We start from the raw sequence: 110,204 nt of genomic DNA on the forward strand, positions 1-110,204 counted from the left end.
GCCTGCTCGCAAACACCGTCACAGCAGCATGCCGCGCAAACAAACTGCCAGAACCCGAAGGCCTGACGGCCTGAGCCGGCGTACTGGGCCCACACCCGGAACCAGATTGCTTAAGACATGATTTACCGCGCCCGCATGACCACGGGCGTGGTATTTCTTTGAAAAGCTTCCCTTGTGAAGTATATAGTGATAAGTATTATTTTCCAGATGGTTACGAGGTACGTCTGCATCTTCGCCAATATGTTTAGTGTTGATACGGCGCGGTGCATTTGAAGATAAGTATGGATACCAAAGTCAGTGAACTCAGAACGGCACTTACCCCTCAGCGCATGTGTGCCGCGTTCATTTTTCTTCCGTTGCTGGCATATGCCTTCCCACCGTTCATGGATACGGGTTTTTCATTTGGATTGCGCCTGCTGTTCTGGGTCGGCGTGATGACAATCGCTTTGGGCGCGATTTGTGTGACCCGGAAGCTTTTGCGAGACAAGCTGATACTGGTGAAACTGCCGCTGCGCGACCTGGCTTTCGCGGCGGTGATCTTGGTGTTTCTGACACCGCTGCTGTGGCTGCTGGCTTGGTGTTTGTTCACCTATACCGGAAAGATGGTGCCCGAGGTTAAATCGGTTGCCGCTTATGGCGCACTGTTTGCCACGGGCCTTGTGCTTGTGCGTCGCGGTGATTTGCATGCTGGCAGCGGGGAACCTATGCCCCCGGAGTTGCCACGTCTGGTCAGGCGATTGCCTGAAGGATTTGAGGGGCAGATTTACCGGCTGACCGTACGGGATCACTATGTGGACGTTGTCACCTCAGACGGTGTCTTTTCGATCCGATCCCGGTTTACCGATGCGATTGCCGAGATGGAGCCTGTGCCGGGCCATTGCTCGCATCGCTCGCACTGGGTCACAGATGCCTCGATTTCGGGTGTTGAAAAGACGGGAGGTAAAACGCTTTTGCGTCTGGTCAATGGCGACCTGGTGCCGGTCAGCCGCAAATATAAGCCGAAGCTGGAAGAAGACGGGCTGATCTAACCCTCGCGTGGCATCGGGATCATCTGCGGGTTGGGCCCGGTTAGAATGGCCATCGCATCCTTTGCCATCAGATCTGACAGGGTGATGTCCGAGCTGCGTAAACCGCCCGTGTAGGTGCCATAGGCGGGCAGAATAAGCCGTTTCTGATCCAACAAGAAAGCCGGGCGCGAAATTGATCGCCCTCGGATAGACAGGCGTACCTTTGGGTGAAAATGGCCTGAGACTTCGCCCTTGGAATTTTCCTCAGCGATGTGTCGGAATACCAGTGGGCCTTTGGCCCATTCTGCCAGATGTGTCCCACCCAATTCGATAGGGCCGGGATCGTGGTTGCCTTCAATCCAGACCCATTCCCGACCGGCCTGCAGCGCTGCGATCTGCAGCTTCTCGGATTCTGCCAAGGTGGTTGAGGCAACCAGATCGTCGAAACTGTCACCCAGGCACAGAACGTTTTGTGCGCCTGTCGCATCCAGATCGGTCGATAGCCGATCCAGCGTATCCCGGCTGTCATAGGGAGGCAGGGTCAACCCGCCGCGCCGCGCCAGCCGTTCGGACTTGCCCAGATGCAGGTCTGAAACACACAGCATCCGCTGCTCCGCCCACCATAACGCACCCGAGGGAAGGGCGCGCAGCGCCTGTCCGCAAAACAAAAAGTCCAAACCGTTCATGGTACGTTCTTTGCTTGATTCCGCGCCACGCGCAAGAGGTTACAACTGGTTCAACCCGGCGGCTTCGAGAAGGCGCGCGCTTTCTTCAGCCAGCAATCGCTCCTCAGCTGCACCTTTGACCGGGATCTTCCCCACCTCCAGAAACAGCGGCGCGGCCAGTGGTGTGATGCGGTCCAGCCGCAGCAGATCAATCCGGTCGCCGATCCGCTCCACCATTGCCTCGATGCGCCCAAAATCAACCAGCCCGCGCATGGCCTCCTCTCGGGTGATCTGCATCAGCAGGTGGCCGGGGTCGTATTTCAGCAGCGTATCGTAGAGGATATCTGACGAAAACGTGGCCTGCCGTCCGCTTTTGCGTTGCCCGCCGGTGTTGCGTTCGATCAGGCCAGCGATTGTGGCCGAGGCACGAAAGGTGCGTTTCATGACGGCATTGCCGGCCAGCCATGTGTCCAAACCCTCTCGTAAAGCGTCGCGTTGGAACAGGGGGCTTGGATCGGTCACGGCATCCAAGCCCCAAATCAAGGTCGCGTAGTCCGTTGCGACAAAACCCAAGGGTGCGAGCCCGGTTTCTTCCATGCGTTTGGTTAGCAGCAAGCCCAAAGTCTGCTGGGCATTGCGTCCCGCGAAGCCGTAAACGCATAGGTGCTCTCGTCCGTCGCTTGGAAAGCTCTCAATCAGCAGGCGATCACGTTGGGGCAGTCGGGATATGTCCCTCTGCAAGGCCAACCAGTCTGCAGTGTGATGAGGCAACTGAGGCCAATCGGGTTGTGCGAACATGCGCAGGATGCGGTCGCTCAGCTGGGTGGAGGTGGCAAATTTCGTCCCTGCGAAGGTGGCAATTTTGGGTTTCTTATCGGCACGACGGCTGACCTCGACCACCATCTCACGCAACCCCTCATAGCGCACGATCTGGCCGCCGATCAGGAAGGTATCGCCAGGGGTGAGAGAGGCAGCAAACGCCTCTTCAACCTCGCCGAGGGGTTTGCCGCCTCGGTTACGCCTGAGCCGAACTTTCAGCGTATCCGTGTCCTGAATCGTGCCAAGGTTCATGCGGATGCGTGCCGCGGCGCGGGGGTCGCGTAACTGCCACAACCCGTCAGGGCGCTGTTGCAGTCTTTGCCACCGATCATAGGCGCGCAGGGCGTAGCCACCGGTAGCGCAGAAATCCAGACAGGCGTCGAATTCCGGGCGGGTCAGCTCGGCAAATGGCCCGGCCGAAGTCATCTCCGCGAACAGCGCATCGGCGTCGAACGGCCCTGCCGCCGCTGCGATCAGGATATGCTGGCACAACACGTCACGGGGGCCTGCGCCGCGTGGTTCTCCGTCCAGTTCATGAGCCTTGGCGGCCTCTAGCGCGGCGACGCATTCCACCACCTCGAACCGATTGGCGGGCACCAACAGGGCCTTGGACGGGGCGTTGTAGCGATGGTTTGCTCGCCCGATCCGCTGCACCAGCCGTTTGACATTCTTGGGGGCACCGATCTGGATAACCAGATCGACATCGCCCCAATCGATCCCTAGATCCAGAGAGCCGGTGCACACGATGGCGCGTAGGTCGCCCCTGACCATAGCTGCCTCGACCCGTTCACGCTGTTGGCGGTCCAGACTGCCATGGTGGATGCCGATGGGCAGGCCTTCATCATTGGCAAGCCATAGATTGTGAAAGAAAATCTCGGCCTGCGCGCGGGTGTTGTGAAAGATCAAAGTTGTTTTGTGCTGGCGGATTTGGTCTAGCACCGCGGGGATTGCATAAGCCGCGCCGCCGCCGGACCACGGCGGCATGTCCTCGGTTTCCAACATCGCAATATCAGGATCAGGCCCGGGATCGGCCTGAATGATGCGGCAAGGGTCCGGATGCCGTGCCAGAAAGCGGGCGATGCCTTCGGGGTCTTCGACCGTTGCCGACAGACCCACGCGACGCAGGTTCGGGCACAAGGTCTGCAACCGCGCGAGTGCCAGCATCAACTGATCTCCACGCTTGCTTTCAGCGAGGGCATGGATTTCATCCACGACGACCCGTTGCACCCCTTCAAACATACGCGGCGCATCCTCGTAGGAGGTCAGCAGGGCCAGGCTTTCGGGCGTCGTCAGCAGAATATGCGGTGGGTCTGCCCGCTGGCGTTTCTTCTGGGTGGCCGAGGTGTCGCCAGTGCGATCCTCGATGCGGATTGGCAGGCCGATCTCCTCCACCGGCGCGCGCAGGTTGCGTTTGATGTCCGCTGCCAGAGCCTTCAACGGCGAGACATAGATCGTGTGCAACCCTTGGCGGCCGCCTTCCGCCAGTTCGGCCAGAGAGGGCAGAAACCCGGCCATCGTCTTGCCGCCCCCGGTGGGGGCAATCAGCAAGGTGGCCGCGTCCTGCGCCCGGTCGAACATGTGTTGCTGATGCGGGTGGATGGACCAACCTTTGGCTGAAAACCAATCGGTGATCCGGGCGGGAATCTGCGTCATGGCCGCAGACTAACCGCCCTTGTGTCAGAATGGCACAGCGTTATTTGACGATCTTCTCGTCCTTGACGAACATGTTGGCCCAAGCCCGGTCGATCAGATCGGGGCTCATCTGATAAGGGATGCCCTCGAATTCGCAGATCGAAATCATCTGGTCGATCAGGAAGATCGGCTGGTAGTTCGCATAGATGTTATCGATGGTCGGGTATTTGACCTTGAGCAGATGAACCAGCGCGGCCTCATCCAGTGGCATGCCGCGTTTGCGGGCGACCATGGCGAAGATTTTCAGGAAGTTTTCCTGGTTCGGACCATCGATCTTGATCTTGAAGAAGATCCGGCGCAGGGCGGCTTGGTCAAAGATTTCATTCGGGTGGAAGTTGGTCGAGAAGATAACCAGTGTATCAAACGGCACCTCGAATTTCTCACCCGATTGCAGGCCGAGGATATCCTTGTTTTCTTCCAGTGGAACAATCCAGCGGTTGACCAGCGCCTGTGGCGGTTCTGCCTGACGGCCAAGGTCGTCCACGATGAAGATGCCACCGGTTGATTTCAACTGCAGCGGGGCTTGATAGGTTCGCGCGGTGGGGTTGTAAACCAGATCCAGCATGCTGAGCGACAGTTCACCACCTGTCACCACGGTCGGACGTTCGCACTGAACATAGCGTGAATCGAACCGTTTGCGGCGGCGCAGGCTGTTAGGGTCATCGGCTTCCTGCTCGATTGCTGTGTGCACAATCGGGTCATAGACGGTGATCACCTGACCCGCATATTCGATGGCGTACGGGACATAGACATTGTCGCCCAATGCATCGCGGATACCGTTCGAGATCGAGGACTTACCGTTCCCCGGAGGACCATACATCAGGATTGAGCGCCCTGCGCTGACCGCGGGGCCCAGGTGATCCAGCAGGCTGTCGGGCAGAACCAGATGGCCCATCGCGCTGACCAATTGGTCACGGGTGACCTGAATGTTGCGGATAGACTGACGTTTGACTTGCTCGCGGTACACATCCAGCGGAACAGGCATGGCGCCGAAATACTCTGACTGGCTCAGCGCGTCCAGGGCACGGGCCTTGCCTGCGTCGGTCAGCTGATATCCCATCTCGTTACCGCTATTGGCGTTCAGGGTGCCCGTGGCTTCCAGCAGTTTCTGTTCGCGCGCGATGTCGATCAGTTCCTGTGTGACAGCGCCGGGCAGGCAGATCGCCTCGGCCACTTCGGATACGGTGCTGGCATTCTTGCGAAACACCGTTTTCAGCATAATGTCCCGCATCATCACCAGCGGAAGCTGCATTTCGCCCAATCCCTTAGGCGCAGGAGGGGCCATCACGGCGGAGGTTTGCATATTCATGCGCGGCGCTCGTCTATCCAGAAATCACACACATGCCCGCAGAGGGGCCACTTGCGGGAAATCTGGCCCAGCTTTGTGGCGGGACCAAGGCAGCGGCATGGCGCACAGATGATAGTTTACGATCCGTAAACAGTGCCCAAAATCAGATACATGACCAAAGCCCCGGCCAGGGCGAGGCCCATCGGGAACTTCTTGCCGCGATCCCAGCTTTCCCAATGGGGCGCGATGGTGCGTAATCTGGTATGGCGGGCCAGCCGGTGAGTGGCAACGGCGCCCAGTACCGTTGCCAGCAGTATCGCGATCAGAACACCCAGGTCCTGAATCCAGACAAAGGGCGACGCAGCAGCCAGAAACTTTGCATCACCCGCACCAAAAGCACCGATGGCATTCAAAAGAATGCCCGCTACCAGCACAATAGGCAGATGCAGCAACTGCCAGATATATGGGGAAAAGGCGACCGGGAAGGGACCAAGCGAGCCGCTGATTGCCTCGGTAGACCAAGGGGGTAGGGCAATCAGCCCAACCACCACATAGATCATCGCCAAGGCGACAACCGCATGGTTCTTGATTTTCATATCCCTCATGTCTGTAAAGGCGACATACAGGCAGATCGGCAGGATGAACGGCAAGAACCAGATCGCCGCGCGAATAGGAATTTCCATTTAGGTAGAACTCTCAAGCGCGCGCAGAGATCTGACGGCTTCGTCAAAATGCTGCGGATGGGTCGAGATCGCCTCGCGGAACAGGTTCTTCGCGGTATTGATGTCGCCCTGTTTGACGGCTGAGATACCCATTGTGTTCAACAACTGCGCGCGTTCGACCTGTGACATCGGCACAACAGGCAGGCTGTAATTCCCTTGTGCCGAACGGGCCAGAACCAGGTTATTCTTTGCCGTAAACAAAGAGCTGTCCTGCCGAACGGCGTCGGAAAACAGGCGTTCGGCTTCGGCATACTGGCCCCGGGTCAGTTTGGAGTAGCCCCAGTTGTTCATGACGCTGCCGGGGCGGGTCGTCAGACCCATGGCTGTTTCATAGAAATGATCGGCGCGTTTCCATTCTTTTCTGGAATCAGCCACAACAGCCTCAAGCCGATAGCGCTTGAAGGTTTCATAGGTTGGGGGAACCGAATCCAACACAGTTTTTGCCTGCGCCCAATCGCCATTTCGAACCAGCGCATCCGCATATTCGACCTTATCGGAACTGTTTGTTCCCTTCATGGTCGTCACCCGTTTCCAGGCAGCGCTTGCTTCGGTGGTACGTTTTGCCCGGCCCAGCGAAACGGCCAGTCCACGCTGAAGATCGATTCGGTTGGGGTTCTTGGCGGCGGCGCCCTGAAAATAGGTCACTGCTTCGTTGGGATCTGAGGCGTTCAGAAGAACGTCGTTCAGGTTGGTTTCGTCGATGACGTTCACTTCCTGAAATGTGCGTTCAACCCGTTCTTCGGCGGATTCTTTTTCACACGCGGCCAGAACAAGCCCGCTCAGAAGGAGTGACGGAATCAAGAATTGTTGGCGCATTTTTGCGTCCTTTACTGCTCTTGCCTCGGTTACTGGCGTTTGCGCAGCGTAAATTGCCCGTCGCCGCGCTGTTCCAGTGTATATTCTTCTTCTTGCGGAGCAGTATTAACAGGATTTTCCATTTTTGCGAGTGCTAAGCGCAGATTGTCTCGGATTGCGTCACTTTCGCCATTATCCAGGGCAAAGGCGCGTTGAAACACCTGAGCGGCTTCGGGGTATTTCTGCTGCTCCATCAGCAATACCCCCAGATTGTTCCATGCTATGGGCCATTCGGTATCGTCTTCGACTGCACGCCTTAGCAAAGGTTCTGCCTGGCCCAAACGCCGCAATCCGAGATTGGCAGTACCCAGCGAGGTCAGGACTTGTGGCGTCATCCCCTGGTCAAGTGCGGCGCGGCTAAAGCTTTGCAAGGCAAGCTCATACTCTCCGACGGCCATCAGTCTGTTGCCGGTTGCAATGTTGTCGCTGGTTTGTCCATTGGGATCGACACCTGGCGCGTCCAGCCCGTTGGGCCGACCGATATCATCGCAAGAAACCACCGTGGCTATGACCACGGTGGCTTGAAGCAGTCGGCGAAGTCCGGGCCGGACACACCTGGTATTTGTGTTCATTGGCGCTTTATCCGCGGCCAAAGCTCGAAATGACATTTGCAGAGGGGCCAATCAGAATGATCAACAATGGTGGAACCGTCAGCATCATTGTGACCAGAGTCATTTTCGTAGGCAACTTATTTGCGGCTTCTTCAGCGCGCATGACGCGTTTGTCGCGCATCTCACCGGCATAAACCCGCAGGGCTTCGGCAATCGATGTACCGAATGTGGCCGACTGGATCATCACCGTCACGAAAGAGCTGACATCCTGCACACCACAGCGGGTGCCGAAGTCGCGGAGAACAGTGTCTTTGTCTTTGCCGGCCTTCATTTCATAGGCGACAACTTCGAATTCCTGCGCGATATCCGGATAGGATGATTTCATCTCACCGGCAACGCGGACAATGGCCTGATCCAGAGATTGCCCGGCCTCGACACAGACCAACATCAGGTCAAGCGTGTCAGGGAAGCCGGCGGTGATCGCCTCCTGCCGTTCCGCGACGCGGCGTGTGATCCAGTATTTCGGGATCATATAGCCGATACCGCCGGGCAGCAGGACCCGGATAATCTGCTGCTGGCCGGTGTATTCCTGATCTCCTGCCAACACCGTGATCAACATGACGCCCAGAACAATACCCGAAATACCCAGGGCAAACTGGGCAAAGTGGAAGAAACGCACAGCATCCTTGGACTGATACCCCGCTTGCCGCAGCTTTAGCTGAACGGCCGAATACTCTTCCTGGTCCTTGGGTTCTAGAAAGGTGGCGAACTTCTCAAGCTGCTCGTTCTGGCTGCCGTGGCGCAGCCTGTCCTTCTTGCCTTTCTTCGCCGTTTTGGGTGCGGCTGTTGAACGCTGAAGTTTTTTCAGCGGATCCTCAGGCTGGTTCATCATCAACGAAACAGCAACGCCGATCAGAACAAGGCCCAGAATACCCACAACGATCAGGGGGCCAAACTCACCCAGGTTCTGGGTCAGCAGGTCATTGATATTGTTCAGAAACTCCATGAGACCGCCCTCAGACCTTAATGTTGGTGATGATTTTCATGACGATCAGGTTCAACGTCAGCAGGATACCAACGACAAAACAGGCCGGAATGAACCAGGGATGATCCAGGACGTCGTCATAGTAGCCGGGGTCCTTGACCAGAATAAACACCAGACAGGCGATCGGGAAACCAGACAGGAACTTGCCGGACCACTGCGCCTCGGCCGTGATGGCTTTCACCCGACGGAACAGCCGGAAACGAGCGCGGATAACCTGCGCCAGACCGGCCAGAATTTCCGCAAGGTTGCCACCGGATTGCTGCTGAATGCCGACAGCAACAGCCAGGAACCGCAAATCCTGCATATCCAACCGTTCTGCCATGTCTTTCAGCGCCTCGCCGACATCGCGACCATAGGCGCATTCGTCGGCGATCACGCCGAACTCGGTTCCCAGCGGGTCCTGAACTTCGTTCGAAACCACCTGAATTGTCGAGACAAACGGGTTGCCCACACGAAGGGACCGGACCATCAGCTCCACGGCATCGGGTAGCTGCTCTTCGATCAGGCTCATCCGTTTTTTGGCTTTGTGGTTAACCCATGCGTAGACGCCCCCAATGCCAATCGCGATTGAAATCGCGATGCGCAGGGTGATTTCTGTGGCAGTGCCAATGCTGAGCCCCATGAACGCGACAACAGAGACCAAGCACATGATCATGATCAGCTGCCGTGGCGAGAATGCAATCGCGGCCTTTTGCGCTTTGTCTGCAAGCAATGAATACAGAGGGATGCTCTGCGATTTCATATGCTGCTGCATTTCCTTACGCAGCTGTTCCAATACCTGTTCGCGGCCGGCACCTTTTTCCAGCATGTCCAGACGGCGATTAACCCGGTTGTTCAGGCTGATGGATTTGCCGAACGCGACAAGATAGATGCCCTCGACCAGGGCAAGGACCCCCACAAATATGGCGACATAGATGATCGCCTCCATAGGCACATTCATACTAAGCTCTCCTACACTGTGGTTGGGTCATAAATCGACGCGGGCAGGTCAAAACCCCACAAACGGAACCGTTCCGAATAGTGGCTGCGTACACCGGTTGCGGTGAAGTGGCCGATGATCTTGTTGTCAGGCGTCAATCCAACACGTTGAAACTTAAAGATTTCCTGCATCGAAATAACGTCGCCTTCCATGCCGGTGATCTCGGTGATCGAGGTCATGCGGCGCGAGCCGTCCTGCAGACGGCTGGCCTGAACGATCAGGTTCACAGCGGATGAGATCTGGCTGCGGACCGCTTTGATCGGCATTTCGATCCCCGCCATCGCGATCATGTTTTCCAGGCGCGAGATACCATCGCGGGCCGAGTTGGCGTGGATCGTGGTCATAGAACCATCATGGCCGGTGTTCATGGCCTGCAACATGTCGATCACCTCGGCGCCACGCGTCTCGCCCACGATGATACGGTCAGGACGCATACGCAGTGCGTTTTTCAGACAGTCGCGTGGGCTGACCTCACCTTTGCCTTCCACGTTGGGCGGGCGGCTTTCCATCCGGCCTACATGGGTTTGTTGCAGCTGAAGTTCCGCCGTATCCTCAATGGTCAGGATGCGCTCGGCATTGTCGATAAAGCTGGACAGGGCGTTCAATGTGGTTGTCTTACCGGAACCTGTACCGCCCGAAACGATCACGTTCAGTCGGGTCGACACCGCGGCCTGCAAATAGACGGCCATTTCTTCGGTAAACGCACCGAAATTGACCAGATCATCGATACCCAGTTTATCTTTCTTAAACTTACGAATCGACACCAATGAGCCGTCCACCGCAATTGGCGGCACCATGGCGTTGAAACGCGACCCATCGGCCAGACGGGCGTCAACATAGGGGTTGGATTCATCAACTCGACGACCCACAGCGGATACGATCTTGTCGATGATCCGCATCAGGTGTTTTTCGTCCTTGAACGTGATGTCACTGATTTCCAGCTTACCGGCGCGTTCCACAAAGATCTGTTGCGGGCCGTTTACCAGAATATCGTTGACAGTGTCGTCCTGAAGCAGCGTTTCCAAGGGGCCAAGGCCTGTAACCTCGTCATAAAGTTCTTTGTTCAGCTGTGTCCGGTCTTCCCGGTTCAGAACAATGCTACGCGCTTCGAGAACTTCGCTGGCGATCGCGCTGATCTCTGAGCGCAGCTCGGATTCGTCCGCGTTTTCCAGTGCGGAAAGATTCAGGTTTTCTAGCAGTTCGCGGTGCAGTTCGATCTTGATTTCGCTCAGCCGCTCTTTGCGTTTGCGATCGCGATCAACACCGACCGCTTCCGCCGCTGCCTTCTGAACCGGCTTACGGGCGATGGCGGTTTGAGTCGGGGTATCTACAGTCGCGGCGTCTGCAGGCGCTTTGGCCGGCGTTTGCACCGGCTGCGCTTCGGGCTGTTTTTTGTATCTTGAAAACACGACTGATCCCCCCTTGGGATGGTTTTATGCGGCCTCGGCGTCACTACTGCCCAGGCTATGAAGTGATTTCGCCAGCTTCGCGAATTCGCGGCGCAGTGGGTTCTTGGCTGCGGCGTTGGCCAATGGCAGGCCGTGATCGCCGCTTTGCATCACAGGTTTTCCGCCATCCGGCAGTTGCAGATCAATGGAAATGCCAAGACTTTCACCCATGCGTTTTACACGGCCTTTACCATTCAGATCGGTGAATTTGGGCGCACGGTTCAGCGCGAAACGCAGTTTTTCGAACGGCAATTCTTCGGCTTGCAGGGCGCGTTTCAGGCGCAATGCGTTTTGGGCAGATCGCATATCCAGCTCGATCATGGCAAAATACACATGGGATGCCTGCAAAACGGTTTCTGACCAGTGAACCAGCGTTTTCGGCATGTCCACGACGACGTAGTCGAAATGCTTGCGCGCCATATCTATGACCCGCTGAATGTCTTCTGGCGTAATCAGATCCAGCGGCACCATGTCGGCCGGCGCAGTCAAAACCTGCAGCTTTTCTTCATAGGTTTGAAGCGCTTGCGAGAAGACTTCATCATCCATGGCTGCTGTGTCAGACAGCATTTCGAACACGGTCTCGCGGCGTGGCAAATCAAGGTAGGTTGAGACTGTGCCGAATTGCAGATCCAGATCGATCAGGCAAACCGTCGGGGCCTCCTTGTCAGACACGTTAGCGAGTTCCCACGCAAGGTTCACGGCCATGGTTGTTGAGCCGACACCTCCGGCCAGGCCATGTACGACGAACATTGCACCTTCTTTGGCATCACCGCCGGCCAACGGAACAGCCGCTGCGTGTGCAGCGGCAACCGGGTCGGGCTGGTTCATGCGTTCGATGGCTTCCTGCAATTCGCCTTCGGGTAGGGGGTAGGGGACAAACTCGTCCGCCCCCTTTCGCAGAAGCTGATGCAAGGATGCGGGTGTGACATCCTCGGCGATCAATACTACTTTGATTTTCTTTTCTTTCGCTTGTGCGATGATTTCGCCCATCAGGGAAAGGTTGTCTTCGTCTTCGCCATCAATGGCCAAGGCCACGAATTGCAGTGAATCGGCTTCGGGTTGACCGAAAAACGCCAATGCCTCGGCAAAACCAAGATCACCCCATCGCTCACCCAGAGCGGCCTCCATATCTTCGATCAACAGATCGAAGTTCTGGACGTCCCGGCTTATCGTGCAGGCCAGAATACCGGTGTTATCGTCATGCGGCGTCGCGCTGGTCATACAAACTACCCTCGTTGAAAGAGGCCAGCATTTCTTGCGGACGAAGATCACGCCGATTGATTTGCTGTCGCCCCTATGCGGTCAATTCAGGCCGCAGGTCACCCAATTGTTGACAATGTCGCTGTGAAGTTGGGCAAGAATTTGGCGCAAAAGAACCAATTGTAGGGAAATGGGCGACGATGTCGCCCATTTCGGGTGTATTATCAACCGTCGGCAGAGGTGCTAGACGATTCTTCAATATAGCTGGGCCGCGTTGCGCTATCGATGTACTCGCGATAGATGATGTCGGCGTACTTGCCATCCAATAGCTGTGATCTGCCGTCAGCAAAGCCCGATACTTCGGTAACAGTGCGACGGTTCCGCCGGTCACGATCCGGCGTGTCAATCAGTGGCCGCGTTTTGCCAAACGAGACCACCGCTTCGAGCCTGGAGCGTGAAATTCCCTGCTGAACCAGATAGTTAACCGCTGCTTGCGCGCGGCGCAGACCAAGGCTCTGGTTGTAGCTGGTCGATCCGACGGCGTCCGTATGACCATAAACGCGGAACCTCGCTTCTGGGAATTGTTTGATCCAGTCAGCCTGACGCCGCAGAATGGCCTGCGCCGAGGCATCCAGTTGCGCGCTGTTGAAGGCAAAGTTGATCTGGACCGGTACGTCTGCAGCGAATCTGCGGCTCAGGATCTGAGCGAATGTCAGCTCGCCATTCATGACCTGAATATTGTTTAGCGTCGCGTTGCCATATGCGCCCTGGTCGAGCTCATATCCAGCCTCGCGCGTACAGGCCGAGATGGCAACCGTAAGACCCAAGGTGATAATCCATTTGTTCATTGGTCTATCCTCCTTATCAATCCAGGACGTAGCCGTAGGAGCTGCCAAAGTCCTGCTTGGCAACCTCGGATGCAGCACCCGCACCTTGGCGTTTCGTGCGTGCGACACGGCCCGTGACGAACAGGTCAAAATCGCTGGGTGGTTTGACGCGATCAGTTGGCAACGCAAGGGCTTCGCCGCGTGTTGGGCTGACCAAATGCGCAGTCACGATGATGACAAGCTCGCTCTGTTCACGTTGATAGTCGGCGCTACGGAAAAGCGCGCCCAGGATCGGAACATCGCCCAACCATGGGATCTGGTTGTTTTGATCGGTGAAATTATCCTGGAGTAGACCGGCGATTGCAAAGCTCTCACCATCCCGCAGTTCAATCGTCGTCTTCGCCAGACGCGTGATAAAGCTGGGTACGATGTCGCCATTGATCGTGAAGTTCGAACTTGTATCGATGGCCGATACGGCTGTACCCATTTCCAGGTTGATCAGGTCACCGTCCACCACGCGTGGTGTGAACTTCATTTCAACACCGAACTGTTTAAACTCGATTGCAACGACGCCATCGTCCTGCGGAACTGGGATTGGAACCTCACCACCTGCAAGGAAGGCCGCTTCTTGTCCGGAAAGGGCGGACAGATTGGGCTCCGCCAGATTTCGCACCAAACCTTTTGTTTCCAGTGCCTGAAGCAAAACATTGACCTGTGCCGAACCCACACCGAAGCCGAACAGCAACGTTCCGTCTTGGACCGAAACAGGGGGAACAAGGTTCTGAGGGTTGAAACCACCTGAAACGTCGCCGGCTCCGAAGGAAAGAGATGAAGAAAGCTGTTTCGCAACCGAGCGGTTCATCTCGGCAAAGCGAACTTTTAACATGACTTGCTGAACACCCCCGACCGACATCAGGTTCGATACGCGTTCAGGTGCATAGCGTTCTGCCAATTCAAGCGCACGTGCCAGCTTGGCTGAGCTTGAAACTGTGCCCGACAATACAATGCCGTCATTGGCGGTGCGGACCTCAATCGGCTCGGATGGCAGAATCTGACGCAGACGCTCTTTAAATTCTGTAACATCAGGCGCAACACGAACGCGCACATTTGCCAACAGCATGCCTGCGCCATCAAACAGCGTCAGGGTGGTCATGCCCGGTGTCTTACCCAAAACATAGATAGTCCGGTCTGAAAGCGATGAGATATCCGCAATGCCTGCATTGGCAATGCTAAGTTCGGCAAACGGCTGTTCGCTCTCCACAACGATCGCGCGATTCATCGGAACATCCAGTGTTTCCACCGTGCCCTTCTTTACCACACGAAGGGTTTCGGCCCAGGCGGCATCGCCGACCGGGCCCATAACAAGCGACAACCCCAGCAGGGTTGCGCTGATCCAGGAACGTATTGTCATGTGACCTGCCTCTCCGATCACGCCTCGTTTTTTGGGTCTGATGCCCTATAGGTAAGACAGTGCGCGAAAACCGAATTTATTGCAATAATCAATGGTTTCCGGAATTTTGTTTATGTGGACAATAGGCAACAATAGCAAAAAAACAGGCCGCGCGTTCTGCGCGGCCTGAACCGATAACGTTCTGAATTGACGTTAATTTGTGCAGGGTATTTGGGTTTCGAACGTGTCGCCGCCTTTTCGGATGCGTGTGGTGCAGACCTGCTCTTTCGCCTTTTCAGGCGCAGGCGCGATTTCTTCGATGCCCAACAGCTTTCTTTGGTCAACTTCGATTGCAGATGCGACCGATTCATCCTGCACTCCAACAAGTGCCAAGGATAAACGACCAGTGTTCTGGGCCTGGGCAAGCGCTGCGACTTGCTCGGGTGTTGCAGCAACCGTCACGGTTCGTGCGATTGTCGTTTGTGAAACGTCTGAGCCCGCTGTCTGGTCGACAGCAATCAATTGGATGTTTGACTGAATCAGACGTGTGATGCCACCGGCTGACCCCTCGGCGGTGCCACTCGAACCAGTCCAGTAGATATCAACATTGTCGCCCGGACGCAGGAAACCTGACACGCCCGATGCCACGTCAACGCTGATGGCGAAGGCGCGCATGCCTTTTTCCAAACGCGAGGTCAGGCCTGCCTTTTCGCCCGGCTCTGTGACTTTAACCGCTAGAATCGCCTCGTCTTTTTCCATCGTGCGGAGGATAAAACGTTCCTGCGGTCCAATTTCCGGAAACAGGACTGCCATCTCGGTGAAGGTGCCTTCGGGAATCGCGTTTTCGGGCCAATCGACGGCGCGAACGTCTTCCGGTGTCAGAGCTTCGCCATACTTCAGTGGCCGATTCGACACGTAAACAGTTACCGTGGGGATGACCTCGACCTGAGCATTCGCCAATGCCTCGGCTGCCGCCTGCTTCTGACGGGCCAGCTCGTTCTGGTACTCAGCTATATAGTTGCGCGCCATATAGACAGCGCCCCCCGCCAGAGCCACCCCGACAATCAGAACAAGTCCGAATACCGCTCGCATATTTGTACCTCACTTTTTCGCCGGTCGACTAGTTAGCGACAGTATCACTAATTTTGAACAGCATAATTCCTACAGATCAATTGTGTCGAAATATGGGACAAATTAGTCAATCGCACGGGATTCTTAATACTGTTGCACGAGTAGTTCTCTAACTCCTGCCAGCGAAGGACAGACCTGAACGCAACAAAAAAACGCCCTGCGTAGCTTGCAACGGCGTTTTCTGTTCTGGGTGTAAATGAGCGTTGCTAAGTTCGTTTTAACCGCCGCCCGAGCCGCCGCCATCGCCGGAGCCACCACTTGAACTACCGCCCGAAGACGAACCGCCGCTGGAACTTCCACCAGAGGACGATCCGCCACCCGAGGAGGAGCCACCAGCGGTGCCCGCAGCCGTGAAACCGCCAGCATTGTCATTGTCGCCCGTACTGACGGTTGCGGATGTAAGTGCGGTGTTTACGTTCCCGCCGTAGCTGTTGGTCGCAGATGCGATTGCCAGATACAGGGCTGACCCGATGCCAATAATCAAGGCCGTCAACACTACCCAATCAACCGTGACAGCGCCGTCTTCGTCATGCGAAAACCGTTTGATGAACTTATACATCTTGCCCCTCCGAGCCATAGTCCGTTTCGACCCAGGCAATAAAACGGGCCGTCTGTTCCGTAGTTCGAAGATTATTTTTGCGTGACATGCATGGCGGAAATAGGGCCAAATATTGTGTTTGGCGCCACAGTTTGCGAATAATTGCCTTAAATTGTACAGCTTTGGCGATAAGAAGATGCGATCCATCCTCGTTGCTGGGCAATCGGCCAACAGCCGGAAATCTGTTACTCATGGCGCAGGCTAGCCAATGAGAGGGCTCCATAAATAGAAAAACCGCGCCGAGTTTGGCGCGGTTTCAAATCATACTCTAAGCGATTGCTTAGTTGGTCGCGGTACCTGCGCCGGTTACACCACCTGCAGCTGTGTTGCTGCCGGTCGAGATGGTCGCACCGTTCAGAGCGGTGTTGACGTCGGTCGCCAGGCCGGTCGCGCCAGCCGAAATCTGCTGGTATGCAACGGCTGCCAGGCCGATGACTGCTGCGGTCAGAACAACCCAGTCAACTGTTACTGCGCCGTCTTCGTCTTTGCGGAAGTTCTTGATGAACTTGATCATGTTACGTCCCTCCTAAAGGATCTAATAAAGTCTGTTGAACCTTGGCGTCTTTCAGAGCTTTCTCTCTCGGTCCGCTCCAGTCCGTCTCGGTATGGGCTTATGTTTGACGGGTACGCGTGGCAGGAATTGGGCCAAACCCATATTTTTTTCTGTTTGATTTAACTTTTTCGATACGAATTGATTAACAGCATGATAACAATAAGAAAAAATATGTTATCACTCCTGTTTCACCGTGCCGGGCGGTGCAAAAAAGCGCCAAATGAGGCGAAATTGCCCCAATTCGCTTTGTTTTTCTGGCCTTGCGAGGCGTTTTGCGGTTCAACTTCCGTAAAAAGAGAGCATGAGGCAGGCAAATGAATCTCCGGGACGCACTTAAATGCGCCGGTGTGTTGGCGTTCCTAACAGTTGGTGTTGCGCCTTTAGGGGCAACCGAACCCGAACCACGTGGTGTATATAAAAGGATAAAAGCGCCGAAACCCGGTGAGCGCCCGCGCGTGACCGTCCAGATTTCGCCGCAAGAGCATGCCTCAAGACCATCCGCGCCCAGCACAGGGGCCGAACTTGTCGTGCCTGAAGTCATCAAGAAAGCCAAAGTTCCGCCAGCCACGGCGCCGAATGTCGGTGTTAAAAGCAACCCCAAGGGCTCATACAAGGCCTTCTGGGATAGAATCTCGCCGGATTTGGCCCAGGCTCGGGCCGGGCGATTGGAAGACGCAATCCAAGCCCTATCGGCGACCAGTGTGAAATCGCCCAGGCTGCAGACGTTGCAGACCATCGCACAGCAACAGGGCGTGGATATTCTGCGCTCAACAGTCGGCACAAACGTCTCGCCCGCTTTGGTGCTTGCTGTGATTGCAGTCGAATCGGCCGGACGCGCCGATGCCGTCAGTTCAGCCGGTGCGCAGGGATTGATGCAGCTGATGCCCGCAACTGCGGCGCGCTTTGGTGTGAATGATAGTTTCCAGCCGGATCAAAACATCGCTGGTGGCGTTAAATACCTGAATTGGCTGATGGAAGAGTTCGGTAACGATCCGATTCTGGTGTTGGCTGGATATAATGCGGGTGAGGGGGCCGTTAAAAAACATAGCGGGGTGCCACCCTATGTTGAAACGCGCGACTACGTTCCCAAGGTTCTGGCCGCGTTTCAGATCGCGCGTGCGCTGTGCGCGACGCCGCCTGATCTGATCTCGGACGGTTGCGTGTTTCAAACCGCCAACTGAAAAAGGCCCGCCACTCAGTGCGGGCCTTTTGTTGAATACGATAACTTAGTCGACGATTTTGGCCTGAGTCGCAGCGCGCATGTCGTCTTCGCTGACACCATCCGCCAGTTCGACGATCTTCAAACCACCCTCGACAACGTCCAGAACGCCCAGGTTTGTGATGATGAGATCCACCACGCCTTTGCCGGTCAGCGGAAGGGTGCATTCTTTCAGAACCTTCGAGTCACCGTGTTTGTTGGTGTGATCCATCACCACGATGACACGCCCAACACCGGCCACCAGATCCATCGCACCGCCCATACCCTTGACCAGCTTGCCAGGGATCATCCAGTTGGCCAGATCGCCTTTCTCGTCCACTTCCATCGCGCCCAGGATCGCTGCAGCGATTTTGCCGCCGCGGATCATGGCAAAGGATGTCGCGCTGTCGAAGTAGGATGTGCGGGACAGTTCGGTGATCGTCTGCTTGCCTGCGTTGATCAGGTCGGGGTCTTCCTCACCTTCGAACGGGAAGGGGCCCATGCCCAGCATACCGTTTTCGGATTGCAGCGTGATGTCCTTGTCACCCACATAGTTCGCCACCAGCGTCGGAATACCGATGCCGAGGTTCACATACATGCCGTCTTCCAGTTCCTCTGCCGCGCGCGCGGCCATTTGGTTCCGATCCCAGGGCATTATGCATCCTCCTTCTTGCGAGTGGTGCGCTGTTCGATACGCTTTTCATGGCTACCTTGGATGATGCGATGCACATAGATGCCGGGCAGATGGATAGAATCCGGGTCCAGTGAACCGCGCGGAACAATCTCTTCCACTTCGGCCACACAAATCTTGCCGCAGGTGGCGGCAGGAACGTTGAAGTTGCGGGCGGTCTTGCGGAACACCAGATTGCCGGTGTCATCGGCCTTCCAGGCCTTCACGATGGCCAGATCGGCAAAGATACCCTCTTCAAGGATGTAGGTCTCACCATTGAAGTCTTTGTGCTCTTTCCCGTTAGCTATCACGGTACCGACGCCGGTTTTGGTGTAGAAACCGGGGATCCCAGCACCACCCGCGCGCATCCGTTCGGCCAGTGTGCCTTGGGGATTGAACTCCAGCTCCAGCTCTCCGCTCAGATATTGGCGCATGAATTCCGCGTTCTCACCGACATAAGAACTGATCATTTTTTTGACCTGTTTGGTCTGCAGCAGGATGCCGATTCCGAAATCATCCACACCGGCATTATTCGACGCAAAGCTCAGGTCTTTGACGCCCGAATCCTTGATTGCCTCAAGCAACAACTCAGGAATGCCGCACAGGCCGAATCCGCCCGCCGCAATCAGCATGCCATCCGACAGCACTCCGTCGAGCGCCTCAGCGGCATTGGCATAGACTTTCTTCATGGAAAACTCCCCCAATGACATGGTGATGGGCAGGTTGTGCCGCCACGTCATTGGGAAGTCAATGAAACCAAGGGGGTGGTGGTATTTCTACCTACCCGGCCGCCTTTTTGGTGGTTTTCTTGGTGGCAGCCTTCTTTTTGGGTGCCGCCTTTTTCTTGGTGCCTTTTTTGGCCGCGCGCTCGTTGACCAGTTCGATGGCCATTTCTTGCGTCACATCTTCGGGCTTGATGTCCTTGGGAATGGTCGCGTTGACCTTTTCCCACTTCACATAAGGGCCATAGCGCCCGTCCAGCACCTGCATCGCGCCGCCATCGGGGTGTTCGCCCAGCTCTTTCAACGGTTTTGCAGCGGCGCGGCGCCCGCGCCCCGGGTTGGCCCGTTTTTCGGCCAGCATCTCGACGGCACGGTTCATGCCGATTTCAAACACATCGTTGGGGTCTTTGAGGTTGGCGTAGACCGGTTTGGCCTCATCCGCTAGCTGATGCATCAGATAGGGCCCGAAGCGACCGAAGTTCGAACTGATCATGCCGCCCTCGGGGTGCGCACCGATCTGGCGGGGCAGGGACAACAGCGTCAGGGCCTTCTCGAGGTCCATGTCATCCTTGCTCCACCCACGTGGGAGCGAAGCACGGGGGGGCTTCTTGTTCTCAGGCGTCGGTTCGCCGCGTTGAACGTAAGGGCCAAACCGTCCGGATTTCAGCCAAATCTCGTCACCAGCATCCTCGCCCAGCAGGCGCTCGTCACCTTCAGCGCCTTCTCCGGCAATCGGACGGGTATAGGTGCATTCGGGATAGTTGCCGCATCCGACGAACCCGCCGGTGCGAGAGGTTTTCAGATGCAATTGCCCTGTCCCGCATTTCGGGCATATACGAGGATCTGACCCGTCTTCGCGGGGCGGATAGAGTTGAGGCGCAAGCGCTTCGTCCAGTTTGTCCAGCACTTCCGAGATCCGAAGTTCTGACGTCTCGCCAATCGCGGCCGAGAAATCACGCCAGAACTTGCCCAGTAGCTCTTTGTAATCGCGCCCGCCTGCGCTGACGTCGTCCAGCTCTTCTTCCAGATTGGCCGTGAACTCATAGCCGACATATTGGCGGAAGAAATTCAGCAAAAAGATCGTGACGATCCGGCCCTTTTCTTCGGGGATTAGCCGGTTCTTGTCCTTACGCACATATTCCCGGTCCTGAATCGTGGTCACGATCGAGGCATAGGTTGAAGGCCGCCCGATCCCCAACTCTTCCATCCGCTTGACCAATGTGGCCTCGGTATAGCGTGGCGGAGGTTGGGTGTGATGCTGCAGGGCCAGAACGGATTCGTTATCGGATAGGATGGCGGCCTTGTCTTCTGCCTTTGAGACCTGATCCTTCAGCGAAGATTTGGCAAATTTCGCCGGATCGCCCTGCATGATCTGTGGCAAGCGCTTTTCATCATCATCGGCCACGTCATCGCGGCCTTCTTCATAAACGCGCATGAAGCCATCGAACAGAACAACCTGACCAGTCGCGCGCAGGCCAACCTGCCCGTCGTCGCTGCCGATCTCAACCGTTGTCCGCTCAAGGCGCGCTGCTGCCATCTGGCACGCGATGGTCCGCTTCCAGATCAGATCATAAAGCTTGCGCTGATCTTCATCGGTGACCTTCAGCGCCTTGGCATCGCGCGTCATATCCGTGGGGCGGATACATTCGTGCGCTTCCTGCGCGTTCTTGGCCTTGTTCTTGTACATACGCGGGCTGTCTGGCACGTATTCGCTGCCATATCTGTCAGCAATCGTGTCGCGAGTGGCAGCCACGGCTTCGGGGGCCATGTCGATGCCGTCGGTCCGCATATAAGTAATGTAGCCCGCCTCATACAGCCGCTGCGCCACTTGCATCGCGTGACGTGCGCCCATGCCGAACTTGCGGCTGGCCTCTTGTTGCAGGGTCGAGGTCATGAAGGGCGCGCTGGGGTTGCGGGCGGCGGGCTTGGCTTCGACCGAGATCACGCTCAGCGCGCGGCTGGTGATCGCCTGAACCGCCAGTTCGGCCTGCGTGGCATTGGCCAGATCGTGTTTGTCCAGTTTCTTGCCCGCTAAGGTGACCAGACGGGCCTCATAGGTCTGGCCGCGTGGGGTTTCGAACAGCGCCCGAACTGACCAGTATTCCACCGGCTTGAAAGCTTCGATCTCCATCTCGCGTTCGACGATCAGGCGCAGACAGACAGATTGTACGCGGCCTGCGGATTTCGCACCGGGCAGCTTGCGCCACAGAACCGGAGACAGGTTGAACCCCACAAGGTAGTCCAGCGCGCGGCGGGCCAGATAGGCCTCGACCAGCGGCATGTCGACCTGGCGTGGGTTCTGCATCGCCTCGGTCACGGCCTCTTTGGTAATGGCATTGAAGGTGACGCGGCTGACCGGCGTGTCTTTCTTGATCGAGCGGCGCTTGGTCAACGCCTCTTGCAAGTGCCAACTGATCGCCTCGCCCTCGCGATCCGGGTCAGTCGCAAGAATCAGCGCGTTGTCTTCTTTCAGCGCATCAGCGATGGCTTTGACATGTTTGCGGCTGTCATTGCCCACTTCCCATGTCATCGAAAATTCATGGTCCGGATCGACCGATCCATCCTTTGGCGGCAGGTCACGAACATGCCCGTAAGAGGCCAAAACCGTGTAGTCCGGACCAAGATACTTATTGATCGTTTTGGCTTTGGCCGGAGATTCTACAACAACTACGGGCATTTAAGAGGAATCCTTGCTCGACAGACTTTGCGCGTTTTATGGCCGTGCAAGATGTGTGCGACAAGATCGAATTGTCAATGCGTTCCTTTGGCGCCAGGGCTGATGTGCCGAATCCCACCATTAAGCACGGATTGAAACAATAGGTTTAGCGGTCAACTGGCCAGTGACAACAGCCCGCCGGGCTGGCGTTGAATCCGTCCCTCCAGCTCCAGATCAACAAGGACCGGTCCGATTTCGCCTGCGCTTGCGGCGATGTCGCGGATCAGCTGGTCTTCGGCTATGGGCGACGGGCCCAGGCGCAGCAATACCTCATCATGCAAATCCGCTGGTTTGGCAGGGGCAGAGTCGATTGTCTCGCCTCCCGTTTCGTTTTGGGGGAACAGATTGGACTGATTTGGTGGCAGCGCGTCGATCACATCTTCTGCGGATCGGACCAGAGTCGCCCCGTCTCGGATCAGCAGGTTACATCCGGCGGCGCGTGCATCGAACGGGTGTCCGGGCACCGCCAGAACCTCGCGCCCTTGATCCAGAGCATCCCGCGCTGTGATCAGGCTGCCGGATTTCGCGGCGGCTTCGACGACAACCACGGCCTGAGCCAGCCCCGATATGATCCGGTTGCGGCGCGGGAAATGTCGCGCCTGTGGGGTTACGCCTATCGGCTGCTCGGACAGCCGCAGGCCCTTGATCGCAATAGTGTGGGCGAGTTCTGTGTTCTCGGCCGGGTAGATGACATCGACACCACCCGCCATGACGGCGATTGTCCCTGTCACAAGCGACGCCATATGCGCTGCAGTATCAATGCCGCGCGCCAGGCCTGAAACGATGACATGATCCTTTTGCCCCAGCTCTTTCGCCAATCCGCGCGCCATCCGCGCGCCCAATGATGAACAGTTGCGGGCACCAACTATCGCGATGGCGGGTTTATGCAAAAGCGAAACATCGCCAATTGCCCAAAGGATCGGCGGGGCATCATTCAGATCATTCAACGCCTGTGGAAAATCGGCGGCCCCAAGGCACAAAAGCCGCGCTTTTGCGGCTTTTGCGGCCTTGAGCTCCGCCTCAATCACGCCGGGGGGGCAGATTTCATACCCTTCTATCCCGGCAGCGCGTGCCATTTCTGGCAGCGCGGCCAGCGCGTTCTGCGCCGAGCCATGTTCACGCAACAGCCGACGAAACGTCGCCGGACCAACCTTGCGTGAGCGCAACAGACGGAGCCAGGAAAACCGGTCCTCTTCCGTGGTGGGTGGGAGTGGGGGGTGATTGGAAGAAAGCTGCTCTTCGGTCATCCGATGCTCCGCCTGATTGCAAAACTGGTTTACGTCAGGGCGGGTTAACAGCCTGTAAATCGATGAAAATTAGCTGTGTTTCGTTTGTACCCATTGGTACTAAATTGCGTTATCCTCCTGATAACGAGACAAAAAACCCAAGCAGATTTTCTGGGCGCATTTGGCTGGCCGCCCTAGGTGCGCTGCCGCTCAGGCAGGCTGCATTAACCTAGAGCACCCCGGAAACTGATGATTCCGACTCAGGTGGCAGAGCCGCCAACGGTCAACCCGTCCATCAAGACGGTCGGCTGTCCGACACCGACAGGAACCCATTGGCCGTCTTTGCCGCAGGTGCCCATGCCCGGATCCAGTGCCATGTCATTGCCCAACCCTCGAATACGTTTCAGGGCCGAGGGGCCGTCGCCGATCAGGGTGGCGCCTTTTACCGGCGCGCCGATTTTGCCGTTTTCCACCCGGTAGGCCTCGGTGCAGGAAAAGACGAATTTCCCGTTGGTGATGTCCACCTGACCTCCGCCAAAGCCCACGGCCCAGATACCGTCTTTGATTGCCGCGACCAAAGCAGCCGGATCGCCCTGGCCGCCGAGCATGATGGTGTTTGTCATCCGAGGCATCGGCTTATGGGCATAGCTTTGGCGCCGCCCGTTACCGGTAGGCGTGACCCCCATCAGGCGGGCGTTCTGGCGATCCTGCATATAGCCTGTCAGAATGCCGTCTTCGATCAACACAGTGCGTGAACTTGGTGTGCCCTCATCATCCACACTGATCGAGCCGCGCCGATCTGCGATGGTGCCATCGTCCACAACGGTCACGCCCTTTGAGGCAATCTGCTGGCCCATCAACCCGGCAAAGGCCGAGCTGCCCTTGCGGTTAAAATCGCCTTCGAGCCCGTGTCCGATGGCTTCGTGCAGGAGGATGCCGGGCCAGCCGGGACCAAGCGCCACCTCCATCACTCCGGCAGGGGCGGGGATAGCCTCAAGGTTGACCAGCGCGATCCGCAAAGCCTCGCGGGCTTTGCCCTGCCAGTCGACAGGGTCGATCAGCCCACTCAGTCCCACGCGACCTCCGCCGCCGGCCGAGCCGTTTTCGCGGCGACCGTTCTGCTCGACGATGACCGAGATATTCACCCGAGTCATGGGGCGCACGTCGCGTACCAGCACGCCGTCCGGGCGCAAAATCTCGACCTCTTGCACGGTTGCCGCGATTGTGGCGCTAACCTGCACAACGCGCGGGTCCAAATCGCGGGCGAAGGCATCAATCTCACGCAGTGTTTCGATTTTTACTGGAAAGGAAGCGGATTCTATCGGGTCTTCATCTGTATAGAGCCGTGTGTTCGTGGCGCGCGGGGCCTCAGCCAGCGTCCCACCGCCGTCCCCGACCGCAAGGCGCGCGGTTTCGGCTGCCCGTTTCAGCGCCGGGACCGAGACATCGGTGGAATGCGCGTAGCCCGCGACATCGCCCTGGACCGCACGCAAGCCAAACCCCTCGGATGCGTCATAAGATGCGGTGCGCAACCGTCCGTCATCAAAAACAAGTGATTCTGATTTTCGACGCTCGACAAACAGCTCTCCATCCTCGGCCCCGGCGGTTGCCGATTGCAAAATTGCCAGCGCTTCATCCTGCGGAAGGGCGCTTTCAAACGGGCGAAACGGGGCCTGAGTCATGGGTTGGAACCTTTCGGGTTTGATCCAGATCAAAAATAGCGTCTGTTTGACGCAAGCATTTTGCTTTATCTACCAGCAGGAATATGGTTTTTAACGCGGCCAAAGACAACGGGAGAGGTGCGACCGATTCACACCTTTTCGCGAGAGACGCAAAGATCAAACGATCAGGACAGAACATGAAGAATGCTTTGATGCTTTCGGGGTTTATGACAGCCCTCTCCAGCCTTCCCGCCATGGCTCAGGACCTTGAGATCATTGGCAAGCCGGTCGATGGCGGCCTTGGGTTCCAGCCAGCAGCCACCAGCCTTGCTGAAGGTATCCACAAGTTGGACAACATGATTCTGGTGATCATCACCGCCATCTGTATCCTTGTGGCGGCGCTGCTGGTTTACTGCATTGTGCGCTACAATTCGCGCGTCAACCCGACCCCGGCGCGCTTTTCACACTATACCCCGGTCGAGATAGCATGGACCTTGGGTCCGATCGTGATTCTGGTCTTTATTGGTGCCTTCTCGCTACCGGTTCTGTTCAAGCAGCAGGAAATTCCCGAAGGGGACGTGGTGATCAAGGTTGTGGGCAACCAGTGGTACTGGACCTACGAATATGTCGACCATGATTTTGCCTTTGACAGCTATCTGCTGGGCCACCCGGCAACTTTGGACGAAGGTGCCCGCCCTGCAGATGCCGAAGTCACCCCGTTTGTTCTGGATGATGCCATGCGCGCTAAACTGGCCGATGCGGGCTATAGTGATGATGAGTGGCTGCTGGCCACCGACACCGCCGTGGTCGTTCCGGTTGGCAAGGTTGTTGTCATGCAGGTGACCGCCTCTGACGTGATCCATTCCTGGACCATTCCATCCTTCGGCGTGAAACAGGACGGTGTACCCGGACGTTTGGCCGAACTGTGGTTTGAAGCCGAAAAAGAAGGCATCTACTTTGGTCAGTGTTCGGAGCTCTGCGGCAAGGACCACGCCTATATGCCGATCACCGTAAAAGTGGTGAGCGAGGAGGCATATGAAGAGTGGCTGCAAGGTGCCATTGATGAGTATGCGGGGCTGCCGCAAGCCTATCAGGTGGCCTCTAACTGATAGCCATCCGGGTGGGATAAGCCCATCTGCCAAGAACGAGCAGGCTGCGCGGAAAATCGCGCAGTTTTCGCCCTAAAGGACCTGAAATGACCGACGCAAGCATCAATGCCAGCATTGCGACCGCTAAGGCGGACGAGGCCAGCTTTGGCGACTACTTCGCCCTGCTGAAGCCGCGTGTGATGTCGTTGGTTGTCTTCACGGCTCTGGTTGGCCTGCTGGCGGCGCCAACCCCGGTGCATCCCTTTGTGGGCTTCTGCGCGATTCTGTTCATCGCCATCGGTGGCGGCGCCTCCGGTGCGCTGAACATGTGGTGGGATGCGGATATCGACCGCGTCATGAAACGCACTAAGTCCCGACCCATCCCGTCGGGGAAAGTCGACGCAGGCGAAGCACTGGCGCTGGGGCTGACGCTGTCGGGCCTGTCGGTGATCATGCTGGGGCTGGCAACCAATTGGTTTGCAGGCGCGTTTCTGGCCTTCACCATCTTTTTCTATGTCGTCGTTTACACGATGTGGCTGAAGCGCACGACGCCGCAGAATATCGTCATCGGAGGCGCTGCGGGCGCGTTCCCGCCAGTGATTGGCTGGGTCGCCGCGACCGGCACCATGTCTATTGAGCCCTGGCTTATGTTCGCCCTGACCTTCATGTGGACGCCACCGCATTTCTGGGCTCTGGCGCTGTTTATGCGTTCGGATTATGACGATGCGGGTGTGCCGATGCTGACCGTGACCCATGGCCGCAGATCGACCCGTTGGCATATCTTGGCCTATACCGTTCTGCTGGCGCTGCTGGCTATCGGCACCGCGTTCTCGGGCATCGGTGGACCGATTTACCTGACGGTTTCCATCATTCTCAACGCCTTGTTCCTGCGCGGCGCCTGGCAGATATCGCGTCGCAGTGAAGACGACGCCGAGGCGGATAACTTCAAGGTTGAACGCTCTTTCTTCAAGTTGTCGCTGCTCTATCTGTTCCTTCACTTCGGTGCCATTCTGGTTGAGGCATTGCTGAAGCCTTACGGTCTGGGAGGTTGGTCATGAGCCTGCGCAAAAGCCACGAATTGCATCAGCGCCGTTTTGGCCGCAATCTTGGCGTCGGCCTGACGCTGGCGGCCTTTATCGTGATCATCTTTGGCCTGACGGTTGTGAAAGTGTCCAGTACCGATTTCGGTATGGCCACGCAGGAGATACAGAACTGATGGCGATGTCTGGTCCTCAGAAAACGGTTTTGCAGACGGTCGGGGTTGTGATCCTGATGGGCAGCCTGGCCTGGGCTGCGGTACCGTTTTACGATTGGTTCTGCCGTGTCACCGGGTTTGGTGGCACGACGGGTGTGGCTGAGGCTGCCCCGGAAGATATTCTGGACCGGACGATTACGGTCCGCTTCGACGCCTCCAAAGCCAAGGGTATGGCCTGGGAATTCAAGCCCGTCGAACGTGAAATGGAAGTGCGCATCGGTGAGACCGGACTGGCCTTCTACGAGGCCTACAATCCAACCGATCGCCCGATTGCCGGGCAGGCATCCTACAATGTGGCGCCTTATTCGGCAGGTGGGTATTTCCAAAAGATCGCTTGTTTCTGCTTTGAGGAACAGGTGCTGCAACCTGGCGAACGGGTTGAGATGCCGGTTACCTTCTTCGTCGACCCTGAAATGGTCGAGGATCTGGAAGCGAAGTATGTGCATACGATCACTCTATCGTATACATTCTACGAAATTGACCTGCCCGAGGGTTATGCAACCCTGGACGTGCAGGCAGATACAAATACGAACTAACGCCTTTAGGTGAGGGACACTGATGGCACACGCAAAAGACCATGACTACCACATTCTAAACCCCTCGATCTGGCCGCTTGTCGGCGCGATTGGTGGGTTTGTGATGCTGTTCGGAGCCGTATTGTGGATGCACGGGATAACCCCGTGGATGTTCTGGGCTGGCCTTGTAGCCGTTCTTTACACCATGTTTGCCTGGTGGTCCGAAGTGGTGGTCGAAAGCCGTCAGGGCGATCACACCCCAGTTGTGCGCATCGGCCTGCGCTATGGTTTCATCCTGTTCGTGATGTCCGAGGTGATGTTCTTCTTTGCCTGGTTCTGGTCGTTCTTCAAACATCGCATGTACCCGATGTATGACTATGCAGGAACCGAGTACATCCAGCCGGATATTCACGCCGTTGACCCGTTCCACCTGCCGCTGATCAACACTCTGGTCCTGTTGCTGTCGGGGTGTGCGATCACCTGGGCGCACCACGCGCTGGTGCATGACAATGACCGCAAGGCGCTGATCAATGGTCTCGCCATCGGTATTGTTCTGGGCATCGCCTTTACCGCGTTGCAGGCGTTTGAATACTACGAACTGCTGGCGCATGAAGACTGGAAGTTCGGTGGCGACCAATTCTATTCGAACTTCTTTATGGCGACCGGTTTCCACGGTTTCCACGTGATCATCGGAACCATCTTCCTGTCGGTCTGTCTGATCCGGGCGCTCAAGGGTGATTTCACACCTGAAAAGCATGTCGGATTCGAGGCTGCGGCCTGGTACTGGCACTTCGTGGACGTCGTCTGGCTGTTCCTCTTCTTCGCAGTCTACATTTGGGGTCAGGCCCCGCTGATGTAATGCCGGTGAGGCTGTTCAATTGCAAAAGCCGCCCTTTGGGGCGGCTTTTTCTCTATTCGGGGCGCAAGATTGCGCCCCATACAATTGCGTGGTTGCATTTCGGTGCACGCGCCCCGTAACAAGACGCCGGTTCCTGCAACGAGCGATAGTCTGATATGCGCCGCACTTTGTTTCTGCTGATCTTCGGTCTCGCCGGGTTGGGCGTGCTGGTGTCGCTGGGCATTTGGCAGGTGCAGCGTCTGGCGTGGAAAGAGCGTGTTTTGTCCGTGATCGAAGCGCGCCTCTCTGCCGCCCCGATTGGCCTGCCGTTGCAGATTTCCGAAGGCGAACACAAATACCTGCCGGTCTCGGTTTCTGGAGAAATGGAGCCCGGCGAAATTCACGTTCTGGTTTCGGTCAAGCAAGTTGGGGCAGGGTACCGCATTGTCCAATCCTTCCGCACTGGGGACCGCAGCATTCTGGTGGACCGCGGCTTTATGCCGACGACTGCCAAGCAGGCCGAGCGTCTGATGGGTCCGATGGAGGTGACAGGCAATCTGCACTGGCCCGACGAGATCGACAGCTATACGCCTGAACCGGATATCGATGAAAACATCTGGTTTGCACGCGATGTGCCCGCTTTGGCCGCCGCGTTGGGCGCCGAGCCGGTGATGCTGATCGCGCGGTCGCAAACCGATCCGAATGTAACACCGCTACCGGTCGATACGGCGGGCATCCCGAACGATCATCTGCAATACGCAATCACCTGGTTTGGTCTGGCGCTGGTCTGGGCCGCGATGACCGGGTACTTCCTGTGGCGCAGCCGTGCCAATTCTGAAAGTGACGAGCCATGAAATATATCTCGACCCGTGGGCAGGCGCCCGAACTGACCTTTGAAGAGGCGATGCTGACCGGGCTGGCCCGGGATGGTGGCCTGTACCTGCCTGCCGAGATTCCGGTGATGTCGCAGGATGAGATCGCAGCGCTTGCCGGGCAACCCTATGAAGAGATCGCCTTTCGCGTGATGTGGCCTTATGTCAACGGCTCGTTTGGCGAAGATGAGTTCAAGGCGATCATCGCCCGTGCCTATCAGGGCTTTGGCCACGATGCCCGTGCGCCGTTGAAACAGCTGAACGAGAATCATTTCCTGCTGGAACTTTTCCATGGGCCCACGCTGGCTTTCAAGGATTTCGCCATGCAGCTGATCGGGCAGCTGTTCCAGGTTGCGTTGAATCGGCGCGGGGAACGAGTGACCATTGTGGGCGCGACCAGTGGGGATACTGGCTCGGCTGCGATTGAGGCGTTCCGCGGGCTGGACGCCGTGGATGTCTTTATCTTGTTCCCCCATGGCCGCGTGTCCGAGGTGCAGCGCCGGCAGATGACCACGCCTTCGGACAGTAATGTTCATGCGTTGGCCGTGGATGGCGATTTCGACGATTGTCAGGCCGCGTTGAAGGATATGTTCAACGATTTCGATTTTCGCGATGGCGTGAAACTGGCTGGCGTGAATTCGATCAACTTTGCGCGGGTACTGGCGCAGATCGTCTATTATTTCTCGGCAGCTGTCAGCCTGGGCGCACCGCGTCGCAAGGTCAGTTTTACCGTGCCCACCGGCAATTTCGGCGACATCTTCGCGGGCTATCTGGCCAAGCGCATGGGCCTGCCCATCGACCGTCTGGTAGTGGCGACCAACCAGAATGACATCCTGCACCGCTGCCTGTCGGGTGAGGGGTATTTCAAGGGCGCTACCATCCCCTCGATCAGCCCGTCGATGGATATTCAGGTCAGCTCGAACTTTGAACGTGCGCTTTATTATGCCTATGGCGAGGATGGCGGCGCCGTAGCGCAGTTGATGGATGAGCTGAAATCCGGCGGCTTCAATGTCAGCCAGGGCGCGATGGAAGCGCTGCGCGAGAATTTCGACTCGGGTCGGGTGTCTGAGGACGAGACGCTGGAGATCATCAAACATACGTTAGCTCACAGCTCCGAACTGGTCTGTCCACACACTGCTGTGGGTATCAAGGTTGCAGAGGAACATCGTGCTGCGGATGTGCCGATGATCACCTTAGCCACGGCCCACCCCGCGAAATTCCCCGCGGCAGTCGAGAAGGCGAGCGGGGAACATCCGCCTCTTCCATCCCGCATGTCTGATCTGTATGAACGTCCGGAACGGGTGACCCGGATTGCCAATGATCTGGGGGCCCTTGAGGATCATATCAAAGGGCATATCGCTGAGTGACTGTCAGACAAGATCAGCTGAAGAACGGCTTTCGTATCGTCAGTGAACATATGCCGGGGCTGCAATCGGCGGCCATCGGCATCTGGGTGACCGCCGGCGGGCGGCATGAGCGGATTGAGCAGAACGGGATTGCGCATTTCCTTGAACATATGGCGTTCAAGGGAACCGAGCGTCGTTCCGCGCTACAAATCGCTGAGGCGATTGAGGATGTGGGCGGGTATATCAACGCCTATACCTCGCGCGAGGTGACGGCCTATTACGCGCGTGTTCTGAAGGATGATGTGGCGCTGGCGATGGATGTGATTGGTGACATCGTTCTGAACCCGGTGTTTGACCCGCGTGAGATTGAGGTTGAGCGTGGCGTTATCCTGCAGGAAATCGGTCAGGCCTGTGACACGCCCGATGATGTGATCTTTGATTGGCTGCAAGAGCAGAGCTATCACAATCAGCCGCTTGGTCGGACGATCCTTGGCCCGACGGAACGTGTCAGCGCGTTTTCGCGCGAGGACCTATCGGGTTTTGTGGCCGAGCATTACGGGCCGGAACAGATGATCCTATCTGCGGCGGGTGCGGTGGATCACGATCTGCTGATGAAACTGGCCGCAGAAATGTTTGGTCATCTGCAACCACGAAGAGGTTTGATCCCAGAGGCAGCCCGGTTTACCGGCGGTGAGGCGCGGCAGGAAAAAGATCTGGAGCAGGCGCATTTTGCGCTGGCGCTGGAAAGCCCCGGCTATCGCGATGACGCGATCTATACGGCGCAGATTTATTCGACCGCCCTGGGCGGGGGCATGTCCTCGCGCCTGTTCCAGGAGGTGCGGGAAACGCGCGGGCTGTGTTACACGATTTTTGCCCAGACCGGGGCATATGCGGATACTGGTACGACGACGATCTATGCCGGTACTTCGGCGGACCAGGTGGGAGAGTTGGCAACCATCACCATCGACGAGATGAAGCGCGCGGCAGAGGATATGAGTGCTGAAGAGGTCGCCAGAGCGCGCGCGCAGATGAAAGCCGGGATGCTGATGGGTCTGGAAAGCCCCTCGAACCGGGCCGAGCGTCTGGCGCGGTTGGTTCAGATTTGGGGCCGGGTGCCCTCGCTTGAGGATACCGTTGCAAAGATCGATGCCGTCGGCACCGAGGATGTGCGGCTTTTTGCTGAGCAAATGGCGGCACATGCGCCAGCGGCTCTGGCGCTGTATGGTCCGGTCTCGGGCGCGCCCTCTTTGTCTGATCTGCAGGAGAGGCGTGCGGCGTGATGCTGTTGGGCAGACGCAAGCTGAAACTCGAAACCGAGCGGCTGAGCTTGCGACCGCCCGTGCATTCTGATTTCAGCGCCTGGACCGCGCTGCGCCGGGCATCGAAAGACTATCTGACGCCATGGGAGCCGATTTGGGCTAAGGATCACCTGAGCCGCAAGTCCTTTACCAACCGGGTCTATTGGGCTCAACGTTCTGTCGCCAGTGGAACTGCGATTCCGCTGTTTCTGTTTCGGCGCGAAGATGACGTGCTGATCGGAGCGATCACGCTGGACAATATCCGGCGAGGCCCGGCTCAGGCAGGGACACTTGGCTACTGGACCGGCCAGGCCTTTGCCCGCAACGGGTATATGCGCGAAGCGATTGGCGCGATTGTGCATCACGCCTTCACACGGCTGGATCTGAGCCGGATCGAGGCGGCTTGCTTGCCTGAAAACGCGGCCTCTCGGGGGTTGCTGGAAAGTTCCGGATTCAAGTACGAAGGCGTTGCGCAATCGTATTTGCAGATTGATGGCCGGTGGCGGACGCATGTTTTGTATGCCAGCTTACGTTCGGACCGGCGCGGCAAGACCGACGCGGGATAGGGGGCTCTGCCCCCGTCGCGGCAGGCCGCGACTCCCCCGGGATATTTTTGGCCAGATGAAGCAGGGGATCGGTTGCGTGAGACCGGTGGTGTTTCGCGTGGATTAGACCGCTCAGTGAAAACGCATGACTTGGTGGCGTTCTGCGCTACAGTTAGGTCATGCGCTGGTTGGTTGCAGCATTGATGGTGGTTTCAGGTGGGGCGTTTGCGCAGGAGCGGCGGCCGAGCCACTGCATCGCCATAGCGGATGCCGCGCCTGGGATCGCGTTTGTGCAAAAGGCCGCCTGGCAGGATCCTGTGCCGGAGTATTCGGTGCGGATCAGCTATGTGGCGCATGCTTCGTTTTTGATTCAAACGCGGGGCGGCTTGAATGCTGTCACAGATTTCACGGGTTTCATTGGGAGCGCCGATCTGATTCCGGACGTTGTCACGATGAACCACGCGCATAGTACACATTGGACCGCAAACCCGGACCCTGCAATCCCACATGTCTTGCCGGGATGGGGTGAGTTTGGTGAAGGCATTGATCATCACCTTGATCTGGGTGAAATGCTGGTGCGGAATGTTTCTACCGATATTCGGTCTGCCTATGGCGGGGTTGAGGAGCGGGGGAATTCGATCTTTGTGTTCGAAGTTGAGGGCCTGTGCATCGGCCATTTGGGGCATCTGCATCATGTGCCATCAGACGCGCAATTCGCGGCCCTTGGGCGGCTGGATGTGGTCATGGCAGCTGTGGATGGGGGCACGACCATGCCTTTGCCGGATATGATCACGGTTCTGAAGCGGTTGGAAAGCTCGGTCATTATCCCGATGCATTGGTTTTCCGGTTTCTCGCTGGATCGGTTCCTGGTGGATATCCGGGATGAATTCCCGGTTGTACGCGAGGGCGTCTCAGAGATCACCGTCTCACTGCGCTCGTTGCCGGATCGGCCAACCGTTGTGGTGCTTGAACCGGAATATCTGATTGACCTGGAATAAGGCTTGTGGGTGCAGCGCACGTTGGGCAAGTAAGAGTTATGACCCTGAACCCTGCTGATGACAGAATTGCTGACCTGATCCGGGCCTCTGTGGGCATTGATGTGCTGCGCCCGATCTCAGAACGGTATCTGGAAGAGCCGCGTGGTCGTTTTGCCGGGCAGGCGGGGCTGCTGGCGTTGCCGCGCACGGTTGAAGAGGTATCTGCGCTTGTCCGCTTGGCGTCTGACGAGGCGGTTGCCGTTCTGCCGTATGGTGGAGGCACAGGTTTGGTTGGTGGGCAGGTGATGAGCGATGGTCCAGCGCCGCTGTTGGTGTCACTGGAACGCATGACCGCGATCCGAGATGTCTATCCCACAGAAAACGTCATGATCGTCGAAGCAGGCGCCATTCTGTCGGATGCTCAAGCCGCGGCTGAGGCGGTAGATCGGTTGTTTCCCTTGTCGCTGGCCGCGCAGGGCTCTTGCCGGATTGGTGGCAACCTTGCGACCAACGCCGGTGGCGTCAATGTGCTGCGCTATGGGAACGCCCGCGATCTTTGTCTTGGTCTTGAGGCCGTGTTGCCAAATGGGGAGATCTGGCATGGTCTCAGCCGATTACGAAAGGACAACACGGGTTACGATCTGCGCAACCTTCTGATTGGGTCCGAAGGAACGTTGGGGATCATTACGGCGGCGTCACTGAAGCTGTATCCGCAACCTGCGGCAACTGGGACGGCGATGTTTCAGGTGGCCTCCCCTGCGGCTGCGATTGACCTGCTCGCAGTTGCGAGGGATCAGGTGGGCGAGACGGTCAGCATATTCGAGCTGATCCATCGGCAGGGGTTTGACTTTCTGGCTGAGGTTTTGCCGGATGTGCGCCAACCCTTTGAAACCACCCCGGATTGGTCGGTTTTGATCGAATTGGGGTTGCCAAAGGGGCAGGATCCCGTTGAGGCGCTGGAGGCCTTGTTCAGTACCGCAAACGCAAGGGGCCTGGTGAATGACGGGGTGGTGGCGCAAAGCGAAACGCAGCGCCTGGAACTTTGGGCCGTTCGTGAACGTATTCCCGAAGCCAATCGCCTGATTGGATCAGTGTCCAGCCACGACATTTCTGTGCCGATCTCGGCAATCCCTGAGTTCATTCAGCACGGGGCCGAGATCATCAGCGCATTGGGACCGTTCCGTATCAATTGTTTTGGTCATCTGGGGGATGGCAATCTGCACTACAATGTTTTTCCACCCAAAGGGCAAAGCCGGGCGGACTTTGAAGACGATCGCGTGGTGGTCAAACAGGCCGTACACGAGCTTGTCCATGCTTTTGAGGGCTCGGTGAGTGCAGAACATGGGATCGGGCGTTTGAAGACAGATGATCTGGAACGGTTTTCCGACCCAACCAAACTGTCCACCATGCGCGCGATCAAGGCCGCCTTAGATCCTAAAGGGATCATGAACCCGGGCGCGGTTCTAAAGATGTGATCACGGCCCAGATAAGACCGGGCCGTGATCCGTAATTGCTTACGACTCCGGCAGGATCACCTTGTCGATGACATGGATGACGCCGTTTGACGTTTCAATGTCGGCCTGAACCACATTTGCGTCATTGACCATAACGCCCGAATCCAGATCGATGGTGATGTCGCCGCCTTGAACGGTGGCTGCAGTCATGTCGTCAGACAGATCGCCAGACATCACTTTGCCTAGAACAACGTGATAGGTCAGAACTGCCACCAGTTGGTCTTTGTTTTCTGGCTTCAGCAGGTCAGCAACCGTGCCCTCGGGCAGGGCTGCAAAGGCCTCATCTGTTGGGGCAAACACTGTGAACGGGCCTTCGCCTTTCAGCGTATCGACCAGTTCGGCGGCTTGCACAGCGGCAACGAGTGTTTCAAAGCCGCCAGCGGCGACAGCGGTGTCCACGATGTCTTTGCCGTGACCATCGGCCATGGCCGAGGTGCTGAAAAGGATTGTTGCAACACTTGCGGCGGCGAATTTGCGGAACATGACGTAGTCTCCCTAAGTTGGGATGCTCTCAGTAGCATCACACGGAATACGGTCATCAATGGAAACAGATCAAAGCAAACGCGCAAAGAATTGGCTTGAAAACAGCCTTGTCCGGGCTAAGCCCGCGCCCTTTCAGATTTCCACTCAAAAATATGTGATTTCTTTCGGGTCAGAGCCCGTCGAATTCGCACAGGACATGTACATCCATGCCCATCTCTTCCAGCACTTTTCGGCCGCCAAGTTCGGGCAGATCGATAATGAACGAGCATGAGACGATCTCGCCTCCCAACCGTTCGATCAACTTGATCCCGGCAGCAGCGGTGCCGCCGGTGGCCAGCAGATCGTCGACCACTAGGATTTTTTCACCCGGTTGGATGGCGTCATCGTGAATCTCTACGATGGCCTCGCCATATTCCAGCTTGTAGTCCTGACTGATTGTGGTGCCGGGCAGCTTGCCCTTTTTGCGAATGGGCACAAAGCCAACGCTCAGCTGATGCGCAATCGCGCCGCCCAGAATGAATCCGCGTGCTTCAAGACCGACGACTTTATCAATGCGTTCACCTGCATAAGGGTGCAGCATTTGGTCGATGGCCATGCGAAAGCCACGTGGGTCGGCAAACAGCGTTGTCACATCGCGGAACATGATCCCTTCATGTGGGAAATCGACAATGGTCCGGATGTAATCTTTGACCGTTTTGGTTCTGGACATGAGGCAACCCTTTGGCGACAAAACACCCGGCGGTGTTTGGCCTATCGGGGCCGACCATGCAAGATAAGACTGCGTGATTGTGCCTATTTGCGGCTTTTGGAAATGGCGTTTGGCAGGCTGTAGTAGCGGTACAATGAAGCCGGTAGCCACGACAGGTGTGGTTTGCGCCAATTGCGCTGATCTCTCAAAAGAAATGCCTGGGCGGTTTGAAGGTTCATTGCCATATTCCTTTTTTTGTTGTTAGGTGCACGATATCTACAACCTCTATGCTGTGTATATACATTGCATCGCACAGAGAATCAAGGTTTTGACGGGAATAAGACGCGTGGCGAAGAAAGACGGTAAAGGTTCTGTTAAGAAAAACAGTCAATTAGTGTTGCGTCTGGATAAGGATGAACGCGATGCGTTTGTTGAACTGTGCAAAGAGCTGGACACTTCGGCCGCACGCGAAATTCGCCGCTTCATTCGCGGTTTCATGAAAGAAAACGCCGAAGACTAGCCTAGGCTGGGCGGCGCAGGACAGCGGTCGCCAGCCCCATTCCGATCAACGAGACCCCACCGAAACGCGTCAAAGCGGTGATCACTCCTGCGCGTCCAACCATCATCCGCAACCGATCTGCCAGCAACGCATAGGCCAGCGCATTCAGTGCGGCGAGCCCGACAAATGTGGCGATCAGAATAGCGAATTGCGGGCTCAGCGGGTCTGTGGGGCGTATGAATTGCGGGACAAAAGCAATGAAGAATGCGATGGATTTCGGGTTCAGGGCCGTGACAGCGGCAGCGTGCCCAAAAACGCTGCGCGCGGTCACATCGCGGCCAGTTTCCGCAGGGGCCAACCCGGCGGACGGTGCGCTGCGCAGCAGCTTGATCCCAAGCCAAACCAGATAGGCTGCGCCGATCCACTTCAGAATGGAAAAGAGCGTGGCCGACGCCAGCACCAAAGCGCCCAAGCCCAATAGCGAGGCGGTCATGGCAATCAAATCGCCCAAAGCCACCCCGGTGGCCGAAGCCACTGCCACGCTGCGGCCTTTGGACAAAGCATAGCTGAGCACAAGCAGAACGGTCGGTCCTGGGATCAAAAGCAGGGCGGTGGATGCGGCAACGAAAGCCAGCCAAAGGTCGAGGGACATGGTCGTTTCTCACAGTTGTTGTCGCTGGTTAGGGGCAAAGATGCATGCGCTCAGGGCCTGTATTCAAGATCGCACCAGGACAATAGCGCCCTCGGATTCGATTTTTGGGCGCGAATGTGATAATATTGCTCTGTTTTTAAGAAAGGAATTAATATGAAATTGTTCTCTAAGGCGCTGATTTGCGCAGTGTTAACCTTTGTTCCAACCGTTTCTTTCGCTTCCTGCGGTGAGGGTAAATATGCTTGCGGCAGCGGTTTTTGCTGCCCGAGTTCATAGGTGATCTGATGACACGCAGACTTGCGGCTCGATTGTCCGTGTTTGTCTTGATTGCGTGCCTGTTTGTTGCCGGTTGGTTTGTATTCTTCATACTGTCTGATGTGCACAAGGGCGATGTGATCAAATATCACGGAATGAATGTACAGCTAACCGCAGCCCCGTTTGAAGCAGGAGACCTTGTTCGTGTTTCTGCGGATGGGCAGCGAATGACGCGGTTATGTCAGATGAATATCTCAACGGGGGATAAGAATACTTATTACAAAAACAGTGAATACGTTAACGGGCTGAAAGAAACGTTGCCTGGGTTTGTCAAACTGGTCGAACGTACGCACGCTCGCTTTTCTGGCGACGAGATTGAACCTGATTTGCAGGAGTTTGAAGGCAGTCAACGCATTCGGTTTACCGGTACTGTATCTCGCCTCGAAAGAGATGACGTGATGCCGCATACCGAGGATAGCTGTGCCTGCGAACTGGCCCGTGCGCTGATGGCCAGAGCCAAAGTGTGCATCGTGACGAACTCATTGATCGAAACTCAACTGCTCTCACACGAGCAGGCCCTTGTTCCGGGGCGTGAGCGCATCCAGCGTGTCACGATTGGAGTAAAGTTCCGTTCTGATGGGATTTCGGTTGGGGACTTCTCGCAACTCTCCCATTGCCGCGGAGTGAACCCCGAGGCGCGTCTCGATCCAAACCCAAAATGCCCGGACAGTTATGGGCAAACAATGGATGTGCGGGTTCGTGACTTCCTGAACGTGATCCGCGAGAAGGACTTGCTGACCGCAATGGCGTCGAACTAACGTGAGACAGGTGGCAGGGCCAGGGTTATAGAACCCGGCCTGCCACCGCATCCAGCTTGAACAGCAAGGCAGGATCACGCTTCTCTGGCGCTGTCAGGATCGCATATTCCAGCGCCCTGTCGCAGCCATGCGGGCAGGGCGCACGCCCAGCCCCTAACAAAGCGGGCAGGCCTTTGACCAAAGCGCGGCCTTTTTCGGCATTTCCGGTTAGGGTTGCGATGATGGCCGTCACATCGACCTCGCCATGGTCAGGATGCCAACTGTCATAGTCCGTAACCATCGCAATTGAGGCATAGCAGAGCTCGGCCTCACGAGCTAATTTCGCTTCAGGCATATTGGTCATGCCGATCACATCACAACCCCATTGTTCGCGATACATCTTGGATTCGGCAAGTGTTGAGAACTGTGGCCCCTCCATCGCCAGATAGGTACCGCCGCGGTGGATGGTGATGCCTGCGGACTTACCGGCGGCCTCACACGCATCGCTGAGCCTTGGGCACGTCGGGTGGGCAACGCTCACATGCGCCACGCAACCTGTGCCAAAGAAGCTTTTCTCGCGCGCAAACGTCCGGTCAATGAACTGATCAACGATCACGAAGTCACCGGGCGCCATCTGCTCACGAAACGATCCGCAGGCCGAGACCGAGATGACATCAGTCACCTTTAGACGCTTCAGTGCGTCAATATTCGCACGATAGGGCACCTCGGTTGGCGAATGCACGTGCCCACGTCCGTGACGAGGCAGAAAGGCCATCTCGACGCCGTCCAGCGACCCGGTCAGGATCTGATCCGATGGGGCGCCCCATGGGGTGTCAACCGATACCCATTCTGCGTTTTCCAGCCCATCGATGTCATAAATGCCTGATCCCCCGATGACGGCGATTTTGGTTTGGGTCACGTTTGGCCTCCGCTGCGAAAATCTGATACCCGATTTCTGCGGGGCGGCGGGCGAATTGGCAAGTGCAGTCAACCGTTTGTGTGCGACATCGAGCAAACCTTACCTAGCTATGCGTCAAGCGCATATCGGATTCCCGCTGATGTGGTATCTCAACCGGACCTTAACCGGTAGAAGGCCCCTTTCGCGCGAACATAATGATCCACAGGACCGTCCCATGCCCCGAGCCATGCTGGCAAGCTTTGCCAACCGTATAGCCAAACCTGATCTGCGTTGGGTACCGGATGAGGGGTTGACCGTCTCGCGCCTGCGGATCGAGCTGTTGTCAGGTCTGACCGTTGCGCTGGCTCTGGTTCCCGAAGCGGTGGCCTTTGCCTTTGTTGCGGGAGTTCACCCACTGGTCGGCCTCTACGCGGCCTTTTTGGTTGGCCTGATCACCGCCCTGATCGGTGGTCGCCCCGGTATGATCTCGGGTGCAACGGGGGCTTTGGCTGTCGTCATGGTGGCCTTGGTCGCGCAGCATGGGGTCGAGTATCTGTTCGCGACCGTTGTTCTGATGGGCATCTTGCAGGTCATCGCTGGTGCCATGCACTGGGGCCGCTTCATTCGCCTTGTGCCGCATCCGGTGATGCTGGGCTTTGTGAACGGTCTGGCGATTGTGATCTTTCTGGCCCAGATGGGCCAGTTCAAAGTACCCGGCACCATGGAAAACACCGGCCACGGGATGAGCGGCGGTGAATGGCTGTCGGGGATGCAGCTTTATACCATGCTGGGTCTTGTGGCGCTGACCATGGCGGTGATCTGGGCGATGCCGCGTGTCACGCGCATCATCCCCGCGCCTCTGGCAGGCATCCTGGTTGTTGCGGCGCTTGTGATCGGTTTCGGTCTGGATGTTCCGCGCGTTGGCGATCTGGCGTCAATTGAGGGCGGTCTGCCTGCCTTTCACATTCCGATGGTTCCGCTGAACTGGGAAACCTTTGAGATCATCCTGCCCTATGCGGTCATTCTGGCGGCCATCGGTCTGATCGAATCCCTGCTGACCCTGAACCTTGTGGGCGAGATCACGGGCAAACGCGGCGGGGCCTCGCAGGAGTGTATCGCCCAGGGCGCATCAAATATCGTAACTGGCTTTTTCGGCGGCATGGGCGGCTGCGCGATGATAGGGCAATCGATGATCAACGTGAAATCCGGCGGTCGTACGCGGATTGCCGGGATCGCGGCGGCTTTGTTCCTGCTGATCTTTATTCTATTTGCCTCGCCGCTGATCGAACAAATCCCGCTGGCTGCGCTGGTTGGCGTGATGTTCATGGTGGTGATTGGCACCTTCGCCTGGAACTCATTCAAGATCATGCGAAAGGTGCCGTTGACGGATGCCTTTGTCATCGTGCTGGTCACGGTTGTGACGGTAATGGAAGACCTTGCGGTTGCGGTCGTTGTCGGCGTGATCGTCTCGGCGCTGGCCTATGCCTGGAACAACGCAAAGCGCATCCATGCTGTTACCCGCGACTCGGAGACTGAAAAAGGGGCCAAGGTTTATGAAATCCAAGGCCCGTTGTTTTTCGGATCATCTGACGGTTTCGTTGAACTGTTCGATGTGTCAAACGACCCCGATATCGTGGTTGTGGATTTCGCCGAGAGCCGGGTGGTGGATCAATCCGCTCTGCAGGCCATCGAAAACATCGCTGGCAAGTACGAAGCTGCCGGCAAACGCGTCATGCTGCGCCATCTCAGCCGCGACTGCCACAGGCTGCTCAATAAGGCGGGTCACCTGATGGTCGATAGCGACGATGACCCGGACTATGGTCTGGCCGTGGATTACTCTGTCCGAACCGGAATTCTGGGCGGGCACTGATCCAAAAAGGCGGCCATTGTGGCCGCCTTTTTCTTAACGCGCGATACGTTCCAACGCATCAACATCGCCTGATACTAGCGCATCTTCGGCACGCGCGATCTGCTCGGCGGGCCAATTCCACCACTCCAAGGCAAGCAGCCGCTCGATGATGTCGGACGGAAACCTGAACTTCCGAACCTCGGCAGGGTTACCCGTTGCGATGCCATATGGCGGGATCGTCCCGCGCACCACCGATCCGGCACCGATGATTGCCCCGTCCCCGATCCTCGCACCCGGCAGGATCAGGGCACCGTAACCGATCCAGACATCATTGCCGATTACGGTGTCTCGCGTGTCTGGCTGATACTCCAACAGCTTCTCTGGATCAAAAACCGGGAAGGGATAGCACGTCACCCCATCCATCGCATGGTTGGCAGATGACGTTATGAAGCGGGTGCCATGGGCGATTTGACAGAATTTTCCGATCACGAGTCGTTCGCGCGAAAACGGAAATAGAAACGGAGCCAGGCGGGCGGCCCAATCCGTTGGCGCGTCGAAATCCGAGGCATAGCTGTAGTCACCTGCAACAATGCAAGGATGATCGATAGCCTGGTTCAGGAACACAGTCCCCGGATGTTCGGTTCCATTGGGCAGGGTCACCGGGTATCGGCGTGAGGCGTGGGGCAGGGGCATTATTCATCGGGCCTAGATAGGCTGAACACCTCGGATACCACGGAATAGTCGCGGTATCCAAGTCGTGCCAGGGGTTGAAACGAGGTCACGTCGAACTTGCCATCCTTCATACAGTCATCGCGCAAATGCACGCCGATAACCTCGCCGAAAACAACTCGGTTTGCTTCGCCTGGCAGGGTGACGATCTGGGTCAGTTTGCATTCAAGCGCCGCGGGGACATTGGCGACCCGCGCACAGGGGATGGTTTCGCATTCTTCCGGCGTGAGGCCCGCATGGTGAAACTCATCCGTGTCTTTCGGTAGTGCGGCAGAGCTTGCGTTCATGGCATCCTGATGGGCCTGAGCCACAATGTTCACGCAGAACACACCGGTTGCTTCGATATTGGCAACGCTGTCTTTGGTACCATCCTGATCCGGCTTAGACGCCGTTGAGGCGAACATAACCTGCGGCGGGGTATAGGCGACGGCGTTGAAGAAGGAATAAGGGGCCAGATTGTTGATACCATCAGCACTGCGCGTTGAAATCCACCCGATCGGGCGCGGGGTGACGATGGCGTTGAAAGGATTATGCGGCAGTCCGTGGCCGTCTTCGGGGCGATAGAACATCTGATCTCCAAGCGTTTGCCCAAGGCGTATCGAAGTGCTAGGGCGAATGCCAGCAAGGAAAAGAGGGCAGGCGTGCAGCAATTCGGGATCAGGCCGGAAGAGCCGGACGATTGGTGGGAGGTTGAAGCCCTTTATGACCTGTGCTTTGCGCCAGGTCGGGAGGCACTGTCTTCCTATCGCTTGCGCGACGATGTTCCGCCTGTTTCCGGGCTGTCTCTGATCGCGCGCGATGGGCAGGGCATTCTGGCGGGTGCTATCAGGTTCTGGCCGGTCCATATCGGCACAGACGATGCGCTGTTATTGGGGCCGGTCGCCGTGCACCCGACGCGCCAAGGCGAAGGTTTGGGTGGGTTTCTAATCCACGCCGGTCTCGAGGCCGGGCGCGATCTGGGATGGCAGCGCGTCATGCTGGTGGGCGATGAACCGTACTATTCCCGGTTCGGCTTCGCCCGGTTGAGAGGTGTCGAGATGCCGCCTCCAACGAATCCGGATCGTATTCTGGGGTTGGATTTGAGCCCTGACGGATGGGATAATGTGGCGGGTTTCGTCACAAGATGGACACGCTGACCTATTGAAACTCTGACTGCAAACCCCGATCTGTTCAAAGAACGGAGGGATCAGATGCAGGACGTGGTTCTTGTTGAAGACATAGATGCCGAGGCAGAGTTGGACCGCTTGGCGCAGCATTATAGAACCGCGGGCGGTGCCGGGGTTCGACTGCTGAATGCACTGGGTGGGTCGGCTGAATCCCTGATCGACCAACTGCCTGATCCCGTACGCCAGGGTCTAACCGGAGCAACCGAGAGCGCACTTTGGTTGGCCATTCGGGCTGCGCAAGGGTCAAGGCGTGCTGTTCCGGATCAAGCACCTTGGGTGAATACAGCAGTTACCACCGCAATGGGCGCGGCCGGTGGCATTGGTGGCTTGTCGACGTCATTGGTCGAACTGCCAGCAACCACGGCGATGTTGTTGCGTTCCATCCAGGGAGCGGCCGCGCGCGAAGGCTTTGACCCGGCTGAGGAAAACGTCAAATTCGATTGCGTTCGTGTTTTGTCGGCAGCAGGCCCATTGTCATATGATGATGGGGCTGATTTGGGGTTCTTTTCCGTTCGACTGACGCTGACCGGACCAGCCATGCAGCGCCTGATCGCAGCGGTTGCGCCGCGGCTATCGATCGTTCTGGGGCAAAAACTTGCCGCGCAGTCTGTGCCGGTTCTAGGAGCATTGGCTGGTGGTGGAACCAACTATATCTATACCCGCTACTATCAGCAGATCGCACATGTACATTTTGGTCTGCGTCGGCTGGCGATTGACGCTGATATTCCGCACGACCAGCTGGTTCGGATGCTGTCATCCAGGATGTAGCTTGGCACCGGGAACCTTGGCTTGAACCGCATGATGTGGTATCAAAGGTCACTAGGGCCGCAAAATAAGATAAGAATAGCGGCTTCGCAGACAGGCTTGAACCTCTTGTGAAAGGGATGTCGTGATAGACGCCGGACTTTCATCCGATTTATGGCATGGTACGGAAAAGCTTGCGATTTTGCCGCAGGTATCCGCTTTGTGTTATCGGATAGAGCGCGGCCAACCCGAAGTTCTTTTGATAACAACACGACAGACCCGGCGTTGGATCATCCCCAAAGGTTGGTTGATGCCTGGACTGACAGCATCCGAAGCCGCGGCGCGGGAAGCCTGGGAAGAGGCAGGTGTCGTCGGAAAATGCGGTGACCAATCGCTGGGACAGTTCCCTTTCATAAAGATGCGACCCAGAAAGGGGCCGGTTCTGTGTATGGTCGATGTTTACCCGCTATACGTGAGAACCGTGGCCCAGGAGTTTCCGGAAAAAGGGCAGCGCAAGCGGCAATGGTGCTCTCTTAAGAAAGCGGCATCCAAGGTGGCCTCGCCCGAACTTGCCACCATTTTGCGTGCCTTTAAGTCGCGCCTGCATTGATACGCCTTACGTAGGGCTTGATATTGCCTTGCTGGTCGGTATCTATTCGGCCATCGCTTTTTTGGGTGAAAAATGATTCAATACGCGTTGAAATGCGTCGAAGGCCACACATTCGACAGTTGGTTCCAGTCAGCCGAAGCATTTGACAAGCTGGCAGCTGCTGGCCTTGTGACCTGTGCGGTCTGCGGATGTTCGCAGGTGGAAAAAGCGATCATGACACCTCGGGTACGCCCCGCGCGCAAGGCCGCGCCAAAACCCGAGGCATCGCCGCCCGCCAGTTCCAATGAGATCAGCGTGGCGACTCCCGCACCTGAAATTGAGAAAGCTCTGGCCGAGCTGCGCCGTAAGGTTGAGGAGAACTCGGACTATGTCGGTAAAGATTTTGCCAGCGAGGCCCGGAAGATTCATTTGGGCGAGGCACCCGAACGGTCGATCTATGGTGAGGCAAAGCCTGATGAGGCGAAAGCGCTGATAGAAGATGGCGTGCCCGTTGCACCATTGCCCTTTATGCCCAGCAGAAAGACGAATTGACCCATGCATGTTCTGATCACCGGGGCTAATCGTGGTATCGGCAAGGCCCTGGCAGATCGGTATCGCGCCGACGGGCATAGTGTCACCGGCACGGCCCGAGACAACAGTGCAGAGATACTGCTGGATGTCTCGGACACCGCGCATCATCAGGCCATGGCGCAGCAGCTACAGGGGCAGCCTCTGGACCTGTTGATCTGCAACGCTGGCGTCTATCTTGACAAGGGGCAGGGCCTTGAGGGCTATCCGGCTGACATGTGGGCGCAGAGTTTTGCGACGAATGTCACCGGGGTGTTCCTGACCGTTCAAGCTTTGCTGCCGAACATACGGGCCGCTGGCGGAAGGATCGCCATTCTCTCCTCGCAAATGGCGTCACATACCCGTGCGCCGGGCGGCAGCTACATCTATCGCGCGTCGAAGGCGGCAGCGCTGAATCTGGGGCGCAATCTGGCAACGGATCTGAAGGCCGACGGGGTAGCCGTCGGGATTTACCATCCGGGCTGGGTGCAGACGGATATGGGCGGATCGTCAGCGGATATTCATGTGGATCAGGCCGTTTCGGGCCTCATCAAACGCTTTGGCGCGCTCTCATTGGACAATACCGGCTGCTTTGAAACTTATGACGGCCAGCCGCACGCTTACTGAGCGCTCAGTGCCGCCTTGGGAAGCTCGTAAACCTCTCCGGGTTCGATGAAGATGATCAACAGATCACCGCGTGTTTCATAGCTGAGTTTCGAAGGCGAACTACTGGAATCCGGTACGCCATCGGTGAAATAGATGTTGCGCACCTCGCCATTGCCCAAGGCCACTGCCAGGGTGGCGCTGCCATCATCGCGGCGGCGAAGTTCTGCATTGCAGCTTTGCAGCGGGTCACCGGCATTGGCCGCGCACGGGACAGTGCCCAAAGCGTTCTGACCATCGGTTCCGGCCACGCTTGCATCCTGCGCCAAGGCGGGAGAGCACAGAACGGCGAAGGCGGCGGCAAAGCGGAGCATGAGTAACCTCTTGGAATGATTGCGAAGGGCAGGCTGACATTGTACCCGCGGATTGTAAAGCGGCTCTGCGTCGCAGGCAAAGCCTGATTGCGGCCTTGCCCTTGATCCCCCCCTCGCATATGAGGCACGGAACTAACAGCCCAAGGCACGGAGACAGTTGGCCTCATGCCCGTACTCGTGATGAAATTCGGTGGCACATCGGTTGCCAATCTTGATCGCATCCGCCGCGTGGCAAAGCGCGTGGGCGTTGAGGTGGCCAAGGGATATGACGTGATCGTCATTGTTTCGGCCATGTCCGGTAAAACGAATGAACTGGTGGGCTGGGTCAACGAAACCTCTCCCTTGTTCGATGCGCGAGAATATGACGCGGTGGTGTCTTCGGGTGAGAATGTGACGGCAGGCCTGATGGCATTGACGCTGCAGGAAATGGATATCCCGGCACGCAGCTGGCAAGGCTGGCAGGTGCCGTTGCTGACCAATGGCGCCCATTCCTCAGCGCGGATCGAGGAGATCCCGACTGACAACCTCAACCAGAAGTTTGGTGAGGGCATGAAAGTGGCCGTTGTGGCCGGGTTCCAGGGCCTGAGCCCTGAAGGGCGTATCACAACGCTGGGCCGGGGTGGGTCAGACACAACTGCCGTGGCGTTTGCCGCCGCTTTCGAGGCTGAGCGCTGTGACATCTACACGGATGTGGATGGGGTTTACACGACGGACCCGCGTATCTGTGAGAAGGCGCGCAAGCTTGAGAAAATCTCGTTCGAGGAAATGCTCGAACTGGCCTCTCTTGGCGCAAAGGTTCTGCAGACCCGCTCGGTCGAGTTGGCGATGCGCTATAAGGTGCGCCTGCGGGTGCTGTCCAGTTTCGAAGAACAATCCGACAATGCAGGCACGCTGGTCTGCGACGAGGAGGATATCATGGAATCCAATGTTGTGGCCGGTGTGGCCTATTCCCGCGACGAAGCCAAGATGACTGTGGTGTCGGTGGCTGACCGCCCGGGGATCGCGTCGATCATCTTTACCGCGCTCAGTGATGAGGGCGTCAATGTCGACATGATCGTACAGAATATTTCGGACGAAGGGCGCACGGACATGACATTCTCATGCCCAACCGATCAGGTGGCGCGCGCTGAAAAAGCGCTGCTGGCGATCAAGGATGCGGGAGATCTGAACTATGCCGAACTGGTTGCTGATAATGACGTCTGCAAGGTCTCGGTGGTTGGAATTGGGATGCGCTCTCAGTCCGGTGTTGCGGCCAAAATGTTCAAGATACTCTCGGATGAGGGGATCAACATTAAGGTCATTACAACCTCTGAGATAAAAATTTCCGTTCTGGTGGATCGGAAATACATGGAACTTGCTGTTCAGGCACTGCATGATGCCTTTGAACTGGACAAGGCGGCCTGAGCACATCAGCCAAGGATCTCGCCTGACACACTAAATTGGTTGGGCCATGGCAGACGGCACCGAAACAGAATCCCGCAAGCTGCTGGGGCGGCTGCGCGAAGAAATGGCGAGCGAGGCCGCCGGTCAGGAAAGGCTTGACCGGATCACCAATCTGATCGCGGATAGCATTCGGTGCGAGGTCTGCTCGATCTATCTGTTCCGTGATGAAGAAACGCTGGAGCTGTGTGCGTCTGAGGGGCTGTCCCCGGAGGCGGTTCACAAAACCCGCATGCGCATGGGCGAAGGGTTGGTTGGCCGTGTGGCCAAGTACAGCAAAGTGGTCAACACGGCTGACGCGCCCTCGGCCAAGGGGTTCCGCTATATGCCGGAAACCGGCGAGGAACGGTACTCGTCTTTCCTGGGTGTGCCCGTTCAACGACTAGGCCAGAAGCTGGGCGTTCTGGTCGTTCAGTCGCGTGAGGCGCGCGAGTTTTCCGCCGATGAGGTCTATGCGCTGGAAGTCGTCGCCATGGTGTTGGCTGAAATGGCCGAACTGGGCGCGTTCGTCGGTGAAGGGGCTGCACTCTCGCCGTTGCACCAGCAATCCGTGCTGCTGCGGGGCGGACCGGCACAGGAAGGATCGGCCGAAGGGCATGTCTGGTTGCATGAGCCGCGCGTTGTTGTCACCAACCCGATTGCCGATGATCCACATCGCGAGCGGGAGCGGCTGATCGAGGCGGTCGAAGAACTGCGCGTTGGCGTCGACAAGATGCTGGAGATTTCCCAGGGCGGGGATTCTGACCAGTTGAAAGTACTGGAAGCCTACAGGATGTTTGCCAATTCCAAAGGCTGGATGCGCCGGATGGAAGAAGACATCGCTTTGGGCCTGAGCGCTGAAGCGGCGGTTGAGAAAGAGCAATCACAGGCGCGGGCCCGTATGGGGCAGGTGACCGATCCGTATCTGCGAGAGCGTCTGGCCGATCTGGATGACTTGTCCAACCGCCTGCTGCGAATCCTGACAGGGCAGGGTAAGACTGACAGTTCAGACCTGCCACCTGATCCGATTCTAGTTGCGCGCAATATAGGCCCCGGTGATTTGCTGGAATATGGCCGCTCGCTGAAAGGGATCGTGCTCGAGGAAGGATCTGTGGGCAGCCATGCGACCATCGTTGCGCGAGCGTTGGCGATCCCATTGGTTGTCCATGTGGGGCGCATCACGACCGAGGCGCTGAATGGTGACCATATTCTGGTTGATGGCGACCAAGGTGTTGTGCACCTGCGCCCCGAGGATACGGTGGTCAGCGCCTTCCGCGACAAGATCGCCATGCAGGCCAAAGCGCAGGAACGCTATGCTTCGATCCGCGAAACACCATGCGTGACGCAGGACGGCGCGCGGATGAACCTGGTGATGAACGCGGGCCTGATGGCAGACCTGCCGTCGCTGAATAACTCGGGGGCCGAAGGGGTTGGGTTGTTCCGCACCGAGCTTCAGTTTCTTATCCGAAACCAGATGCCGAAGCGGTCCGAGTTGGTGACACAGTACCAGCGCGTACTGGATGCAGCAGGCGACAAACGTGTGGTGTTCCGCACACTGGATATCGGGTCAGACAAAGTACTGCCCTATATGAAACATGTGGCCGAACCGAACCCGGCCCTTGGCTGGCGCGCGATCCGCGTGGGTCTGGACAAGCGCGGCGTGATGCGCATGCAGTTGCAGGCGCTGATCCGTGCCGCGAATGGGCGGCCCCTGACCGTTATGTTTCCCTTCGTCGCGCAGGCCGATGAGTACCGTGAAGCCCGATGGGAGGTCAACAAGACCATCGAGCGGGAAAAGCGGCTGGGTCATGCGCTGCCCGAAACGCTGGAAGTTGGTGCGATGCTTGAGACACCGTCTTTGGGGTTTGCTCCGCAGAAGTTCTTTGACGAGGTCGATTTCATTTCCATTGGTGGGAACGACCTGAAACAGTTCTTCTTTGCAGCCGATCGCGAAAACGAGCTAGTGCGCAGGCGGTATGACACCCTGAATGTCAGCTTCCTCAGCTTTATCGAACGCGTGGTTGAACGATGCGATATCTCCGATACGCCGCTCAGTTTCTGCGGTGAGGATGCGGGCCGGCCCGTTGAAGCCCTGTGCCTGGCGGCGATGGGAATTCGTACATTGTCGATGCGTCCAGCCTCGATTGGTCCGGTGAAAAGCCTGTTGTTGCGTTCGAACCTTCAGGAGGTGCGCAAGATCATCGCCGATGCGCGCCACCGGGGCGAACAATCCGTTCGACCTTCGGTGATGGAATGGTTGCGCAGCCAGGGCTAGCCGGAAAACCTGGGGCTTTGCGCAAATCCATACTTGATTTCTTGGGTCTATCTTCTTATTACGGCCACAAATGTTAGCGATAACATTCTCATGATGGCAGTGTCACCTTCCCAAAGCATGGGTCATGATAGGCTGGCATAGGTGGATGCAAAAGGAACCAGGCCATGGTCTCACGTGTAATTCCAGTCGATCCGTTCGACCTAGTGCTGTTCGGCGCGACGGGCGATCTGGCGCAGCGCAAGATCCTGCCAGGGCTATATCACCGATTTGAGGTTGGTCAGATGCCCGAAAATGCGCGTATCATCGGTACGGCGCGTTCGGACATGGACAGTGAAGGGTTTCGCAAACAACTGCGCGCGTCGATGGATGAGTTTGCCCCTAAATATGACAAGGGCATTTTGGACCGGTTCCTGTCACGTGTCGACTATGTCCCGGTGGATGCGCTGGGCGATGCAGGTTGGCCTGATTTGGCGAAAACGCTGCGTTCTGACGCGGTGCGCGCTTTCTATCTGTCGGTAGGCCCCAGCTTGTTTTCGGGCATTGCACAACGTCTGCACGATCATGGGTTGGCCACACCAGACAGCCGGATCGTGGTGGAAAAACCCTTTGGTCATGATCTGGTCTCGGCCAAGGCGTTGAACGAAGGGTTGCGCGCCTGTTTTGAAGAGCATCAGATCTATCGTATCGACCACTATCTGGGCAAAGAAACCGTGCAGAACCTGATGGCCTTGCGCTTTGCCAACTCTTTGTTCGAACCGCTCTGGAATGCCACCCATGTCGATCACGTCCAGATCACCGTGGCCGAAACTGTTGGTGTCGAGGGGCGCGGCGCTTACTATGATCAATCCGGCGCGATGCGGGATATGATCCAGAACCACCTGGTGCAATTGCTGTGTCTGACGGCGATGGAGCCACCTTCGAAATTCGCACCCAACGCGGTGCGGGATGAAAAGGTCAAAGTGATCGAAGCGCTTGAGCCCGTCGAGCCCAAGGATATCGCACGCGGTCAATATCGCACCGAAAAGGGCGGCGATGGATATCTGGATCACGTGGGCAATCCCGCCAGCCGCACCGAAAGCTATATCGCGCTGAAGGCGCATATCGGCAATTGGCGCTGGGCTGGGGTGCCGTTCTACCTGCGCACGGGCAAACGCCTGCGGGCGCGTGAATCCGAGATCGCCGTGTTCTTCCGCGACCCGCCCCATACGATTTTCCCCAACGTAGGTCCTTTGCACGGCAACGTGCTGGTGATCCGCCTGCAACCGGATGAGGGCATCACCCTGCGCACCACCATTAAGGAACCGGGGCAGGGCGGTTTCCGTCTGTCAGACGTAGCGCTGGATATGAGCTTTGCCGACGCGCTGGGCGATGATGGTCAGTCCCCCGATGCATATGAACGCCTGATCATGGACGTGATCCGTGGGGATCAGACCTTGTTCATGCGCGGGGATGAGGCCGAGGCCGCCTGGGCCTGGGTCGATCCCATCATTCACGGCTGGGAACAGCGCGGCGACAAACCTGCGAAATACGATCAGGGCAGTTCAGGGCCCGAAGAAGCATTGATGCTGATGCATCGCGATGGACGCCGCTGGCGCCAGATCGGAGGGTAATCATGGTCAACACTGTTATCTCCAACGTTACCAAGCGCATCATTGATCGCAGCGCCGATCTGCGCGGTCCACATCTGGACCGGATGGAACAGGCCAAATCCAAGGGTCCGGCCCGCGCGCATCTGTCCTGCAGTGGACAAGCCCATGCCTATGCTGGTGCGGGCGAAGATCAGCAATCGATGGCCACTGGCACCGCTGGGAACCTCGGCATCGTCACGGCCTACAACGATATGCTGTCCGCGCACCAGCCGTTCGAACGCTACCCGGCCCTGATCCGCGATGCGATCCGCACAGCAGGCGGTACCGCGCAGGTCGCGGGCGGCGTGCCCGCCATGTGCGACGGCGTCACCCAGGGCGAAGCCGGGATGGAACTCTCGCTGTTCTCGCGGGACGTGATCGCCTTGGCGACAGGCGTAGCGCTGAGTCACAACACCTATGACGCCGCCGTGTTTCTGGGCGTCTGTGACAAGATTGTCCCTGGCCTGGTCATCGGCGCGCAGGCCTTTGGTCACCTGCCAGCAGTCTTCCTGCCCGCAGGTCCTATGACCAGCGGTTTGCCCAATGATGAAAAGGCCAATATCCGTCAGAAATTCGCCGCCGGAGAAGTTGGCCGCGATGAACTGATGAAGGCTGAGATGGCCGCCTATCACGGCCCCGGCACTTGCACCTTCTACGGCACCGCCAATTCCAATCAAATGCTGATGGAGTTCATGGGCCTGCACCTGCCGGGTTCCAGCTTCGTCAATCCCAACACGCCTCTGCGCGATGCCCTGACCGAGGAAGGCGCACGCCGTTCCCTGTCTCTCAGCGCGTTGGGCAATCACTACACGCCGGTTTGTCAGATCCTTGATGAACGCGCTTTCGTCAATGGTATCGTTGGCTTGATGGCCACGGGCGGGTCGACCAACCTGCTGATCCACCTGATCGCCATGGCGCGCGCGGGCGGTATCATGTTGGATTGGCAGGATTTTTCCGACATCTCCGCCGTGGTCCCTCTGGTTGCGCGGGTCTATCCCAACGGTTTGGCCGATGTGAACCACTTTCATGCCGCCGGGGGCTTGGGCTTTACGATCAGCACGTTGCTTGACGATGGGCTGTTGCACCCCGACACGCTGACCGTTGCGGGGCAGGGGCTGCACAACTACACCAAGGAACCCAAGCTGAAAGACGGCGACTTGGTCTGGGAAGAGGGTGCTGGCCACAGCCTGAATGAAAAGATCGTCCGCCCCGCCAAGGACCCGTTCCAGCCTACCGGTGGCCTGTCGCGCCTGACGGGAAATCTGGGTACGGGCGTCATGAAGGTCTCGGCCGTGGCACCAGAACACCAAGTGGTCGAAGCGCCCGTCCGTGTGTTCCACGACCAGAACGACGTCAAAGCCGCCTTCAAGGCCGGAGAGTTCACCGATGACATTATCGTCGTTGTTCGGTTCCAGGGCCCGAAGGCCAACGGTATGCCCGAGCTGCATTCGCTGACACCGATGCTATCGATCCTTCAGGGCCGCGGCCAAAAGGTCGCTCTGGTCACCGATGGCCGTATGTCAGGCGCGTCGGGCAAGGTTCCCGCAGCCATCCATGTCTGCCCCGAGGCGCTGGATGGTGGCGCCATCGGCTATCTTCAAGACGGCGATCTGTTGCGCGTTGACGCCGTAAAGGGAGAGCTGGAAATTCTCACCCCCGGCGTCCTCGACCGCAGCCCAGCGACCGCTGATCTGTCTTCCAACCAGCACGGCGTTGGCCGAGACCTCTTCGGTGCGTTCCGCCAAAATGTCGGCTCCGCCGACACTGGTGCCAGTATTTTCGGAGTTTAACTCATGTCCAAAACCCAACGCACCCGCGAGATCTGCGCGCTAGCCCCCATCGTTCCGGTACTGGTCGTGGATGACGCCGCCCACGCCCGCCCGTTGGCCGAGGCGCTCGTTGCAGGCGGTCTTCCCGCTCTCGAAGTCACTTTGCGCACCCCTGCCGCACTCGATGCAATTCGCGCTATGGCCGAAGTGCCCGGTGGTGTCGTCGGCGCCGGCACACTGGTCACCCCTGACGATGTTCGCGCTGCCAAAGAGGCTGGCGCGCAATTCGGTGTCTCACCCGGTGCGACCGATACCCTGATCGCCGCCTGCGAAGCCGAAGGCCTGCCGCTTCTGCCCGGAGCGGCCACTGCAAGCGAAGCCATGGCCCTGCTGGAAAAGGGTTATGATATGCTGAAATTCTTCCCCGCCGAAGCCTCGGGCGGAGCCTCCGCACTGAAAGCCATCGGCGCGCCCCTGCCGCAAATCAGTTTTTGCCCCACGGGCGGTGTATCGCCTTCAAACGCGCGCGACTACCTGTCTCTCTCCAACGTAATCTGCGCAGGTGGCAGCTGGGTTGCGCCCAAGCAGATGGTCCAAAACGGCGATTGGTCCGGGATCGAATCCCTTGCGCGCGAGGCCGCCGGCCTAACGGATTGACGCCGCAAGGCGAAACGCTAGGGTAGGCCACAAGTTAAGCAGGTTGCCCTCATGAAAAACCAACACTCCCTCGCACATGGGCGCGAGTATTTGGCCATTCCCGGCCCTTCGGTCATGCCTGACGCGGTGCTGCAGGCCATGCACCGCCCGTCGCCCAACATCTACGACGGCGAGCTGATCGAGATGATGCCTGCGCTGACGCAGGACCTAAAGCGCGTGGCTCGCACCAACCACAATGTCGCCATCTACATCGCCAATGGCCACGGCACATGGGAGGCCGCGCTGTCGAACGTGATCGCGCCCGGCGAAACCGTTCTGGCCCCGGCCTCTGGTCGTTTCACCTATGGCTGGGCCGAGATGGCCGAAGGGATCGGCGCCAAGGTCAAAACGATTGATTTTGGCACATCTTCTCCGTGGGATTTCGACCAAATTGCGGATGTTTTGCGCGCCGACCAAGCACATGAGATCAAGGCAGTTCTTGCCGTCCATGTGGATACATCCAGCTCGATCCGTAATGATATCCCAGCCTTGCGCGCGCTGCTGGACGAGTTGAACCATCCGGCGCTGCTTATGGCGGATTGCATTGCCTCACTCGGGTGCGACCGGTTCGAAATGGACGCTTGGGGCATCGATGTGACAGTCACCGCCTGCCAAAAAGGGCTGATGACACCGCCCGGCATGGGCTTTGTCTTCTTTAACGACAAAGCGCAGGCAAAACGGGCCGCAATGCCTCGTGTCTCGCTCTATTGGGACTGGCAACCGCGCGCCAATCCTGAATTGTTCTATCAATACTTTGACGGCACCGCGCCGACTCATCACCTCTATGGCCTGCGCGCCGCGCTTGATCTCATTCACGCGGAAGGTATCGAAAACGTTTGGGCGCGCCACGAACACCTCGCCAAAGCGATCTGGGCCGCCTGCAAGGTCTGGGCGGAGGGCGGTGCTCTCCATTTCAATGTCACCGATCCGGCCTTTCGCAGTCATGCGGTCACCGCCCTGCGCCTGACCGAAGGGCGTGGCACAGCGCTGCGCAACTTTACAGAAAACCACCTCGGGCTGACGCTCGGCATAGGATTGGGGATGGAGGACTGGGACGGCTGTTTCCGCCTCGGCCATATGGGTCATGTAAACGCTCAGATGGTCATGGCGATGTTGGGCGGTGTGGAGACCGCCATGGCGGCCTTGAACATCCCGCGCGGCGCTGGTGCGCTTGAGGCCGCGGCGGCAACCTTGGCCGAGCCGACCTGATCCCCTTCATCTGGCCATAAATATCTCGGGGGAGTCGGGCATAGCGCGGCGGGGGCAGAGCCCCCTACTTCAACCTGATGCTTCGCCCGACCGTGCAGCCTGCAGCGCGATCGGCAAAGCCCTGGAAAAGGCCGTTAAATCATCTTCGGTACCGCAACTGATGCGGATACACCGGTTCTGCGGCGCAACAAATGGCATCCGAACAAAGATGCCTTGCGCCACGAGGGATGCCAACACCGCCTTGGCAAAATCGCCATCTTCACCGCAATCAATTGCGACGAAATTTGTGGCCGAAGGCAAAGCGATCAGCCCGTTCTCTTGTGCAATCCCGCCAATGCGGCTGCGCGCGGTTTCAATGCGGTTTTGCACCTCACTCAGCCAAGCTTGATCTGTTAGCGCGGCCAGTGCCCCCGCTTGGGCAGCGCGGTTCATGCCAAAGTGATTGCGTATCTTGTTAAAGGCCAGAATCAACTCGGGCGCACCAATCGCGTAGCCAACCCGCGCGCCTGCCATGCCATAGGCCTTTGAAAATGTGCGCATCCGGATGACGCGCGGATCATCTGCTTGCACCGGAGCTGCTGTGCCTTCTGGGGCGCATTCCACATAGGCCTCGTCCAACACCAGCAGACAGCCTTCAGGCAGGGCGTTCATCGTAGCGGCAATATCTGCGCCACTGTGCCAGCTGCCCATTGGGTTATCAGGATTGGCCATATAAACCAGCTTGGCGTCAACCTCGGTTGCCTTTGCAAACAAGGCCTTTAGGTCTTCGTGATCCCCAGCATAGGGCACCTTGTACAAAACGCCGCCATAGCCCGCGACGTGGTAGTTAAAGGTCGGATAAGCCCCTTCCGAGGTCACAACCGCATCGCCTGGCTCGACAATCAGGCGCGCCAGGTATCCCAGCAACCCGTCGATCCCTTCGCCAACAACGATGTTTTCGGGGGCGATCCCATGATGATCCGCCAGGGCGTTTCGCAGATCGTGGTTTTCGGGATCACCATACATCCAAATCTCTGCACCGGCCCCACGCATGGCTTCAATCGCACGGGGCGAGGGGCCGAACACGTTCTCATTTGCGCCAAGGCGCGCCGAAAACGGCGCACCGCGCTGACGTTCCTGGGTTTCAGGGCCGACAAACGGCACGGTTGCGGGCAGGGTTTGGGCAAGCGATGTGTAGCGTGGTCCAGTCATAGGCGCAGATAAACGTATGCGCACAGTCGGGGCAAGCATCTGCATTGCCCTGACGTCGCAGTGGAACTGAACCCCCATTTTGGGTCATGTTGGTCCAAACAATGTTGGGAGGCCATCATGGCACGCGTATCCGTCGAATACCGCAATCACATTGCCCATGTCACCCTGACGCGGGGCGACAAGATGAACGCGCTGGACGACGCGATGATCAAGGCCTTGTTGGGTGCCGGGCAAGAGGTCGCCACATCCGATGCACGCGCTGTTGTCCTGTCGGGCGAGGGCAAAAGTTTCTGCGCCGGACTCGACATGGCCAGTTTTGCAAGCATGGCGCATAAAGACCCAACCGAATGGCTGATGACCCGCAGCCACGAAGACGCCAATGAGATGCAGGAGCTTGCCCTGATCTGGCGCCGCGTTCCGGTTCCAGTGATCTGCGCCATTCAGGGCGTGGCCTATGGCGGCGGGCTGCAGATCGCAATGGGTGCAGATATCCGCATCGCGCATCCCGAGGCCAAACTGGCCGTGATGGAAATGAAATGGGGCATCATACCCGACATGGGCGGCATGGTCCTGCTGCCTCGGTTGGTTCGCTCTGATGTGCTGCGTCTGTTGACCTATACTGCCCGTCCCATCGGCGCGCCTCAGGCATCGGACTGGGGGTTGGTGACAAAATTGTCTGACGATCCCCTCACCGAGGCCCTCGCGATGGCTGAAAACATCGCAGGCCAAAGCCCCTCAGCAATCCGGGCCGCAAAACGGCTGATCGAGGTTGCCGAATCCAGGGGCCGTCAGGATGTTTTGTTGGCAGAATCTTCAGAGCAAGTGGACCTGATCGGAAAGCCCGACCAGATGGAGGTTGTTATGGCCCAGATGCAAGGTCGAAAGCCGGAATTCAAATGACTACCGCCACGATAGCTCGGATCATTATCTATACCAAACGCATGGATGAAATGATCCGATTTTATGAAACGTATTTTGGGTACTCGGCTCAACAAACCGCTGGGGATCGCATTGTGGAGTTGGTTCCTCCAAACACCGGGTTGCGCCTTCTCTTGCACCCTGCGGCAAAATCTGCGCGCGAAGGACAGGTCGCGATCAAATTGGTGTTCGATGTGGATGACGTCGCGGCCTTCTGTGCACGTGCCAAAGAGAATGGTTTGGAATTCGGCGCTATACATCATGCGGACGGGTATGATTTTGCCAACGCAAAAGACCCTTCAAAAAATTCGATTTCTGTATCTAGTCGGGCGTTTTCTGACCAAATCTAGCGCATAAAGGCGCGTCGTGCGTCACGTGCCATATGGTAACGCATCTCGAGGTCGGCAATTTTTGCCATTGCAGATTTGCGCTCAAACGGATCCATGAGATCAGCATAGGATTTGCGTGCCGCGTCCAGTTCCTTCTTGATGTTGAACTCTTCTGGCAGCACCCCGGCCTGTGCCATGATCCGATGCCCGATCGCAATGCCGGGATCGCCTTGGGCCTCGCCTGACCGATCTGGCAAAGGCGCCCCTTCGCCTTCCAGGTCTTGCATCTGGCCTTCAGTCTGCGCCTTCTTGATCTGGTGTTCTACCAGTTTTGCCAATGATCCAAACATGTTTGCAGTCTACATGCGATAAAGCGCTGTTAAAAGTCGCTAGCGCACGCGGATTGACACAAGATACGCGATTCCACCTGCCAGCAGCCCCCAGACCGCAGCCCCCAACCCGTACACGGTGATGCCCGAGGCAGTGATAGCCAGGGTTAGAATGGCGGCCTCTCGCTCGGCAGGCACGTCCAGCGCTGCGTGCATCGAGTTGGCCATTACACCAATCAGGGCTACACCGGCCAGAGTACCCATAAGCAACGGATCTGCGTGTGTGGCGAAACTGGTGATCGCCACCGCAAAGACGCCGAACAGGCAGTAGAACACGCCGCCCATGATCGCGGACCAATAGCGCAGAGCAGGGTCGGGATGGCTGTCTTCGTTCGAGCACATCGCGGCGGTGATCGCGGCCAGGCAGGTTGCGGGTGCGCCAAAAGGTGCCGACAGCAGGCTTGCGCCACCGACGGACGAAAACAGCCGACCAGCGTCTGGCGCATAGCCAAAGCTGCGCATCACTGCGACGCCAGGGATGTTCTGTGTTGCCATTGTCACGATAAAAAGCGGCACACCAATCCCTATTGCGGACGCGACTGAAAACTTAGGCGTGGTCCAGACCGGGGCAGCCACCAGTTGATCGGGCATCAACTGGGCGCCTCCAGCATTCGAGGCCACCACAATGGCCGCCGCGATTACGGCGGCGGGGACGGCGAATAGTCGATTGAAACGTCCTGCGATGAACCAGGTCAGGATCACCGGCAGGGCCTGCCAAGGTATCTCCACCGCTGCTTTGAAAGGGACCAGACAAAGCGGCAAAAGCACGCCTGCCAGCATCGCTTGCGCCAGCGTTGTGGGGATCGCCGCTGCCAAACGCCCCAGCGGTTTCCAGAGCCCGGCCAGAACCGTCAGAGCGCCGGCGCATAAGAACGCTCCGATGGCACCGGAATAACCTTCTATGGGCGTGGCCGAAACAGCTAGCAGTGCAGCCCCCGGCGTGGACCACGCGACGCTGATTGGCAGCTTGTAGACTGTGCTGAGAATGATGGCGGCCAACCCCATTGCGATGGCGGCGCACATCAGGCCTGATGCGGCCTGAGCGGGTGAGGCACCCATTGCGGTCAAGCCCTGCAAGACAATCGGGAAGGAGCTAAAAAACCCAACGATGGCAACCACCAACCCGGTTGAAACGGTCTGCATCGGGGGAAAGCGCTGTGTCATTGCGTCCTCAGGGTTTGCCACTTGCATTTGCTAACAACCGCAGCCTGCCGGGAACAAGGTCAAAAGCGTCAGAGAAAAGGGAAACCCCGCCATAGCATGTGGCGGGGTTTTCGAATTGTGGGATTGTGAAAAGATGAAGATCAGGCGATTTCGGCCAGACGGGCGAGGGCCTCGTTCAGCTTCGCTTCTTCTTCCTCGCGGGCGGCAAGGTTGGCTTTGGCCTCGGCCACAACCTCTTCCGGGGCCGAGGCCACGAATTTGGGGTTGTTCAAACGCCCGCGCAAACCGCCCAGTTCCTTGGCCAGCTTGCCCTTGGCTTTTTCCAGCCGTTCCTTTTCCGCACCGATGTCGATGATGTCCGCCAGCGGCAGGCCAAAGGAGGCTCCGGGGGCGGGGATGGAAATGGTGCCTTTGGGCAGTTCGTCGGCTTTGGTCAGGCTGTCGATCCGCGCCAGACGCTTGATCAGCGCCTCGTTTCGGCCCCATGCCGCCTGTCCATTGGCGTCGATCTCGGTCACCAGCATCGGCACGTAGAGGCCAGCCGGAACCCGCATCTGCGCACGGGCCGAGCGGGTGTTTTCGATCACCGAGATCACCCAGTTCATTTCGCGATCCGCGTCGGCGTCGATCAAGTCGGCAGCGGCGTAAGTCGGCCAGTCGGCGTGGACAACCATCTTGGCGCGGGTGCCGGTCAGGCTCCAGAGCTCTTCGGTGATGAAGGGCATGATCGGGTGCAGCAAGACCATGCACTGATCCAGAACCCAGCGCATGGTGGCGCGGGTCTCGGCCTGTGCTTCGGCGTCGTCGCCCTGCAGCAGCGGCTTGGACAGTTCCACATACCAGTCGCAGACCTTGCCCCAGACAAAGGCGTAAAGCCCGTTGGCCGCGTCGTTGAATCGATAGCTTTCCAGCGCCGCGTCGACCTCTTCCCGCACGCGGGCGGTTTCGCCGATGATCCAGCGGTTCACGGCCGCCTTGGGTTTCAGGTCAGCCACGTCCAGTTGCGGCACGGCGTCGGTGAAGACCTCGTTCATCTCGGCAAAGCGGACGGCGTTCCACAGCTTGGTGCCGAAATTGCGGTAACCGGTGATGCGCTCGCGGCTGAGTTTCAGCACGCCGCCGATGGCCGCCATTGAGGCATTGGTGAAGCGCAGCGCGTCGGCGCCGAATTCATCCACGATCTCCAGCGGGTCGATGACGTTGCCGGTGGTCTTGGACATTTTCTTGCCCTTCTCGTCGCGGACGAGCTGGTGCAGATAAACGGTGTGGAAGGGGATCTGATCGACTACGGCCAGTTGCATCATCATCATCCGGGCGACCCAGAAGAACAGGATATCCGCGCCTGTGATCAATACGCTGGTAGGGAAATAGCATTCCAGTTCCTCGGTCTGCTCGGGCCAGCCCAGCGTACCGATGGGCCAGAGGCCGGAGGAGAACCATGTGTCGAGGACGTCGGGGTCGCGGTAGATGTAGACTGGATCAATATCGTCCAAGTGCTCGTGCCCGAGCGCGACGGCCTTTTCCCGATCCTCGGCTTCACCCGCAACAGTAATAGGGAACCGCGATTTTTCATCATAGTACTTTTGTGCTTGCTGTTGGGCTTCTTCAAATGTTGGAGCGCAAAATGCTACCGGAGAATCCCAGTTTTCAGCCTCGGAATCGGCCATGCCCGGTGTTTGGTTAATTTCTAAACTTGGCCCATACCAAACCGGAATCTGATGCCCCCACCACAGCTGGCGCGAGATGCACCAGGGCTCGATGTTCTCCAGCCAGTGGTAATAGGTTTTCTCGCCCGATTCAGGGATGATCTTGACCGTACCGTTCTTGACCGCATCCAGCGCGGGGCCGACAACCTTTTCGGCATCCACGAACCATTGGTCGGTGAACATCGGTTCGATCACAACTTTCGAGCGGTCGCCAAAGGGCTGCATGATCGGTTTGCTCTCGACCAGCGGCACCAGCTTGTCCGCGCCTTCGTAATCCGGCTTCAAAGCGGTCGAACCCAGACGCGCATCATCCGCGCGCGTCATGACGGCCAGACCATCTGCGGTGATCTCTTCCACGACCTTTGCGCGCGCCTCGAACCGGTCGAGCCCGCGCAGGTGGTCGGGGATCAGGTTGATCGCGTCGATCTCGTTCTCGGTGAACGCTTTGCCACGCGCGTATTCCTGCGCCTTGTCGGCCTCTTCGGCGTAAGGTGCACCATCGGCCCGCATCGCGCCTTTGGTGTCCATCAGGCGGTACATCGGAATGCCACCACGCTTGGCCACCATGTTGTCGTTGAAGTCATGCGCCCCGGTGATCTTCACCGCGCCCGAGCCGAAATCGGGATCGGGATAGTCATCGGTGATGATCGGGATCTGGCGGCGATGCTCTTTCGGGCCAACCGGGATTTCGCACAGCTTGCCGACGATGGGCGCGTAACGCTCATCCGAGGGATGAACGGCAACCGCGCCGTCGCCCAGCATGGTTTCGGGCCGGGTCGTGGCGATCGAAATGTAATCGCGCTCTTCCTCAAGCACGATATTCCCGTCCTCGTCTTTCTCGACATAGGTATAGGTCTCACCACCCGCCAGCGGGTATTTGAAGTGCCACATATGGCCTGCGACTTCGATATTCTCGACCTCAAGGTCCGAGATCGCAGTTTCAAAATGCGGGTCCCAGTTGACCAGTCGCTTACCGCGATAGATCAGGCCCTTTTCGTACATGTCGACGAAGACCTTGATGACCGCGTCGTGGAAGTTCGCGGAATTTTCGTGTCCCGTGCGCGGGTCGCCCGCTGCACCCGCCATGGTAAAGGCATTGCGTGACCAGTCGCAGGAAGACCCCAGCCGTTTCAGCTGTTCAATGATCGTTCCGCCGTATTCGCCCTTCCACTCCCAGACTTTCTCAAGGAATTTCTCGCGCCCCAGCTCGCGCCGACCAGGCTGCTGCGTTGCGGCCAGCATCTTTTCAACCTGCATCTGCGTGGCGATACCCGCGTGGTCCTGACCAGGTTGCCATAGTGTGTCGAACCCACGCATCCGGTGCCAGCGGATCAGGATGTCTTGCAGCGTGTTGTTGAACGCATGGCCCACGTGCAAAGCGCCTGTCACGTTGGGCGGCGGGATCATGATGGTAAAGCTTTCGTCACGCGATTTGTTCGCGCCCGCCTTGAAGGCTCCGGCCTGTTCCCAGGCCTCGTAAATGCGGGCCTCGGCCTCGGCCGCGTTGAATGTCTTTTCCATCGCCATGGGATGCGTCCTGCGTCAACAAATTCGGGTCAGCGCTTGCAATAGCGAAAGCTTTGCAAAAGGGGAAGGCTTTGCCGCCAATTCCCCCTGCGGCGAAGGTCATTGCGACCGTGAACCACGCCACAGACAACAGGTGATCGGATCGGTCACACTCTTACGGCGTCGACATAGGGCGATGTGGCAGGGCAAGGCGCGGCATTGCTGTCAGTTTCGTGACCGGGCGACCGACGGTTTCAGGAATTTTGCAACGGTTTTGAACTTTCGTAATATCTTCAGACATATGGTGGTCGTATTAAAGCAGCGGAATGATCTGAGAGGTTTGGCCATGATGAAGCCCAGATGGCTGACTAGGATCGAGATGATGGCGCAGAGGCTCACGGTTTCGTTGGGTGCCTTGCCCGGCACGGGCAGGATGCCCATCCTTAAGTTTAACTCCATGCCGCATTTATTAGCGCGCCTTAAGCTTGACGCTCGTGGGTGTTGTGGGGGTCAGATACGGATGCAGAGGCGATTGGTGCGCCTGCGACCGGGGTCAGAGGAGGTGCGATGCTGAGGCGTGCGCGCAACCTTGCAGAGTACAGGAGTGGCTGAGATATGGATTTGTCGCGGCTGAGCAGGAAGGTTCTGGGATGGCTTGGGCGGCCATTGCGGTCCGAGCATTCTGCTGAGGCGCGGCACCGCGAGCCGATCAGCCATGTCATCATTCTGGACGGGACCATGTCTACGCTCGAACCGGGGTTTGAAACCCATGCGGGTCAGACTTTTCGGCTTTGTAGAGAGATGGGCAGTCAGGTGTCGGTGTTTTATGAGGCCGGCGTTCAGTGGGACAGCTGGAAGTCGTCGCTGGACGTTATGATGGGGCGTGGGATCAACCGGCAAATCAGACGGGCCTATGGATATCTGGCATCGCGGTACAAACCGGGAGACCGGATCTATTTCATCGGCTATTCGCGTGGTGCTTACGGCGTGCGCAGCCTGGCCGGGGTGATCGATATGATTGGTCTGCTTAAGGCCGAGCACGCGACCGAACGCAATATCAAACAGGCCTACCGGCACTATGAGTGCAACCCTTCGGGAACGGCGGCGCGGGATTTCCGGCGAAAGTTCTGCCATGACGACCTTGCCATCGAGATGATTGGCGTCTGGGATACGGTAAAGGCGCTTGGGCTGCGCCTACCACTGGTGTGGCGCTGGGCGGAAGACAGGCACGCGTTTCACAACCATCATCTGGGTCAGGCCACGCGCCACGGCTATCATGCTATGGCCCTGGATGAAACGCGTGAGGTCTATGAGCCCGTGCTCTGGCAGTGCAAGCCTGATTTCAAAGGCCATGTTGAGCAGGTCTGGTTCCGTGGCAGCCATGGAGATGTAGGTGGTCAGTTGAACGGGTTCGAACAGGCCCGACCGCTTAGCAATATCTCTTTGATCTGGTTGCTGGATAAGGCCGAGCGGCACGGGCTGCCTCTGCCAGACGGGTGGAGGGACCGGTTTCCGACAGATGCCAGCGCGCCTTCGGTTGGCACGTGGCGCGGGTGGGGCAAGATATTCCTGTTGCGCAAGCATCGCAAGGTCGGGCGGGATCGGTCCGAGCAACTGCACGTCTCGGTTTCGCCTCAGGACCTGCCGGGTTGGGTGCCAATGTCAGACGAAGCCTCCTATCCGGCGCGATAAATCCAGCCGCGCCGATCCGGTTCAGCGGCCGTACTGCGATTAATCGAATTGTAAACTCGGACTGTCCGCATCAGAAGCTTCAAAGGCGGCACCGATGTCGTTTTCGATGTTTCGAGTCAACGAGAGATCGGGCAGAGCCGTCGCCGGAAAGAACCGAGCCTCGCTGGTTTCCAGGCCGGGCTTTGGGTTCTGGGCTTGCAACACATCGCATAGGAAGAACAGTTTGTAGAAATCCCGAACATCCGGCGGATAGGGATGCCGAGCCTTGTGGCGCAACGCGTACAGATGGCGGGCCTGAACGCGCAGGCCTGCCTCTTCCCAGACTTCACGTTCGATATTCTCTGCAGGAGAGCTTCCGATATCTGCAAATCCGCCGGGCAGGGCCCATTTGCCATCGCTGCGCTCACGCACCAGCAGGATGTGCCCATCGCGGATGACGGCGCCGCGAATGTCGACGCTGGGGGTGGCATAGCCACCTGTGTGATCGACTGCCAATCCTTCGATCTTGGTCAATGGAACTTGGCTAAGATCAGCCAGCATGGAGCGAGCTATGGCTGCGATCTCGTCATAGCGTTCGCGATCAAACGGGTCTTTGGTGAAATGCTGGCCGGTTTCGGCCAGCGCTAACAGGCGTTTTGCGCGGGTGAGCCAGGTATCCTCTAACGCTGTGGAGACCTGGCGCATTGGCTTAACGCCGCCGGTCGCGGCGCGAGCTCATGGGCTGGAACGCCACACCCACATGCGCCTCGCAATAGGGTTTGCCGGGCTCAACCGGCAGACCGCAGAACCAGAAATCCTCGGTCGCCGGGTCGCCCACGGGCCATTTGCAGGTCTTTTCGGTCAGTTCCATCAGCGAGAGCTTCTTGGCCTTCTTCTCAATCTCGTTGACCTTGGCCAATGCCTCGGGGCTGATTTCATTGGCCGAAGGTTGCGGCGGCAACGGCTGACCGGCCGGGATGATCTGACGGCGGGCGGGCACGGCAGGTTTTGTCTCGGCCGCCGGGGCAGGTGCGGGGCGGGCGGGCTCCGTCTTGGGTGCAGGTTTGGGCTTGGCCTCGACCTTGGGCGCGGGGGCTGGCTTTTCCTTAGGCTCGGATTTCGCCGGAGCTGCGCCGGTTGCGCGGTTCGACAGGCCCAGACGGTGTACCTTGCCGATCACAGCATTGCGGGTTACGCCGCCCAGTTCCTTTGCGATCTGGCTGGCCGACTGGCCCTCGCCCCACATCTTTTTCAGCAGCTCTACACGCTCGTCAGTCCAGGACATCATTTGCCTTTCAAAAGCGGAAAGCGGCCCCGGATTCGGGCCGCCTTGGGAATTCGTTTCAGCACCCTATTCTAATCACTGCGGGCCGAGTTACAAGCGGTCTTCGAATCAGCTATGGGGCAGACATGCAGAATCTTGTGGATCAGGGCACGCGCCGGTTTGGTGCGGTCAATTGGATGGGGCTTTACACGCTTGCGCAGCGTGAAACCCTGCGCTTTCTGGCGGTATGGACGCAAACCCTGCTGGCCCCTCTGGTGACGGCTGGATTGTTTCTGCTGATTTTCACAATCGCCATCGGTCCCAGCAGGCCAGATGTAATGGGTGTTCCATTCCTAACCTTTCTTGCGCCGGGTATCATGATGATGACGGTGATTCAGAACGCCTTTGCCAATACCTCTTCTTCTATGGTTATCGCCAAAGTGCAGGGCAATATTGTCGATACGCTGATGCCGCCCCTGTCTCCGCTTGAGATTATGCTGGGCTATCTGGCAGGCGGGGTCGCGCGTGGCGCGTTGATCGCCTGTGTTGTCGCAGTGGCTTTTTGGGTGTTCCTGTCTATCGCGCCACAGAACGTGCTGGTCACTTTGGTCTTTGTCTTACTTGGTGGCGCTTTCATGGGCGCGTTGGGTCTGTTTGCCGGTATCTTTGCCAACAAGTTTGATCAGATGGCCGCGATCACCAATTTCATCGTCACACCTTTGGCGTTCTTGTCAGGCACCTTCTATTCCGTCGACGCCCTGCCACCGGTTTTGAACGCGATCAGCCATGTAAACCCGGTTTTCTATCTGATCGACGGGTTGCGATATGGCATGATCGGTGTGTCCGACAGTTCTCCCGTTTTGGGGGCCATTGTGTGCAGCCTCGCAACTCTGCTGGTCTGTACGATGACATGGTGGATGTTGCGCAAGGGTTACCGGCTCAAGGCCTGACGCTGCCGTGCTTCACGCCAGACCAGGATCAATGCTCCGGCAATGATGATCGACGACCCAATGATGCTGACTGTATCAGGAACGACGCGAAACACAGCAAAATCATAGATCGCAGCAAAGATCAGTGTTGCATAGCTAACTGGCGCCACGAATGAGGCATCCGCACGCGCCATACCATTCACGAAACAGGCCTGGGCGCAGGCCATCAAGACACCGATCCCAATTAGCGCAACCCATTGTGCTGGGTTAGGCATTTGCCAGACGAAGACGACAGCAACGGATGCAATGGCCAATCCCATCGAGTTGTTCACCAGTAGGATTTGGGTGGGATTTTCCTTGCCTGAGAGTTTTTTGATGAAAATCAGTTCCATCCCTATTACGGTCGCAGCCGCCAAGGCCAACAACGCCGCGGGTTGAAAGCTCTCAGGGGTTGGGCGCAGCAGGATCAACGCGCCTGTCAGCGAAACGGCAGCAGCCAACCAGCGCCACGGCCCAACACCCTCTTTCAGCAATGGAATTGCAAGCACCATGGCAAAGACCGGATTCAAGAAGGAAATTGCGGTTGCATCTGCGATTGGAATGAACGCAACCGATGCAAACATCAGCGTGATGCCAAGCCAGCCAAAGCTTGTTCGACCAATATGAAGTCCCCAATGGGGGCGCCGCAACTGCGGGCGTAGAATTCCTACCGCGCTGACAATCACCACAAACGCAAACAGAAATCGTCCATGGCTGATTTGCATTGGGTGAAGAGGCGGGCCGAGCGTTTCTGTTCCCAGCGCCTTGGCCAACAAGGTGGTTGCAGCAATAAAGGCACTGGCGACGAAAATCAGCAGCGCGGCCAGCGGCGGATTCTGATCCTTGGGTTCGAACATGGTCTACCGGTGAGGCAGCGCGCCAAGAATGGCAAGACGTAACTGCAAGGCGCAGCGATGCTGAGCAGTATTTCTCTCGCGACGCAAATTATGGGTTTCCAGAACCGCTATGGGCCGCTATACGGCCTGCATGATCAAACTTACCTATATCCTGCGTCTCCGACGCCGACGCTTTTCTGCGTAACCGCTTAGTTTGATCTCTGTGCGCCGTTCTCAACGCCGCAAACCCCACCAAATCAGTTGACGACCATGGCTCTTGTGTATCACTCACAGGGCTTAAGCTACTTGAAAAGGATGATCCGATGATCCCGTCCGTTCTGCCTACCTATAATCGTGCGCCCCTGACTTTCGTGAAGGGCGAAGGCGCCTGGCTGATCGAGGCGGATGGCCGACGTTTTCTGGATCTCGGGGCGGGTATCGCGGTAAACGCGCTGGGTCATGCACATCCGGCGCTAGTCACTGCGCTGAACGAGCAAGCGCACGCGCTCTGGCATGTCTCGAACCTCTACAACATCCCGCAGCAGCAGGCCTTGGCTGATAAGTTGGTCGAACATACATTCGCCGACACTGTGTTCTTCACGAATTCGGGCACCGAATCCTGCGAACTGGCCGTGAAAATGGCCCGCAAGTATTTCCATGACAAAGGCCATCCCGAGAAGGTCGAGATCATCACCTTCGACGGCTCGTTCCACGGCCGCTCCTCGGCTGGTATCGCTGCCGCTGGCTCCGAGAAGATGACCAAAGGCTTTGGCCCCCTGTTGCCCGGCTTCATGCATCTCACGTTCGGAGATCTGGACGGCGTAACTAATGCGATTGCCGAAGAAACAGCGGCAATCATGATCGAACCGGTTCAGGGCGAAGGCGGTATCCGGCCCGTTCCCGATGCCGAACTCAAAACCTTGCGCCAGATTTGCGACGACCATGGCCTGCTTCTGATCCTGGACGAGGTGCAATGTGGCGTGGGCCGCACCGGCAAACTGTTTGCGCATGAATGGGCAGGTATCACCCCGGATATCATGATGATCGCCAAAGGCATCGGCGGTGGGTTCCCGTTGGGTGCGGTGCTTGCCACCGAAGAGGCGGCCAGCGGAATGACTGCTGGTACTCACGGCTCGACATATGGGGGCAACCCGCTGGGCTGCGCTGTGGGGTGTGCGGTTATTGATCACGTTGCAACACCCGCCTTCCTGGAAGGCGTCAACCGCAGAGCGGGCTTGATGCGCCAGAAGCTCGAAGGCCTTGTCGCGGATCATCCGAATGTCTTCGAAGAGGTGCGCGGATCCGGCCTGATGCTGGGCCTGAAATGTAAGGTGACCAATATCGATGTCGTCAACGCGGGCTATGACAACCAGGTCATTACCGTCCCTGCTGCCGACAACGTGATCCGCCTGCTGCCGCCTCTGACGCTCAGCGAGGGTGACATTGCCGAAGCCCTGATCCGCCTCGACAAGGCCGCCGCACAGGTCGAAGGCCAACTTGCCAGCGCCTGACCCTTCTTCTGTTCAAAAATACCTCGGGGGTTCGGGGGCAGAGCCCCCGTCCGCCGACAACCAAAAGCGATACATCATGAACCACTTTCTTGATATCCACAAAACTGACACCGCATCCCTGCGGTCGATGATCGATCAGGCCAGCGCGATGAAACAGGCCCGTTTGGGCCGCGGCAAAGCCGCACCGGATGATGAACAACCGCTCAAGGGTTGCATGGTTGCGCTGATCTTTGAAAAACCATCGACCCGGACGCGCGTCTCATTTGACGTTGGCGTCCGTCAGATGGGCGGGCAGACCATGGTTCTGTCAGGGAAGGACATGCAGCTGGGTCACGGCGAAACCATCGCCGACACCGCCCGTGTTCTGTCGCGCTATGTCGATATGATCATGATCCGGACCTTTGACGAAACCATTCTGACAGAGATGGCCGAATATTCGGACGTGCCGGTGATCAACGGTCTTACCGACCGGACCCATCCCTGCCAGATCATGGCCGATGTCCTGACCTTCGAAGAACATCGTGGACCCATCAAGGGCAAAAAGGTGGTTTGGACGGGTGACGGCAATAATGTCTGCGCCTCGTTCTTGCATGCCGCCGGGCAGTTCGGGTTTGATTTCACGTTTACCGGACCCGCCCAGTTCGACCCTGAGGAAGAGTTCATGGGTTTTGCACGACAGCAGGGCTCAAAGGTCGCCGTTGAACGCGACCCATATAAGGCGGTCGAAGGGGCCGACCTCATTGTGGCGGACACTTGGGTGTCCATGCATGATTCTCAATCCGCGAAAGAACGTCGCCACAACCTGCTTCGCCCTTATCAGGTCAATGCCGAACTGATGTCCCACGCGAAACCCGATGCGCTGTTCATGCATTGCCTGCCCGCACATCGCGAAGAAGAAGCAACATCCGAAGTTATGGATGGACCAAACTCGGTCATTTTCGACGAGGCTGAAAATCGCCTGCATGCGCAAAAGGCGGTGATGCGCTGGTGTCTGGGCGTTTAAGCCTTTCGCTTCACATCCCATACCCGCAATTTGGCGAGCGCCCGCGCGCTCGCCAAAACAACCAGCACGCAGAGTGCAGTCTTGCTTATGGCTCCCATCGTGCCTTCGATCAGCATCGCATGGATCACACTGCCCAGAATGGTGATAATTGCCAGCCCGGTATGACCCAGACGCCAGATGCGAAACCGAAGGCTTAGGCGCGTTCGATAAAGGCCCAGCACGGCGGCGCCAAAAGCGGCCCACATGGCAACAACGCCCCAGGTGGAAAACGGTGTTGGTGAGACAAACAACAACGCGTCAACAACATCGGGCGGGCTGGTGATCCACAACCCTCCAACATGCAACATAATGACGATGATCAGCGCAATACCCAACCATCGATGTAGGTTTCTGCTGGTCATTGGCGGCAGGCCAGGAAGGTCTCTGGCCGCGAGCAGGGGTTGAACCAACAGCAGACATAGGCCGATGATCCCCGCAAAACCAGCCGCAATGTAGACAGGGTCGCGCCATGCCAGTAAAGGGCTGAAACCCGCGACTGCCAATGGGACGGCAAGCGCGACCAACAGGCTTGCCCAGATTGCGATTTTGCGGTTCACGAAGGTCAGATTGGTTGCAACACAAAATGTGCAGCCAGTGTTTTGTCCTTCGAACTGGACATCACTGGGCGTAGGAACACAGTCTCGTATGTGCCACTGTCATAGGCCAGGTGACCATGCGGTTGACCAAAGGCGGGAACGATTTGTGGCATTTCCAGCCGGAACTCACCATTTGCATCCGTTAGGGTCGCGCCGTGGCTTTGGGGATCGCGCTCGTGCCCTTCGGTGGTATGCGCCCAGATCTGGATGCGTTGATCGGGCAGGGGCGCTCCGTCGCCCGCGCGACGCACCGTGCCTGTCATCCAGAAGCCACCACCACCGATCCGTTCAACGATCGGAGCGCCCGGACGATAGTTGTTGGACCCGCCGCGCATCGATGGCGTAGGATCAACCCCGGCCGCCAGCGCCGGTGTAAATCCGCCTGCCAACGCGGCTGTTCCGGTAGCGATCAGGTTCCGGCGCGTGATCAGTAAATGGGTCATGGATGCTCTCCTATCGAACCTGATGCAGTCCTGCGTTCAATGGCCTCAATATCCAAAGATAGCACATGCGCGAGCGATTCCGAGGTCGCGTCGATTGGAATCGCTGGGTTTCGCCTCACGCCTCTGTGAGGGTCAGCGCTTGTCGCCAACACTGACATCTCTCCGCACCGAAACTGTGCATTGATGCGCTTTTCTTGTACCACTTTGGCTATACATTCACATCTGCGAACGCAACCCGGCCCGCAGGCCGCCTGACTGGGAGAAAAGGAATGAGTTGGAACCCGACCCACAATCCCGAATGCCTTTCCGAAAACCCGGCATTGGACACTTTGATCATCCCGCGCGCACGCGACTTGGGAGGGTTCGAAGTGCGCCGAGCTTTGCCTTCGGTTCAGCGGCAACTTGTGGGGCCCTTCATTTTCTTCGACCAAATGGGCCCGGCTGAATTCATCACCGAAGGCGGGATTGACGTGCGCCCGCACCCCCATATCGGACTGGGGACTGTGACATATCTTTATCAGGGTGAGTTCGAGCACCGCGACAGTCTGGGAACCCACCAGATGATCTATCCGGGTGAGGTCAACTGGATGGTTGCCGGGCGCGGCGTGACCCATTCAGAACGCACCAGCGATGAGACCCGAGGCAAGCGAAACAGTCTGTTCGGTATCCAGACCTGGATCGCACTGCCAGAACAACATGAGGACATGGCCCCTGATTTCGAGCACCACAAACAGGCTGCATTGCCTCATATTCAGGATGCCGGGGTCAGCGCGCGGCTGATCCTGGGTTCAGCCTATGGTGAGACAAGCCCGGTGACCATGCTGTCTGAAACCTTCTATCTGGATGTAGAGATCGACCCCGGCGCATCGTTCCCGCTGCCCGACGATCATGAAGATCGGGGCGTTTATGTCACCGAAGGTCAGGTTGAGATCGCCGGAGATAGGTTCGACGCGGGGCGCATGATGGTTTTCCGTCCCGGAGACAAGCTTTCGTTCACGGCGGGGCCTCTTGGCGCGCGGCTCATGCTGTTGGGCGGGGCGACACTGAATGAGGAGCGGTATATCTGGTGGAACTTTGTGTCCTCATCGAAAGAGAAGATCGAAACCGCAACACGCGAATGGAAAACCGCAGATTGGGCCAATGGCGCATTCCATCTGCCGCCCGGGGATGATCAGGAGTTCATTCCGATTTCAGAGGAATTGGGACGCACCAAACCCCGCCTGGCACGGTGAACGCGACGTCATTGGGCGATGGGCTTGTCCCAGGCTGAGAACCCGGTGATCCTTTCCAGAGCGGAGGGACCACCATGAAGATTGTCATCGCTGGGGCTGGCAGTATCGGATGCTATTGCGGCGCGTTGCTGGCTGAAGCCGGTCATGAGGTCACATTGCTTGGGCGTGCCCGGGTACTGAATCCGATTCGGGAACAGGGCCTGACGGTCACCAACTATGCGGGGCTGCATCGCCATCTGCCCGCACAGAAGCTTAGTCTGAGCGATGATCCCGCGTGCCTCGGTCGTGCCGAAGCTATCATCGTGACGGTAAAATCAGGGGCCACGCCTGAAATGGCAGATCTGATTGCTGCCCATGCGACACAAGAGGTGCCCGTTCTATCTTGGCAAAATGGGATGCAGAATGCCCGAACCCTCAGCGCAGCTTTGCCGGGCTACGATGTGCGCGCGGGCATGGTGCCCTTTAACGTGGTGCCGACTGAACGCGCAACTTACCACTGTGCGACATCCGGTGACATCGTAGTTCAGACCGGCCCCGGAAACCTGGCTGAACACCTGAACAGCCCTAATCTGCCAATCTCGGCAAGCGATCAGATCGAGGCGGTTCAATGGGGCAAACTGGTCATCAATCTGAACAATGCGCTGAACGCCCTGTCGGGGCTGACATTGGTGGATCAGCTAAAAAATCGGGAATGGCGCCGCCTGATGGCCGATCAGATGGTCGAGGCATTGGCGGCGTTAAAAACCGCCGGTAAGCCGGTCGCATCGACGACACCGTTGCCAGCCAGCCTGACACCTTTCATCCTGCGCCTTCCGACGCCGATCTTCACGCGTGTTGCATCAAAAATGCTGACAATTGATCCAACCGCGCGCACCTCAATGGCCTATGACTTGATGCAGGGCCGTAAAACGGAAATTGATAGCCTTCAGGGTGAGATCATGCGCCTCGCGCAACAAACGGGAACGCCGACACCAATTTGCAATCGCGTGTCCGATTTGATCAAACAGTGGCCCAAGTCACCCATGCGGCCACAGGACATACGGCCCTAGGCAAAGGCGGTCAGAAGCAGGTAGATCAGTCCCGACATGGTTGCGGCTGCAGGCACCGTCACGACCCAAGCGGCGATGATGGTCATGAAGTGCGACCGCCGGACCAGCTTGCGCCTTTGGCGTTCTTCCCGCGCCAGTCGCGTTTCACGGGGGCGTTGACGGTTTGAGCTTTTCCAACGCCGGTCCAGATGCCATTCGCGATAAAACCCAACCCCAAACACGGCGCCGACCGCAATATGGGTTGAGCTGACAGGCAATCCCAGCGAGCTTGCAAGGATGACGGTTGTTGCCGTGGCAAGGGCCACGCAAAACGCACGCATCGGATTCAGCTTTGTAATCTGACTGCCGACCATCCGGATCAGCCGGGGGCCGAACAGGAACAGACCAAAGGAGATGCCGAACGCTCCGATGAACATCACCCAAATAGGGATCGAGACGCTGTCTGCGAAACTGGCAAATTCGGCTGCGTAAACGATTGCCGCAAGTGGGCCCACAGCGTTGGCCACGTCATTGGCCCCATGCGCAAAGCTGAGGAATGTGGCCGAGATGGCCAGCGGCAATCCAAACAGGGATTTCAGAGACCTTGTGCGGTTTTCCATGCCTTCGGATTTGCGGCGCACCCAGGGCACGGTGATCACCCAGACCAGCACGCCAATCGCTAGGCCCATCACAAGCGCCAATCTCAGATCGATCTGCACGACCCTGTCGACTGCTTTCACGGCCAGATAGGTGGTAAACGCCCCGGCCATAATCGCGACCAGTATGGGTACCCAGCGCCTGGCGGCCTCGATCTTGTCGTCCTGATACTGAATTGTGACCTTGATGAGCGCAAGAAACCCGGCGGCAATCGCGCCGCTGAGGAGTGGAGAAACCACCCAGCTGCTGGCAATGGCACTCATCGTGCTCCAGTTGACGGCGGCCAGGCCGGCGGCGGCAATACCTGCCCCCATGACGCCGCCCACGACCGAATGGGTTGTGGAGACCGGCGCGCCGATCCAGGTGGACAGATTGACCCAAAGTGCGGCCGAGATCAGGGCAGCCATCATGGCCCAAATCAGGGCCGAGGCGCTGTGCAGGGCATCAGGATCAATAATGTTCTGTGAAACGGTGGTAACAACATCGCCCCCTGCCAACAGGGCGCCCGCGCTTTCGGCGATGGCGGCGATTGTAATCGCACCTCCCATGGTCAGTGCGCTGGCCCCCACGGCTGGCCCCATGTTGTTGGCCACATCGTTGGCGCCGATATTGATTGCCATATAGGCCCCGAAAATCGCCGCCGCGACAACGACCAACGCGCCGTCTGCCTTGCCGAAAAACACCGCGGCGGTCAGCCCTGCCAAGGCCATGAACGCCAGTGCAACGCCGGGCGCCAATAGCCGTCGCGCAACATGAGAGTTTGCAGTCTCAACGCGCGATATCCGGTGCAGGTCGCTATCCAGCGCCTGCCAGCGTGTTTTGGGGCTAGGCTCGGGCATCAACTCGGTTTCAGTCTTGGGTTGGTCGCACAGGGCTAGCGATTTCCCATTGTGGGGGCAACCTGTTCGGACTGACTTCGCCGGGTCTGTGTTAAATTTTCAGCAGCAGGGCCTGCAATTCGGGTTCTCTGACAAGTGTGGCCGCCGTTTTAGGTGCAAACCAATCGCGCTCTCGCTGGCCAATTTCGGGGAATTCATCCGCCAATGCGTCAACCGAAATCTGGAAGACGCTGGCCAAAACCGGTTGCGCGGAACCATCTTTGAGGATCTTGTCATAGCTGAACTGGCCAACAGGGGTCTTGTCGACCTTGTCCGCCCGAACGCCAGCCTCTTCCCATGCTTCCTGAGCCGCAGTTTCCGCGCCATCCAACCCGTCGATCGGCCAACCTTTAGGGATCACCCAACGCCCAGTATCGCGGCTGGTGATCAACAAAACCTCAGGGCCCGCATCGGTTTGCCGCGTGCACAGGGCTGCGAACTGCACCCGGCGGGGGCGCAGAAACAGGGGTCTTGCGACCTCTTCCCATATGTTGCGAAACCAATTTGACATAGTCAGATTTTCAGGTTCTTTTTCACTATTCTAGTCCGCTCAGGTAACCATTGGACCAAGAGTTTTCAACAAATCTGTGACCAAAAGACTAAGTTTTGGTCTGTTTTTAAGGAAATTTGTGTCTTTTTGTGGGATTTTGGCAATGCCTGACATCCGGTTCAGCTTGTTCTGCGTTTAGCACGTAGGGTTGGGTCAGCTTGGGTCGGATCTTCGGGCCAGGGATGTTTTGGATACTGCGCCCGCATATCCTTGCGTACATCCGCGTATGACCCGGCCCAGAACCCGGGCAGATCCCGCGTGATCTGAATAGGGCGCTGCGCGGGAGACAATAAGGTGATCTTAAGCGGAGCGCCCGCGACAAGGGGATGTTGCACAACCCCGAAAAGCTCCTGTAGGCGAACAGCGATTTCGGGTACGTCACTGCCATAGTCAATCGGCACCTTGCGTCCCAATGGCGTGGTGAAAGACCCCGGCGCGCGCTTGTTCAACTCTTGTATCTGCACCCAATCCAGCCGCGCCCGGAGCGCGGGTAGTAGGTCAAAGCGTTTCCAGTCTTCGGCGCTGCGCACGCCGGACAGCATGGGCAATAACCAATCTTCGAGAGAGGAGATCAGCCCATCGATTGAAAAATCCGGCAGATCAACTCCATCGGCGCGTACCAGTTCGACCCGTGCCGCAAAACGCGCGGCGGCGCCTTCCAGACGCAACCCCAGATCGCGCACGCCGTCCAGCATGGCCTGTGCAGCGATGTCATCGGGAACGTCTTTCCAAAGGCGGTCGCTCAGGGTGATGGCGCCAAGCCGTTCCTGCTGTCGGGCGATCACGCGCCGTTCGCGCTTGGACCAGGCGCAGGTATCAACCCAACACAGTTGGTCGGCGAACTGGTCGCGGATGTCGCGTTCGGTAATTTGCACAGCCATCCGCACGCGGGCTTCGCGCGGGTTCCCATCGGTGTCGAGCACAACAAGATAGGGCGCAGCGGCCAAAGTATCGTCGTTTTCCAGCACCACGCCTTTGCCACCCGACAGGACATAGCGCGGCGCATCCCCTTTGCGTCTTTGTCCGATCCGGTCGGGATAGGCGAGCGCCGCCATCGCGGCGGCGCTGTGCTTGCCGTTCTGAGGTTCGATCATCGGGCGCAGACGTTTCGTTTCACCCTTGATCCGATCCACAACGCTTGGGTTGAGCTGCCAGGGCTTATCCCTTTGAAAGCCCCGCGTATCGCGTATCGCAGCCATCCTGAGGGTCAGATCGGTCGGGGCGCCCTTGAGCGGGTCTCGTTCGGCCAGCAACGCGGCCAGCGGGGCTGCCTGTGTCCCGGCACGAGCCAGCATATGGCCCAGACGCGGGTGCAGAGGCAGGGTGGCCAAACGCCGCCCGTGATCTGTGATACGTCCTTTGTCATCCAGCGCGCCCAGCATCCGCAACAGGGATCGCGCCTCGGACAACGCGCCATCAGGCGGAGGGGTCAGAAACGCAAGATCGCTTGCATCTGCGCCCCATAAGGCAAGTTCCAGCGCCATTCCGGTCAGATCCGCGGCCTCGATTTCTGCGGGAGGATAGGTACGCAAGGCACCTTCCTCGCCCTTTGACCACAACCGATAGCAGACCCCTTCGGCGACACGGCCCGCACGACCAGCCCGCTGCGTCGCCTCGGCCCTTGTAACGCGTTCGGTTACCAGCCGCGACATGCCAGAGCCCGGATCGAACCGCGCCCGCCGTGCCTGACCCATATCCACAACCACGCGGATGTCGGGAATGGTCAGCGAGGTTTCGGCAATCGACGTTGCCAACACCACTTTGCGGCCAGCCTCAACCGGCGCTATGGCCGCGCTCTGGGCAGCAAAGGGCAGGGCGCCGAACAACGGGCGCAGAGTGCAATTCTTCGGCAGACGCTGGTTCAGCGCGGCTTCGGCCCGTCGGATTTCACCTTCACCGGGCAGGAAAACCAGAACGCCGCCACCAATCGCCTGTGTTTCGGACACAGCCGTTTCAACCAGATCAATCAGCGCATCCAACCGTCTGGCCTGTGGGCCGAGCGGACGGTTCAGCCAGCGGGTTTCAACCGGATAGCTGCGCCCTTCCGAGGTCACAAGAGGGGCCTCCATCAACCGCCCGACCGGCTCAGCATCCAGCGTGGCCGACATTGCCACGAGGATAAGGTCATCGCGCAGCGCCCCGGCGACCTCAAGGCACAGCGCCAGACCCAGATCAGCATTCAGGGATCGTTCGTGAAACTCATCAAAAATCACGGCCCCAACCCCTGGAAGATCAGGATCAGATTGGAGCATCCGGGTCAGGATACCCTCGGTCACGACCTCAATCCGTGTGGTGTTCGAGGTTTTGGCATCACCGCGAACCCGGTACCCTACGGTTTGCCCCGCGCGTTCACCCAGCGTTTCCGCCATGCGTTCAGCCGCTGCGCGGGCTGCCAGACGGCGCGGTTCCAGCATGATGATCTTGCCGGTGCACAACCCGGCCTTGAGCATTGCCAGGGGGACACGCGTGGTCTTGCCCGCGCCGGGCGGGGCCTGAAGAACAGCCCGTCGCTGGTTTGTTAGGGCGTCCAGCATCTCGGGAATAGCATCGTCAATCGGCAGTGTCGTCATGCGGGCTTTATCCGCGATGTCTTTGCAGAGGTCCAGTTCCCGCTATTTTCTCAGAATGACGGCGGCACCATATATCGTCTGCGCCTCGACCCTCACAGCTCGCATAATGGAGCCGACGCGTGCATAAGTCACCGTTACGGGAAACCGGCTGCCCTGCCGCAGATCGCCCGGCGCGTACCCGGCAATGCGCCTAAACGCTCCGCTGCATCTGACGTGACCGGCACTATCGTTGCGCTGCGTCAGCGAAATCTCGGTCAGCCTTTCTCCGTCATAGATCTTCTGGCGCAAGGTGCACAGGTCCTCGGGGTCCTGATCCCGCAGCACCACGAAAATACCGGTCAGAGGATCAACCGCGCCGCGTTGTTGCGTGTCGGTTACCGCGTGAGGGCTGCGGTTCTCAATCTCGGGCCCGCTGGCCCGCGCTACACCGCCATTGTATTCAAGCCGGACGCGCGATTCGCGTTGGCCGGTATCCATGTCCTCGACATACAGGGCGGGCATGAACCTGCTGCCTTCGCGTCTTCCCTGCGTTTCAAGTATGAAGCGAATGCGCTTCAGGGTGCCGACTAATCCGGTGGTCGACAGCTGGCCGGTCACGGCGTAACGGCTTTGCGTTACATCTGAGGCCAACACCATCTCGCCCACCTTCACCCCAAGCGCGCGCAGGGCAAAGCGGCTTTGCTCGGCCGCCGCCGAAACCGGCAGACAGAGCAGGATCAAAAGTAGCAGTCTCTTTCGAACAATCGTCATCGGACAAAATTCCTGAAGGGTCCGGGCTGGACAAATCGCCATAGGCCGCGGCAAGTAGAGATGCCGCAAAAGATCGGGGTCGAGATGGACATAAACAGCCTAGGTGACAGCATTTTGAACGGGGAACGGCGTGCGCTTGCCCGGGCAATCACGCTGGTCGAAAGCATCCGTGCAGATCATCGGGAACAGGCTTCGGAATTGCTGAACTATCTGGCGCAATCTGGCCGGCAATCGCTGCGCATTGGCCTGTCGGGGACACCGGGCGTGGGGAAATCCACCTTCATCGAAAGCTTTGGCATGATGTTGACGGGTCAGGGGCTGCGCGTTGCTGTTCTTGCGGTCGATCCAAGCTCGGCCCGGTCAGGGGGATCGATCCTGGGTGACAAGACCCGGATGGAACGTCTGAGCCGTGACCCAAATGCCTTTATCCGACCCTCGCCCAGCCAAAGCCAGCTGGGGGGCGTTGCCCGTCGCACGCGCGAAGCCATCGCGCTGTGCGAGGCGGCAGGATATGATGTCGTGCTGATCGAAACCGTGGGCGTTGGCCAGTCGGAAACCGTGGTGTCTGAACTCTCCGATCTGTTCCTGCTGTTGTTGGCTCCGGCGGGCGGGGATGAGTTGCAGGGCGTAAAACGCGGTATCATGGAGATGGCGGATATCATCCTGATCAACAAGGCAGATGGCGACCTGAAGGCGACGGCAACGCGCACCTGCGCGGATTATGCCGGTGCCCTGCGTCTGTTGCGCAAACGCCCACAGGACCCGGATGGGTTTCCCAAAGCGATGACAGTATCAGCCATAGAAGAACATGGCCTTGATCAAGCCTGGTCAGAGATACAGTCGCTCAGCCAATGGCGACGGGACAACGGGTTTTGGACGACAAACCGGGCTGCGCAGGCCCGCTACTGGTTCGATCAAGAGGTTCGGTATGCCCTGCTGGCCCGCCTGGACACGCCCGAGGCACGCCAGGAAATGGATGAGCTGAGCACGGAGGTGGGCCAAGGTACGCTCAGCCCCACGGTCGCCGCGCGGCATATGTTGTCAAAACTCTCCGCCACCTGATCAGTGTTCGGGCGTTTTGACCTGGACCTTGATGCGCGCGGCGTCTCATCGCACTATGGGTGTGTATTGTATCCGATCATGCCGATCTGGTCGTGTAAATGGTTGCTATTTTAGACCTGCCTGTTGCTTGGGAATAGAGGACCATGCCCAATATAAGGGGTACCAACGGCAATGACATAATCGACGTTACCGGTGACAACGGGACGTTGAATGGAACGCCTCAGGGTACGCCGATCGATAATATTCGCGGCCGTGGTGGCAGCGACCAGATCACCGTCACGAACAGCACGGTTGTCGGAGTTGTACGTGGCAACGGGGGTGGTGACGACATCACCATCACCGGCAGCACAGTTGGAACACTGAATGCCGGAGGGGGCGCGGATACCGTCGTTGTGCGTGGGTCCGACATCAGCAGTATCGCATTGGGGAATGGCAACGATACGCTGGATTTCCAAAGCACCAATGTGTCAGGTACAGTCGACGGCGGGGGGGGTACCGATACGCTGAACCTGCCTGAAGGTACCGTGATCACCGACAGCACGTTTGGCACAATCACGGTCGAGGCAGGCACCAGTTATTCGCTGTCCAGCGGGTCGTTTACCCTGCCGTCGGGAACGACGGTCACGTATACAGGGTTCGAAAATGGTGCCGGGTTTCCGTGCTTTACCCGCGATACTCTGATCGCGACGGATTGCGGGCTTTGCCCTATTCAGAACATCGAGGCCGGGGATCGGGTTCGGACGGTCGGTCTGGGGTCACAAACTGTGCGTTGGGCCGGACAGCGGGCGTTCACAACCCATGACCTTGAGCAGGACCCTAAATTACGCCCGGTGCGCATCGTGGCGGGTGCTCTGGGACAGGGGGTGCCAAACCGCGATTTGCTGGTCTCGCGCCAGCATCGGATGCTGGTTCAATCCAAAATCGCGCAACGCATGTTTGGCGCGACTGAAGTTCTGATTCCGGCGATCAAACTGACCTCTTTGCCGGGTATCTACGTTGATCACGACGTGCAATCAGTCGAGTATTTTCACCTGCTGTTTGACCGTCACGAGGTTATCTATGCCGAAGGCGCCCCGAGCGAGAGCCTGTATACTGGGCCTGAGGCGTTGAAATCGCTCAGCACCGCCGCGCGGCGTGAGATATTCAAGATATTTCCAGAACTGGCGGATCACGATCACAGCCCCGACCCGGCGCGGCTGATCCCGCGTGGCAAGTTGCAGGCCAAGCTGGTTTCGCGTCATTTGAAGAACAACAAACCGCTGTTGCATGCGCCGGGCGCGCCTGCGTTCGGGGAAGATACAGGGGGTGCAAATATTCCGCCTAACCTGTCTTGACCCTACCTGCGATTCCCACTACACGCATCCAACCAGTTTTCGGGCGCGACTTCGGGTTGCGCCCCTTGTGATTTGGCCGCAGGCGTTTTGCCCGGCCTCCAGAAACAAAGGAAGAAACCATGTCGCGCCGTTGCGAACTGACCGGAAAAGGCCCGATGACTGGCAACAATGTCAGCCACGCCAAAAACAGAACTCGTCGTCGTTTTCTGCCGAATCTGAACGACGTCACCCTGCAGTCCGAAACTCTGGGTCGTGGCGTTAAGCTGCGTATCTCGGCGGCTGCGCTGCGTTCTGTCGACCACCGTGGTGGTCTGGACGCGTTCCTGGCCAAAGCCAAGGACGAGGATCTGTCTACGAACGCATTGAAAGTGAAAAAGGAAATCGTCAAGGCGCAAGCGTCGGCGTAACCTTCTCATTACCTACGGTTTGAATGACCCCGTACCCGATTGGTGCGGGGTTTTTCATTTTGCGATTCTGCTTGGGGTGAAAAAATTGAAATAAATTGTAACAACCGTGAAATAGTTCACATACGCGCGAGGACACAATGCGTATTTTGATTGCATTCTTTGGGCGGGGGCCGAGTGATGTCGTTAAAGAGTTTCTATATTTTCCTGTTGCTTTCGACCGTTTTCAAAAAATCTATTTTGGCCTGCACGCGCATTCAGCGTCAGGTGAATCGCTCCCATACCAGTCTGACCAAAGGGGCCGTTAAACGGCCTGGGCTGGATTACTAAGAGACGCTTCAAGCGCGACTGTTTGGCGCTTGAAGCGTTTCATCTGTCTGGCCTATATGCGGGTCACGATGAGATCTACGTTACATAAGTTTCTGCCGATAATTGTGTCTCTGCTGCTGGTTCTGACCGGGCAGAGCCTTGCGGTGTCGCGCGGCGTAGATATGGCCACAGGCCAGATGGTCCTGTGTACCGGAAACGGCCCCGTTGTTGTTTATGTTGACGCCAACGGACAGCCAACAGCCCCACCACATTACTGTCCCGACTATGCGCTGACCTTGTTGGGGGCGGTCGCAGATGCGCAACCCGCGCAACCCGATGCTTCGGTTCAACGGCCTCCCGCGCCATCGCGCGATAAGGGCAATCTTATTGCCCCTCCCGTCCCGGACACACCTGCGCGCGCGCCTCCCGTCTTGGTCTGACCCCACGATAGTTTTTCAGACCACCAAACAGATAAGGAGAGGCGCAATGTCCCTCAAAACAACCCTGTTCGCCACTTTTGCAACTGTCCTTCTGGCCGTTCCGGTCCTTGCTGACAGCCAGATCGTGGTTGACGATGCCTACGCCCGTTCATCCGGCAAAACTGCCAAGGCAGGGGCGGCGTTTATGATGATCGAGAACCAGGGCGATACGGATGATCGGTTGATCAGCGCAACATCAGATGCCGCAGCCCGGGTAGAATTGCACACGCATAAGATCAACGATGATGGCGTGGCGCAGATGGTCCATGTTGAGGAAGGTTTTGCCATCCCGGCAGGCGAGACCTACATGCTCAAGCGCGGTGGTGCGCATGTAATGCTGATGGGATTGAAAGCCCCGTTCGAGCACGGTGCAACAGTGCCTGTTACGCTGGTGTTTGAGCAGGCCGGAGAGATCGTGCTGGACGTTCCGGTGGATCTGGAGCGCCAGGACAAGCATGGCCACGATCACGGATCCCATTCGAACTAGCAGCAACGCCTGTCTTCGGGCCGCTTTGCGGCCGTCATCCATGCGTCAGGCCGGGCAATGCCCGGCCTGCTTGCAGTGTAGCTCGTGTTAGTTCCTAGCGATGAATGGTCTTCATGCCGACCCGGTCGTTGGCGCTGCGCAGACGATTTGCCAGCCAGAACATGACAACTGCAATGGCAAGCGCTGAAAAGGCAATCGCCCATCCAAGCGCGACCAGAGCAATGGCGGGCCAGATCATAAGCACGAGGCCCACGATCAGCGCCGCAATCCCAGAGCCGCGCATCGAGCGGCGTTGCGGATCGCGCTCATTCATTTGCTGTGACGCGGCCAGAGAGCCAATACCGATGATCAACGCCCAGGCCCCCAACAGGAAGAAGGCCAACTTTACTGTGCCCTCGGGCCAAATCAGCAAAATCAGACCGATCAACACCGCGCCGATCGCTGCGCCGCCCAACAGGCCTCGGCGGCCTACCCCCAGCAGCGTCAACCCGCCGTCAATGATCAGCAAAGCACCAACCAAGCGCAGCAGCAAAGCAATGCTGCCAGAGGGCCAGAACAGCGCGGCAATGCCAACAGCGCCGGCCAAAACACTGCGAACCAAGAAGGTCCACCAAAGACTGGACAGCTGAGCGCTGAGCCGGTCGCGATTGGCCATGCTGCCATCGTCGAGAATTTCACCGATTCTTGGGTCTTGATCTGTCATGGTGTGGTTTCCCCTGAATGAGGTGATGCATGTGTTAGTGCGATTTGCCTCTTATGTCTTTGTCATCAGCAACCGATCAACCCATTTTGGCACGGTTTCGGTTGCTTTGCCCAGCAGGCGGTCATCGAAACCACCGCCTGTCGACTCCAGATTGATCTCAACGGTATGCGCCCCGGCTGCGTGTGCTTCGTGTACAAAAGCGGCGGCGGGGTAGACCTGACCAGACGTGCCGATTGCGGCAAAGATCGAAGCGGTGGCGAGATGATCGAAAATCTGGTCCATATGATACGGCATCTCACCGAACCAGACGATATCAGGCCGCCCGGATGGGGCATTGCAGGCCGGGCAGGGTTCATCAGGGGCCATTTCTGGCGGTGCTGTCCACCGATGGCCACAATCCCCACACAATGCACCAGACAGGATACCATGCATGTGGATCACCCCGGAAGCGCCGCCAGCCTCGTGAAGACTGTCGACGTTTTGTGTGACGATCACAACATCGCCTGGCCAATCCTGTTGCAACCGGGCAAGGGCCTTATGCGCGGCATTGGGGTGGACCTGAGCAGCCTGAACCCTGCGGGCATTGTAGAACCCCTGAACCAAAGCCGGATTCCGGGTAAACGCCTCGGGCGTCGCGACGTCTTCGATCCTGTGTTGTGCCCATAGCCCGTCTTCATCCCGAAAAGTGCTGAGCCCGCTTTCGGCGGAAATGCCTGCTCCGGTGAGAATGACGATCTTTTCCATGTGCCCTCTGCGCGGTAGAAGATTGCATATGACACAGCGTATCCTCTTTGTGTGTTTGGGCAATATCTGTCGGTCACCTGCGGCCGAGGGTGTGTTTCGCGCCAACGCCCCACATCATACAACCGACAGTGCCGGAACCGCGGGCTGGCATATTGGCAGCCCGCCCTATGGTCCCATGCTATCTGCGGCACGCGCCCGCAATGTCGAACTGGGTGGTCTTCGCGCAAGGCAGTTTGTGGCTAAGGATTTTAATCAGTTCGATCTGATCATTGGGATGGATGCCGACAATATCGCGAATATTGAGGCCCTTAGGCCGGATGGAAACAACACGCCCGTTCGGCTGCTGACAGAGTTCGCACCTCAGGCCGGTGTAGATCATGTGCCAGACCCATACTATACGCGGGATTTTGACGGGGCGTTGGACTTGATCGAGATCGCCGTCGCTGGGCTTGTCGATCACCTGGATGGATCGTCCAGCACCTTCAACTGATCACTGAGCCAGGGCAGTTTCGCCGTCGCCGGGTCAATGATCTGGCTTTGCATCAGCCGCCGCATCATGCCCGCAACCTCTTGCGGCACCTGATCTGACCAGTCCGTGCGGGTGAACAATGAAATGGTCCGAGCAAATGCGCCAAACGGACAGGGATGAGCCTGCATCTCTTCGTGAAACCGCGCCGCGCGCATATAGCCCAGCGGCGTTGTGATCGCCCAGCCCAGACCGCGCGCAACCATCGCCATCAGCGCCAGGTGTGAGCCGATCTCGAACCGTTCTTCGTATTCAACTTGCTGGCGTGCCAGGTGGCCTTCGATCTGGCGACTGATCAGCTGCTCGCGCGCATAGCGCAGAAAAGGCAGGTCCTGTACGACGGTCTGCGTATCACCCGCGCCCGCCGGGGCGACCAGTATAAATGGATCCTGCACCAACGGATATTCAATGACACCTTCCAGCACTTCGCCGCTATGGGCGGAAACGGCCAGATGCAAGCGCTGGGCGTCCAACTCGGCAAACAGGTCCAGACTGGGCAGGGTGATCAGCTTGAATTTTGATCGGGTCAGGCTGTCAGCCAGCAGTGTCGCAAGCCGAGGTGTCAGGTCATTGTCGAAATCGTCGATCAGGCCGATGGACAAGGTGGTGAGATGCCCCAGATCCATTACCGTCAGCTCGCTCTGTGCCATCTGCAATTCACCCAGCACTGCCTGCGCGCGGGTCAGAAAGCTGCGCCCGGCCTGGGTCAGCCGCATTGGCCGCCGCCCGTGATCGACCAGATCGGTGCCCAAGGCCTTTTCCAGATTGCGCAATTGCTGAGAAACCGAGGGCTGGCTGAGCCCCGTGATCTCGGCCGCCTGCGCCACCGATCCGGTCCGCGCAAGAGCCTCGAACACCTCAAGGCCCCGCAGGGTCAGCCCTTTCATCACCATCGCACATACCTTTCGCTGCGCCATTTCTGGGGCGCAGCGTGCATCAGGTCAAGGACTGACAGGGGTTAGCTGCAGATCGCCTGCGCCATCTGGCCAAAGTTCTGATACCGATCCCACAGCGCATCATCGCGCGCGGTCTGCGACATCTTCAACTCCTGCGCCTGATGGGGGTCTTCGAACCACTTTGCCACGGTATTCTGATCACCGCGCGTTAGCGCCTGATCCGCCACGCGTTGAATGCAAGAACACCGCGCCCGCGTCGCCGCCTGACGATCCGAAGCCAAACACGCTCGCTTGATCTGGGACGCGTCTGCAACCTGAGCCACCGCCGTCAGCGATGCCGCACAAAATGCGATGAGGAGGAACTGTTTCATGCTAGAGCCTCATTCTTTGCCTGCCCGGAGGGGTCTTGTGCCCCTCTCAGTCTGCGGCGGAGTATGAATCAAACTTGTTGTTCAATCAATTCACAAAAATTGCATCAGTGAGTTTCCATTCAGAGGACACCCAATAGTTGCAGCCCTAGTCGCACGATCCGATACAACAAATCACCAACCGCAGTACCAGCTAGACCTACACGGAGCGTTTTTCCTTCCTGGCTATCATGAAGTTGCGAACCATGATCCAGTATTTTCTCTCTTAGCAACGCCATCTTCGAGGTTCTGCTGAACACACGCGTCGCCGCGTCTGTGCCGGGCAGAGGGGGAGCGCCGGTTGGCAACGGGAGTAAGCGGTCGTTAACGAGCGAGGGGATATCTTCGGCGTAATCCTCGGCCATACTACCTTCGCTTAGTTCCACCAAAATTGGTTTTGCTTCCTCCAGCAGTTTTTGGGCGCTTCCATCAAGCTCAGAGAAGGCTTGCAGCGCGAGTTGCTCCCGGTTTGCGGCCACTTCCGGGTGATTGGCGCGAATACCCCTTACCCCTTCTTCGACCGCGTCTAATAAGGCAAGGTTATCTTCGCTATCCGGTAGATATTTGGTTTCATGTATTTGACGGCGAAGCCCCTTGGCGATCGCGGTAAGTGTCATTTCTGCTTGCTGAGGGTCATTCCCATAGCGTTTGGTTGCACGAGTGATTTTTCGAAACTCACTCGATTGCTCCGATAAACCATTGGTTCCCTGTATCGCATCCTCAAGTGCGTCAGAAATGTTCGTAAAAAGTGCTGCAAGAAGTGGAATGTTCTGTAGTCGAATGGGTGTAGCTCGGAAATGGCCAGTGTCAGGGTTAATTTCAACAACTTCCGCTTGCGGTAGTTTCCGAGCAAGAAGCGTTGCCTGAAGATGTTTGATTTCCGCAGCTACAGCTTCATGCCCCTTTGACCAAATACTTGGGGAAATGGAGGCCACATTCCGTAACAATTCCGGATCGAGCGGCTCACCTTCTACAAGGCTATCATAGTAAGTTACCCAGAAGTCAAAATTCCCCTTCGTTTCTCTGTTCGCTTGGCGCAGTGCGCGCCTGGTTTTGCTGGCTAACTTGGAAACCTGAGCGTTCCGTGCCCAAATAGACGCAGTTGATTCCCAAAGAGGTTCGGCACGCAAACGCCGTCCTCTTTCGGCGGTCACTCGCTTTGAAGACAAATTCGTACCGCGAGAAATGATGTCAATTTCATAGCTAAGGAGATCAGACGGTTCGCCAGGGTCGATTGCGATCTCTTGGGCGTCCTGAAACGTTTTGCCGTTGTCCAAAAGGACGGTAATAGCAGGGGTTGGACCTGTGTCTAATTGAAAGCTGAATCTTGGTATTTGTCTGGCTTTTATCGCGTAACTCGTGGGGCGGTTCTTGGGATAGTATGGCGCAACGCTGCGGGAAGTAACATCTTTATCAAGGTCTAATGCGATCAGGGATGTTCCCATCGCTCTAAGCAATGTTGCGTGCCGAAGGTTCACATCTTCGATGGAATCGGAGATCTCACCCAAAGCTCGCAAGAGATATCTGGCGAGTATGACTCTTCGACTAAGCGTGGAAATCCATCCCAATCTCTTCGTGGCGTCATAGCTGCTCATTTTTCTTACCTTGCCAAGCCGTAGTTGCTCTTGGACCATTGCCATCGGCTATCACTTAATACATATCCCCAACCCATGACAGACCTCGCTCATATCCGCAATTTCTCCATCGTCGCGCATATCGACCATGGCAAATCCACCCTTGCTGACCGGCTCATCCAAGAGACCGGAACGGTCAAGGATCGCGACATGAAGGAACAGCTGCTCGACAGCATGGATATCGAGCGCGAGCGTGGCATCACCATCAAGGCCAACACAGTCCGCATCGACTATACCGCCGACAATGGGGAGAAATACGTGCTGAACCTGATCGACACGCCCGGTCACGTGGACTTTGCCTATGAGGTCAGCCGGTCGATGCGCGCGGTCGAAGGCTCTCTGCTGGTCGTGGACTCGACCCAGGGGGTCGAGGCGCAGACGCTGGCGAACGTGTATCAGGCCATCGACGCCGATCATGAAATCGTGCCGGTGCTGAACAAGATCGACCTGCCCGCGTCCGATTGTGACCGCGTGGCCGAACAGATCGAGGATGTGATCGGCATCGACGCGACCGACGCCATTCAGGTCAGCGCCAAGACCGGGCAGGGCATACACGAGACGCTGGAAGCCATCGTGCAGCAACTGCCCGCACCGCAGGGCAATCTGGACGCGCCGCTCAAGGCGATGCTGGTGGATTCGTGGTACGACGCCTATCTCGGCGTCATCGTTCTGGTCCGCATCATGGACGGTACGCTGAAAAAGGGGATGCGGGTCAAGTTCATGTCGAACGGCACCCTGCACCATGTCGACCGCGTCGGCGTTTTCCGGCCCGAGATGGAGATGGTCGACAGCCTCGGCCCCGGTGAGATCGGCTTTCTCACCGCCTCGATCAAACAGGTCCGCGACACCCGCGTCGGTGACACGATCACCAATGACCGCAACGGGACTGAAATCGCGCTGGACGGGTTCAAACCCGCGCAGCCGGTGGTGTTCTGCGGTCTCTTCCCCGTGGATTCAGCCGAATTCGAAGACCTGCGCGATGCGATCGACAAACTGGCGCTGAACGACGCCAGCTTCAGCTTTGAAATGGAAACTTCGGCCGCACTTGGCTTTGGCTTCCGCTGCGGCTTCCTCGGCCTTCTGCACCTTGAGGTCATCCGCGACCGCATCGAACGCGAATATGATATCGAGCTCATCACCACCGCGCCCTCGGTGATCTATCACGTCTACATGAAAGACGGCGAGATGATCGAGCTGCACAACCCCGCCGACATGCCCGACCCTTCAAAGGTCGACCATATCGAGGAACCGCGCATCAAGGCGACCATCCTTGTTCCGGATGAATACCTCGGCGACGTGCTGAAACTGTGTCAGGACCGCCGCGGCATCCAGTTGGACCTGACCTATGCGGGCAGCCGCGCCATGGTCGTCTATGACCTGCCGCTGAACGAGGTTGTCTTTGACTTCTACGACCGCCTGAAATCGGTGACCAAGGGCTATGCCAGCTTCGACTACCAGATGACCGGCTATACCGAGGACGCGCTGGTCAAGATGTCGGTGCTGGTGAATGACGAACCGGTCGACGCGCTGTCCACCATGGTTCACCGTGACCGGGCCGAGATGCGGGGCCGGGCGATGTGCGAAAAGCTCAAGGACCTGATCCCACGCCACATGTTCAAAATCCCGATCCAGGCCGCCATCGGAGGCAAGGTCATCGCCCGCGAGACCCTCTCGGCCCTGCGTAAGGACGTGACCGCGAAGTGTTATGGCGGGGATGCGACGCGGAAACGCAAACTGCTGGACAAGCAGAAAGCAGGTAAAAAGAAGATGCGCCAGTTCGGAAAAGTTGATATCCCTCAGGAGGCTTTCATTTCGGCGCTGAAAATGGACAGCTAATGGAGACTGATCCAAGAATTGTAGCCAACTTTGTGCTGGACACACGAGAATTTCTAAAACTCGACACGACACAGATCGAGTTGCAGAAGCTATTGTATTTTTCTTATGAAGCCTACTTACTTCAGACACGCAAGCGATTGATGTCGGGTTATTTCGAGGCTTGGCAATATGGTCCTGTTCATCCCGTCGTGTATCAAGCGTTCAAGCACAATAAAGGGATGCCGATAAAAGATCGCGCGAAGAAACGTGATGTTTTTAAGAAATCAACGGCCGCGTTTGATCAACTAAGTGATCCGGAAAAGATCCGACATGTAGTGGAAACGGTTACACGTTTTAGCCGATTTACAGTGCGTGAACTCGTGGCGCTTTCGCATGCCAAAGGAGGGCCTTGGCACTATGTTGTGGATAGTGCTGACGAAAGTATTGCTTTGGGACTTCGTATTACAGATAATGTGATTCTAGATAACAGAACACACAGCATGTTGATGAGGGAGGGTCGGCCTGTTGTAGCAGATGAGGATATGCTTCATGACGAGTCGCCGCTTACCAGAGACAGACATCGCTAATATCAGTGTTCTACCTGAACGAGATCAATATGCACGTCTAAAAAACAAGCGCGCGTTTCGACCACCTCATAGTCTTGAACCAACTAGGCGATGTCTGAATTCTCTATTTGGGGTTTCAACGCCGATGTTCCCTGACGCTACGATAGCGCCAGAGCATGCAATCAAAGCCCTAAGATCATCTATCAAGAGAGATCAAGATCGTGTGCCCAATCTATTGCGTGCGAGATCGATTTTGAATTTCCGGGAGGCGTGCGTTACTGAGGCTGCTGCTGAGGCGATGAGAAGTCATCGGATTAGTATCGATAACTCCATAAACCTCACTCATTCTTTGGTTGTCGAGATCAATGACCGGCCCCAAATTCCTTTTATCGACTTACGAAAATCCGGTAGCCTGTCGAAATCCGCAAGGGACTTCGTTTTCTCGATGAACTATCATCTCCTGATTGATGCGAATCCGGATTTTGCTGATTTCGGGCTTTTGATTTTGAACTATTGGGAAGAAAGCGCGTCTAACTTCGGGCTTACTCCGCATTGGTTTAACGGCGTCCCAAAATACTCCTACGAACAACTAACAGACATGATCGCAAGAACCTACCAAATCTGGTTGGATGTACTAGATGAACGTAAAAGGTCTGATCCAGATGAAGGTATCGGCCCCCTGTTCGCGTAACGTCCCCAAAAACTATTAAGTTTTTAGGGAGCATTGATCAACTCACCCACCCGGCGTCAACGCCGGGCCGCGCCGGCCCGCCCCCATGGGGCGGCGCGTTTGCGCCTCCCCTCAGGCCGGCGCTGCCCTCAGTTCTGATGATCGACCGCTGTCAGCAACTAAAACCGCGCTGAAGCGCAGATGAAGCTTTCCTTAGAAAAGTTGCAACCGGCACGCGCCCTTCCAATCTGTTTAACAGGACAGCGGAGGTTTACGCCGTAGCCTGCGGATCAGAACGACCTACAGCACTGTTCTGGACTGACAGGCGAACCGGAGCGTCTCCGGCCTGATCGAGAGTAGGGGGTACCAGTTGCCTAAGCGGGCAGCGTTTAGTAGGTATTTATGATCAGGTCGGGACGCTTCTCAGAGCGCCAATCCACAGGGCTGGGCGCTTTTCGATTCGGGCTCAACCAAAGCGGGATTCGTCGGTTTGCGATTGAACATGGCCTTCGCAGGTGCAGCATTGCCTGAAATTTGCGCGTTTTCGATCTGTTCGGAGTTTTCCACGCGCAAGCAGGCCAGTTTGCAAAACTTCTCGATTTATCCACATCGCCCTCCCGGCGGATATCAACAGGTTATCCCCGTCTAATTTTCATGCTGCAGTGCTATTTTCTTGCCGGTATTGGGCGTCAATGTAACAGTAAGGTTACCGCAGCACTTCCTCGGAACAGGCAGCGGGGCGCAAGGGCCAGGGGCCAACGCAGGATCGGGTGGATTTTAGGATTTACGCGGATTTGCAGGGGTTTACCGGTTGCTGGACAGTCGAGTTGGGTGTCAGATCCCGGGTTGATAGATCAGCTTCTCAAAATGGATCTTGTGCGCTGTGACGGCCTTCGGGTCGAAACGGCAGTCGCAGCTTCGAAAGGGGCTGAGGCAACTGGATCAGGGTGCCCTTCGGGGTGTGCTGACCCGGCAAGGCGTCAGGAGTGTCCGCAAGGATACATGCAAAGACCGCGTCTGCGCACCTGACGCCTTTTCCTATTCTGGTTCCATACAGGCATCATTCAAGACCCCTTCGAATGGAAACGGGGTTCCTTCGTGCGAACGAAAGAACCCCGTCTTTGCGTCAGATGATGCAATGCCGCGTCTATGCACCTGTAGCGCAAGACTAGTGGCTTTGGATCAGGAGATCAACAATATGTTGATGAATTTTGGGGCGGCTCCGCAATATACTGGGCCGGTCAGATGTTCTCTTGAACCTCAGTGGCCGCATTCTGGATTGCATCCCCGGCGTTTTCGATATCTTTTCCCGCGCCTTTGGCGGTTTCGCAGGCGGTCAGGGCAAACAGGCTCAGGCCAATCAGGATTGCTCGGATCATACTCGTCTCCTTGGTGGTCGATCATGATTTCGGTAGCACCTTTTCACAAGCGGGACCAGCATCAGCGACGCTGTTCGTGACAAAAGCGGCAAGCCCGGTTGAATATGGCCTGAGGTAGCAACAGCGATCAACAATCTCACAATCGGCCCGCGAAGTGAGGCGCACCCCTTGCAGCCCCCCAAAGGCAACACTAAGACTCGGGTAACACTTGTTGGGATACTCTCCCGATCCATAGCAAAGCAGGCAGGTTAAGAATGTTCGATCCCGTAGACACCTATATGAATACGCTTGTCCCCATGGTTGTCGAGCAGACCAGCCGCGGTGAGCGCGCCTATGACATTTTCTCGCGTCTGCTGAAAGAGCGGATCATTTTCATCAACGGTCCGATCCACGACGGGATGAGCCATCTTGTAGTGGCGCAGCTGCTGCATCTTGAGGCCGAAAACCCGAACAAAGAAATCTCGATTTACATCAATTCGCCCGGCGGCGTGGTCACCAGCGGTTTGTCGATTTACGACACAATGCAGTACATCAAGCCGAAATGTTCCACATTGGTGATCGGTCAGGCGGCCTCGATGGGGTCGGTTCTGCTGGCCGGTGGTGAGAAAGGAATGCGCTTTTCGCTGCCCAACAGCCGCATCATGGTGCACCAGCCCAGCGGCGGCTATCAGGGCCAGGCCAGCGACATCATGATCCACGCGGCCGAGACGCAGAAACTGAAAGATCGTCTGTATGATATCTATGTGCGCCATACAGGGCAGACAAAAAAGGCGGTTGAAAAAGCGCTGGATCGTGACAATTTTATGAGCCCGGAAGAGGCGAAAGATTGGGGCCATATCGACGAGATCGTCGAGAACCGCGCCAAGATGGACACGGAAGAAGCCTAAGAAACAAGCCTGGCGCCATCGGCGTCGGGCGCATTTTTGAGATTGTAGCCGCCACAGTGCTGGCCTAAGCTGCATGAACATGCGCAAGCGCGACCTCAGGATGGGGCGTGTGGACGAAGCCCGAAAGGTAGATCATGGCGACGAATTCAGGCGGTGACAGCAAGAACACGCTCTACTGTAGCTTTTGTGGAAAAAGCCAGCATGAGGTGCGCAAGCTGATCGCAGGCCCGACCGTTTTCATCTGCGATGAATGTGTCGAGCTGTGCATGGACATCATCCGAGAAGAGACTAAAGCCAGCGGGCTGAAATCTTCTGATGGGGTGCCAACGCCCAAGGACATTTGTGAGGTGCTGGACGACTACGTCATCGGTCAGGCCACGGCAAAGCGCGTCCTGTCGGTTGCGGTCCACAATCACTACAAGCGTCTGAACCATGCGCAGAAGGCTGGCGGTGATATTGAACTGGCCAAATCCAACATTCTGCTGATCGGCCCCACCGGCTGCGGTAAGACATTGCTTGCCCAAACGCTGGCGCGCATCCTGGATGTCCCGTTCACCATGGCGGATGCGACCACGCTGACCGAGGCGGGTTATGTGGGTGAAGATGTCGAGAACATCATCCTGAAACTGCTGCAGGCCAGCGAATACAATGTCGAACGCGCACAACGCGGCATCGTCTATATTGACGAGGTCGACAAGATTACACGAAAATCAGAAAACCCTTCGATCACGCGTGACGTCTCGGGCGAAGGCGTGCAGCAAGCACTGCTGAAACTGATGGAAGGCACCGTGGCCAGTGTGCCGCCTCAGGGTGGTCGTAAACATCCTCAGCAGGAGTTCCTGCAGGTGGATACAACGAATATCCTGTTCATCTGCGGCGGTGCGTTTGCAGGGCTGGACAAGATTATTGCGCAGCGCGGCAAAGGATCGGCCATGGGCTTTGGTGCCGACGTGCGCGACAATGATGATCGTGGTGTTGGTGAAATCTTCAAGGATCTCGAGCCTGAGGATCTGCTGAGATTTGGCCTGATCCCTGAATTTGTCGGCCGCCTGCCTGTTCTGGCAACGCTGGAAGATCTCGACGAAGACGCACTGGTCACAATTCTGACCAAGCCCAAGAATGCTCTGGTCAAGCAATACCAGCGACTGTTCGAACTGGAAGATGCTGAATTGGCTTTCACCGATGATGCGCTGAAAGCGATCGCCAAGAGGGCAATCGAACGTAAGACAGGTGCTAGAGGTTTGCGATCGATCCTCGAAGATATCCTGCTGGATACAATGTTTGAACTGCCCGGCCTCAAAAACGTAACCGAGGTTGTTGTAAATCTCGAAGCAGTTACGTCCGAGTCTCAGCCGCTTATTATCTATGCGGATGCTGCTGAATCAGCATCGGCGGGCTAAGACGTTTGATAGAACTGGACGAGCGGCACGGTAAAACCGTGTCGTTTTTCTATGCAGGAGGGGCAAATGATCAGAAGAATTCACTCTGGTGGAGAGTACGAAAAAAAGGTTGGATATTGTCGTGCGGTCATGGCGAACGGTTTCGTTTTCGTTGCAGGAACCTGTGCCCAAGGTGATGACATCCCTCAAGACATCGTTGGTCAGTGCAAATCATCTCTGGATACAATCGGCAAAGCGCTGGCTGAGGCCGGGGCGAGTTTCAAGGACATTGTACGTGTAAACTACTATCTGCCGGATATGTCGGAATTTGAACAATGCTGGCCTGTCTTGAAAGAGGCCTTTGGTCCCAATCCCCCGGCTGCAACCGTCATCGAGTGCAACCTGATTACACCCGAAGACCGTATCGAGATCGAGGTAACAGCCGCGTTGCCGGAAAAACGCTGATAAACTCGGTGGTACTGGACCTTGGCGCGCCTTTGGTTCATACCTTTCCCGAGTACTATGCCGGAGGCAGCCAATGGGCATTCTGAACACTCTTTTGCGGGCCGTAACCTGGTGGAATGGAGCAACCCTGAACACCCAGATTTATACCGCGCGAAAAGGTGTGAAAGTTGGTGAGGATAACGAAGGCAACGTCTTCTATCGCAACGCAGATGACAGCAAACGCTGGGTGATCTTCAATGGTGAGGCCGAAGCCAGCCGCGTTGATCCCGATTGGCATGGCTGGTTGCATCGCACATGGGATGAGCCACCAACCGATAAGCCGCTGCCTCATAAGTCCTGGGAAAAACCGCATCAGGAAAACCTGACAGGGACAGTTCTGGCCTATACCCCGGCAGGGTCGCTGCGCCGGCCCGACCCGGTGGAGCGCAAAGACTACGAGGCCTGGAGCCCCGAATAACAGAGGCGAGCAATGTCGACCCACAATTGGACCGAAGTCATCGTCGGTGGTGCCGTTCTGGCCGTTGCCATTTCATTTGGCGTTTATGCCAGCCAGTCAACGGGCCTGTCGCAAAGCAGCGCGGGTTATGAGCTGGGGGCCTCCTTCCGGTCGCTTGAAGGGGTTGGCGTGGGTACCGATGTGCGTTTGGCCGGGGTCAAGATCGGCACCGTAACCGACGTCGATCTGAACCCAGACACCTATCGTGCTGATACGACCTTTACGATTGCGGATGGGATCCTTGTTCCGGATGACAGCGCGATTGTGATCTCGTCCGAAGGTCTTCTGGGTGGAAATTTTGTTGAGGTCATGCCGGGCGGCTCACCGTTCTTTTTTGAGCCCGGTGATGAGATCGAAGATACCCAAGGCGCGGTCAGCCTGATTTCGCTACTTGTTAAATTCGTGGCCGGAGACAGCGGCGAATGAAGTATTTGGCGCTGATGGCGATGGCGTTTTGCGCAACGGCTGCATCTGCGCAGCAGAAGGTCGAATCCGGCCCCGGCGCCATGTTGCGGGGCCTGGACAAAGTAAACGGCCAGACCCTTGATATCGAAATGCAAAACGGCGACACCCAGCCCGTGTTTGGATTGGATGTAGCCTTGGGGGATTGCAGGTACCCGGCTGACAACCCCACAGGTGATGCGTTTGCCTATCTGACGATCTGGGAACAAGGCAAGGCAGATCAGCTGTTTGACGGTTGGATGATTGCGACATCACCAGCGTTGAACGCTTTGGATCATGCGCGCTATGACGTCTGGGTGATCCGCTGTATCACGCCATCCGCTGACTGAGGAACATCCGCAGAAAAATCGGCGCTAGCGTGGATCGCTTCCTCAAGCGCTTCACGATATGTACCGCGTGGAATTTCGATGGCGCCAAGCGACGCAAGGTGAGTTGTCAGGAACTGTGTATCAAACAGCTTGAAGCCCGTTTGTCTAAGCCGGTCGACCAGATAGGCCAGGGCGATTTTTGAAGCATCTGTGCGCCGCGAAAACATGCTTTCCCCAAAGAAAGCGGCCCCCAACACGACGCCATAGACACCGCCAACGAGTTGGTCGTTGTCCCAAACCTCAAGTGAATGGGCGTGACCTCTCATATGCAATTGATCGTAGAGGCGCCGCAACTCGGTGTTGATCCAGGTATCCGCACGGTCCGCGCAACCATCAACAACGCCGTTGAAATCCTGATTGATTGAAATGTCAAAGCCGGATCTACGCAGGCTCCGGGCCAGACTGCGCGAGATATGAAACCCGTCCAGAGGGAACACACCCCTGTATTTCGGATCGACCCAGAACAACTCAGGGTCATCCCGATGTTCAGCCATGGGAAAAATGCCGATGGAGTAACCATGCAGCAAAAGCTCCGCAGTCAGGCTCATGAGAAAAACCCGAAGGCCGGAGGAGTGGTTCCATCCGGCCTTCCAGACAGGTTAGTCTGCCATATTCTCCGCAAGCCAGTGCTCCAGCCAGTGGATGTTGTATTCGCCGCTATGCAGGTCGGGTTCCTGCAGTAGGGCGTGGAACAGCGGAACGGTGGTGTCGATGCCGTCAACGATCAACTCTCCCAAAGCGCGCTCCAAACGGGCCAGTGCCTCGGTCCGATCGCGCCCTTGTACGATCAGCTTTGCGATCAGCGAATCGTAGTAGGGTGGGATCGAATACCCGTCATAAAGCGCCGAATCCATCCGTACGCCCAGACCGCCGGGCGCATGATACGCCGTGATCTTACCGGGGCAGGGGGAGAAGTTGGGCAGCTTCTCAGCATTGATCCGAACCTCGATGGCGTGGCCTTCGATTTGCAGATCATCCTGAGTGAATGACATCGGCAGGCCCGAGGCGACGCGGATTTGTTCGCGCACAAGATCGACGCCGAAAATGCCTTCGGTTACCGGGTGTTCCACCTGCAGGCGGGTGTTCATTTCAATGAAATAGAACTCACCGTTTTCATACAAGAACTCGATGGTGCCGGCGCCGATATAGTTGATCTTCGCCACAGCGTCAGCGCAGATCTTACCGATCCTGGCCCGTTCTTCGGGGGTGATGCTGGGGCCGGGGGCCTCTTCAAACACTTTCTGATGGCGGCGCTGAAGCGAACAATCGCGTTCACCCAAATGCACGGCCTTGCCTTTGCCATCGCCGAAGACCTGAATCTCAATGTGGCGCGGCGTGGTCAGGTATTTTTCGATATAGACCTCATCGTTGCCAAAGGCAGCTTTACCCTCGGCACGTGCGGTCATGAAGGCGCTTTCCATCTCATCCGCTCTCATCGCGACTTTCATGCCGCGTCCGCCACCCCCGGCGGTTGCTTTGATGATCACGGGATAGCCGAATTCCTCACCAATGCGCTTGGCGTCTTCCAACGTGGGAACGCCACCGTCGGAACCGGGAACACACGGCACACCCAGCGCCTTCATTGTGTCCTTGGCAGTAATCTTGTCGCCCATCACGCGGATATGTTCGGCGGTGGGGCCGATGAAGGTGATGTCGTGGTCTTCGACGATCTGCACGAATTCGGCGTTCTCGGACAAAAAACCATAGCCGGGATGGATCGCCTGCGCGCCGGTGATCTCACAGGCCGAGATAATGGCGGGGACGGACAGATAACTTTGCGGGCTGGGCGGGGGACCGATGCAGACCGATTCGTCCGCCATGCGCACATGCATCGCGTCGCTATCGGCGGTGGAGTGGACGGCGACCGTCTTAATCCCCATCTCGCGAGCGGCGCGGATGACGCGCAGGGCGATCTCGCCTCGGTTGGCAATCAGGATCTTGTCGAACATGGGCCCGCCTTACTCGATGATGACCAGAGGGGTGCCGAATTCCACAGCATCGCCGTCGCCAACCAAAATGCGTTTGACGGTACCCGATTTGGGCGCGTGGATGTGGTTCATGGTCTTCATCGCCTCGACGATCAGCAGCGTGTCGCCTTCGGACACCGCTCCGCCGACGGAAATGAACGACGGCGCGCCAGGTTCGGCCTGCATGTAAACAGTGCCAACCATGGGCGAGGTGACCGCGCCAGGATGGCTGGCCGGGTCATCTTGTGGGGCTTCGGTCGCAGCGGCAGCAGGGGCTGGTGCGGCGGCGGGGGCTGCCGGGGCAGCGGCAGGAACAGCGACCTGAACCGGAGCAGCGGCAGCCTGCGTCATGCGGCTGACGCGCACATTCAGGCTGTCTTCTTCGCCATACTCGCGTTTCACCTGCAATTCAGTTAGGTCGTTGTCGCGCAGCAATTCGGCCAGTGCCTTGATGAATGCTACATCCGCTTCGTGTTTGGTATCTGTCATGAGTGTCCTCGACGGTTCCCCTAGTGGCCCATCTAAACCTGCGGGCTTTGGTCTGATTACGCAGCGTTATAAGCTAAGCGCCGGGCCATGAAAAGCGCAGTCTGAAGTCGTGATTCAAGGAATTTGTGCGGGCAAAGCGCAGTTAGAGCGGCATGCCCGAAAGTTTCGCCACGAGCTCCGATAATTTACGCGCGCCGAACTTTTCCAGCAGGCGTGCGCGGTAGGCTTCGATCGTGCGATAGCTGAGGCCGAGTTCGGCACCGATTTCCTTGGCCGAGAGGCCGCGGCAGGACAGGATCGCCACCTCGCGTTCCCGCACAGTCAGTTCGACCACGGGGCGTTCTTCCGAGATGTCTGAAAAGCTCCAGATCCCGTGACGGAACGGATCATCCGGTGTCAGCGACCTGCCGCGCGCGCGACACCAGAATAAATCGCCATTGCGTCGCCGCATCACCCGTTCATCGGTGTAATAGCCGGTATCCCGCATCACCTGTAAGCTACGCGCGCCGATCCTTTCCCAATCCGCGACGGAGGGGTAAAGGTGCAGCAGCGGCATGTTGCGATAGTCGCTCTCTCCCCCTCCGAAGGTCCGGGCAAATTGCAGATTGCAACGCCGGATGATCCGGTTTTCCAGTTCAACCAGCCCAATTGGGGCATATTCGAAGGCGGGGTCACTCATCGTTGTATCGTGCCGGGAATTGGTTGGAAATAGAAGAGGTCATGAGAATTTGCTGTGGATTTGAAGTGGATGATTTGCTGTTGCTTTTGTTAATCTTGTAAATCTCGCCTGAAAACTCTGCCTTAACTGCATTGATTAAATAAGATATCTTGAAAACACTTAATTGTGATTCAAAGCTTGGCGAGGGAGAAGCCATTGATGCGCGATACGCTTACCGGCAGCCGGATCCGTGAACGCCGTCAGATCTCGGGCCTCAGGCAATCCGAGCTTGCAAAGCGTGTTGGAATTTCGCCGTCATATCTGAATTTGATTGAACATAACCGCCGCAGGATCGGTGGAAAGCTTTTGGTCGATATTGCCGATGCCTTGGATGTGGAGCCCTCGCTGCTGACCCAGGGTATAGAGGCGACGCTGATTTCTGCACTGCGAGAGGCGGCGGCAGATGCAGTCGGACAACGGGCCGAGGTTGACGGGCTGGAGGAATTTGCCGGTCGCTTTCCCGGCTGGGCCGGGGTTCTGGCGCAAATGCATCAGCGCGTCGTGTCATTGGAACGCACGGTCGAGACGCTATCGGACCGGTTAACGCATGACCCGCATCTGGCCGCGTCGATGCACGAGGTTTTGTCGACCGCCGCTGCAATACGATCTACCGCATCGATTTTGGCGGACACACAGGATATCGAAGCCGAATGGCAGGACCGGTTTCACAAGAACCTGCATCAGGATGCTGAACGTCTGGCCGAAAGCTCTAAGGCGCTGGTGTCTTATCTGGATGAAAGCGACGCGACCAAGACCCCGCGCAGTGTTCCGCTGGAAGAGGTTGAGAGCTTCTTTGCCGCCCAAAACTACAGTTTCCCCGAACTCGAAGCGGGGGTAGGGGTTGAGAGCATTGCCCTAGACGGGCTGAACACCGCCACCGCCCGTTCTGTCGCCCTAGAGATTTTGCGATGGTGTGCACGGGATGCGGTGGCGATGCCGCTTGCCGAGCTAAAGCAAGTTCTGGCCAAGGGCGAACCTGACCCCATCACGTTGGCGCAGCGTTTCGCGGTCGACATCCCCACGGTTTTGCGGCGTCTGGCCTTTGTGCCAGAGCAGGATTTGATGCGCCCGGCAGGACTTGCCTTGTGCGATGCATCGGGCAGCCTGCTGTTTCTGAAACCGCTTCCCGGTTTCGTGATGCCGCGCCATGGCGAGGCTTGTCCGTTATGGCCATTGTTCACTGCCCTAAGTCGCCCTCTGGTGCCGGTTCGCAGACAAATCGCTCAGTTGGGGCGCAGTGCGGCTGAGTTCGAATGTCACGCCTATGCTTGGCCTCATGCGGTGCCAGGCTATGATCAGGACCCGGCTTATCGGTCGGTTATGCTGGTGCGACCGGTCGGGGAAGAAGGGGCATCGGCTTTGACCCAGGTCGGGGCCAATTGCCGGGTCTGCCCCAGCCGAGATTGCACATCGCGGCGCGAGCCTTCGATTCTGAGCGAAGGTTTTTGACAGGTCGATGACTGACCGCTTAATCTGGCGGTGGCAGCGGGCCTAGAGCGCGATCTGCCATGGGGAGGAATTGAAAATATGAGCCGTAAGGTTCTGTTGATCGAGGATGAGCCGAACATCGCTGAGGCCATCCGCTTTTTGCTGACACGCGAAGGCTGGCAGGTTGAAACGCATTCGGAAGGTTCTGATGCGGTTCAGGTGATTCAGGCTGCGGCCCCGGATCTTGTCATCCTTGATGTCATGCTTCCGGGAAAGAACGGCATGGATATTCTGCGTGACCTGCGCGAATTGGACGGGATGCAACGCCTGCCTGTCCTGATGCTGACGGCACGCGGACAATCCCGTGATCGGGAAATGGCCGAAAATGCAGGGGTCAGCCGGTTCATGACAAAACCGTTTTCAAATGCCGAGGTCTTGACTGCGGTGCGCGATCTACACGCGCAGGCCTCACGGGCATGAACTCTGATAGTGACATAGACCGGATACCAAAGGGCAAACGGTCCTCACTATTCCTTGGGCGGCAAAGCTACCGCCGCCGCAGGCTGGCTGATGCGGCCCGGCTGTTGCCGTTTCTGGGTGCGGCGCTTTTGGCACTGCCGCTGCTGTGGCCTGATCAGAACGGGGGCGACAACGCTGTGCCGCTTTCATCGGCTATGCTGTACATCTTTGTGTGCTGGGGCGTGCTGATCGCGACTGGCCTGATCTTTGGCCTGACGGCCAGAGGGTTGGGGGTTCGCGACGATATAGGTGCGGACACTGAGTGATGGCGACGCCGAATATTCTGATATTGGTCAGCCTGGGCTATGTGGTTCTGCTGTTTGGTGTGGCTTTCGCCGCTGAAAGAATGGCCGAGGCGGGGCGTGGGAAATGGCTGCGGTCGCCCCTAATCTACACGCTTTCCTTGTCGATCTATTGTACCGCCTGGACCTTTTATGGCGCGGTTGGCAATGCCGCGCGATCCGGGCTGGAATACGTCACGATCTATCTGGGGCCAACGCTGGTTATGGTCAGCTGGTGGTGGGGGCTACGTAAGCTGGTCCGGGTTGCACGCAGCCAAAGGGTGACCTCGATCGCCGACCTGTTGTCGTCTCGCTACGGAAAGTCCAACACGCTTGCCGTGTGCGTCACTATTTTGGCGGTTCTTGCCGGTACGCCGTATATAGCCCTGCAACTTCAGTCGATCACCCTGTCATTTTCGATTTTTGTCGAGGCTGCTCCATCTGGCCTTTACCCAAGCGGATCAAACGTGTTTTGGGTTGCCGCCGGGCTGGCTGTCTTCGCTATTCTGTTCGGCACGCGAAATCTGGATGTGAACGAGCGTCATCATGGCGTGGTCACAGCGATTGCGGTGGAATCGGTGGTGAAATTGTTCGCCCTGATCGCCGTTGGCGTGTTCGTCGTGTGGGGGATTGCTGGCGGGATTGGTCCGATGATGGATCAGATTGATGCCTCGGAGATCGGCCAATGGAACATCGACGCAGGTCGTTGGACCGTGTTCATCTTTCTATCCGCCGCCGCCTTTGTCTGTCTGCCGCGCATGTTTCAAGTTATGGTTGTTGAAAACGACGATGAGGGCCATCTGAGCACCGCGGCCTGGGCTTTCCCGTTGTACCTGCTGCTGATGAGCCTGTTTGTTGTTCCTATCGCGGTGGTTGGTTTAGACCTTTTGCCACCTGGCTCGAACCCTGATCTTTTCGTGCTGACGGTGCCGCTGTCACAGGGCAATGACTGGCTTGCCATGCTGTCCTTTATCGGTGGTTTTTCGTCGGCAACCTCGATGGTGATCATCACCGCGATGGCACTTTCGACGATGGTGTCGAACCAGATTGTCATGCCGATCTGGCTGAATACGCATGAACGCGTGGGCTCGGCCCCCGGTGATGTGCGGACCATCGTTTTGATGGCACGCCGAGTGTCGATCGCGGTCATCATGATGCTTGGGTATTTCTATTACAGCCTGATTGGTGACGGCGCGGCGCTGGCTTCCATCGGGTTGATCGCCTTTGCGGGGGTCTCGCAGATGCTGCCCGCTCTGGTGGGCGGATTGTTCTGGCGCGGCGCCACGCGCATCGGTGCCTTGGCCGGGCTGACGGTGGGTTTTGCACTTTGGTGCTATACGCTGCTCTTGCCGGGAATGGGCGGGCTTTGGATGCCTCAATCGGTTATCGAGCAGGGCCCTTTCGGGATAGGTTGGCTGCGCCCTCAGGCCCTGTTCGGAATCGAGGGGATGGACCCGATGGTCCACACAGTGATGTGGTCGATATCTTTGAACACAATCGTCTTCTGCGTCGCGTCGCTTCTTAGCTTCCCGAGCCCATTGGAGCGTTTGCAGGGGGCCCAGTTTGTGAATGTCTTTGACCATTCCGTTGCGCCGCGCGGCTGGTCGGGGTCGGTGGCGCAAAGCGAAGATTTGATGATCATGACCCAGCGCATTCTAGGCACCGGCCCCGCACAGGCGTTCTTTCAGGCCGAAGCCGAGCATCAAGGCGGACGGTCACATCTGCCCGAGCCTACGCCGGGCTTCCTGAACCGGCTTGAACGCGAGCTTAGCGGTTCGGTAGGTGCGGCCACGGCCCATGCCATGATTGGCCAGATCGTGGGAGGTGCCTCAATTTCGGTCGAGGATTTGTTGGCTGTGGCGGACGAATCCGCTCAGTTGCTGGAATACTCCAGCCAGCTGGAGGTCAAGTCGGCTGAACTAAGCCGGACCGCGCGGCAGCTGCGCGAAGCCAATACCAAGCTGACCCTTATGTCGGAACAAAAAGACAGCTTCTTAAGCCAGGTCAGCCATGAGCTGCGCACCCCGATGACCTCGATCCGGGCGTTTTCCGAAATCCTGCGCGATACCACGGGGCTCAGCGCTGAGGAACAGACCCGCTTTGCCGCAACCATTCACGATGAAGCCTTGCGTCTGACGCGGTTGCTGGACGATCTGTTGGACTTGAGCGTGCTGGAAAATGGTCAGGTCAGCCTGAACATGAGCGATGGTAGCCTGCGTTCAATACTGGATCGTGCGGTCTCAACCGCGTTGGCCGGAGCATCGAAACCTCTGACAATCCGCCGAACACGCGCTGCGGAGCGTATTCCGCTACATACCGACCTGGACCGTTTCGGACAGGTCGTCATCAACCTGATTTCCAACGCTCAGAAATACTGCGATGCGGATGAGCCCGTTTTGACGATTTCGGCCCATGATATCGGGGGTCGCGTGGTGATTGATTTCGTTGACAATGGCAGTGGCATCCCGGTTGATGCCCAGTCGATGGTGTTTGAAAAATTTGCGCGGATCGGGATCGATAAGGCCGGCGGCGCGGGGCTGGGGCTGGCGATCTGCCGTGAGATCATGCAGCGGCTTGGGGGCGAGATCAGTTATCTGCCGGGGCAGGGCGGGGCTGCGTTCCGTGTCAGCCTTCCTTTGGCCTATCAACAAGCGGCCCAATGACGTGCGGGTAAAGAACTTCGTAACACTCACCGGGTTACATCAAGGGTCAGAGGCTCGAACAATTGGTGAGTTTTGGTCATGTCAGAGGCAGGGAACACCGCGCTGTTGCGAAAGCTTTCAGCGGGGCGCGAGAATTTGAAGAACCGGCCGCGCTCAGTGCTGCGCGCACTGCGCCTGGGATTCGCGCGGGCAGCGGCGGATCGGTTGAACCTGCCCCTTGCTGTGATTGGTGCGAAGCAATCGCTGCAGCCTGCCAATGATCTGGTCGATGTGGTTGGGAATGACTGGCTGCTGCTGTTCCTGAAAGGGCCAGATGGAATTGCAGCCGCCTGCCTGGATCCAAATGCGGTGTCGGCGATTTTGCAAACCCAGACTATTGGTCAGGTCACCGAAACTGCGCCAGAGGCGCGCGCGTTCACAAATACGGATGCTGCTATGACGGCGCCGCTGCTGGAAGCTGCGCTGGCCAAGGCGGCTGAGCTGGCCGAAAATGCATCAGATGATGTTGGGCTGATCGGCTATGAATACATGTCCCGTGCGCAGGATTTGCGATCCGTTTGCCTGACATTGGTTGAAGATCTGTATTGTGGGTTCGAACTGACGGTCGATCTGGCAGGTGGCGTTCGGCAGGGTCATGTCTGTATTTTGTTGCCTCAACAGTCATCCCCGGAAGAGGATTGCCTGATCCCCGAAACGGATGAGGGCCCCAGCCTGGAGCAATCCTCTGGCGTTGTCCGGGCCGAATTGAATGCCGTTTTGTGCCGCATGAACGTGCCACTGTCTGACCTTTCAGGGCTAAGCGCCGGGGATATTCTGCCGCTGCAACATGCGCGCATTGACCGGACGGAAATTCTGGCCATTGATCGGTCGCGGACTGCGGTTGGCCGGCTTGGCCAATGTGGCGGACTGCGCGCGGTGCGGATTAACGAACAGGCCCCTTTGGCTGCTCTGTCAGATGTTGAGACGCAGGAGTTTATTGAAAGCCGGGCAGCCTCGGCCAGCCAAAACGCACCTGATATGCCTCTGGGCGCCCAAGCCGTCGATGTTACGGATTATGATGCTGATCCGGACACCCTAGAGGCACAAGACGGTGATCTGAGTTTTGAAAACTCTGAACAAATGGTGGCTGAGATATCGCAACTAGCGGGGCTGGACGGCCCCGAAGACGCGAGTTAGTCGCCCGAGATCCCGAAACATTAGTCGACAGCCTTGCGCATGTGATCCAATGCCGGGCGCAGGTTTTCCAACTGGTACCCTGCATGTGTTGTGGCACTTAGAATGTCATCGGTGCTCATCCGGTCGCATTGACCAAGGGCCCAGACGACCGAACACCGTGTGCCAGATGCACAATATGCCAAAACCGGTCCGCCACAAGCTTCGGCCATATCCCTCTGACGTGCCACGTTTTCGGGCGTCATGGTCTGGTGGGTCAGTTCCAGAACCTCATACTCCAACCCGGCTGCGCGCACTGCCTCGCCGATGGTGTCGGATTGCATGTCTGAGGGAACCTCGTCATTGGGACGGTTGCAAATCACCTTGACGAACCCGGCTTGGGCGATGGCGGGCACATCCTCAACCGAGATCTGCGGTGAGACGGCGTAGCGGGGGGTAATTGGGCGAATCTCCATGCCAAATCCTTAGGTTGGGTTTGCAGCCCTGTCTAGCTGTGCGCCAAGGCCAGGTGCGATGAACATTCCAGTGATCATCGCCAACACAAACAGCAGCCCGCCAAGGCCCCCGAAACTTAGCGAAGCCATCGCAGGCCCGGGGCAGAGCCCAACAAGCCCCCAGCCCATGCCAAACAGCGCAGAGCCGATGATTAGGCGACGGTCCAGTTCGGGGCGTGGAGGTGCTGGAAATTGGCCGCCAACGATAGGTTGCCGTCCGTTGGTCATCCGCCAGGCGATCAGCATAGGCAGGATGGCCCCACCCATGACAAAGGCAAGCGTCGGGTCCCAGGCGCCGAACAGGTCCAACCAACCTTGAACCTTGGTCGTGTCAGTCATGCCCGAAACCAGCAGGCCGGTGCCAAACAAGGCCCCTGCGAATAAAGCGATCAGGATGCGCATCAGATGACCCCCAGAATGTGCCGCAGGGCCAAAACGGTCAGCGCACCGGATGCGATGTAAATCAGTGTTGCCACGATACCCCGCAGCGAGAATCGAGAGATGCCGCACACCCCGTGGCCAGAGGTACAGCCATTTGCGATGCGGGTTCCGACACCCACCAGCAGCCCTGCGACCACGACCAGCAGCAGATTTTCGGTCAGATGCGTTTCGGATTGTGGTGCGATCAATGGGCGCATCAGTAGGGGCATTCCGATTAAGCCGGCAATAAATGCCAGACGCTCGGCGCTTTCGTTGCGCGCGCTGCCATCGACCAGCCCGCCCAATATCCCGCTGGCGCCCATGACGCGGCCATTGCCCAGCAGATACACCGCACCGCCTAGGCCAATCAGCAGCCCGCCCAAAAGGCCCATCACCCAAGATGCATCCATATCTGTTTCGTCCTTACTGTTGATGTCGAAGGGTCAGAGCTTGTTGATCGGCAACTTCAGCATCACATCGCCCTGCTCATCCGCCGGGGGCATCTGACCCGCGCGCATATTGACCTGCAAAGACGGCAGGATCAGGCGCGGCATCGCCAGCGTTGCATCCCGTGCATCGCGCATTTCCACGAACTCTTCGATGCTGCGCCCCTGTCCGATATGAATGTTGAGCGCTTTTTGTTCGCCGACTGTCGTCTCCCAGGCGTACTGATCCCGGCCTGGGGCCTTGTAGTCATGCCCTACGTAGATCCGTGTTTCGTCGGGCAAGGCGAGGATTTTTTGGATAGATTCATAAAGCGTGGAGGACGATCCACCAGGAAAGTCGCATCGCGCGGTGCCAAAATCCGGCATGAACAACGTGTCTCCTACGAAAGCCGCGTCGCCGATGACATAGGTCAGACAGGCTGGGGTATGACCGGGCGTATGCAACACATCCCCGCGCATCTGACCGATATGAAAGCTGTCGCCTTGCTTGAACAGGGCATCGAACTGGCTGCCATCGCGTTGGAATTCAGTGCCTTCGTTGAACACTTTGCCAAAGGTGTCCTGCACCGTCACGATCTGATCGCCGATCCCGATTTTACCACCCAGCTTTTCCTGAATATAAGGCGCGGCCGACAGATGATCGGCGTGGACATGGCTTTCGAGGATCCACTCGACCTTCAGATTGTTTGACTTGACATAGTCAACGATCGCGTCGGCGGCCTGCGTCCCGGTGCGGCCCGACGCATGATCAAAATCCAGAACGCTGTCGACAATGGCGCAGGCCCGACCTTCGGGTTCGTGCACGACATAGGAAACTGTGAAGGTTTGATCATCAAAAAAAGCTTGCACTTTGGGGGTCATATCATCCTCCGTCCCGGTTCAATTTACATATATTGACTATGGAATGTGTTTCAACAGCCGATTTGGCAATTGATGTCTGTCAAGGCAGCCATACCAATATTGGATTAAACTTTAGTCGAACTGGGAAAGATTGCCGAAGCCGCCGAATTACCCGGCAAGATTCCGCACAACCTGAGGTTAGATTGTTCTGGTCTTAATCCCGTTACCTATATCGGAGATACTAGCACCATCTGGGAGGAGCGAAATGAAACAGAACACCCTGTATTCCGAATTTTCAGAGATTGAACAAAAGCTCGAGAATGCCTGTCTCGATACGCGCTTGGCCCTGCAGCCGAGTGTCAGCAAGATCGTTGACCGCATGCGCCGTCAGGGCATGCATGTTCCATCTCGGTTGCGCCGTCTGGATTCGGCCTTGTGCGAAGATGCAATGGAAGCGCAGTTTGACAATATGCCTGTCTAAATCCGCGAGGTCATCCAAAGGAAATACCGAGGATGACCAGCATCAGGCCAATCACCGACAGGAAAAGTGATCCGAGATTCCACGGTAGAACGCCCTGCACAACCGCGCGCAGTTCATCATCTGACAGTCCGGCCTTGCGCGCTTTCATCACGCGAAGAATACACCAGACCAGCCCGGCAAGCCCGGCAACGGACAGGGCAGCCCCGCCCCAGGTGATGAATTCAAACATGGTTCCCCGCAAAGCTGCCTGATCCACACCCGCGCTTAAAGGATCGGGACAATTCGCACAAGCGTGCTTTGGGCTCGGTTCAGGATTGGGTGCTTGCGACCGGCGCGGCTGCACTGTATCCGGCGTCTTGCCAATGTCGCAGCATCAGATTCTAGCCTAGGGGAGAGACGCCTATGGAAGACATGACCGAAGATCAGGCAGCCGCCAATTACCGTGTGACCGCAGGTGAGCTGCGCCAGTTCATCGAACGATTTGAACGGCTGGATGCTGAAAAGAAGGACCTGGCTGAGCAGCAAAAAGAGGTCATGGCCGAGGCCAAGGCTCGGGGTTACGACACCAAGGTCATGCGGAAGGTTATTGCCCTGCGCAAGCGCGACAAGGACGACATCGCCGAAGAAGAAGCAGTGCTGGAAATGTACAAAGAAGCATTGGGAATGTAGAGCGTCTGACTGGTTCAGACCTCTAGTATTCGAACATTTGGCATCGTTCGGATTTTTGCCATGTCTTGTGCATACAGCTCGGAAAACGCACTGACTATTTCAGTGCTCCAGCCGGGCAGGTCCAATTCCTCCTCAACCCGGTCGGGTTGAGCATGGGCCTCAAGTAGCCCTGCCAGTTCGTCGCGCGATGCAAGCCGCGCTCCGGATTGCTCCTGCTGGATCAGCGGCAAAAGCTTATGCTTACCCTGTTCGGTCAGTAAAGAAGCGAGCAGGGTATGTTCTCCAGGGATCGCAATGCTGTCGGGCAAACCGGCCATGGCGCGCAGGATATCTCCCCATATCAGTGGCGAATCCTCGTTCTCCCAAAGGGTGATTTTGACATCTGGAACCAGATCGCCCAGGTCTTCGATCATGGTGACCCAGCTGAGGCAGCTCAGGTCTGTCGTATCCAGTATTGATCTGGTGCGCGCCGGGTCCAGTGCCGTCAGAACCCTTGGGATAAAGAGGCCGGGGTTCATCAAACCGGCAAATATCTCGATCTGCGCGCCGTTCAGCAGGTCCTGCGTATACGCGGCCCGCTTCCCTGCGAATGGATAGATTTGCCCATGTTGCAAGGCCGCGCGCATCGGCCCAAAGAACTTTTCGCTTGAGACAACGATGCGTTGAATATCCGCAGCATCAGGCAGCACGCCCTTCATCTGTTCGCGCGCTTCGGCAACGGGCAATCCGCTCGCCAAGGCGTCAGACATGACTTTGACGAATTGCCTGCACCGGCGCGGCCCTAAGGGCAGGGTCCCTGCCTTGTACAAAGCGCCTTTGTGTGCCGCGAGCGTTGCCAACAATTGGCCCGCATCCGTAAAGGGGACTCCGGCGTGAATGACTACCTGCATCATGCTCCCTGCGCCCGACTGTCTTGCCGAGCCATTTTGGCTTTGGTTCATTGTTATCAAGACTGGGCATTTCGTTGCGAGTGATTTCACACTTTCTCAGGAAATTCGACAATCCCTCACTCGATGATAAATTTCTGGCTTGAAGTCTTTGACCGGAGACATTAATCGACGGTCAACGCCCCTATAGCTCAGCTGGTAGAGCAACTGATTTGTAATCAGTAGGTCCGCGGTTCGAGTCCGTGTGGGGGCACCATAAATCCGAAAATTACTCAATAAAAACAAAGCGCTGTGCATTGTTCTTTTGAGTTAATCCACCCTTTTACCCACCTTTTGTAGATCGTTTAAAGGGGGCGGTAGCAGCGAGATTCTTTTTTGGCGAATCGAATAGCTTGAAAGGGCGTGTTAGCTCAACTGAAACCCGTTTCCCTTGCGACATTGGAGACGGCAAACTCGGCTCTGCACAGACACAGGCTAGCAACTGCGTATTCCCAGGGAATTGCCGCATGAATCCCAAAAAAGCTGCCGCCCAATCCCGTTAATAACGTGCACCAGCCCGATGGTCCCCTATCACCGTGCCACCGGCTATTTGGCAGGAAGGCCACAGTGCTGCCGTTCGCTGCGAGTGCGGTACAAGTCCCATCTAACGGCAACAATGCGCAGAGAGGCAGACCAATCGGATGGGTCACATCCCCTTTTAGATCACGCCGCCATCTGTCCCAAAACCCTGACGACGGACAGAGAGTGGCACCAAAGTAGGCTCACCGCTGAAGGATTCTTTGACGCCCTGTGTGGCGTTTTGATGAGTTATTTGCAATTGGCGGAGCGTGGCTATTCAGCAGATTGAGCTAGCGAACTTGGCCATTTTCGCTAGTGGCGGACTAGGGTCAGGATGCATTGATTTCCAACGCGCAGCATGATTCACGGCTCGGAAAACGGAGCGGTGATATGAGCGACC

General features: G+C 57.5%; 113 protein-coding genes and 1 tRNA gene. 58 read left to right on the top strand and 56 right to left on the bottom strand.

Features of this window, described 5'->3' with window-relative positions:
* The first annotated feature begins 281 nt into the window (after window positions 1-281).
* Entirely contained in the window at window positions 282-1,028 is a 747-nt protein-coding gene (locus tag AC2FFE_RS17690; protein WP_496847256.1) for a LytTR family DNA-binding domain-containing protein, read from the top strand.
* Here the strand turns inward: AC2FFE_RS17690 and pdeM are convergent.
* From pdeM to AC2FFE_RS17765, 15 genes are all read right to left on the bottom strand, one after another.
* Window positions 1,025-1,693 carry a ligase-associated DNA damage response endonuclease PdeM gene (gene pdeM, locus AC2FFE_RS17695; protein ID WP_496817171.1) on the bottom strand — a complete coding sequence of 223 codons (669 nt, stop codon included), beginning with the start codon at window positions 1,691-1,693 and terminating at the stop codon, window positions 1,025-1,027. The two genes, AC2FFE_RS17690 and pdeM, sit on opposite strands and share 4 nt — an antisense overlap.
* Before the next feature lie 39 nt (window positions 1,694-1,732).
* Window positions 1,733-4,144 (bottom strand): ligase-associated DNA damage response DEXH box helicase, encoded by a 2,412-nt coding sequence (locus AC2FFE_RS17700; RefSeq protein WP_496847257.1) that lies wholly within the window; start codon window positions 4,142-4,144, stop codon window positions 1,733-1,735.
* 40 nt (window positions 4,145-4,184) lie between these two features.
* Window positions 4,185-5,492, bottom strand: a complete 1,308-nt coding sequence (locus AC2FFE_RS17705) for a DUF8689 domain-containing protein (RefSeq protein ID WP_496817173.1) — start codon at window positions 5,490-5,492, stop codon at window positions 4,185-4,187.
* 116 nt (window positions 5,493-5,608) lie between these two features.
* Entirely contained in the window at window positions 5,609-6,154 is a 546-nt protein-coding gene (locus tag AC2FFE_RS17710) for a prepilin peptidase (protein ID WP_496817174.1), read from the bottom strand.
* Window positions 6,155-7,009 (bottom strand): tetratricopeptide repeat protein, encoded by an 855-nt coding sequence (locus AC2FFE_RS17715; protein ID WP_496817175.1) that lies wholly within the window; start codon window positions 7,007-7,009, stop codon window positions 6,155-6,157.
* A gap of 29 nt (window positions 7,010-7,038) precedes the next feature.
* Entirely contained in the window at window positions 7,039-7,620 is a 582-nt protein-coding gene (locus AC2FFE_RS17720) for a tetratricopeptide repeat protein (protein ID WP_496847258.1), read from the bottom strand.
* 7 nt (window positions 7,621-7,627) lie between these two features.
* Window positions 7,628-8,605, bottom strand: coding sequence for a type II secretion system F family protein (locus tag AC2FFE_RS17725; RefSeq protein ID WP_496817177.1), 978 nt, complete (start codon window positions 8,603-8,605; stop codon window positions 7,628-7,630).
* Between the two features lie 10 nt (window positions 8,606-8,615).
* Window positions 8,616-9,584, bottom strand: coding sequence for a type II secretion system F family protein (locus AC2FFE_RS17730; RefSeq protein ID WP_496817178.1), 969 nt, complete (start codon window positions 9,582-9,584; stop codon window positions 8,616-8,618).
* A gap of 11 nt (window positions 9,585-9,595) precedes the next feature.
* Window positions 9,596-11,032 carry a TadA family conjugal transfer-associated ATPase gene (locus AC2FFE_RS17735; RefSeq protein WP_496817179.1) on the bottom strand — a complete coding sequence of 479 codons (1,437 nt, stop codon included), beginning with the start codon at window positions 11,030-11,032 and terminating at the stop codon, window positions 9,596-9,598.
* A gap of 24 nt (window positions 11,033-11,056) precedes the next feature.
* Window positions 11,057-12,292 carry a CpaE/TadZ family protein gene (locus AC2FFE_RS17740; protein WP_496847259.1) on the bottom strand — a complete coding sequence of 412 codons (1,236 nt, stop codon included), beginning with the start codon at window positions 12,290-12,292 and terminating at the stop codon, window positions 11,057-11,059.
* Window positions 12,293-12,495: 203 nt separating this feature from the next.
* Window positions 12,496-13,119: an OmpA family protein gene (locus AC2FFE_RS17745; protein WP_496817181.1), complete on the bottom strand. Its 624-nt coding sequence runs from the start codon at window positions 13,117-13,119 to the stop codon at window positions 12,496-12,498.
* A 16-nt stretch (window positions 13,120-13,135) separates the two neighbouring features.
* Window positions 13,136-14,509, bottom strand: a complete 1,374-nt coding sequence (locus AC2FFE_RS17750; protein ID WP_496847260.1) for a type II and III secretion system protein family protein — start codon at window positions 14,507-14,509, stop codon at window positions 13,136-13,138.
* 192 nt (window positions 14,510-14,701) lie between these two features.
* Window positions 14,702-15,580, bottom strand: coding sequence for a Flp pilus assembly protein CpaB (gene cpaB, locus AC2FFE_RS17755; RefSeq protein ID WP_496817183.1), 879 nt, complete (start codon window positions 15,578-15,580; stop codon window positions 14,702-14,704).
* Window positions 15,581-15,836: 256 nt separating this feature from the next.
* Window positions 15,837-16,178: a Flp family type IVb pilin gene (locus tag AC2FFE_RS17760; RefSeq protein WP_496847261.1), complete on the bottom strand. Its 342-nt coding sequence runs from the start codon at window positions 16,176-16,178 to the stop codon at window positions 15,837-15,839.
* A gap of 319 nt (window positions 16,179-16,497) precedes the next feature.
* Window positions 16,498-16,731 carry a Flp family type IVb pilin gene (locus tag AC2FFE_RS17765; RefSeq protein ID WP_170530996.1) on the bottom strand — a complete coding sequence of 78 codons (234 nt, stop codon included), beginning with the start codon at window positions 16,729-16,731 and terminating at the stop codon, window positions 16,498-16,500.
* A 353-nt stretch (window positions 16,732-17,084) separates the two neighbouring features.
* Between AC2FFE_RS17765 and AC2FFE_RS17770 the strand changes: the two genes are divergently transcribed.
* Window positions 17,085-17,951, top strand: a complete 867-nt coding sequence (locus AC2FFE_RS17770; protein ID WP_496817186.1) for a lytic transglycosylase domain-containing protein — start codon at window positions 17,085-17,087, stop codon at window positions 17,949-17,951.
* Window positions 17,952-17,996: 45 nt separating this feature from the next.
* Here the strand turns inward: AC2FFE_RS17770 and AC2FFE_RS17775 are convergent, their stop codons facing one another.
* The 5 genes from AC2FFE_RS17775 to tldD form a co-directional block, all read right to left on the bottom strand.
* Entirely contained in the window at window positions 17,997-18,623 is a 627-nt protein-coding gene (locus tag AC2FFE_RS17775) for a 3-oxoacid CoA-transferase subunit B (RefSeq protein ID WP_353013721.1), read from the bottom strand.
* Window positions 18,623-19,327, bottom strand: a complete 705-nt coding sequence (locus AC2FFE_RS17780) for a CoA transferase subunit A (protein ID WP_496817187.1) — start codon at window positions 19,325-19,327, stop codon at window positions 18,623-18,625. Before AC2FFE_RS17780 ends, AC2FFE_RS17775 begins: the two co-directional genes overlap by 1 nt.
* Window positions 19,328-19,418: 91 nt before the next feature.
* Window positions 19,419-22,037: a type I DNA topoisomerase gene (gene topA, locus AC2FFE_RS17785; RefSeq protein WP_496847262.1), complete on the bottom strand. Its 2,619-nt coding sequence runs from the start codon at window positions 22,035-22,037 to the stop codon at window positions 19,419-19,421.
* A 152-nt stretch (window positions 22,038-22,189) separates the two neighbouring features.
* Window positions 22,190-23,323 carry a DNA-processing protein DprA gene (gene dprA / locus AC2FFE_RS17790; protein ID WP_496847263.1) on the bottom strand — a complete coding sequence of 378 codons (1,134 nt, stop codon included), beginning with the start codon at window positions 23,321-23,323 and terminating at the stop codon, window positions 22,190-22,192.
* Window positions 23,324-23,562: 239 nt separating this feature from the next.
* Entirely contained in the window at window positions 23,563-24,984 is a 1,422-nt protein-coding gene (tldD, locus tag AC2FFE_RS17795) for a metalloprotease TldD (protein ID WP_496817190.1), read from the bottom strand.
* 176 nt (window positions 24,985-25,160) lie between these two features.
* Between tldD and coxB the strand changes: the two genes are divergently transcribed.
* The 11 genes from coxB (at window position 25,161) to AC2FFE_RS17850 (ending at window position 35,172) form a co-directional block, all read left to right on the top strand.
* Window positions 25,161-26,072 carry a cytochrome c oxidase subunit II gene (gene coxB, locus AC2FFE_RS17800; RefSeq protein WP_496817191.1) on the top strand — a complete coding sequence of 304 codons (912 nt, stop codon included), beginning with the start codon at window positions 25,161-25,163 and terminating at the stop codon, window positions 26,070-26,072.
* A gap of 86 nt (window positions 26,073-26,158) precedes the next feature.
* Complete coding sequence (cyoE, locus tag AC2FFE_RS17805; RefSeq protein WP_496847264.1) at window positions 26,159-27,109, top strand: heme o synthase; 951 nt, start codon at window positions 26,159-26,161, stop codon at window positions 27,107-27,109.
* Window positions 27,106-27,267 carry a cytochrome c oxidase system small membrane protein gene (locus AC2FFE_RS17810; RefSeq protein ID WP_496847265.1) on the top strand — a complete coding sequence of 54 codons (162 nt, stop codon included), beginning with the start codon at window positions 27,106-27,108 and terminating at the stop codon, window positions 27,265-27,267. Before cyoE ends, AC2FFE_RS17810 begins: the two co-directional genes overlap by 4 nt.
* Window positions 27,267-27,842 carry a cytochrome c oxidase assembly protein gene (locus AC2FFE_RS17815; protein ID WP_496847266.1) on the top strand — a complete coding sequence of 192 codons (576 nt, stop codon included), beginning with the start codon at window positions 27,267-27,269 and terminating at the stop codon, window positions 27,840-27,842. The genes AC2FFE_RS17810 and AC2FFE_RS17815 overlap by 1 nt, the downstream gene beginning before the upstream one ends.
* 22 nt (window positions 27,843-27,864) lie before the next feature.
* Entirely contained in the window at window positions 27,865-28,680 is an 816-nt protein-coding gene (locus AC2FFE_RS17820; protein ID WP_496847267.1) for a cytochrome c oxidase subunit 3, read from the top strand.
* A 155-nt stretch (window positions 28,681-28,835) separates the two neighbouring features.
* Window positions 28,836-29,513: an SURF1 family protein gene (locus AC2FFE_RS17825; RefSeq protein ID WP_496847268.1), complete on the top strand. Its 678-nt coding sequence runs from the start codon at window positions 28,836-28,838 to the stop codon at window positions 29,511-29,513.
* A complete protein-coding gene (gene thrC, locus AC2FFE_RS17830) occupies window positions 29,510-30,898 on the top strand; it encodes a threonine synthase (RefSeq protein ID WP_496847269.1) in 1,389 nt (462 codons plus the stop codon). Before AC2FFE_RS17825 ends, thrC begins: the two co-directional genes overlap by 4 nt.
* Window positions 30,895-32,157, top strand: coding sequence for a M16 family metallopeptidase (locus tag AC2FFE_RS17835; RefSeq protein ID WP_496847270.1), 1,263 nt, complete (start codon window positions 30,895-30,897; stop codon window positions 32,155-32,157). The genes thrC and AC2FFE_RS17835 overlap by 4 nt, the downstream gene beginning before the upstream one ends.
* On the top strand, window positions 32,157-32,741 hold the full coding sequence (locus AC2FFE_RS17840) for a GNAT family N-acetyltransferase (RefSeq protein ID WP_496817199.1): 585 nt from the start codon (window positions 32,157-32,159) through the stop codon (window positions 32,739-32,741). The genes AC2FFE_RS17835 and AC2FFE_RS17840 overlap by 1 nt, the downstream gene beginning before the upstream one ends.
* Window positions 32,742-32,899: 158 nt before the next feature.
* Window positions 32,900-33,718, top strand: a complete 819-nt coding sequence (locus tag AC2FFE_RS17845) for an MBL fold metallo-hydrolase (RefSeq protein ID WP_496847271.1) — start codon at window positions 32,900-32,902, stop codon at window positions 33,716-33,718.
* Between the two features lie 38 nt (window positions 33,719-33,756).
* On the top strand, window positions 33,757-35,172 hold the full coding sequence (locus AC2FFE_RS17850; RefSeq protein WP_496847272.1) for an FAD-binding oxidoreductase: 1,416 nt from the start codon (window positions 33,757-33,759) through the stop codon (window positions 35,170-35,172).
* A 39-nt stretch (window positions 35,173-35,211) separates the two neighbouring features.
* Here the strand turns inward: AC2FFE_RS17850 and AC2FFE_RS17855 are convergent, their stop codons facing one another.
* Window positions 35,212-35,694 carry a fasciclin domain-containing protein gene (locus tag AC2FFE_RS17855; RefSeq protein ID WP_496847273.1) on the bottom strand — a complete coding sequence of 161 codons (483 nt, stop codon included), beginning with the start codon at window positions 35,692-35,694 and terminating at the stop codon, window positions 35,212-35,214.
* 169 nt (window positions 35,695-35,863) lie between these two features.
* Window positions 35,864-36,403 carry an adenine phosphoribosyltransferase gene (locus tag AC2FFE_RS17860; RefSeq protein ID WP_496817203.1) on the bottom strand — a complete coding sequence of 180 codons (540 nt, stop codon included), beginning with the start codon at window positions 36,401-36,403 and terminating at the stop codon, window positions 35,864-35,866.
* A gap of 325 nt (window positions 36,404-36,728) precedes the next feature.
* Here AC2FFE_RS17860 and AC2FFE_RS17865 point away from each other — a divergent pair, with 325 nt between their 5' ends.
* The gene (locus AC2FFE_RS17865; protein ID WP_496817204.1) at window positions 36,729-36,902 is read left to right on the top strand and encodes a hypothetical protein; all 174 of its coding nucleotides are present in this window, start codon (window positions 36,729-36,731) and stop codon (window positions 36,900-36,902) included.
* Window position 36,903: 1 nt separating this feature from the next.
* On the opposite strand, the gene AC2FFE_RS17870 is transcribed toward AC2FFE_RS17865, so the two are convergent.
* Complete coding sequence (locus AC2FFE_RS17870; protein WP_496817205.1) at window positions 36,904-37,533, bottom strand: LysE family translocator; 630 nt, start codon at window positions 37,531-37,533, stop codon at window positions 36,904-36,906.
* Between the two features lie 284 nt (window positions 37,534-37,817).
* Here AC2FFE_RS17870 and AC2FFE_RS17875 point away from each other — a divergent pair, with 284 nt between their 5' ends.
* Window positions 37,818-38,606, top strand: a complete 789-nt coding sequence (locus tag AC2FFE_RS17875; RefSeq protein ID WP_496817206.1) for a hypothetical protein — start codon at window positions 37,818-37,820, stop codon at window positions 38,604-38,606.
* Between the two features lie 25 nt (window positions 38,607-38,631).
* Here the strand turns inward: AC2FFE_RS17875 and AC2FFE_RS17880 are convergent, their stop codons facing one another.
* The gene (locus AC2FFE_RS17880; protein WP_496817207.1) at window positions 38,632-39,504 is read right to left on the bottom strand and encodes an S-methyl-5'-thioadenosine phosphorylase; all 873 of its coding nucleotides are present in this window, start codon (window positions 39,502-39,504) and stop codon (window positions 38,632-38,634) included.
* A gap of 214 nt (window positions 39,505-39,718) precedes the next feature.
* Between AC2FFE_RS17880 and AC2FFE_RS17885 the strand changes: the two genes are divergently transcribed.
* Window positions 39,719-41,353 (top strand): SulP family inorganic anion transporter, encoded by a 1,635-nt coding sequence (locus tag AC2FFE_RS17885; RefSeq protein WP_496817208.1) that lies wholly within the window; start codon window positions 39,719-39,721, stop codon window positions 41,351-41,353.
* A gap of 33 nt (window positions 41,354-41,386) precedes the next feature.
* On the opposite strand, the gene AC2FFE_RS17890 is transcribed toward AC2FFE_RS17885, so the two are convergent.
* Together AC2FFE_RS17890 and AC2FFE_RS17895 are read right to left on the bottom strand one after the other, a co-directional pair.
* Complete coding sequence (locus tag AC2FFE_RS17890; RefSeq protein WP_496817209.1) at window positions 41,387-42,025, bottom strand: CatB-related O-acetyltransferase; 639 nt, start codon at window positions 42,023-42,025, stop codon at window positions 41,387-41,389.
* Window positions 42,025-42,630, bottom strand: coding sequence for a flavin reductase family protein (locus tag AC2FFE_RS17895; protein ID WP_496817210.1), 606 nt, complete (start codon window positions 42,628-42,630; stop codon window positions 42,025-42,027). Before AC2FFE_RS17895 ends, AC2FFE_RS17890 begins: the two co-directional genes overlap by 1 nt.
* A gap of 72 nt (window positions 42,631-42,702) precedes the next feature.
* On the opposite strand from AC2FFE_RS17895, the gene AC2FFE_RS17900 reads away from it, so the two are divergent.
* The 5 genes from AC2FFE_RS17900 (at window position 42,703) to AC2FFE_RS17920 (ending at window position 45,754) form a co-directional block, all read left to right on the top strand.
* Window positions 42,703-43,197 (top strand): GNAT family N-acetyltransferase, encoded by a 495-nt coding sequence (locus AC2FFE_RS17900; protein WP_496817211.1) that lies wholly within the window; start codon window positions 42,703-42,705, stop codon window positions 43,195-43,197.
* A gap of 54 nt (window positions 43,198-43,251) precedes the next feature.
* A complete protein-coding gene (locus AC2FFE_RS17905) occupies window positions 43,252-43,995 on the top strand; it encodes an EcsC family protein (protein ID WP_496817212.1) in 744 nt (247 codons plus the stop codon).
* Between the two features lie 121 nt (window positions 43,996-44,116).
* The gene (locus AC2FFE_RS17910) at window positions 44,117-44,581 is read left to right on the top strand and encodes an NUDIX hydrolase (RefSeq protein ID WP_496817213.1); all 465 of its coding nucleotides are present in this window, start codon (window positions 44,117-44,119) and stop codon (window positions 44,579-44,581) included.
* 72 nt (window positions 44,582-44,653) lie between these two features.
* Window positions 44,654-45,112: a DUF1178 family protein gene (locus AC2FFE_RS17915; protein WP_496817214.1), complete on the top strand. Its 459-nt coding sequence runs from the start codon at window positions 44,654-44,656 to the stop codon at window positions 45,110-45,112.
* A gap of 3 nt (window positions 45,113-45,115) precedes the next feature.
* Window positions 45,116-45,754 carry an SDR family NAD(P)-dependent oxidoreductase gene (locus AC2FFE_RS17920; RefSeq protein WP_496817215.1) on the top strand — a complete coding sequence of 213 codons (639 nt, stop codon included), beginning with the start codon at window positions 45,116-45,118 and terminating at the stop codon, window positions 45,752-45,754.
* On the opposite strand, the gene AC2FFE_RS17925 is transcribed toward AC2FFE_RS17920, so the two are convergent.
* A complete protein-coding gene (locus tag AC2FFE_RS17925) occupies window positions 45,748-46,104 on the bottom strand; it encodes a hypothetical protein (protein ID WP_496817216.1) in 357 nt (118 codons plus the stop codon). The genes AC2FFE_RS17920 and AC2FFE_RS17925 overlap by 7 nt on opposite strands.
* Before the next feature lie 165 nt (window positions 46,105-46,269).
* On the opposite strand from AC2FFE_RS17925, the gene AC2FFE_RS17930 reads away from it, so the two are divergent.
* The 6 genes from AC2FFE_RS17930 (at window position 46,270) to AC2FFE_RS17955 (ending at window position 55,100) form a co-directional block, all read left to right on the top strand.
* A complete protein-coding gene (locus tag AC2FFE_RS17930) occupies window positions 46,270-47,508 on the top strand; it encodes an aspartate kinase (RefSeq protein WP_496817217.1) in 1,239 nt (412 codons plus the stop codon).
* Window positions 47,509-47,554: 46 nt separating this feature from the next.
* Window positions 47,555-49,798, top strand: coding sequence for a phosphoenolpyruvate--protein phosphotransferase (gene ptsP / locus AC2FFE_RS17935; RefSeq protein ID WP_496847274.1), 2,244 nt, complete (start codon window positions 47,555-47,557; stop codon window positions 49,796-49,798).
* Window positions 49,799-49,962: 164 nt separating this feature from the next.
* Window positions 49,963-51,408: a glucose-6-phosphate dehydrogenase gene (gene zwf / locus AC2FFE_RS17940; RefSeq protein ID WP_496817219.1), complete on the top strand. Its 1,446-nt coding sequence runs from the start codon at window positions 49,963-49,965 to the stop codon at window positions 51,406-51,408.
* 2 nt (window positions 51,409-51,410) lie between these two features.
* Entirely contained in the window at window positions 51,411-53,216 is a 1,806-nt protein-coding gene (gene edd / locus AC2FFE_RS17945; protein ID WP_496847275.1) for a phosphogluconate dehydratase, read from the top strand.
* Between the two features lie 3 nt (window positions 53,217-53,219).
* Complete coding sequence (locus AC2FFE_RS17950) at window positions 53,220-53,852, top strand: bifunctional 4-hydroxy-2-oxoglutarate aldolase/2-dehydro-3-deoxy-phosphogluconate aldolase (RefSeq protein ID WP_496847276.1); 633 nt, start codon at window positions 53,220-53,222, stop codon at window positions 53,850-53,852.
* A 51-nt stretch (window positions 53,853-53,903) separates the two neighbouring features.
* A complete protein-coding gene (locus tag AC2FFE_RS17955; protein WP_496847277.1) occupies window positions 53,904-55,100 on the top strand; it encodes a pyridoxal-phosphate-dependent aminotransferase family protein in 1,197 nt (398 codons plus the stop codon).
* 69 nt (window positions 55,101-55,169) lie between these two features.
* On the opposite strand, the gene AC2FFE_RS17960 is transcribed toward AC2FFE_RS17955, so the two are convergent.
* Window positions 55,170-56,291, bottom strand: coding sequence for a pyridoxal phosphate-dependent aminotransferase (locus AC2FFE_RS17960; protein WP_496847278.1), 1,122 nt, complete (start codon window positions 56,289-56,291; stop codon window positions 55,170-55,172).
* A 117-nt stretch (window positions 56,292-56,408) separates the two neighbouring features.
* On the opposite strand from AC2FFE_RS17960, the gene AC2FFE_RS17965 reads away from it, so the two are divergent.
* Together AC2FFE_RS17965 and AC2FFE_RS17970 are read left to right on the top strand one after the other, a co-directional pair.
* Window positions 56,409-57,191, top strand: coding sequence for a crotonase/enoyl-CoA hydratase family protein (locus AC2FFE_RS17965; RefSeq protein ID WP_496817224.1), 783 nt, complete (start codon window positions 56,409-56,411; stop codon window positions 57,189-57,191).
* A complete protein-coding gene (locus AC2FFE_RS17970) occupies window positions 57,188-57,559 on the top strand; it encodes a VOC family protein (RefSeq protein ID WP_496847279.1) in 372 nt (123 codons plus the stop codon). Before AC2FFE_RS17965 ends, AC2FFE_RS17970 begins: the two co-directional genes overlap by 4 nt.
* Here the strand turns inward: AC2FFE_RS17970 and AC2FFE_RS17975 are convergent.
* The 3 genes from AC2FFE_RS17975 to AC2FFE_RS17985 all read right to left on the bottom strand — a co-directional run bounded on the left by AC2FFE_RS17975 (window position 57,556) and on the right by AC2FFE_RS17985 (window position 62,324).
* Window positions 57,556-57,888 (bottom strand): DnaJ family domain-containing protein, encoded by a 333-nt coding sequence (locus tag AC2FFE_RS17975; protein WP_496847280.1) that lies wholly within the window; start codon window positions 57,886-57,888, stop codon window positions 57,556-57,558. The two genes, AC2FFE_RS17970 and AC2FFE_RS17975, sit on opposite strands and share 4 nt — an antisense overlap.
* A 39-nt stretch (window positions 57,889-57,927) precedes the next feature.
* Window positions 57,928-59,091 (bottom strand): benzoate/H(+) symporter BenE family transporter, encoded by a 1,164-nt coding sequence (locus AC2FFE_RS17980; RefSeq protein ID WP_496847281.1) that lies wholly within the window; start codon window positions 59,089-59,091, stop codon window positions 57,928-57,930.
* Window positions 59,092-59,231: 140 nt separating this feature from the next.
* Window positions 59,232-62,324, bottom strand: a complete 3,093-nt coding sequence (locus AC2FFE_RS17985) for a valine--tRNA ligase (protein ID WP_496847282.1) — start codon at window positions 62,322-62,324, stop codon at window positions 59,232-59,234.
* 594 nt (window positions 62,325-62,918) lie between these two features.
* Between AC2FFE_RS17985 and AC2FFE_RS17990 the strand changes: the two genes are divergently transcribed.
* Window positions 62,919-63,995, top strand: a complete 1,077-nt coding sequence (locus AC2FFE_RS17990) for a T6SS phospholipase effector Tle1-like catalytic domain-containing protein (RefSeq protein WP_496847283.1) — start codon at window positions 62,919-62,921, stop codon at window positions 63,993-63,995.
* 39 nt (window positions 63,996-64,034) lie between these two features.
* Here the strand turns inward: AC2FFE_RS17990 and AC2FFE_RS17995 are convergent, their stop codons facing one another.
* Together AC2FFE_RS17995 and AC2FFE_RS18000 are read right to left on the bottom strand one after the other, a co-directional pair.
* Window positions 64,035-64,679, bottom strand: coding sequence for an NUDIX hydrolase (locus tag AC2FFE_RS17995; protein ID WP_496847284.1), 645 nt, complete (start codon window positions 64,677-64,679; stop codon window positions 64,035-64,037).
* A gap of 4 nt (window positions 64,680-64,683) precedes the next feature.
* Window positions 64,684-65,259: a GcrA family cell cycle regulator gene (locus AC2FFE_RS18000; RefSeq protein ID WP_496817230.1), complete on the bottom strand. Its 576-nt coding sequence runs from the start codon at window positions 65,257-65,259 to the stop codon at window positions 64,684-64,686.
* Between the two features lie 125 nt (window positions 65,260-65,384).
* On the opposite strand from AC2FFE_RS18000, the gene AC2FFE_RS18005 reads away from it, so the two are divergent.
* Complete coding sequence (locus AC2FFE_RS18005) at window positions 65,385-66,188, top strand: ABC transporter permease (RefSeq protein WP_496817231.1); 804 nt, start codon at window positions 65,385-65,387, stop codon at window positions 66,186-66,188.
* Here the strand turns inward: AC2FFE_RS18005 and AC2FFE_RS18010 are convergent.
* Complete coding sequence (locus tag AC2FFE_RS18010) at window positions 66,170-67,063, bottom strand: DMT family transporter (RefSeq protein WP_496817232.1); 894 nt, start codon at window positions 67,061-67,063, stop codon at window positions 66,170-66,172. The genes AC2FFE_RS18005 and AC2FFE_RS18010 overlap by 19 nt on opposite strands.
* Window positions 67,064-67,365: 302 nt before the next feature.
* On the opposite strand from AC2FFE_RS18010, the gene AC2FFE_RS18015 reads away from it, so the two are divergent.
* Window positions 67,366-68,553: an aspartate aminotransferase family protein gene (locus AC2FFE_RS18015; RefSeq protein WP_496817233.1), complete on the top strand. Its 1,188-nt coding sequence runs from the start codon at window positions 67,366-67,368 to the stop codon at window positions 68,551-68,553.
* A 76-nt stretch (window positions 68,554-68,629) separates the two neighbouring features.
* On the top strand, window positions 68,630-69,556 hold the full coding sequence (gene argF / locus AC2FFE_RS18020) for an ornithine carbamoyltransferase (RefSeq protein WP_496817234.1): 927 nt from the start codon (window positions 68,630-68,632) through the stop codon (window positions 69,554-69,556).
* Here argF and AC2FFE_RS18025 read toward each other — a convergent pair.
* Both AC2FFE_RS18025 and AC2FFE_RS18030 read right to left on the bottom strand, forming a co-directional pair.
* The gene (locus tag AC2FFE_RS18025; protein ID WP_496817235.1) at window positions 69,553-70,152 is read right to left on the bottom strand and encodes a ferric reductase-like transmembrane domain-containing protein; all 600 of its coding nucleotides are present in this window, start codon (window positions 70,150-70,152) and stop codon (window positions 69,553-69,555) included. The genes argF and AC2FFE_RS18025 overlap by 4 nt on opposite strands.
* A 5-nt stretch (window positions 70,153-70,157) precedes the next feature.
* On the bottom strand, window positions 70,158-70,634 hold the full coding sequence (locus AC2FFE_RS18030) for a twin-arginine translocation pathway signal (RefSeq protein ID WP_496817236.1): 477 nt from the start codon (window positions 70,632-70,634) through the stop codon (window positions 70,158-70,160).
* Between the two features lie 269 nt (window positions 70,635-70,903).
* On the opposite strand from AC2FFE_RS18030, the gene AC2FFE_RS18035 reads away from it, so the two are divergent.
* Both AC2FFE_RS18035 and AC2FFE_RS18040 read left to right on the top strand, forming a co-directional pair.
* Window positions 70,904-71,866 (top strand): pirin family protein, encoded by a 963-nt coding sequence (locus tag AC2FFE_RS18035; RefSeq protein ID WP_496847285.1) that lies wholly within the window; start codon window positions 70,904-70,906, stop codon window positions 71,864-71,866.
* Between the two features lie 74 nt (window positions 71,867-71,940).
* Complete coding sequence (locus tag AC2FFE_RS18040) at window positions 71,941-72,915, top strand: 2-dehydropantoate 2-reductase (RefSeq protein ID WP_496847286.1); 975 nt, start codon at window positions 71,941-71,943, stop codon at window positions 72,913-72,915.
* Here AC2FFE_RS18040 and AC2FFE_RS18045 read toward each other — a convergent pair.
* The 4 genes from AC2FFE_RS18045 to AC2FFE_RS18060 form a co-directional block, all read right to left on the bottom strand.
* Window positions 72,912-74,390 (bottom strand): inorganic phosphate transporter, encoded by a 1,479-nt coding sequence (locus AC2FFE_RS18045; RefSeq protein WP_496817239.1) that lies wholly within the window; start codon window positions 74,388-74,390, stop codon window positions 72,912-72,914. The genes AC2FFE_RS18040 and AC2FFE_RS18045 overlap by 4 nt on opposite strands.
* 91 nt (window positions 74,391-74,481) lie before the next feature.
* On the bottom strand, window positions 74,482-74,940 hold the full coding sequence (locus AC2FFE_RS18050) for an NUDIX hydrolase (protein WP_496847287.1): 459 nt from the start codon (window positions 74,938-74,940) through the stop codon (window positions 74,482-74,484).
* Between the two features lie 158 nt (window positions 74,941-75,098).
* Window positions 75,099-77,549, bottom strand: coding sequence for an ATP-dependent helicase HrpB (hrpB, locus tag AC2FFE_RS18055; protein ID WP_496847288.1), 2,451 nt, complete (start codon window positions 77,547-77,549; stop codon window positions 75,099-75,101).
* A 42-nt stretch (window positions 77,550-77,591) separates the two neighbouring features.
* Window positions 77,592-78,299, bottom strand: coding sequence for a DUF3108 domain-containing protein (locus AC2FFE_RS18060; RefSeq protein ID WP_496847289.1), 708 nt, complete (start codon window positions 78,297-78,299; stop codon window positions 77,592-77,594).
* Between the two features lie 84 nt (window positions 78,300-78,383).
* On the opposite strand from AC2FFE_RS18060, the gene meaB reads away from it, so the two are divergent.
* The 5 genes from meaB to AC2FFE_RS18085 all read left to right on the top strand — a co-directional run bounded on the left by meaB (window position 78,384) and on the right by AC2FFE_RS18085 (window position 82,374).
* Window positions 78,384-79,361: a methylmalonyl Co-A mutase-associated GTPase MeaB gene (meaB, locus tag AC2FFE_RS18065; protein WP_496847306.1), complete on the top strand. Its 978-nt coding sequence runs from the start codon at window positions 78,384-78,386 to the stop codon at window positions 79,359-79,361.
* Window positions 79,362-79,504: 143 nt separating this feature from the next.
* The gene (locus AC2FFE_RS18070; RefSeq protein ID WP_496817244.1) at window positions 79,505-80,695 is read left to right on the top strand and encodes a Hint domain-containing protein; all 1,191 of its coding nucleotides are present in this window, start codon (window positions 79,505-79,507) and stop codon (window positions 80,693-80,695) included.
* 119 nt (window positions 80,696-80,814) lie between these two features.
* Complete coding sequence (gene rpmB, locus AC2FFE_RS18075) at window positions 80,815-81,102, top strand: 50S ribosomal protein L28 (RefSeq protein ID WP_496817245.1); 288 nt, start codon at window positions 80,815-80,817, stop codon at window positions 81,100-81,102.
* Between the two features lie 395 nt (window positions 81,103-81,497).
* Window positions 81,498-81,848 carry a hypothetical protein gene (locus AC2FFE_RS18080; RefSeq protein ID WP_496817246.1) on the top strand — a complete coding sequence of 117 codons (351 nt, stop codon included), beginning with the start codon at window positions 81,498-81,500 and terminating at the stop codon, window positions 81,846-81,848.
* Window positions 81,849-81,894: 46 nt separating this feature from the next.
* Window positions 81,895-82,374, top strand: a complete 480-nt coding sequence (locus AC2FFE_RS18085; protein WP_496817247.1) for a copper chaperone PCu(A)C — start codon at window positions 81,895-81,897, stop codon at window positions 82,372-82,374.
* A gap of 94 nt (window positions 82,375-82,468) precedes the next feature.
* Here the strand turns inward: AC2FFE_RS18085 and AC2FFE_RS18090 are convergent, their stop codons facing one another.
* Complete coding sequence (locus AC2FFE_RS18090; RefSeq protein ID WP_496847290.1) at window positions 82,469-83,077, bottom strand: HdeD family acid-resistance protein; 609 nt, start codon at window positions 83,075-83,077, stop codon at window positions 82,469-82,471.
* A 51-nt stretch (window positions 83,078-83,128) separates the two neighbouring features.
* Window positions 83,129-83,821, bottom strand: coding sequence for an NAD-dependent deacylase (locus tag AC2FFE_RS18095; protein ID WP_496847291.1), 693 nt, complete (start codon window positions 83,819-83,821; stop codon window positions 83,129-83,131).
* 28 nt (window positions 83,822-83,849) lie between these two features.
* Between AC2FFE_RS18095 and AC2FFE_RS18100 the strand changes: the two genes are divergently transcribed.
* Window positions 83,850-84,311: a low molecular weight protein-tyrosine-phosphatase gene (locus tag AC2FFE_RS18100; protein ID WP_496847292.1), complete on the top strand. Its 462-nt coding sequence runs from the start codon at window positions 83,850-83,852 to the stop codon at window positions 84,309-84,311.
* Here AC2FFE_RS18100 and AC2FFE_RS18105 read toward each other — a convergent pair.
* From AC2FFE_RS18105 to AC2FFE_RS18115, 3 genes are all read right to left on the bottom strand, one after another.
* The gene (locus AC2FFE_RS18105; RefSeq protein ID WP_496847307.1) at window positions 84,278-85,240 is read right to left on the bottom strand and encodes a LysR family transcriptional regulator; all 963 of its coding nucleotides are present in this window, start codon (window positions 85,238-85,240) and stop codon (window positions 84,278-84,280) included. The two genes, AC2FFE_RS18100 and AC2FFE_RS18105, sit on opposite strands and share 34 nt — an antisense overlap.
* A 65-nt stretch (window positions 85,241-85,305) precedes the next feature.
* A complete protein-coding gene (locus AC2FFE_RS18110) occupies window positions 85,306-85,614 on the bottom strand; it encodes a hypothetical protein (protein WP_496847293.1) in 309 nt (102 codons plus the stop codon).
* Window positions 85,615-85,733: 119 nt separating this feature from the next.
* Window positions 85,734-87,245 carry a hypothetical protein gene (locus AC2FFE_RS18115; protein ID WP_496847294.1) on the bottom strand — a complete coding sequence of 504 codons (1,512 nt, stop codon included), beginning with the start codon at window positions 87,243-87,245 and terminating at the stop codon, window positions 85,734-85,736.
* A gap of 75 nt (window positions 87,246-87,320) precedes the next feature.
* On the opposite strand from AC2FFE_RS18115, the gene lepA reads away from it, so the two are divergent.
* Genes lepA through AC2FFE_RS18130 form a run of 3 tightly spaced genes read left to right on the top strand, consistent with a single transcriptional unit; the run spans window position 87,321 to window position 90,356 of the window.
* On the top strand, window positions 87,321-89,120 hold the full coding sequence (lepA, locus tag AC2FFE_RS18120) for a translation elongation factor 4 (RefSeq protein WP_496847295.1): 1,800 nt from the start codon (window positions 87,321-87,323) through the stop codon (window positions 89,118-89,120).
* Window positions 89,120-89,686: a type VI toxin-antitoxin system SocA family antitoxin gene (socA, locus tag AC2FFE_RS18125; protein ID WP_496847296.1), complete on the top strand. Its 567-nt coding sequence runs from the start codon at window positions 89,120-89,122 to the stop codon at window positions 89,684-89,686. The genes lepA and socA overlap by 1 nt, the downstream gene beginning before the upstream one ends.
* Complete coding sequence (locus tag AC2FFE_RS18130) at window positions 89,649-90,356, top strand: hypothetical protein (RefSeq protein ID WP_496847297.1); 708 nt, start codon at window positions 89,649-89,651, stop codon at window positions 90,354-90,356. Before socA ends, AC2FFE_RS18130 begins: the two co-directional genes overlap by 38 nt.
* Before the next feature lie 1,220 nt (window positions 90,357-91,576).
* On the opposite strand, the gene AC2FFE_RS18135 is transcribed toward AC2FFE_RS18130, so the two are convergent.
* Window positions 91,577-91,714, bottom strand: a complete 138-nt coding sequence (locus tag AC2FFE_RS18135; protein WP_353006163.1) for an entericidin A/B family lipoprotein — start codon at window positions 91,712-91,714, stop codon at window positions 91,577-91,579.
* A gap of 254 nt (window positions 91,715-91,968) precedes the next feature.
* On the opposite strand from AC2FFE_RS18135, the gene AC2FFE_RS18140 reads away from it, so the two are divergent.
* The 6 genes from AC2FFE_RS18140 to AC2FFE_RS18165 all read left to right on the top strand — a co-directional run bounded on the left by AC2FFE_RS18140 (window position 91,969) and on the right by AC2FFE_RS18165 (window position 95,732).
* Window positions 91,969-92,601 (top strand): ATP-dependent Clp protease proteolytic subunit, encoded by a 633-nt coding sequence (locus AC2FFE_RS18140; RefSeq protein ID WP_170530866.1) that lies wholly within the window; start codon window positions 91,969-91,971, stop codon window positions 92,599-92,601.
* A 134-nt stretch (window positions 92,602-92,735) separates the two neighbouring features.
* Window positions 92,736-94,001, top strand: a complete 1,266-nt coding sequence (gene clpX / locus AC2FFE_RS18145) for an ATP-dependent Clp protease ATP-binding subunit ClpX (protein WP_496847298.1) — start codon at window positions 92,736-92,738, stop codon at window positions 93,999-94,001.
* Window positions 94,002-94,067: 66 nt separating this feature from the next.
* A complete protein-coding gene (locus tag AC2FFE_RS18150) occupies window positions 94,068-94,445 on the top strand; it encodes a RidA family protein (RefSeq protein WP_496847299.1) in 378 nt (125 codons plus the stop codon).
* Between the two features lie 73 nt (window positions 94,446-94,518).
* Window positions 94,519-94,902, top strand: coding sequence for an NADH:ubiquinone oxidoreductase subunit NDUFA12 (locus tag AC2FFE_RS18155; protein ID WP_496817257.1), 384 nt, complete (start codon window positions 94,519-94,521; stop codon window positions 94,900-94,902).
* A gap of 12 nt (window positions 94,903-94,914) precedes the next feature.
* The gene (gene mlaD, locus AC2FFE_RS18160) at window positions 94,915-95,367 is read left to right on the top strand and encodes an outer membrane lipid asymmetry maintenance protein MlaD (RefSeq protein ID WP_496847300.1); all 453 of its coding nucleotides are present in this window, start codon (window positions 94,915-94,917) and stop codon (window positions 95,365-95,367) included.
* Complete coding sequence (locus AC2FFE_RS18165; RefSeq protein WP_496847301.1) at window positions 95,364-95,732, top strand: DUF2155 domain-containing protein; 369 nt, start codon at window positions 95,364-95,366, stop codon at window positions 95,730-95,732. The genes mlaD and AC2FFE_RS18165 overlap by 4 nt, the downstream gene beginning before the upstream one ends.
* Here AC2FFE_RS18165 and aat read toward each other — a convergent pair.
* From aat to AC2FFE_RS18185, 4 genes are all read right to left on the bottom strand, one after another.
* Window positions 95,687-96,319 carry a leucyl/phenylalanyl-tRNA--protein transferase gene (gene aat, locus AC2FFE_RS18170; protein ID WP_496847302.1) on the bottom strand — a complete coding sequence of 211 codons (633 nt, stop codon included), beginning with the start codon at window positions 96,317-96,319 and terminating at the stop codon, window positions 95,687-95,689. The two genes, AC2FFE_RS18165 and aat, sit on opposite strands and share 46 nt — an antisense overlap.
* 51 nt (window positions 96,320-96,370) lie before the next feature.
* Window positions 96,371-97,720, bottom strand: a complete 1,350-nt coding sequence (gene accC / locus AC2FFE_RS18175) for an acetyl-CoA carboxylase biotin carboxylase subunit (RefSeq protein ID WP_496817261.1) — start codon at window positions 97,718-97,720, stop codon at window positions 96,371-96,373.
* Between the two features lie 9 nt (window positions 97,721-97,729).
* Window positions 97,730-98,227 carry an acetyl-CoA carboxylase biotin carboxyl carrier protein gene (gene accB / locus AC2FFE_RS18180; protein WP_496817262.1) on the bottom strand — a complete coding sequence of 166 codons (498 nt, stop codon included), beginning with the start codon at window positions 98,225-98,227 and terminating at the stop codon, window positions 97,730-97,732.
* A 142-nt stretch (window positions 98,228-98,369) separates the two neighbouring features.
* A complete protein-coding gene (locus tag AC2FFE_RS18185; protein WP_496817263.1) occupies window positions 98,370-98,906 on the bottom strand; it encodes a LuxR C-terminal-related transcriptional regulator in 537 nt (178 codons plus the stop codon).
* A gap of 198 nt (window positions 98,907-99,104) precedes the next feature.
* On the opposite strand from AC2FFE_RS18185, the gene AC2FFE_RS18190 reads away from it, so the two are divergent.
* From AC2FFE_RS18190 to AC2FFE_RS18210, 5 genes are all read left to right on the top strand, one after another.
* Window positions 99,105-100,394, top strand: a complete 1,290-nt coding sequence (locus AC2FFE_RS18190; protein WP_496847303.1) for a helix-turn-helix domain-containing protein — start codon at window positions 99,105-99,107, stop codon at window positions 100,392-100,394.
* 78 nt (window positions 100,395-100,472) lie between these two features.
* On the top strand, window positions 100,473-100,853 hold the full coding sequence (locus AC2FFE_RS18195; protein WP_496817265.1) for a response regulator transcription factor: 381 nt from the start codon (window positions 100,473-100,475) through the stop codon (window positions 100,851-100,853).
* Complete coding sequence (locus AC2FFE_RS18200) at window positions 100,850-101,158, top strand: hypothetical protein (RefSeq protein WP_496817266.1); 309 nt, start codon at window positions 100,850-100,852, stop codon at window positions 101,156-101,158. Before AC2FFE_RS18195 ends, AC2FFE_RS18200 begins: the two co-directional genes overlap by 4 nt.
* On the top strand, window positions 101,158-103,836 hold the full coding sequence (locus tag AC2FFE_RS18205; RefSeq protein WP_496817267.1) for an ATP-binding protein: 2,679 nt from the start codon (window positions 101,158-101,160) through the stop codon (window positions 103,834-103,836). Before AC2FFE_RS18200 ends, AC2FFE_RS18205 begins: the two co-directional genes overlap by 1 nt.
* A 78-nt stretch (window positions 103,837-103,914) precedes the next feature.
* Window positions 103,915-105,012, top strand: a complete 1,098-nt coding sequence (locus tag AC2FFE_RS18210) for a FliM/FliN family flagellar motor C-terminal domain-containing protein (RefSeq protein WP_496847304.1) — start codon at window positions 103,915-103,917, stop codon at window positions 105,010-105,012.
* A gap of 20 nt (window positions 105,013-105,032) precedes the next feature.
* On the opposite strand, the gene AC2FFE_RS18215 is transcribed toward AC2FFE_RS18210, so the two are convergent.
* From AC2FFE_RS18215 to AC2FFE_RS18230, 4 genes are read right to left on the bottom strand one after another with little or no spacing between them, the layout of a single operon-like run.
* Window positions 105,033-105,464: a protein tyrosine phosphatase family protein gene (locus AC2FFE_RS18215; RefSeq protein WP_496817269.1), complete on the bottom strand. Its 432-nt coding sequence runs from the start codon at window positions 105,462-105,464 to the stop codon at window positions 105,033-105,035.
* Window positions 105,465-105,473: 9 nt separating this feature from the next.
* Window positions 105,474-105,905, bottom strand: coding sequence for a DUF6691 family protein (locus AC2FFE_RS18220; protein WP_496817270.1), 432 nt, complete (start codon window positions 105,903-105,905; stop codon window positions 105,474-105,476).
* A complete protein-coding gene (locus AC2FFE_RS18225) occupies window positions 105,905-106,333 on the bottom strand; it encodes a YeeE/YedE family protein (protein WP_496817271.1) in 429 nt (142 codons plus the stop codon). Before AC2FFE_RS18225 ends, AC2FFE_RS18220 begins: the two co-directional genes overlap by 1 nt.
* A gap of 33 nt (window positions 106,334-106,366) precedes the next feature.
* Window positions 106,367-107,230 (bottom strand): MBL fold metallo-hydrolase, encoded by an 864-nt coding sequence (locus AC2FFE_RS18230; RefSeq protein ID WP_496817272.1) that lies wholly within the window; start codon window positions 107,228-107,230, stop codon window positions 106,367-106,369.
* Window positions 107,231-107,474: 244 nt separating this feature from the next.
* On the opposite strand from AC2FFE_RS18230, the gene AC2FFE_RS18235 reads away from it, so the two are divergent.
* Window positions 107,475-107,690 carry a hypothetical protein gene (locus AC2FFE_RS18235; protein ID WP_496817273.1) on the top strand — a complete coding sequence of 72 codons (216 nt, stop codon included), beginning with the start codon at window positions 107,475-107,477 and terminating at the stop codon, window positions 107,688-107,690.
* Between the two features lie 10 nt (window positions 107,691-107,700).
* Here AC2FFE_RS18235 and AC2FFE_RS18240 read toward each other — a convergent pair whose 3' ends face one another.
* Window positions 107,701-107,919: a hypothetical protein gene (locus AC2FFE_RS18240; RefSeq protein ID WP_170530829.1), complete on the bottom strand. Its 219-nt coding sequence runs from the start codon at window positions 107,917-107,919 to the stop codon at window positions 107,701-107,703.
* A 173-nt stretch (window positions 107,920-108,092) separates the two neighbouring features.
* Here AC2FFE_RS18240 and AC2FFE_RS18245 point away from each other — a divergent pair, with 173 nt between their 5' ends.
* Complete coding sequence (locus AC2FFE_RS18245; RefSeq protein WP_170426601.1) at window positions 108,093-108,359, top strand: DUF2312 domain-containing protein; 267 nt, start codon at window positions 108,093-108,095, stop codon at window positions 108,357-108,359.
* 14 nt (window positions 108,360-108,373) lie between these two features.
* Here AC2FFE_RS18245 and AC2FFE_RS18250 read toward each other — a convergent pair whose 3' ends face one another.
* Window positions 108,374-109,252: a hypothetical protein gene (locus AC2FFE_RS18250; protein ID WP_496847305.1), complete on the bottom strand. Its 879-nt coding sequence runs from the start codon at window positions 109,250-109,252 to the stop codon at window positions 108,374-108,376.
* 174 nt (window positions 109,253-109,426) lie between these two features.
* Between AC2FFE_RS18250 and AC2FFE_RS18255 the strand changes: the two genes are divergently transcribed.
* A tRNA-Thr gene (locus AC2FFE_RS18255) sits at window positions 109,427-109,502 on the top strand.
* Window positions 109,503-110,204 lie beyond the last annotated feature (702 nt).

This window comes from Ruegeria sp. YTSA168, assembly GCF_059610045.1.

Excerpts from the sequence above, each read along its gene's own strand:
- AC2FFE_RS17690 (WP_496847256.1), top strand. The coding sequence starts at position 282 with ATGGATACCAAAGTCAGTGAACTCAGAACGGCACTTACCCCTCAGCGC.
- pdeM (WP_496817171.1), bottom strand. The coding sequence starts at position 1,693 with ATGAACGGTTTGGACTTTTTGTTTTGCGGACAGGCGCTGCGCGCCCTT.
- AC2FFE_RS17700 (WP_496847257.1), bottom strand. The coding sequence starts at position 4,144 with ATGACGCAGATTCCCGCCCGGATCACCGATTGGTTTTCAGCCAAAGGT.
- AC2FFE_RS17705 (WP_496817173.1), bottom strand. The coding sequence starts at position 5,492 with ATGAATATGCAAACCTCCGCCGTGATGGCCCCTCCTGCGCCTAAGGGA.
- AC2FFE_RS17710 (WP_496817174.1), bottom strand. The coding sequence starts at position 6,154 with ATGGAAATTCCTATTCGCGCGGCGATCTGGTTCTTGCCGTTCATCCTG.
- AC2FFE_RS17715 (WP_496817175.1), bottom strand. The coding sequence starts at position 7,009 with ATGCGCCAACAATTCTTGATTCCGTCACTCCTTCTGAGCGGGCTTGTT.
- AC2FFE_RS17720 (WP_496847258.1), bottom strand. The coding sequence starts at position 7,620 with ATGAACACAAATACCAGGTGTGTCCGGCCCGGACTTCGCCGACTGCTT.
- AC2FFE_RS17725 (WP_496817177.1), bottom strand. The coding sequence starts at position 8,605 with ATGGAGTTTCTGAACAATATCAATGACCTGCTGACCCAGAACCTGGGT.
- AC2FFE_RS17730 (WP_496817178.1), bottom strand. The coding sequence starts at position 9,584 with ATGAATGTGCCTATGGAGGCGATCATCTATGTCGCCATATTTGTGGGG.
- AC2FFE_RS17740 (WP_496847259.1), bottom strand. The coding sequence starts at position 12,292 with ATGACCAGCGCGACGCCGCATGACGATAACACCGGTATTCTGGCCTGC.
- AC2FFE_RS17745 (WP_496817181.1), bottom strand. The coding sequence starts at position 13,119 with ATGAACAAATGGATTATCACCTTGGGTCTTACGGTTGCCATCTCGGCC.
- AC2FFE_RS17750 (WP_496847260.1), bottom strand. The coding sequence starts at position 14,509 with ATGACAATACGTTCCTGGATCAGCGCAACCCTGCTGGGGTTGTCGCTT.
- cpaB (WP_496817183.1), bottom strand. The coding sequence starts at position 15,580 with ATGCGAGCGGTATTCGGACTTGTTCTGATTGTCGGGGTGGCTCTGGCG.
- AC2FFE_RS17760 (WP_496847261.1), bottom strand. The coding sequence starts at position 16,178 with ATGTATAAGTTCATCAAACGGTTTTCGCATGACGAAGACGGCGCTGTC.
- AC2FFE_RS17765 (WP_170530996.1), bottom strand. The coding sequence starts at position 16,731 with ATGATCAAGTTCATCAAGAACTTCCGCAAAGACGAAGACGGCGCAGTA.
- AC2FFE_RS17770 (WP_496817186.1), top strand. The coding sequence starts at position 17,085 with ATGAATCTCCGGGACGCACTTAAATGCGCCGGTGTGTTGGCGTTCCTA.
- AC2FFE_RS17775 (WP_353013721.1), bottom strand. The coding sequence starts at position 18,623 with ATGCCCTGGGATCGGAACCAAATGGCCGCGCGCGCGGCAGAGGAACTG.
- AC2FFE_RS17780 (WP_496817187.1), bottom strand. The coding sequence starts at position 19,327 with ATGAAGAAAGTCTATGCCAATGCCGCTGAGGCGCTCGACGGAGTGCTG.
- topA (WP_496847262.1), bottom strand. The coding sequence starts at position 22,037 with ATGCCCGTAGTTGTTGTAGAATCTCCGGCCAAAGCCAAAACGATCAAT.
- dprA (WP_496847263.1), bottom strand. The coding sequence starts at position 23,323 with ATGACCGAAGAGCAGCTTTCTTCCAATCACCCCCCACTCCCACCCACC.
- tldD (WP_496817190.1), bottom strand. The coding sequence starts at position 24,984 with ATGACTCAGGCCCCGTTTCGCCCGTTTGAAAGCGCCCTTCCGCAGGAT.
- coxB (WP_496817191.1), top strand. The coding sequence starts at position 25,161 with ATGAAGAATGCTTTGATGCTTTCGGGGTTTATGACAGCCCTCTCCAGC.
- cyoE (WP_496847264.1), top strand. The coding sequence starts at position 26,159 with ATGACCGACGCAAGCATCAATGCCAGCATTGCGACCGCTAAGGCGGAC.
- AC2FFE_RS17810 (WP_496847265.1), top strand. The coding sequence starts at position 27,106 with ATGAGCCTGCGCAAAAGCCACGAATTGCATCAGCGCCGTTTTGGCCGC.
- AC2FFE_RS17815 (WP_496847266.1), top strand. The coding sequence starts at position 27,267 with ATGGCGATGTCTGGTCCTCAGAAAACGGTTTTGCAGACGGTCGGGGTT.
- AC2FFE_RS17820 (WP_496847267.1), top strand. The coding sequence starts at position 27,865 with ATGGCACACGCAAAAGACCATGACTACCACATTCTAAACCCCTCGATC.
- AC2FFE_RS17825 (WP_496847268.1), top strand. The coding sequence starts at position 28,836 with ATGCGCCGCACTTTGTTTCTGCTGATCTTCGGTCTCGCCGGGTTGGGC.
- thrC (WP_496847269.1), top strand. The coding sequence starts at position 29,510 with ATGAAATATATCTCGACCCGTGGGCAGGCGCCCGAACTGACCTTTGAA.
- AC2FFE_RS17840 (WP_496817199.1), top strand. The coding sequence starts at position 32,157 with ATGCTGTTGGGCAGACGCAAGCTGAAACTCGAAACCGAGCGGCTGAGC.
- AC2FFE_RS17845 (WP_496847271.1), top strand. The coding sequence starts at position 32,900 with ATGCGCTGGTTGGTTGCAGCATTGATGGTGGTTTCAGGTGGGGCGTTT.
- AC2FFE_RS17850 (WP_496847272.1), top strand. The coding sequence starts at position 33,757 with ATGACCCTGAACCCTGCTGATGACAGAATTGCTGACCTGATCCGGGCC.
- AC2FFE_RS17855 (WP_496847273.1), bottom strand. The coding sequence starts at position 35,694 with ATGTTCCGCAAATTCGCCGCCGCAAGTGTTGCAACAATCCTTTTCAGC.
- AC2FFE_RS17860 (WP_496817203.1), bottom strand. The coding sequence starts at position 36,403 with ATGTCCAGAACCAAAACGGTCAAAGATTACATCCGGACCATTGTCGAT.
- AC2FFE_RS17870 (WP_496817205.1), bottom strand. The coding sequence starts at position 37,533 with ATGTCCCTCGACCTTTGGCTGGCTTTCGTTGCCGCATCCACCGCCCTG.
- AC2FFE_RS17875 (WP_496817206.1), top strand. The coding sequence starts at position 37,818 with ATGACACGCAGACTTGCGGCTCGATTGTCCGTGTTTGTCTTGATTGCG.
- AC2FFE_RS17885 (WP_496817208.1), top strand. The coding sequence starts at position 39,719 with ATGCCCCGAGCCATGCTGGCAAGCTTTGCCAACCGTATAGCCAAACCT.
- AC2FFE_RS17890 (WP_496817209.1), bottom strand. The coding sequence starts at position 42,025 with ATGCCCCTGCCCCACGCCTCACGCCGATACCCGGTGACCCTGCCCAAT.
- AC2FFE_RS17895 (WP_496817210.1), bottom strand. The coding sequence starts at position 42,630 with ATGTTCTATCGCCCCGAAGACGGCCACGGACTGCCGCATAATCCTTTC.
- AC2FFE_RS17905 (WP_496817212.1), top strand. The coding sequence starts at position 43,252 with ATGCAGGACGTGGTTCTTGTTGAAGACATAGATGCCGAGGCAGAGTTG.
- AC2FFE_RS17915 (WP_496817214.1), top strand. The coding sequence starts at position 44,654 with ATGATTCAATACGCGTTGAAATGCGTCGAAGGCCACACATTCGACAGT.
- AC2FFE_RS17920 (WP_496817215.1), top strand. The coding sequence starts at position 45,116 with ATGCATGTTCTGATCACCGGGGCTAATCGTGGTATCGGCAAGGCCCTG.
- AC2FFE_RS17925 (WP_496817216.1), bottom strand. The coding sequence starts at position 46,104 with ATGCTCCGCTTTGCCGCCGCCTTCGCCGTTCTGTGCTCTCCCGCCTTG.
- AC2FFE_RS17930 (WP_496817217.1), top strand. The coding sequence starts at position 46,270 with ATGCCCGTACTCGTGATGAAATTCGGTGGCACATCGGTTGCCAATCTT.
- ptsP (WP_496847274.1), top strand. The coding sequence starts at position 47,555 with ATGGCAGACGGCACCGAAACAGAATCCCGCAAGCTGCTGGGGCGGCTG.
- zwf (WP_496817219.1), top strand. The coding sequence starts at position 49,963 with ATGGTCTCACGTGTAATTCCAGTCGATCCGTTCGACCTAGTGCTGTTC.
- edd (WP_496847275.1), top strand. The coding sequence starts at position 51,411 with ATGGTCAACACTGTTATCTCCAACGTTACCAAGCGCATCATTGATCGC.
- AC2FFE_RS17950 (WP_496847276.1), top strand. The coding sequence starts at position 53,220 with ATGTCCAAAACCCAACGCACCCGCGAGATCTGCGCGCTAGCCCCCATC.
- AC2FFE_RS17955 (WP_496847277.1), top strand. The coding sequence starts at position 53,904 with ATGAAAAACCAACACTCCCTCGCACATGGGCGCGAGTATTTGGCCATT.
- AC2FFE_RS17960 (WP_496847278.1), bottom strand. The coding sequence starts at position 56,291 with ATGACTGGACCACGCTACACATCGCTTGCCCAAACCCTGCCCGCAACC.
- AC2FFE_RS17965 (WP_496817224.1), top strand. The coding sequence starts at position 56,409 with ATGGCACGCGTATCCGTCGAATACCGCAATCACATTGCCCATGTCACC.
- AC2FFE_RS17970 (WP_496847279.1), top strand. The coding sequence starts at position 57,188 with ATGACTACCGCCACGATAGCTCGGATCATTATCTATACCAAACGCATG.
- AC2FFE_RS17975 (WP_496847280.1), bottom strand. The coding sequence starts at position 57,888 with ATGTTTGGATCATTGGCAAAACTGGTAGAACACCAGATCAAGAAGGCG.
- AC2FFE_RS17980 (WP_496847281.1), bottom strand. The coding sequence starts at position 59,091 with ATGACACAGCGCTTTCCCCCGATGCAGACCGTTTCAACCGGGTTGGTG.
- AC2FFE_RS17985 (WP_496847282.1), bottom strand. The coding sequence starts at position 62,324 with ATGGCGATGGAAAAGACATTCAACGCGGCCGAGGCCGAGGCCCGCATT.
- AC2FFE_RS17990 (WP_496847283.1), top strand. The coding sequence starts at position 62,919 with ATGGATTTGTCGCGGCTGAGCAGGAAGGTTCTGGGATGGCTTGGGCGG.
- AC2FFE_RS17995 (WP_496847284.1), bottom strand. The coding sequence starts at position 64,679 with ATGCGCCAGGTCTCCACAGCGTTAGAGGATACCTGGCTCACCCGCGCA.
- AC2FFE_RS18000 (WP_496817230.1), bottom strand. The coding sequence starts at position 65,259 with ATGTCCTGGACTGACGAGCGTGTAGAGCTGCTGAAAAAGATGTGGGGC.
- AC2FFE_RS18005 (WP_496817231.1), top strand. The coding sequence starts at position 65,385 with ATGCAGAATCTTGTGGATCAGGGCACGCGCCGGTTTGGTGCGGTCAAT.
- AC2FFE_RS18010 (WP_496817232.1), bottom strand. The coding sequence starts at position 67,063 with ATGTTCGAACCCAAGGATCAGAATCCGCCGCTGGCCGCGCTGCTGATT.
- AC2FFE_RS18015 (WP_496817233.1), top strand. The coding sequence starts at position 67,366 with ATGATCCCGTCCGTTCTGCCTACCTATAATCGTGCGCCCCTGACTTTC.
- argF (WP_496817234.1), top strand. The coding sequence starts at position 68,630 with ATGAACCACTTTCTTGATATCCACAAAACTGACACCGCATCCCTGCGG.
- AC2FFE_RS18030 (WP_496817236.1), bottom strand. The coding sequence starts at position 70,634 with ATGACCCATTTACTGATCACGCGCCGGAACCTGATCGCTACCGGAACA.
- AC2FFE_RS18035 (WP_496847285.1), top strand. The coding sequence starts at position 70,904 with ATGAGTTGGAACCCGACCCACAATCCCGAATGCCTTTCCGAAAACCCG.
- AC2FFE_RS18040 (WP_496847286.1), top strand. The coding sequence starts at position 71,941 with ATGAAGATTGTCATCGCTGGGGCTGGCAGTATCGGATGCTATTGCGGC.
- AC2FFE_RS18045 (WP_496817239.1), bottom strand. The coding sequence starts at position 74,390 with ATGCCCGAGCCTAGCCCCAAAACACGCTGGCAGGCGCTGGATAGCGAC.
- AC2FFE_RS18050 (WP_496847287.1), bottom strand. The coding sequence starts at position 74,940 with ATGTCAAATTGGTTTCGCAACATATGGGAAGAGGTCGCAAGACCCCTG.
- hrpB (WP_496847288.1), bottom strand. The coding sequence starts at position 77,549 with ATGACGACACTGCCGATTGACGATGCTATTCCCGAGATGCTGGACGCC.
- AC2FFE_RS18060 (WP_496847289.1), bottom strand. The coding sequence starts at position 78,299 with ATGACGATTGTTCGAAAGAGACTGCTACTTTTGATCCTGCTCTGTCTG.
- meaB (WP_496847306.1), top strand. The coding sequence starts at position 78,384 with ATGGACATAAACAGCCTAGGTGACAGCATTTTGAACGGGGAACGGCGT.
- AC2FFE_RS18070 (WP_496817244.1), top strand. The coding sequence starts at position 79,505 with ATGCCCAATATAAGGGGTACCAACGGCAATGACATAATCGACGTTACC.
- rpmB (WP_496817245.1), top strand. The coding sequence starts at position 80,815 with ATGTCGCGCCGTTGCGAACTGACCGGAAAAGGCCCGATGACTGGCAAC.
- AC2FFE_RS18080 (WP_496817246.1), top strand. The coding sequence starts at position 81,498 with ATGAGATCTACGTTACATAAGTTTCTGCCGATAATTGTGTCTCTGCTG.
- AC2FFE_RS18085 (WP_496817247.1), top strand. The coding sequence starts at position 81,895 with ATGTCCCTCAAAACAACCCTGTTCGCCACTTTTGCAACTGTCCTTCTG.
- AC2FFE_RS18090 (WP_496847290.1), bottom strand. The coding sequence starts at position 83,077 with ATGACAGATCAAGACCCAAGAATCGGTGAAATTCTCGACGATGGCAGC.
- AC2FFE_RS18095 (WP_496847291.1), bottom strand. The coding sequence starts at position 83,821 with ATGGAAAAGATCGTCATTCTCACCGGAGCAGGCATTTCCGCCGAAAGC.
- AC2FFE_RS18100 (WP_496847292.1), top strand. The coding sequence starts at position 83,850 with ATGACACAGCGTATCCTCTTTGTGTGTTTGGGCAATATCTGTCGGTCA.
- AC2FFE_RS18105 (WP_496847307.1), bottom strand. The coding sequence starts at position 85,240 with ATGGTGATGAAAGGGCTGACCCTGCGGGGCCTTGAGGTGTTCGAGGCT.
- AC2FFE_RS18110 (WP_496847293.1), bottom strand. The coding sequence starts at position 85,614 with ATGAAACAGTTCCTCCTCATCGCATTTTGTGCGGCATCGCTGACGGCG.
- AC2FFE_RS18115 (WP_496847294.1), bottom strand. The coding sequence starts at position 87,245 with ATGAGCAGCTATGACGCCACGAAGAGATTGGGATGGATTTCCACGCTT.
- lepA (WP_496847295.1), top strand. The coding sequence starts at position 87,321 with ATGACAGACCTCGCTCATATCCGCAATTTCTCCATCGTCGCGCATATC.
- socA (WP_496847296.1), top strand. The coding sequence starts at position 89,120 with ATGGAGACTGATCCAAGAATTGTAGCCAACTTTGTGCTGGACACACGA.
- AC2FFE_RS18130 (WP_496847297.1), top strand. The coding sequence starts at position 89,649 with ATGACGAGTCGCCGCTTACCAGAGACAGACATCGCTAATATCAGTGTT.
- AC2FFE_RS18135 (WP_353006163.1), bottom strand. The coding sequence starts at position 91,714 with ATGATCCGAGCAATCCTGATTGGCCTGAGCCTGTTTGCCCTGACCGCC.
- AC2FFE_RS18140 (WP_170530866.1), top strand. The coding sequence starts at position 91,969 with ATGTTCGATCCCGTAGACACCTATATGAATACGCTTGTCCCCATGGTT.
- clpX (WP_496847298.1), top strand. The coding sequence starts at position 92,736 with ATGGCGACGAATTCAGGCGGTGACAGCAAGAACACGCTCTACTGTAGC.
- AC2FFE_RS18150 (WP_496847299.1), top strand. The coding sequence starts at position 94,068 with ATGATCAGAAGAATTCACTCTGGTGGAGAGTACGAAAAAAAGGTTGGA.
- AC2FFE_RS18155 (WP_496817257.1), top strand. The coding sequence starts at position 94,519 with ATGGGCATTCTGAACACTCTTTTGCGGGCCGTAACCTGGTGGAATGGA.
- mlaD (WP_496847300.1), top strand. The coding sequence starts at position 94,915 with ATGTCGACCCACAATTGGACCGAAGTCATCGTCGGTGGTGCCGTTCTG.
- AC2FFE_RS18165 (WP_496847301.1), top strand. The coding sequence starts at position 95,364 with ATGAAGTATTTGGCGCTGATGGCGATGGCGTTTTGCGCAACGGCTGCA.
- aat (WP_496847302.1), bottom strand. The coding sequence starts at position 96,319 with ATGAGCCTGACTGCGGAGCTTTTGCTGCATGGTTACTCCATCGGCATT.
- accC (WP_496817261.1), bottom strand. The coding sequence starts at position 97,720 with ATGTTCGACAAGATCCTGATTGCCAACCGAGGCGAGATCGCCCTGCGC.
- accB (WP_496817262.1), bottom strand. The coding sequence starts at position 98,227 with ATGACAGATACCAAACACGAAGCGGATGTAGCATTCATCAAGGCACTG.
- AC2FFE_RS18185 (WP_496817263.1), bottom strand. The coding sequence starts at position 98,906 with ATGAGTGACCCCGCCTTCGAATATGCCCCAATTGGGCTGGTTGAACTG.
- AC2FFE_RS18190 (WP_496847303.1), top strand. The coding sequence starts at position 99,105 with ATGCGCGATACGCTTACCGGCAGCCGGATCCGTGAACGCCGTCAGATC.
- AC2FFE_RS18195 (WP_496817265.1), top strand. The coding sequence starts at position 100,473 with ATGAGCCGTAAGGTTCTGTTGATCGAGGATGAGCCGAACATCGCTGAG.
- AC2FFE_RS18200 (WP_496817266.1), top strand. The coding sequence starts at position 100,850 with ATGAACTCTGATAGTGACATAGACCGGATACCAAAGGGCAAACGGTCC.
- AC2FFE_RS18205 (WP_496817267.1), top strand. The coding sequence starts at position 101,158 with ATGGCGACGCCGAATATTCTGATATTGGTCAGCCTGGGCTATGTGGTT.
- AC2FFE_RS18210 (WP_496847304.1), top strand. The coding sequence starts at position 103,915 with ATGTCAGAGGCAGGGAACACCGCGCTGTTGCGAAAGCTTTCAGCGGGG.
- AC2FFE_RS18215 (WP_496817269.1), bottom strand. The coding sequence starts at position 105,464 with ATGGAGATTCGCCCAATTACCCCCCGCTACGCCGTCTCACCGCAGATC.
- AC2FFE_RS18220 (WP_496817270.1), bottom strand. The coding sequence starts at position 105,905 with ATGCGCATCCTGATCGCTTTATTCGCAGGGGCCTTGTTTGGCACCGGC.
- AC2FFE_RS18225 (WP_496817271.1), bottom strand. The coding sequence starts at position 106,333 with ATGGATGCATCTTGGGTGATGGGCCTTTTGGGCGGGCTGCTGATTGGC.
- AC2FFE_RS18230 (WP_496817272.1), bottom strand. The coding sequence starts at position 107,230 with ATGACCCCCAAAGTGCAAGCTTTTTTTGATGATCAAACCTTCACAGTT.
- AC2FFE_RS18235 (WP_496817273.1), top strand. The coding sequence starts at position 107,475 with ATGAAACAGAACACCCTGTATTCCGAATTTTCAGAGATTGAACAAAAG.
- AC2FFE_RS18240 (WP_170530829.1), bottom strand. The coding sequence starts at position 107,919 with ATGTTTGAATTCATCACCTGGGGCGGGGCTGCCCTGTCCGTTGCCGGG.
- AC2FFE_RS18245 (WP_170426601.1), top strand. The coding sequence starts at position 108,093 with ATGGAAGACATGACCGAAGATCAGGCAGCCGCCAATTACCGTGTGACC.
- AC2FFE_RS18250 (WP_496847305.1), bottom strand. The coding sequence starts at position 109,252 with ATGATGCAGGTAGTCATTCACGCCGGAGTCCCCTTTACGGATGCGGGC.